87 protein-coding genes and 4 pseudogenes are annotated in these 111,114 nt (G+C 36.3%); 75 read left to right on the top strand and 16 right to left on the bottom strand.

What is annotated here, in order from left to right; translation table 11 throughout:
- Positions 1 to 663 precede the first annotated feature (663 nt).
- From EKM60_RS06515 to EKM60_RS06445, 16 genes are all read left to right on the top strand, one after another.
- Positions 664 to 2,958 (top strand): SLAP domain-containing protein, encoded by a 2,295-nt coding sequence (locus EKM60_RS06515; RefSeq protein ID WP_125713672.1) that lies wholly within the window; start codon positions 664 to 666, stop codon positions 2,956 to 2,958.
- A 490-nt stretch (positions 2,959 to 3,448) separates the two neighbouring features.
- Positions 3,449 to 3,550: a type I toxin-antitoxin system Fst family toxin gene (locus EKM60_RS11320; RefSeq protein WP_125713670.1), complete on the top strand. Its 102-nt coding sequence runs from the start codon at positions 3,449 to 3,451 to the stop codon at positions 3,548 to 3,550.
- Complete coding sequence (locus EKM60_RS11120) at positions 3,529 to 3,672, top strand: hypothetical protein (protein WP_164508344.1); 144 nt, start codon at positions 3,529 to 3,531, stop codon at positions 3,670 to 3,672. Before EKM60_RS11320 ends, EKM60_RS11120 begins: the two co-directional genes overlap by 22 nt.
- Positions 3,673 to 3,711: 39 nt before the next feature.
- Entirely contained in the window at positions 3,712 to 3,810 is a 99-nt protein-coding gene (locus EKM60_RS06505) for a type I toxin-antitoxin system Fst family toxin (protein ID WP_404811399.1), read from the top strand.
- Positions 3,811 to 4,076: 266 nt separating this feature from the next.
- Entirely contained in the window at positions 4,077 to 4,166 is a 90-nt protein-coding gene (locus EKM60_RS06500; RefSeq protein ID WP_125713666.1) for a type I toxin-antitoxin system Fst family toxin, read from the top strand.
- A 259-nt stretch (positions 4,167 to 4,425) separates the two neighbouring features.
- Complete coding sequence (locus EKM60_RS06495) at positions 4,426 to 5,874, top strand: SLAP domain-containing protein (RefSeq protein WP_125713664.1); 1,449 nt, start codon at positions 4,426 to 4,428, stop codon at positions 5,872 to 5,874.
- A 684-nt stretch (positions 5,875 to 6,558) separates the two neighbouring features.
- The gene (locus EKM60_RS06490) at positions 6,559 to 8,040 is read left to right on the top strand and encodes a hypothetical protein (RefSeq protein WP_125713662.1); all 1,482 of its coding nucleotides are present in this window, start codon (positions 6,559 to 6,561) and stop codon (positions 8,038 to 8,040) included.
- Positions 8,041 to 8,215: 175 nt separating this feature from the next.
- Positions 8,216 to 10,288, top strand: coding sequence for a hypothetical protein (locus EKM60_RS06485; protein WP_125713660.1), 2,073 nt, complete (start codon positions 8,216 to 8,218; stop codon positions 10,286 to 10,288).
- Between the two features lie 99 nt (positions 10,289 to 10,387).
- Positions 10,388 to 12,463 (top strand): hypothetical protein, encoded by a 2,076-nt coding sequence (locus tag EKM60_RS06480; protein ID WP_125713658.1) that lies wholly within the window; start codon positions 10,388 to 10,390, stop codon positions 12,461 to 12,463.
- A 304-nt stretch (positions 12,464 to 12,767) separates the two neighbouring features.
- Entirely contained in the window at positions 12,768 to 13,862 is a 1,095-nt protein-coding gene (locus EKM60_RS06475; RefSeq protein WP_125713656.1) for a hypothetical protein, read from the top strand.
- A 163-nt stretch (positions 13,863 to 14,025) separates the two neighbouring features.
- Complete coding sequence (locus EKM60_RS06470; protein ID WP_125713654.1) at positions 14,026 to 15,144, top strand: hypothetical protein; 1,119 nt, start codon at positions 14,026 to 14,028, stop codon at positions 15,142 to 15,144.
- Between the two features lie 102 nt (positions 15,145 to 15,246).
- Positions 15,247 to 16,746: a hypothetical protein gene (locus EKM60_RS06465; protein ID WP_125713651.1), complete on the top strand. Its 1,500-nt coding sequence runs from the start codon at positions 15,247 to 15,249 to the stop codon at positions 16,744 to 16,746.
- 153 nt (positions 16,747 to 16,899) lie between these two features.
- Complete coding sequence (locus EKM60_RS06460) at positions 16,900 to 17,943, top strand: hypothetical protein (protein WP_125713649.1); 1,044 nt, start codon at positions 16,900 to 16,902, stop codon at positions 17,941 to 17,943.
- A gap of 76 nt (positions 17,944 to 18,019) precedes the next feature.
- Positions 18,020 to 18,259, top strand: a complete 240-nt coding sequence (locus EKM60_RS06455) for a hypothetical protein (protein WP_125713647.1) — start codon at positions 18,020 to 18,022, stop codon at positions 18,257 to 18,259.
- A gap of 524 nt (positions 18,260 to 18,783) precedes the next feature.
- On the top strand, positions 18,784 to 20,556 hold the full coding sequence (locus EKM60_RS06450; RefSeq protein ID WP_125713645.1) for a glycoside hydrolase family 73 protein: 1,773 nt from the start codon (positions 18,784 to 18,786) through the stop codon (positions 20,554 to 20,556).
- 79 nt (positions 20,557 to 20,635) lie between these two features.
- Positions 20,636 to 21,406, top strand: coding sequence for a hypothetical protein (locus tag EKM60_RS06445; protein ID WP_125713643.1), 771 nt, complete (start codon positions 20,636 to 20,638; stop codon positions 21,404 to 21,406).
- A gap of 53 nt (positions 21,407 to 21,459) precedes the next feature.
- On the opposite strand, the gene EKM60_RS06440 is transcribed toward EKM60_RS06445, so the two are convergent.
- A complete protein-coding gene (locus EKM60_RS06440) occupies positions 21,460 to 21,825 on the bottom strand; it encodes a type II toxin-antitoxin system PemK/MazF family toxin (protein WP_125713640.1) in 366 nt (121 codons plus the stop codon).
- A complete protein-coding gene (locus EKM60_RS06435; protein WP_125713638.1) occupies positions 21,818 to 22,084 on the bottom strand; it encodes an AbrB/MazE/SpoVT family DNA-binding domain-containing protein in 267 nt (88 codons plus the stop codon). The genes EKM60_RS06440 and EKM60_RS06435 overlap by 8 nt, the downstream gene beginning before the upstream one ends.
- A gap of 235 nt (positions 22,085 to 22,319) precedes the next feature.
- Between EKM60_RS06435 and EKM60_RS06430 the strand changes: the two genes are divergently transcribed.
- The 15 genes and pseudogenes from EKM60_RS06430 to EKM60_RS06355 all read left to right on the top strand — a co-directional run bounded on the left by EKM60_RS06430 (position 22,320) and on the right by EKM60_RS06355 (position 44,085).
- Positions 22,320 to 22,796 carry a sigma-70 RNA polymerase sigma factor region 4 domain-containing protein gene (locus tag EKM60_RS06430; RefSeq protein WP_125713637.1) on the top strand — a complete coding sequence of 159 codons (477 nt, stop codon included), beginning with the start codon at positions 22,320 to 22,322 and terminating at the stop codon, positions 22,794 to 22,796.
- A gap of 102 nt (positions 22,797 to 22,898) precedes the next feature.
- Positions 22,899 to 23,879, top strand: a complete 981-nt coding sequence (locus tag EKM60_RS06425) for a peptidoglycan recognition protein family protein (RefSeq protein ID WP_125713635.1) — start codon at positions 22,899 to 22,901, stop codon at positions 23,877 to 23,879.
- A gap of 101 nt (positions 23,880 to 23,980) precedes the next feature.
- Positions 23,981 to 25,396, top strand: a complete 1,416-nt coding sequence (locus tag EKM60_RS06420; RefSeq protein ID WP_125713633.1) for a hypothetical protein — start codon at positions 23,981 to 23,983, stop codon at positions 25,394 to 25,396.
- 16 nt (positions 25,397 to 25,412) lie between these two features.
- Positions 25,413 to 26,210, top strand: a complete 798-nt coding sequence (locus EKM60_RS06415; protein ID WP_125713631.1) for a YdcF family protein — start codon at positions 25,413 to 25,415, stop codon at positions 26,208 to 26,210.
- A gap of 10 nt (positions 26,211 to 26,220) precedes the next feature.
- Positions 26,221 to 27,279 carry an AI-2E family transporter gene (locus EKM60_RS06410; RefSeq protein ID WP_125713629.1) on the top strand — a complete coding sequence of 353 codons (1,059 nt, stop codon included), beginning with the start codon at positions 26,221 to 26,223 and terminating at the stop codon, positions 27,277 to 27,279.
- Between the two features lie 53 nt (positions 27,280 to 27,332).
- The gene (locus EKM60_RS06405; RefSeq protein ID WP_125713627.1) at positions 27,333 to 28,724 is read left to right on the top strand and encodes a hypothetical protein; all 1,392 of its coding nucleotides are present in this window, start codon (positions 27,333 to 27,335) and stop codon (positions 28,722 to 28,724) included.
- Positions 28,725 to 28,900: 176 nt separating this feature from the next.
- Entirely contained in the window at positions 28,901 to 32,350 is a 3,450-nt protein-coding gene (locus EKM60_RS06400; protein ID WP_125713625.1) for a hypothetical protein, read from the top strand.
- A 121-nt stretch (positions 32,351 to 32,471) separates the two neighbouring features.
- A complete protein-coding gene (locus EKM60_RS06395; RefSeq protein WP_125713623.1) occupies positions 32,472 to 33,161 on the top strand; it encodes a 2,3-diphosphoglycerate-dependent phosphoglycerate mutase in 690 nt (229 codons plus the stop codon).
- A 592-nt stretch (positions 33,162 to 33,753) separates the two neighbouring features.
- On the top strand, positions 33,754 to 35,214 hold the full coding sequence (locus EKM60_RS06390; RefSeq protein WP_225427015.1) for an ATP-binding protein: 1,461 nt from the start codon (positions 33,754 to 33,756) through the stop codon (positions 35,212 to 35,214).
- 8 nt (positions 35,215 to 35,222) lie between these two features.
- Positions 35,223 to 35,415, top strand: a pseudogene (gene gpmA / locus EKM60_RS06385) (2,3-diphosphoglycerate-dependent phosphoglycerate mutase); the annotation flags it as partial.
- Positions 35,416 to 35,670: 255 nt separating this feature from the next.
- Positions 35,671 to 37,151: pseudogene (locus EKM60_RS11375) on the top strand (MFS transporter).
- A 481-nt stretch (positions 37,152 to 37,632) separates the two neighbouring features.
- Positions 37,633 to 38,748, top strand: a complete 1,116-nt coding sequence (locus EKM60_RS06370) for a helix-turn-helix domain-containing protein (RefSeq protein WP_125713617.1) — start codon at positions 37,633 to 37,635, stop codon at positions 38,746 to 38,748.
- A 152-nt stretch (positions 38,749 to 38,900) separates the two neighbouring features.
- On the top strand, positions 38,901 to 41,297 hold the full coding sequence (gene ppsA / locus EKM60_RS06365) for a phosphoenolpyruvate synthase (RefSeq protein ID WP_125713614.1): 2,397 nt from the start codon (positions 38,901 to 38,903) through the stop codon (positions 41,295 to 41,297).
- A 111-nt stretch (positions 41,298 to 41,408) separates the two neighbouring features.
- On the top strand, positions 41,409 to 42,329 hold the full coding sequence (locus EKM60_RS06360) for a hypothetical protein (RefSeq protein WP_125713613.1): 921 nt from the start codon (positions 41,409 to 41,411) through the stop codon (positions 42,327 to 42,329).
- Positions 42,330 to 42,663: 334 nt separating this feature from the next.
- Positions 42,664 to 44,085 (top strand): hypothetical protein, encoded by a 1,422-nt coding sequence (locus tag EKM60_RS06355; protein ID WP_125713610.1) that lies wholly within the window; start codon positions 42,664 to 42,666, stop codon positions 44,083 to 44,085.
- 192 nt (positions 44,086 to 44,277) lie between these two features.
- Here the strand turns inward: EKM60_RS06355 and EKM60_RS06350 are convergent, their stop codons facing one another.
- The gene (locus EKM60_RS06350; protein ID WP_125713608.1) at positions 44,278 to 46,722 is read right to left on the bottom strand and encodes a hypothetical protein; all 2,445 of its coding nucleotides are present in this window, start codon (positions 46,720 to 46,722) and stop codon (positions 44,278 to 44,280) included.
- 262 nt (positions 46,723 to 46,984) lie between these two features.
- Here EKM60_RS06350 and EKM60_RS11115 point away from each other — a divergent pair, with 262 nt between their 5' ends.
- From EKM60_RS11115 to EKM60_RS06335, 4 genes are all read left to right on the top strand, one after another.
- Positions 46,985 to 47,155 (top strand): hypothetical protein, encoded by a 171-nt coding sequence (locus EKM60_RS11115; RefSeq protein WP_164508343.1) that lies wholly within the window; start codon positions 46,985 to 46,987, stop codon positions 47,153 to 47,155.
- A 312-nt stretch (positions 47,156 to 47,467) separates the two neighbouring features.
- On the top strand, positions 47,468 to 54,730 hold the full coding sequence (locus EKM60_RS06345; protein ID WP_125713606.1) for an MBG domain-containing protein: 7,263 nt from the start codon (positions 47,468 to 47,470) through the stop codon (positions 54,728 to 54,730).
- Between the two features lie 71 nt (positions 54,731 to 54,801).
- The gene (locus EKM60_RS06340) at positions 54,802 to 56,433 is read left to right on the top strand and encodes an SWIM zinc finger family protein (RefSeq protein WP_125713604.1); all 1,632 of its coding nucleotides are present in this window, start codon (positions 54,802 to 54,804) and stop codon (positions 56,431 to 56,433) included.
- 112 nt (positions 56,434 to 56,545) lie between these two features.
- Positions 56,546 to 56,743, top strand: coding sequence for a type II toxin-antitoxin system HicA family toxin (locus EKM60_RS06335; RefSeq protein ID WP_125713602.1), 198 nt, complete (start codon positions 56,546 to 56,548; stop codon positions 56,741 to 56,743).
- Positions 56,744 to 56,777: 34 nt separating this feature from the next.
- Here EKM60_RS06335 and EKM60_RS06330 read toward each other — a convergent pair whose 3' ends face one another.
- On the bottom strand, positions 56,778 to 57,440 hold the full coding sequence (locus EKM60_RS06330) for a metal-dependent transcriptional regulator (protein WP_125713600.1): 663 nt from the start codon (positions 57,438 to 57,440) through the stop codon (positions 56,778 to 56,780).
- A gap of 318 nt (positions 57,441 to 57,758) precedes the next feature.
- Here EKM60_RS06330 and EKM60_RS06325 point away from each other — a divergent pair, with 318 nt between their 5' ends.
- The 8 genes from EKM60_RS06325 to EKM60_RS06290 all read left to right on the top strand — a co-directional run bounded on the left by EKM60_RS06325 (position 57,759) and on the right by EKM60_RS06290 (position 65,111).
- Positions 57,759 to 58,199 (top strand): universal stress protein, encoded by a 441-nt coding sequence (locus tag EKM60_RS06325; protein ID WP_125713598.1) that lies wholly within the window; start codon positions 57,759 to 57,761, stop codon positions 58,197 to 58,199.
- A gap of 40 nt (positions 58,200 to 58,239) precedes the next feature.
- A complete protein-coding gene (locus EKM60_RS06320; protein WP_125713596.1) occupies positions 58,240 to 59,823 on the top strand; it encodes an Nramp family divalent metal transporter in 1,584 nt (527 codons plus the stop codon).
- Between the two features lie 53 nt (positions 59,824 to 59,876).
- Complete coding sequence (yaaA, locus tag EKM60_RS06315; RefSeq protein WP_125713595.1) at positions 59,877 to 60,623, top strand: peroxide stress protein YaaA; 747 nt, start codon at positions 59,877 to 59,879, stop codon at positions 60,621 to 60,623.
- A 218-nt stretch (positions 60,624 to 60,841) separates the two neighbouring features.
- Complete coding sequence (locus EKM60_RS06310; RefSeq protein WP_125713593.1) at positions 60,842 to 61,972, top strand: GGDEF domain-containing protein; 1,131 nt, start codon at positions 60,842 to 60,844, stop codon at positions 61,970 to 61,972.
- Positions 61,973 to 62,073: 101 nt separating this feature from the next.
- Positions 62,074 to 62,367 carry a type II toxin-antitoxin system RelB/DinJ family antitoxin gene (locus EKM60_RS06305; RefSeq protein ID WP_125713591.1) on the top strand — a complete coding sequence of 98 codons (294 nt, stop codon included), beginning with the start codon at positions 62,074 to 62,076 and terminating at the stop codon, positions 62,365 to 62,367.
- Positions 62,351 to 62,686 carry a MazF family toxin-antitoxin system gene (locus tag EKM60_RS06300; RefSeq protein ID WP_125713590.1) on the top strand — a complete coding sequence of 112 codons (336 nt, stop codon included), beginning with the start codon at positions 62,351 to 62,353 and terminating at the stop codon, positions 62,684 to 62,686. Before EKM60_RS06305 ends, EKM60_RS06300 begins: the two co-directional genes overlap by 17 nt.
- 147 nt (positions 62,687 to 62,833) lie before the next feature.
- Positions 62,834 to 64,819 (top strand): glucose PTS transporter subunit IIA, encoded by a 1,986-nt coding sequence (locus EKM60_RS06295; protein ID WP_125713588.1) that lies wholly within the window; start codon positions 62,834 to 62,836, stop codon positions 64,817 to 64,819.
- Between the two features lie 28 nt (positions 64,820 to 64,847).
- On the top strand, positions 64,848 to 65,111 hold the full coding sequence (locus EKM60_RS06290) for a helix-turn-helix domain-containing protein (RefSeq protein WP_125713586.1): 264 nt from the start codon (positions 64,848 to 64,850) through the stop codon (positions 65,109 to 65,111).
- 47 nt (positions 65,112 to 65,158) lie between these two features.
- Here the strand turns inward: EKM60_RS06290 and EKM60_RS11370 are convergent, their stop codons facing one another.
- The 4 genes from EKM60_RS11370 to EKM60_RS06270 form a co-directional block, all read right to left on the bottom strand.
- Complete coding sequence (locus tag EKM60_RS11370; RefSeq protein ID WP_164508342.1) at positions 65,159 to 65,476, bottom strand: type II toxin-antitoxin system PemK/MazF family toxin; 318 nt, start codon at positions 65,474 to 65,476, stop codon at positions 65,159 to 65,161.
- Between the two features lie 35 nt (positions 65,477 to 65,511).
- Positions 65,512 to 65,742, bottom strand: a complete 231-nt coding sequence (locus EKM60_RS06280; RefSeq protein WP_125713584.1) for an antitoxin of toxin-antitoxin stability system — start codon at positions 65,740 to 65,742, stop codon at positions 65,512 to 65,514.
- Between the two features lie 73 nt (positions 65,743 to 65,815).
- Positions 65,816 to 67,117 carry a glycosyltransferase gene (locus EKM60_RS06275; protein ID WP_125713582.1) on the bottom strand — a complete coding sequence of 434 codons (1,302 nt, stop codon included), beginning with the start codon at positions 67,115 to 67,117 and terminating at the stop codon, positions 65,816 to 65,818.
- Positions 67,114 to 67,626, bottom strand: a complete 513-nt coding sequence (locus EKM60_RS06270; protein WP_125713580.1) for a hypothetical protein — start codon at positions 67,624 to 67,626, stop codon at positions 67,114 to 67,116. Before EKM60_RS06270 ends, EKM60_RS06275 begins: the two co-directional genes overlap by 4 nt.
- A 689-nt stretch (positions 67,627 to 68,315) precedes the next feature.
- Between EKM60_RS06270 and EKM60_RS06260 the strand changes: the two are divergent.
- The 3 genes and pseudogenes from EKM60_RS06260 to EKM60_RS06250 all read left to right on the top strand — a co-directional run bounded on the left by EKM60_RS06260 (position 68,316) and on the right by EKM60_RS06250 (position 70,165).
- A pseudogene (locus tag EKM60_RS06260) lies at positions 68,316 to 68,690 on the top strand (GntR family transcriptional regulator).
- Positions 68,683 to 69,393 (top strand): ATP-binding cassette domain-containing protein, encoded by a 711-nt coding sequence (locus tag EKM60_RS06255; protein WP_125713578.1) that lies wholly within the window; start codon positions 68,683 to 68,685, stop codon positions 69,391 to 69,393. Before EKM60_RS06260 ends, EKM60_RS06255 begins: the two are co-directional and overlap by 8 nt.
- Positions 69,386 to 70,165, top strand: coding sequence for a hypothetical protein (locus EKM60_RS06250; protein WP_125713576.1), 780 nt, complete (start codon positions 69,386 to 69,388; stop codon positions 70,163 to 70,165). The genes EKM60_RS06255 and EKM60_RS06250 overlap by 8 nt, the downstream gene beginning before the upstream one ends.
- A 521-nt stretch (positions 70,166 to 70,686) precedes the next feature.
- Here EKM60_RS06250 and EKM60_RS06245 read toward each other — a convergent pair.
- A complete protein-coding gene (locus EKM60_RS06245; protein WP_125713574.1) occupies positions 70,687 to 73,815 on the bottom strand; it encodes an LPXTG cell wall anchor domain-containing protein in 3,129 nt (1,042 codons plus the stop codon).
- A gap of 705 nt (positions 73,816 to 74,520) precedes the next feature.
- Between EKM60_RS06245 and EKM60_RS06240 the strand changes: the two genes are divergently transcribed.
- A complete protein-coding gene (locus tag EKM60_RS06240; protein WP_125713572.1) occupies positions 74,521 to 74,991 on the top strand; it encodes a glutathione peroxidase in 471 nt (156 codons plus the stop codon).
- 170 nt (positions 74,992 to 75,161) lie between these two features.
- Here the strand turns inward: EKM60_RS06240 and budA are convergent, their stop codons facing one another.
- Both budA and alsS read right to left on the bottom strand, forming a co-directional pair.
- The gene (budA, locus tag EKM60_RS06235; RefSeq protein WP_125713570.1) at positions 75,162 to 75,875 is read right to left on the bottom strand and encodes an acetolactate decarboxylase; all 714 of its coding nucleotides are present in this window, start codon (positions 75,873 to 75,875) and stop codon (positions 75,162 to 75,164) included.
- A gap of 16 nt (positions 75,876 to 75,891) precedes the next feature.
- Positions 75,892 to 77,568 (bottom strand): annotated as a pseudogene (gene alsS / locus EKM60_RS06230) (acetolactate synthase AlsS).
- A gap of 102 nt (positions 77,569 to 77,670) precedes the next feature.
- Here alsS and EKM60_RS06225 point away from each other — a divergent pair.
- Positions 77,671 to 78,108 carry a MarR family winged helix-turn-helix transcriptional regulator gene (locus EKM60_RS06225; RefSeq protein ID WP_125713569.1) on the top strand — a complete coding sequence of 146 codons (438 nt, stop codon included), beginning with the start codon at positions 77,671 to 77,673 and terminating at the stop codon, positions 78,106 to 78,108.
- Positions 78,109 to 78,183: 75 nt separating this feature from the next.
- Here the strand turns inward: EKM60_RS06225 and EKM60_RS06220 are convergent, their stop codons facing one another.
- Positions 78,184 to 78,594, bottom strand: coding sequence for a peptide deformylase (locus EKM60_RS06220; RefSeq protein ID WP_125713567.1), 411 nt, complete (start codon positions 78,592 to 78,594; stop codon positions 78,184 to 78,186).
- A gap of 147 nt (positions 78,595 to 78,741) precedes the next feature.
- On the opposite strand from EKM60_RS06220, the gene EKM60_RS06215 reads away from it, so the two are divergent.
- The 3 genes from EKM60_RS06215 to pgtP all read left to right on the top strand — a co-directional run bounded on the left by EKM60_RS06215 (position 78,742) and on the right by pgtP (position 81,644).
- A complete protein-coding gene (locus EKM60_RS06215; protein WP_125713565.1) occupies positions 78,742 to 79,332 on the top strand; it encodes an NADPH-dependent FMN reductase in 591 nt (196 codons plus the stop codon).
- A 66-nt stretch (positions 79,333 to 79,398) separates the two neighbouring features.
- Positions 79,399 to 80,205, top strand: a complete 807-nt coding sequence (locus EKM60_RS06210; protein ID WP_125713563.1) for a glycosyltransferase family 8 protein — start codon at positions 79,399 to 79,401, stop codon at positions 80,203 to 80,205.
- 89 nt (positions 80,206 to 80,294) lie between these two features.
- The gene (pgtP, locus tag EKM60_RS06205) at positions 80,295 to 81,644 is read left to right on the top strand and encodes a phosphoglycerate transporter protein PgtP (RefSeq protein ID WP_125713561.1); all 1,350 of its coding nucleotides are present in this window, start codon (positions 80,295 to 80,297) and stop codon (positions 81,642 to 81,644) included.
- Positions 81,645 to 82,203: 559 nt separating this feature from the next.
- Here the strand turns inward: pgtP and EKM60_RS06200 are convergent.
- The gene (locus tag EKM60_RS06200) at positions 82,204 to 82,563 is read right to left on the bottom strand and encodes an ArsR/SmtB family transcription factor (RefSeq protein WP_125675166.1); all 360 of its coding nucleotides are present in this window, start codon (positions 82,561 to 82,563) and stop codon (positions 82,204 to 82,206) included.
- Positions 82,564 to 82,747: 184 nt separating this feature from the next.
- Here EKM60_RS06200 and EKM60_RS06195 point away from each other — a divergent pair, with 184 nt between their 5' ends.
- From EKM60_RS06195 to EKM60_RS06165, 8 genes are all read left to right on the top strand, one after another.
- Complete coding sequence (locus EKM60_RS06195) at positions 82,748 to 84,583, top strand: heavy metal translocating P-type ATPase (protein ID WP_404811400.1); 1,836 nt, start codon at positions 82,748 to 82,750, stop codon at positions 84,581 to 84,583.
- A 635-nt stretch (positions 84,584 to 85,218) separates the two neighbouring features.
- On the top strand, positions 85,219 to 85,659 hold the full coding sequence (locus EKM60_RS06190; protein WP_125713557.1) for a universal stress protein: 441 nt from the start codon (positions 85,219 to 85,221) through the stop codon (positions 85,657 to 85,659).
- Positions 85,660 to 85,755: 96 nt separating this feature from the next.
- The gene (locus EKM60_RS11110; RefSeq protein WP_164508341.1) at positions 85,756 to 85,920 is read left to right on the top strand and encodes a hypothetical protein; all 165 of its coding nucleotides are present in this window, start codon (positions 85,756 to 85,758) and stop codon (positions 85,918 to 85,920) included.
- Between the two features lie 136 nt (positions 85,921 to 86,056).
- Positions 86,057 to 87,022: a DMT family transporter gene (locus EKM60_RS06185; RefSeq protein ID WP_164508340.1), complete on the top strand. Its 966-nt coding sequence runs from the start codon at positions 86,057 to 86,059 to the stop codon at positions 87,020 to 87,022.
- Positions 87,023 to 87,165: 143 nt separating this feature from the next.
- A complete protein-coding gene (locus EKM60_RS06180) occupies positions 87,166 to 87,930 on the top strand; it encodes a threonine/serine exporter family protein (RefSeq protein ID WP_125713553.1) in 765 nt (254 codons plus the stop codon).
- Between the two features lie 9 nt (positions 87,931 to 87,939).
- A complete protein-coding gene (locus tag EKM60_RS06175) occupies positions 87,940 to 88,389 on the top strand; it encodes a threonine/serine exporter family protein (protein WP_125713551.1) in 450 nt (149 codons plus the stop codon).
- Positions 88,390 to 88,401: 12 nt separating this feature from the next.
- The gene (locus tag EKM60_RS06170) at positions 88,402 to 89,049 is read left to right on the top strand and encodes a sunset domain-containing protein (RefSeq protein WP_125713549.1); all 648 of its coding nucleotides are present in this window, start codon (positions 88,402 to 88,404) and stop codon (positions 89,047 to 89,049) included.
- A 2-nt stretch (positions 89,050 to 89,051) separates the two neighbouring features.
- A complete protein-coding gene (locus EKM60_RS06165; protein WP_125713547.1) occupies positions 89,052 to 89,891 on the top strand; it encodes a DNA/RNA non-specific endonuclease in 840 nt (279 codons plus the stop codon).
- A gap of 466 nt (positions 89,892 to 90,357) precedes the next feature.
- On the opposite strand, the gene EKM60_RS06160 is transcribed toward EKM60_RS06165, so the two are convergent.
- A complete protein-coding gene (locus EKM60_RS06160; RefSeq protein ID WP_125713545.1) occupies positions 90,358 to 91,473 on the bottom strand; it encodes an SGNH/GDSL hydrolase family protein in 1,116 nt (371 codons plus the stop codon).
- Between the two features lie 5 nt (positions 91,474 to 91,478).
- Complete coding sequence (locus tag EKM60_RS06155) at positions 91,479 to 93,344, bottom strand: glucose PTS transporter subunit IIA (RefSeq protein ID WP_125713543.1); 1,866 nt, start codon at positions 93,342 to 93,344, stop codon at positions 91,479 to 91,481.
- 188 nt (positions 93,345 to 93,532) lie between these two features.
- Between EKM60_RS06155 and EKM60_RS06150 the strand changes: the two genes are divergently transcribed.
- From EKM60_RS06150 to EKM60_RS06125, 6 genes are all read left to right on the top strand, one after another.
- Positions 93,533 to 94,264: a GntR family transcriptional regulator gene (locus EKM60_RS06150; protein WP_125713541.1), complete on the top strand. Its 732-nt coding sequence runs from the start codon at positions 93,533 to 93,535 to the stop codon at positions 94,262 to 94,264.
- 9 nt (positions 94,265 to 94,273) lie between these two features.
- Complete coding sequence (locus EKM60_RS06145) at positions 94,274 to 94,897, top strand: GyrI-like domain-containing protein (protein ID WP_125713539.1); 624 nt, start codon at positions 94,274 to 94,276, stop codon at positions 94,895 to 94,897.
- A gap of 105 nt (positions 94,898 to 95,002) precedes the next feature.
- The gene (rpsN, locus tag EKM60_RS06140; protein WP_125713537.1) at positions 95,003 to 95,272 is read left to right on the top strand and encodes a 30S ribosomal protein S14; all 270 of its coding nucleotides are present in this window, start codon (positions 95,003 to 95,005) and stop codon (positions 95,270 to 95,272) included.
- A gap of 310 nt (positions 95,273 to 95,582) precedes the next feature.
- Positions 95,583 to 96,092, top strand: coding sequence for an SLAP domain-containing protein (locus EKM60_RS06135; RefSeq protein ID WP_125713535.1), 510 nt, complete (start codon positions 95,583 to 95,585; stop codon positions 96,090 to 96,092).
- A 418-nt stretch (positions 96,093 to 96,510) separates the two neighbouring features.
- The gene (locus EKM60_RS06130; protein WP_125713533.1) at positions 96,511 to 96,798 is read left to right on the top strand and encodes an ArsR/SmtB family transcription factor; all 288 of its coding nucleotides are present in this window, start codon (positions 96,511 to 96,513) and stop codon (positions 96,796 to 96,798) included.
- Positions 96,799 to 96,933: 135 nt separating this feature from the next.
- Positions 96,934 to 98,280, top strand: coding sequence for an MFS transporter (locus EKM60_RS06125; RefSeq protein ID WP_125713531.1), 1,347 nt, complete (start codon positions 96,934 to 96,936; stop codon positions 98,278 to 98,280).
- A 501-nt stretch (positions 98,281 to 98,781) separates the two neighbouring features.
- Here EKM60_RS06125 and EKM60_RS06120 read toward each other — a convergent pair.
- On the bottom strand, positions 98,782 to 99,555 hold the full coding sequence (locus tag EKM60_RS06120; protein WP_125713529.1) for a class II aldolase/adducin family protein: 774 nt from the start codon (positions 99,553 to 99,555) through the stop codon (positions 98,782 to 98,784).
- Between the two features lie 198 nt (positions 99,556 to 99,753).
- Between EKM60_RS06120 and EKM60_RS06115 the strand changes: the two genes are divergently transcribed.
- From EKM60_RS06115 to dltD, 10 genes are all read left to right on the top strand, one after another.
- Positions 99,754 to 100,509, top strand: a complete 756-nt coding sequence (locus EKM60_RS06115) for a DeoR/GlpR family DNA-binding transcription regulator (RefSeq protein WP_125713527.1) — start codon at positions 99,754 to 99,756, stop codon at positions 100,507 to 100,509.
- A gap of 174 nt (positions 100,510 to 100,683) precedes the next feature.
- On the top strand, positions 100,684 to 102,471 hold the full coding sequence (locus EKM60_RS06110; protein ID WP_125713525.1) for an L-fucose isomerase: 1,788 nt from the start codon (positions 100,684 to 100,686) through the stop codon (positions 102,469 to 102,471).
- Between the two features lie 20 nt (positions 102,472 to 102,491).
- The gene (locus EKM60_RS06105; protein WP_225427014.1) at positions 102,492 to 103,994 is read left to right on the top strand and encodes a rhamnulokinase; all 1,503 of its coding nucleotides are present in this window, start codon (positions 102,492 to 102,494) and stop codon (positions 103,992 to 103,994) included.
- 12 nt (positions 103,995 to 104,006) lie between these two features.
- A complete protein-coding gene (locus tag EKM60_RS06100; RefSeq protein ID WP_125713521.1) occupies positions 104,007 to 105,347 on the top strand; it encodes a sugar porter family MFS transporter in 1,341 nt (446 codons plus the stop codon).
- A 3-nt stretch (positions 105,348 to 105,350) separates the two neighbouring features.
- Positions 105,351 to 105,782, top strand: a complete 432-nt coding sequence (locus tag EKM60_RS06095; RefSeq protein WP_125713519.1) for an RbsD/FucU family protein — start codon at positions 105,351 to 105,353, stop codon at positions 105,780 to 105,782.
- A 661-nt stretch (positions 105,783 to 106,443) separates the two neighbouring features.
- A complete protein-coding gene (locus tag EKM60_RS06090; RefSeq protein ID WP_125713517.1) occupies positions 106,444 to 106,593 on the top strand; it encodes a teichoic acid D-Ala incorporation-associated protein DltX in 150 nt (49 codons plus the stop codon).
- A 20-nt stretch (positions 106,594 to 106,613) separates the two neighbouring features.
- Positions 106,614 to 108,134, top strand: coding sequence for a D-alanine--poly(phosphoribitol) ligase subunit DltA (dltA, locus tag EKM60_RS06085; RefSeq protein WP_125713515.1), 1,521 nt, complete (start codon positions 106,614 to 106,616; stop codon positions 108,132 to 108,134).
- Complete coding sequence (dltB, locus tag EKM60_RS06080; protein ID WP_125713513.1) at positions 108,127 to 109,344, top strand: D-alanyl-lipoteichoic acid biosynthesis protein DltB; 1,218 nt, start codon at positions 108,127 to 108,129, stop codon at positions 109,342 to 109,344. The genes dltA and dltB overlap by 8 nt, the downstream gene beginning before the upstream one ends.
- A gap of 15 nt (positions 109,345 to 109,359) precedes the next feature.
- Complete coding sequence (gene dltC, locus EKM60_RS06075; protein WP_125713511.1) at positions 109,360 to 109,599, top strand: D-alanine--poly(phosphoribitol) ligase subunit DltC; 240 nt, start codon at positions 109,360 to 109,362, stop codon at positions 109,597 to 109,599.
- A gap of 3 nt (positions 109,600 to 109,602) precedes the next feature.
- Complete coding sequence (gene dltD, locus EKM60_RS06070; RefSeq protein WP_125713509.1) at positions 109,603 to 110,862, top strand: D-alanyl-lipoteichoic acid biosynthesis protein DltD; 1,260 nt, start codon at positions 109,603 to 109,605, stop codon at positions 110,860 to 110,862.
- Positions 110,863 to 111,114 lie beyond the last annotated feature (252 nt).

Raw genomic sequence — 111,114 nt, 5'->3', positions numbered from 1 at the left:
CAAATCCTGGTTTATTGTGTTTGAAGTTAAATTCGGTAACACAGTTACCATCACTGTAGTAAACGCAGTAACTGTGTCCTTTGGACACGTCTAAAGCAATTATATCTGACATATTATTTCCTTTCTAAAGCTATCCGTATCAACATTTCTAATCTCATTTCCTATACACGGACTCTAAGTCCAACAGCCTAAAAACAAATTAAAGAAATGAAGATAACGGAAACCATTTTTTGATTCGGACTCTAAGTCCCGAGGTCCATCTTCGATTTTAGCTTTATCTTCAGTGTACAAAAAAGTTCTGAGTAAAGTATTTTTACTCAGAACTAATCTTAGGTTGTTTTGAAGCCTTGTTACACAAGTCTCCCAACTCTCCCGGTACTGTAATGGCTAAAGCCATAACACTACTCTCACTGCCAGTAAATTTTTTTCATATCTTCCGACTTGTATTTTGAAGGGTTTTGGATATAAATGTAAAGCATTATCGTTATTGATGTTTGATCAAAGGGGGTTATTTCTTACTTCAATATGAAGTTAGAGATGGTTCTCTTTTTTTATTCTTTATTTTAAATTCTATAAGTTATAAATATACTTATTTATTTTGATTATCTTCTGATAAGAGTAGTATAGAATTTATACATAACAAGAGAGGAAGAGGGCCATAATATGAGAATTCAATATAGAACGGGTCGTTTGAGTTCTGTTTCACTGTTATCTTTAGCTAGTGGTTTGATAATATTGGGAACTAATGTGGATGTAGCTAATGCTGATGTTTCATTGGATGCGGCTACGACAGGGACTGATTCTAATCAGGTTCAGACTGAATCTGTTGCTGCTCCTACTAACTCTGGTAATGCTGGATCAGGTCAAAATTATAGTGAAGGTAATGGTTCTGATGGAAGTGCCGATACTGGTGCTAGTGCGGTAGCCACTGATGAGGGTTCATATGGTACTGGTTCTACTGGAACTATAACTGAAAATCAGGGTTCTACTATTCAACCTTATTCGGCAAATTCTGCCCAAGATACTAACGCAAATGCTTCTACGTTTTCTATTCCTGCTGATACTGCGGCTGATCATCAAGGTAAATTATCTGGTGATGACGGTAGTGACTGGTATTTGGACAATAACGGAACGCTCTATATTGGTGCTGGGACTGTCAGTGATCCAACTTTTGATTCAACGACTAAATCAGATGATCTAAGCACTGTTGATGATGTTTGGAATAATTACAAATACGCAGATGATATTACTAATGTTACTTTTGAAGATGGAGCCGTTGCAGGCACTAGTTTGGCCAAATATTTTGATAATATGAAAAATTTAACTTCGGCTGATGTTAGAAAACTAGATGTGTCTAATACTACGGACTTTTCTGAGATGTTTGCTAATATTGTGAGCCTTCAAAGTTTAGATATTTCTGATTGGAAACTGGCTGATGGTGTGAACTTTACAGGTTTTGTTAGTGGAAATTCTGCACTCACTAGTTTAAATATATCTGGTTTAACGATGACTCACCCTAATTTGGATCGTGCTTTTGGATTTAATTCAGGCTTGACAAACATTGATATGACTGGCTTTTCGGCAACAGGGATTACTAGTGCGGAAACGGTATTTTATAAGGATGCTAAATTAACGAGTCTTGATTTAACGGGATTTGATTTTTCTTCAGCAAAGACTGTTGGTAGTATGCTGGGAGATATGAATTCTTTGATGAGTTTAAAAGTTAATAACAATACCATTTTGGAAGGTACTGGATTGATTAATCCAGATGGCTACAAAGGGTGGAGTGACGGGACTCATATTTATAGTTCTGATGATTTGATGGGAGTTTATGATAATGCGGGTACTCCTTCCGCTGCTAGAACATCTACTACTTGGGAAGCTGTGGGTTCAACTGACGTCAACTATACTATAAATTATCATGACGCTTTGACTGATAAGATAGTTGGAACGGTCAGTGGTACTGGTGCTGAAGGTTCTGGTGTAGACTTGAAACCTGATTATCCCGGATATTCAAGGGTTGCAAAGGATAATAATGGCGATCCGGCGACTTCAATTCAATTACCTGTAACTGATTTAGGTCAAGTTGCATCAGACAGGACCTATGATTTTAAGATTATGCCAGGAAGAAAGATCAATGTTACTGAAAGTGATACTAGTACAATTAATAGCCAGGATATCTACTTATTCGATGATGATACTGCGGATAGTGCTGCCAACGTTGCGGCGGTCAAAACTAATTTAGCGGCTGATCGGACTTTAGATTTAGCCAATACTACGGTTGATTTCACACTTTATGGCAATCATATTCAAGGGAAATTATCTGATAAGTCTTTAGAAGGATATACTATTGGACAACTTATACAGATGTTTTCTACTGGAAATATGGAGGAGGATGGAACAACTCCCTTGGATTTAGGCAGTGATACGACTAGAGAACAGTTGATCGATTATTTGGTCATGATCTCTGATACTTATTCTGTACCGGTATCCTTAGACCTAGTCTATAAGCCTTTGACAACTACTGGCGGTAATTCTAGTTCTACAGGTGACTCTAATTCTACAATTTTAAAAGATCAAAGAGTTGCTACAACGACGACGAATGTTAGTTTGTACGATGCGACTGGTAAGATGGTAACTAACCGTGGGTTGGATATCAACACTGCTTGGAAGAGTGATGCGGAGTATAACTTGAATGGCGTATTATACTATCGTGTCTCGAGCGATGAGTATGTTAAGGCTAGTGACGTTTATGTTTATGTAGATAATATTGCTGATATTGAAGTTAAGGCTGACCAAAAGGGTGATCTGGTTGATTACTTGGGTGGTGAGCTTGATCGCAAACTTGGAGCTTCTACTGATTGGAAGACTGATCGAATTGCTTTGATTGATGGTAAGAGGTATTATCGTGTTTCTACTGATGAGTTTGTTCTTTTTGATGAGGCTTTTGAATATTAGTTTTTTATATGTCGTTTCCAGAGATGGAAAATATTTTCTGGCTGTGCGGGACGGTCCCAGCCTTGGTCTGGGTCCTCGGTTTGAAGCCTTGCTATGCAAGTCTTTAAACTCGTCCGGTGCTGTAATTGCTACAGCAATAACACCACTTTCACCGCCAGTAAATATTTTCCATCTCTTCCGACTGGTATTTGCTGGGATTTAAGATGTTATGAATATAAAATAAAAGGGAGCTGTTTCTTACTTCGTGTTGAAGTTAGAAATAGTTCCCTTTTTTATAGTAACTAAAATATTGCTCCTCGTTAATGGAGGTAAAAAAATAACCACCCTATTCACAGTAGGGTGGCTATTTATGTTTTGTGACATACAATTGATTGCAAAATTATTGTAACACATGGAATATTATTATGCATTGCTAAAATATATTTTGCTCATTTGCCAAGTTGTTTTAAAAGTTTAACAAATCAAAAATAGTCATCCCATTCCGTTTAGGATGACTATCAATGTGAATCTTTTGTACTTAACGATCACCGCGCCCATAATAGTGGGTATAGTGATATCACTATTTGACCATTGGTTGAATGGCAAGCAGTAATCAAGCAAGTTGTCATCGCACCTATTGATTACTGCGGACAAAGTGTAACACGTAATGTGTTGATTGTCTGTGTATATTTTGATGTTTGCCGGTATGCCAATACTGCTATTAATTCAGATTAGTTCTGTATAATTAATGATGGCAGCTTGCCCCGTAAGGGGGTGATTTACTTGGATATTTTGTACGTAACAATTATCGCGCCCATAATAGTGGGTATAGCTATAACGCTATTTGATCATTGGCTGAATGATAAGCGATAATTAAGCAAGTCTGCCGTCAGCACGTAACGCCCAACATTGCACGGGTGAAAAAAATAGCCATCCTATCGCAAGTAGGATGGCTATTTATGTTTGATTTACCTGGATATTTTGTATTCGAAGATAGTATACCATATGGAATGTAATTATTCTAATTTGATCTATAAATCTAAAAAACTATAATTTGGCGGTATGCCAATACAGCTATTAACCCGGACTAGTTCTGTATAATTAAGAGTGGCAGCTTGCCCCGTAAGGGGGTGACTTATATGAATATCTTTTTTCTAGCAATTATTGCGCCCATAACAGTGGGTATAGTGATATCATTATTTGACCATTGGTTGAATGGCAAGCAGTAATTAAGCAAGTTGTCGTCAACCCATAACGCTCATAATCATACGGCGAAAAAAATAGCCATCCTATCACAAGTAGGATGGCTATTTATGTTTGATTTATATGAATATCTTTTCTACGAAGATAGTATAACATATCCACTTCACTTATTCATCATTGTAACTTCCATTGCATACCGATTTTGTGACTATTATAATGTTATTTAGTGGAAGTGTAACTACCCTAGATTTCCCAAGAATCTTTATACCTCGGAGGGGGATACTAATGAAAAAAACTATTAAATATGCTGGAATTGCAGCTGCTGCTTTATTAGCGGTTGCTCCAGTTGCTGCACCGGCTATGACTTCGACAACTACTAATGTTCAAGCTGATACTAGTTACCCATCAAGTGACGATGTAACTGCATATTCTAAGATGTTCAAGGAATCTGCCACTTATTCAGCTAGTCAAGCTGCTAAATTCAGTGCTAGTGATCTTGATACAACTATCAAAGCAGATGCGTTTTTAAAGAATGATTTCTTCAGTCAATTTACTACTGGAACTTACAGTGGCAACGTTGATGACACTAATGGTTCTGTTAAAGTTTCAGCTTTTGGTGAAAATGACAAGCCACTAGATGCTGATGGTGTTACGGCTGCTTTAAAAGCTGCTAAAACGGTTAAGTTCATTGCTGTTTTGGAATACGATTCTGGCAGTGGTATCACGGCAACTGTAAGTATTCCGCTTACCTTGACACCAACGAGTGACCAAACGTCAACCATCACAAGTTTGGCTGCTAATTTTACGACACCTTATAAAGTAAATTATGGTTCAAAAACAGATGACGCTAAAGCTCAATCTTCAACTGATCTTTCTTTAACAGATCAAGATAATAAAGCTTTATTATCTGATAATAATGAAGTCAGCTCATACTCATTGGGAGGATTTTTCAACTCATATTCAGATGCTCTAAATGGCGGTACAGCAGCTTCTGTTGGTTCAACTTTTACCAATGACGATGGATCAGCTACTGAATATTATCAACCGATAACAGTTACAGTTAGCGCCAATTCAGCATTGGATGTCTACCTGGCAACGAATAACAATAATTCAACTTATACTATAAATGGTACTTCCAAGGCTGCAACTGACAATGGAAAAGTTTCCGTTGATGCCAATGGCTACAAGACGATTACTTTTGTCCGTACAGTTGATGTTTCACAAGCTTCCGAGTGGACTGTTAAAGATGTCAAAGGTGTAGTTAATACGCATAGCGATAAAGCATATTACACATTGCACAATGATGATGACGAATTAGTTTCAAATCGTGCTTTGGACAAGAATTCTTCATGGCAAACCGATAAAGTTCGTACTGATCGTAATGGTAACAAACAATATCGTGTTTCGACTCATGAATGGATTCCTGCATCGGAAGTCGATTTTGAAGGTACTGAAATTGACACTGGAACCGACACTGATACTGGTTCAACTACTGATCCAGAGGGTGGATTGACTGTTACTAAGTTAGCTAAAAACAAGATAATCAATGTTTCTACTGAGGGTATGGTTTACTATTTGTACAACTCTAAGGGTGTTATTTCAGATACTCGTGCACTTGGTGGCGGTACTTCATGGCAAGTTGACAAGACTGCGGTGGATGCTGACGGTAATGTTTATTATGGTGTTTCAACTGACGAGTTCGTTAAAGCTGGCGAGGGTGTTTCGCTGGTTTAGGTGTTTTATTTCCGCAGGAAAATTTAATAATTATAAAAATATTGCTTCCTAAATTGTATATTTAGGGGGCTTTTTTAGTGGTGTTTTATCTGCCATCTCCAGAACTGAGTAATATTTAATGGCTGTGCGGAACACTTTGAGCCAAAGTGCGGTCTCAAAGCTCGGTTTAAAGCCTTGCTACGCAAGTCTTCAAACGCGCCCGGTGCTGTAAGAACGGAAAATCACCGTTCTAACACCACTGTCACTGCCATTAAATATTACTCAGTTCTTCCGATTAGTTTTCTTACGGATTTTGAATAGTTGAACAATACTAGTTAAGTAGTATTAAAATAGTATATTTCTATTTTTCGTGTACTAAATATGATGAGCCGGAAGGCACGAGGGAGTTGGCCAGCAGTAAAAATTCCGTTGAATGGCGTAGCCGTTCTTACGGAATGGACGATTATGAGATTTGCGAAAGCAAAGCTCGTAATCGAGACGGGAGACCTTGGCTCACGTCGGTCCTATTGCAGGCCAACTCCCTCGCGCCTGTAGGCGGACACACCAAATCTAATACACACGCGTTCCTTTTTTAAGAAAGTCTTTAGTATTACGATAATCGTTGATTCAAAAAATGATGACCCATATACTGGAGAACAGTGGGAAAGACCTGCGCAAAATCTTTTTTTATCTCAGGGGGATAATATGAAAAAATCTATCAAATATGCTGGAATCGCAGCTGCTACTTTGTTAGCCGTTGCTCCAGTTGCTGCACCTGTTATTAGTGCAACTACAACAGTGCAAGCTGCTGATGCCGCAACAAGCATTAAAAAAGCTGATGCTGACGAATGGTTAAATCAATTTAAGGATAGCTATACTTTAACAGCAACTCCAATTGATGATGTTCTTACAAATGGTACTAACTATGGTACTGGTCTTAATGTGAAACCATCAGATTTCTTTAAGGATTCATTCTTTGGACAAATGCATCACGCAACATTGGAAGACAAGACTGTGAATGATAAAAATGCTAAAATCACATCTGTTACTGCTACGGCAAATGACAAAAAAGTTGCTGGTACATTAGATGCTGCTGGTGCTAACAAGATTTTGAAGGATGCTAATGGTTCTGGTGTTACATTCACAATTACTATGACATTTAATAATTCAGCAACTACAACAGCAACTACAACAAAAGAAATTACTGTTCTACCTGTTGCCAAGACAACAGATACAGATGCTATTACATCATTAGCAGCAACATACTCAAAGGATTATAACGTTGCTTATGGTTCAAGTACTGTAAACCCAACACTTACAAATACTTTGGATCTTACTTTGAATGACAGCAATAACAAGAACTTGGCTAACGATACTGATAATGTTACATCAGTTGCATTAGGCAGTTACTACACAACATATGCAAATGCTTTGTCAGCTAGTGGTAGTACATTTACTGATGCTACATTTGGTGACAAGGATGCTACTTATTACCAACCAATCACTGTAAATGTTAAATCAGGTTCAGACTTACAAACATTCCTTGGTCAAATGTCTGCTAAGGGTTACTCATACACAGTTAACGGTGTAAATGCTTCAACAACTGACAATGGTCAATTGATCAAAGATGCTTCTGGTAACATCACAGGTATCAAGATGGTCCGTGCAATCAATGTTACAAAAGATGGCGCTAACTCTGACTGGACTGTAAAAGATGTTAAGGGTGTTCTTAACACAAAGAGTGACAAGGCATTCTACACATTACACAACGATGCTGACCAACTAGTTTCAAACCGTGCTTTGGACAAGAATTCAGCATGGCAAACAGATAAGGTTCGTACAAATGCTTCTGGTGCTAAACAATATCGTGTATCAACACACGAATGGATTCCTGCAGAAGATGTTACTTTTGAAGGTAGCGACGTTGACACTGGTTCAACTACTGATCCAGAAGGTGCTTTAACTGTTACAAAGCTTGACAAGAATAAGATCGTAAACATTTCAACTACAGGAATGGTTTACTTCTTGTACAACTCAAAGGGTGTTGAATCAACAACTCGTGCCCTTGGTGGTGGTACTGCATGGCAAGTAGATAAGACTGCTAAAGACGCTGCTGGTAATGTTTACTACGGTGTTTCAACAGACGAATTTGTTAAAGCTGGCGAAGGTGTTTCATTAGCTAACTAATACTATTTAGAAGATAACTGAAAATTCAGTTATCTTCTTTTTTTATCGCTAAAATTTATAATTATCAGTAAAATAATCACTATTATAGAAGACAACTGGGTATTCGGTTATCTTCTTTTTTTATTACATCAGCATATACTTAAGTTATTAAATATTTTTTACGGGGAGAAAAAATATGAAAAAGTCAATTAAATATGCAGGGATTGCCGCGGCAACGTTATTAACTGTCGCACCGGTTGTCGGTCCAGTGTTTAATATCGTACCAACAACTGTAAAAGCTGCCACTCCAGCTACGCATACGGATGAGGAGATCAGTACAGCTATCGAGCATTTGATGTCATCCTACAAAGATACTAGTTTTGGGACTGAAACTTCAGATGTTAAAACGCCTTACCCTAATTTAATGGATGATTATCCGTCAACAGCAAATTCTTCAACAGGACTTTACGGTTACGGGATATATCCTAAAGATTCATCTTTTAATAAGAGCAGTGATGCTTCACTTCGCTTGATCGCCACTAGTGTAGAACGAAATTTACCAGGTAATATTTTGCCTGAAATTGGTAGTAGCAATCTAACTGCTACTGATATTCAAGTTTTAAGGGATATGGGAGATTCCGGAGCATATGCTTCTACTTCTGTATATGATGGTGATAAAGAGCTAAATTTGGGAAACGCGTGGACATCTTCACCTAATTATTTCAATCTTTTAAATCGTATTAAGGATGTTCGTGATGATGGCGGATCGTTGAAGCTTAAAACGACTGTATATTATAAGGATAGTACTGGCAATAAGACTGCTGATAAAGAATATACTTTAACTAATAATAACTATTTGGTTAGTGACAAAGATGCTGTGACTGATGCTGTTAATGATTTTAGTGATAAATTGACAAATGTTACTAATTTAAGAGCGGGAGATAATTATCCCAATTTACTTCTGGACATGCTTGGCTTCTACAATTCCGATATGGCTAATTGGCCCGGTGAAACTATTTTTAGAGGCTATAAGAATGGTTCGGATGATGCTTTTAGCAGCTATGATTTATTTAAAAAATTGTCAATAGGTGCTGCGGTCGGTGATATTTCACCTCAATCTGAACAGGCATTTATAGATAATAAAATAAATATTAAAGTCGGTGTTGAAGACGCCGATGGCAAACCTGTAACTGATAATGCTGGTTTGCAGGATATATCAGATAATAATAAGCCATTTAAATTGACATTTGGCTTTGAATATCCCGGTAAAAATGGAAGTATTCAATCGATCAAAGCAACTAAGGGAGTTTCATTTGAACCTGCGCAAGAGCTCACTAGTGTAAAAGCTACCTATAATGATACGATCCATGTAAAAGATGGTTCCAATGTTAGTGATGTTCAGGCAGAAACTTCAGATTTTAAATTTGAGGGTGCTGATGGTGAAGAAAGTAGTGCTACTTTAACTCCAAATGTTCGTTATGGATTTTATTCTTCACGTGATGATGCATGGATTACGTCTAAGGGTATGGATGATAAACATTTTGATCTCAGTGGAACCTTTGATGCCAAAAAAGGTACTAAATATTATCAAATAGTCCAAGCAAATGTTCCAGATTCCTTCTTCACATTTATGGGAAATTGGATGGGTGATCCAAGTACGTATAAATTATCTTTTAATGGGAAAGAACTGACTATTCCTAATGATTATGATGATACTACTCAAACGTTTGCCAATAGTAGTCAAATTACTTTTATACGTGAAATAGTAGTTGGAGACACGAATACTAACAATAATAATGGGTCAAATAGCAGTGCTCAAACTATTTCGGGTATCGTTACAACCCATACTGATAAGAATCATTATGCTTTGTACAATGACAAGAATGATAAAGTAGATAATCGTGCCTTGATGGCAAATTCTTCGTGGAAGGTTGATGGTGTTAGAACTGTCAGCGGTGTTAAAAAGTATCGTGTTTCAACACATGAATGGGTCAATGCCTCAGATGTTGACTTTATTGAAAATGGTCAAGTTACGGAAGGTATGACGGTTAAGAAGTTAGATACACCAAAACAAATTGATCTAGCTACTAGACATAGTCGCTATGGTTTACAGAATTCTAAACGTGAAACTTCTAAGACTCGTGCTTTGGCTGGTGGAACAAGTTGGCTAGTTGATAAAGTTGGAACTGATATGCATGGGGATGTTTACTATGGTGTTTCAACTGATGAGTTTGTTAAAGCTGAAGATGGCGTCACACTAGTAAAATAATCACTATTATAGAAGATAACTGTGTATTCGGTTACCTTCTTTTTTTATTCTGTCAGCTTATACTTAGGTTATTAAATATTTTTTGCAGGGAGAAAAAATATGAGGAAATCAATTAAGTATGCAGGAATTGCTGCAGCAACATTATTAACTGTTGCACCAGTCGCAGCACCTGTTTTTAACTTGGGACCTGTCACTGTTAAGGCTGCTACTACGCCAACTGATGATGAGATAAAGACTGCTATCAATGATTTGGCGGCATCATTAACAAGTAAAAATTATGTTAATGATGCTGATGATCCGTTTCCTAATTTGTTATATGATAATCCAGATCCGGGAGAACTTGTCAGCGGTACGTATGCTGCAGATCCGTCATTTAGTGGTGGTATTGGTGGAACTGCTGCGGCATTTATTAATGAGAGTAATCCCAATTATTCTAAGTATATTCTTCATGCAATGGATACTAGTGCATTAAAAGATGATGATAAGAAAGTATTATCGAATAATAGTGTTTCTAGTAATATAAAAGTTACCACACAGGTAAAGGATAGTGATGGTCATCTGATAAGTCTTCCAGAGGTTTCTTTGTCCCCTGACTTTTTGCGTTTCTTAGATACCATAAAAAATGTTCGTGATAACGGTGGAGTTCTGAAGCTTGTGACTACGATTAGTTACAATGGTACAGACAAGGTAGTTAATTATGAATTGGCTAATAACAAAGCAGTGTCCGCTAATGTAAGTCAAGTTCAGGATGCAGTCAAAGACTTTGAAAGCCAATTACACGATGTGACTCTAAAGAGTGAACAAAATCGTAATTTAGCAGGAGACATGCTTTACAATTATCCTACTTTGTTCACGGGTTTTACTGGTCAAAGGGTATTTAGAGGGTATTATAAAGATCTGCAAGGTCAAAATGAGAAGTTTAGTAGTTATGATTTATTCAAGTCAATGAAAACGCTTGGAGTTTCATTAGGTGATATTTCTGAAGAATCACAGAAAGCGTTCTTGAATAATAATGTAAATATTGCAGTTACTGCTAAAGATCAGAATGGAAAAGTTATCGGTACCACGAATGCTTTAAACGAAATAGCCGGTGATAATAAACAAGGATTTAAGTTGGATTTTAGTTTTCAGTATCCTGGTTCAAATGGAAATATTGAAACAATTGATGATGATAAAGAAGTGAGTTTTGATCCAGAGCATGTAGCCACTAGTCTTAGTGGTACTTATGATAATACGGTTCATGTAAAGGATGGTTCACAAGTTAGTGATGCACCAGATCCTAACTTCACATTTAAAGATTCCGATAGTGTGAAGACTGCTGTTAGCTCAACACTGTATAATTCATCATTTTATGCCAATTCTGATGACGCATGGAATGAAGTGGTTAATGGTGGCGGTAAAAATAAGATTAATATTGGTGATAAATTTGATGCTAGTAAGGGTACGGAATACTATCAAATTATGAGAGCTGATTTTGATAAGATGGATTCTATAAATTCATTTATATCCAATTGGGAAGATGGTGGAAATTGGTCAAGTGGTGCACCAATTACCTACAAATTGACCATTAATGGAAAAGAAATGCCACAACCCCAAGATTCTGCAGATATAAATGATCCGACTCAAACATATATAAATAGTCAAATGGCTTTCTATATTCGTAAAGTTGTCGTAGATAAAGCTGCTTCAAATAATAATAACAGCGGATCAAACAATGATGTCCAATCCATTTCTGGAATTGCCACAACACATGCAGACAAGAATTACTACGCTTTATACAATGATAAGAATCAAAAGGTGGATAACCGTGCCTTATTGGCTGATTCATCTTGGAAAGTTGATGGTGTTAGAACTATCAGCGGTGTAAAGCAGTATCGTGTTTCAACTAGTGAGTGGGTCAATGCTTCTGATGTGGACTTTATTGAAAATGGTAAAGTTGTTGAAGGTATGACGGTTAAGAAGCTTGATACGCCTAAAGAAGTCAGTTTAGCTACAAATCATAATATTTATAACTTGTATAATTCTAAGCAGGAAGTTTCTAGTGTCCGTGCTTTGGCAGGTGGAACTGATTGGTTGGTTGATAAAATCGGAACTGACATGCATGGGGATGTTTACTATGGTGTTTCAACTGATGAGTTTGTTAAAGCTGACGATGGAGTTAGTGTAGTTAAATAGAGTTTGGTTTTGCCGCCGAAGAGAGCGGGGGATTTCTACCTGCGGTTGGACCGCCTTCAGCCAAGGTCTGAAGGCTCGATTGCAAATCTCTAAATACGTCCTCGTCACCGCTGGTAGAAATTCCCGCACTCTTCGGCTAGATATAATTAGATAAAAATAGCACGACAATTCTTAAATGAATTGTCGTGTTTTTATTTTGAGCGTTTAACTTGTCAAAGTGGGGTTAGGGTCTGTCTTGTGGTGTTAACAGGTAATAAATTATTATTAAATTACAGATAAAAATTCAAATTTGGAGGAAAGACATATGAAAAAGACGATGAAATATGCAGGTATCGCCGCTATTACACTAGTTGCCTTATCCCCCGTAATTTCGGTGGTTATACCGAGCAATATGATTACTGTTGTGCAGGCTGATGAAGCGGGATTCCCAGGAGTTGATAATATAAATATTGTGTTCCCATCTAAAGTATTTGTTGAGGAGGGGTCCAAAATTGAAGATATCGATGACCCAGAATTTTTTGGAGCTATTTTGGATAATAAAAATGGAAGAGAACTGGCTACGATTTATAATATAAAGCATGTATATGACGATGATATCTATAGTGACGATGATGAGTTTCCACTGCAAGACCTGCCAGTGGGGACCCGATTTTTTGAACATGCCACTTGTCATGAATTATCACGTTCAAGTTTAACCATAGGTGACACATTTAATTTGAATCAGAACGGGAAACTCCATAGAAAAATTTCATTAGATTTCTATGGTGATGAATTGAATTTAATTAAAAAAGTACGGTATTACCTAAATGATAACGTTTATTTGAATGGACATAAGTATGATTATTCATCGGAACATTTAACAACCATGAATCAAGTAAATATACACGTTAGTCAAGAAATTGAAGTTGTTCCAAAATCAAATGGTGGTGGAAATATTCCTAAACCAGAAGTAATTTCCGGAACAGTAACAACTCACTCAGATCAACCGAAATACAGCATCTACGATGACAATAATTCTGATGCAGAGCACAGATCTTTAATGGCTACATCATCATGGCACACAGATCGAGTACGTACTATTAATGGTATCAAGCAATATCGTGTATCAAGTCACGGTTGGGTGAACGCTTCAGATGTGACTTACGTTCCAGATGGTGAGATGCATTCAAAACTTGTTGTTACTAAACTAGATAAACCTATTAAAATTCATGTTTCTAACGAACATCCTCACCACTCACTGCAAAATGTTGACAGAGATTTCATAACACATCGTGCTTTAGATGGTGGAACAGATTGGATGGTTGACAAAATTGGTAAGGATATTCATGGACGAATCTACTACGGTGTATCTACAAATGAATTTGTTCATAACAGTTATGGTGTTTCAGAGATTAAATAGCATTTGATTTATAAAATAGCACGACAATTCTTAGTTGAGTTGTCGTGCTTTTAATTTGGGCATTTAACTTGCAAAATGTTATCTAGGGTCTGTCTTGTGTGATTAACAAGTAATAAATTATTATTAAATTACAGATAAAAATCCAAATTTGGAGGAAAGACATATGAAAAAGACGACGAAGTACGCAGGTATCGCCGCTATAACACTAGTTGCCTTATCCCCCGTAATTTCTGTGGTTACGCCGAGTAATATGATTACTGTTGTGCAAGCGGAAAATGTAGATTTTACAGGTATTAATGTTGTTGATGTTTCTTATCCTGTTATATACGTTGAAGAGGGTACACCGTTCAGTGAATTAAATGGTGATCAAGGTACTGAAATAGATATGAATGTAAAAGTTTTAAATGGCGAAACTGGTGATATTATTGCTCAACCCACTAGGGTTGAAATAGTTAGAATTGGGGAAGGGACTCCGCATAATGATGAACCCTATATTTATAATGCCCCAATTACTAATAATGGCAATGTAGTAAAAGGTTGGGATAAATTTTCTTCGGAATACGGATTAGTATTTTATAGACAAATTCGTATGTACTTTAAAAACAAACAGCTTGTTGATGATATAGTGAAGTATAAGAGTGGAAATGAGGGAAAGACACTCACTATTAATGGTGAGAAATATAACTCAAGCAATATGGTTTTTGGTAACTCGCATTCAAGTGGCCCTTCAGGTGAAACTCATTTCATAAATGTAGCTCAAAAAATAGTTATTGGACAAGATCCAAATGAAAAAGAAGAAAATAATGGAAGTACTAGTACTCCTAAACCAGAAGTAATTTCCGGAACAGTAACAACACATTCAGATAGACCAAATTACAGCATATATGATGACAATAACTCGAATGCGGATCACAGATCTTTAATGGCTACGTCATCATGGCACACAGATAGAACTCGTATAATTGATGGCATTAAGCAGTATCGTGTATCAACTCACGGTTGGGTCAATGCATCTGATGTAACGTATATTCCAGATGGCGAGATGCATTCAAAACTTGTTGTTACTCCGTTGGACAAACCTATTCAGGTACGACTTTCAAAAGATAATCTGTACTATCAATTACAAAATGTGGATAGAGATTTCATAACACATCGTGCCTTAGATAGAGGAACAACATGGATGGTTGATAAGATCGGAACAGATATCCATGGTCGAATCTATTACGGTGTATCAACAAATGAGTTTATTCATAACAGTTACGGTGTATCGGTCGTTAAATAACTTATGGAAATGAAAGATTTGCTTAGTAGCAAGTCTTTTTTTATTTGTCTTAGAGTATACTTAAAATTGTAAAGTAAGCGCTTGCAAAAAGGGAGGCTCGACATGAAAAAATCAATTAAGTATGCAGGGATAATAGCTACATCATTTTTAATGACGGTACCACTTGCTTCACCAGAAATTAATTCACTTAATGTAGTTAAGGCTGATGACGTGGCGCCAGATACTGATGATAATAGAGTAAACGAAATTGCAAAAGAACTTCAGGAAAATTTGAAAGATCAATCATTTGTTACAGGCAGTATGAGTAGTGAAGATATGGAATTAATGTATACTGCGATTTCCAATGGATACGATTTTGGAAACCAAATGAGTGCAGACACAAAAGGTTCGTCGTTAATAAGTTATGGTGTTAATGACGAACACAGGTTACCGATGTTTCAAGGAAGGCATCTACTATCTGAAGACAGTATTAATTACCTTAAAAACAATGGAGTATATTACCAAATAAGAATAACGGATCCTTATATTGACGACTTTAAATCTCAGTTTGATAGTTTACTCCATAACAAATCTGATAATAGTTTTAAATCTTTTAAGGCAAGCGTTAAAATTATTTATTTTAACTTAGATAGTGACGGAAATCCTGTTGAAAAATTAATTGATGTAAGTCCTGAAGTGACTGCAATCAATAATATATCTGAAATAACTTCCGCAAATATAAATTATCCGTCATCGATCAGTGTTTCCGATGGCACGGCTGTTAGTAGTGTTCAGGATAGCTCTAAGATTTATACCACTTTGACTGATACAAGTGGTGAAGGGACATTTTCTAATGGGACTGTTTTAGGAAAATCAATTGATGATCGATCTGATAATATTTTATATAAAGATTTAGAAAGCGCTAAGAATGCGTTAGGTACAGGATCAACAGATGGACAAGTTCAGATTGGCGATACATTTTCACATAGTCAAGGCTCAACTTATTATCGAATCGTTAAAGTTGGTATGACACCTTTGGCTACAGAATATCTCAAAGGTTCTGGCAAAGTAACAATAAATAATGAGCCTAAGACTGCAGAAAATATTACTTCTGATGGTGCGATTCAGTATATTCAGAAAATTGTTGTTGAACCTAGGCCTAGTACTGTGGATCGGACGACAGGTGTAGCAACTACTCATAATGATAAAACTAGTTATGATCTATATAATGATGACAATAAAAAAGTTGATAATCGTGCTTTGGCTGCCAGTTCTTCATGGAAAGTTGATAAGGCTAGAACTGTGAATGGTGTAAAACAATATCGTGTTTCAACTCATGAATGGGTCAACGAGTCTGACGTTGATTTTGTTTCTAATGGAAATATTTCTGAAGGGATGACTGTTAAAAGATTGAGTAATCCTCAAAAAATCAGCTTGAGTACTGATCATGATATTTATAATATACAAAACTCTAAACAGGAAGTTTCTACGACTCGTGCATTAGCTGGTGGTACCAATTGGTTGGTTGATAAAGTTGGAACAGATTCGCATGGTGGGATATATTATGGTGTTTCTACTGATGAGTTTGTTAAAGCTAGTGATGGGGTTAGGTTGGTTAAATAGTATTTGTAATCCCACTATCTTCGGCTAATTATATATCACGACAATTCTCAATTGGATATTAGAAAATATTTATCATAACTATTAGTATATTTATTGCGTAACTTTTCCCAATCAAGTATTATTTACTTATGGACATAACCAGGAGGAAATCGCATGAGAAATAAAATAAAGTATGCAGGTATATCCGCAATAGTTTTACTCACAGCGGCCCCTATGATTACGTCTTCGCTTAGTTCGGCAACGATACAAGCAAGTCCTGTCGTAGATGCTAATGTTAGTAGTTTAGTAAATAGTAAAGTGAATGTAGCTGATATTAAATCAGCTGATCTGCAATATCCAACAGAAACTACAGTTGAAGAGGGCAGTTTGGTTAGTGATAGTGTTGATGACAACAGACTGTATAACTATAAATTAGTTAGTACAGATGATAATTCAAAAGGGCAATTAATTGGTATTGCCGACAAAATTCAGGCTCCGATGGATCAATATCATTCTTCACCAGATATGAATCCTGACAGTTTAGTTGAGATGGGGGATACTTATACATCTGAGAACCCTGTTTTATACAGACAGTTGATTGTTAGGCTGGATAAAAGTGCTGGAGAGTTCGCCAGTAAATATGCAGCTGGACAAGCTACAATGACAACTAATGGTCTGGCTGAAAATCCTACATTTTTAGGTGAAGGCAACGAAGATATGTTTGTTTTCAATCAAAAAGTAACGGTAGTGCCAAAGGGAACTGCTAAAGAAATCTCCGGAGTAGCAATCACAAACTCTGATAAAGCTTACTACCACTTATACAATGACAAGAATGAGGAACTGGACCACAGAGCTCTGTCAGCCAATACTCATTGGCAAGTGGATCAAGTGAGAACTATCAATGGTATTAAACAATATCGTGTTTCAACTCACGAGTGGGTAAATGCTAGTGATGTAACTTTCTTAGAGCATGCAGAATTACCTAAGGCATTGGACATCACTAATTTACAAGAATTACAGAAGATCGATATCGCTGAGGGTGCTTCCCAAAGATTGTACAATGCTAACTTAGAGTCATCATCAACTCGCGCATTAGGGGGCGGAACAAGTTGGTTAGTCGATAAGATCGGTGTGGATGAGAGTGGAGCAATTTACTATGGGGTTTCAACAAACGAATTCGTTAAAGCTGGCAATGGTGTAACTTTGGTAAATAAATAACAGGTCTGACACAAAGACCTGTTTTTTTCTGCATTTAGGGTATAATTAGGATAAAGCTTAAAAAGGTGGTAATACAATGCTAGAAAACGTAAACGGTATTGTTAAGGTAAACCAAGATGACCGCTACGTGGTCTTCCTATTCGATACATACGAAATGGATCGCAAAATGTTACAGGACAAGTTTGTCAAAGGACAATCAGCATGGTATACAGATGCCCGTGGAATCGGTGATGACGGCAAGGCTTTCTATCGTATTGCCAAAGATGGCGAATGGATCGAAGCGGATTACGTTAACTTTATCGATCGTAATGAGTAAATTGGTTTGTGCCTACGAGTTTTAGTAACTACATCTGTTGCGCAACCGGTCCAAGCCTCGGTCTTGGACCTCGATTGTGAGCTTTGCTTACGCAAATCTCACAATCGTTGGTGGTGTAAGAAGGAAAACCACCTTCTAACGCCACAGTCGCAACGGATTACGTTACTAAAACTCTCTGGTTGAATTGTTTGTTTCTATATTTATAGTAGTAGTTGTAAACGTAGTTAAAGTTGGAGCTTTAACTGGAAATTTAATATAATAAAAGTATTGCCTGTTAGGTACACCTATTTGAAAAAATCCGTGTTCTTGATGGGCTTTTATTATCTCTTGATAAGCCTACGGTGGAGGAGAAATCTGATAGCAGAATTTTTCCTCCACCGCAGGCGGCAATATTTCAACCATATTAATTTTTTGCTCAAAATGTTTAGAATTTATTACGGTTTAGTTGATTTTATTGAACAGAAAACCGTTACATAGTAGTCTGATATTAGACAAGAAATTTTTAAAAACAGGGGAAATTAGACATGAACAAAAAATGGGTAGCTTCAACTGCGCTAGCTAGTGTTCTGGCCGCAGTTGGCATTTCTTCAAATACGTCCCACGTAAGAGCAGCCGTTTCAGCAGACGATAAAAGTAATGATACTGATTCAGATAAAATTGGTTCAACCGGCAAAGATACTGGTGTCGCTAGTGTTATGGATGAACAAGGAGCACCAGTTTCCGAATCAAATGACACTCCGAGTGAAGGATCAGATGTTTCTGACGCTAAGGCTGCCAAAAGCAGTTTGTTAAGGGCGCAAACTTCAGCTTTGACACAAGCAACTACTACTGCCGGAGCAACCTCAGCACAACAACAAGCATTCTTAGCAATGGCTGTACCTATGGCCCAGAAAGCTTCCGCTAAATATGGTGTCTACACATCCGTAATGTTGGCTCAAGCTATTCTCGAGAGTGGTTGGGGTACTTCTGAACTAACTACTGAAGCAAATAATTTATTTGGGATCAAAGGCGACTACAATGGCGCTTATATTACTATGAAAACGTCTGAATGGAGTGCCGCACAGGGATGGTACTACATTTATGCTAATTTTTGTAAGTACCCAACCTATTACGAATCATTTGCCGACAATGGTAACAAACTTCGTAATGGTGTATCATGGGATTCTAAATATTATAGTGGTGCTTGGAAGGAAAATGCTGCAACTTATAAAGACGCTACGGCAGCTTTGCAAGGTAAATACGCAACTGCTCCGACCTACGCTTCGGTATTAAATAATATGATCGAATCAAATAATTTAACAAAATACGACGGTGAAACCGAAACTGATGGCGGATCTGAAGATAATAATGGTGGTACAACTCAACAAGTGAATGGTACGCAAACAAAGATCGATGACATTGCGACTGTAACTAAGAAGGGTGCGGCAGCTTTATATACTGACGCTTATCCTGACCAACAAGTAAGTACTCGTGCTTTAGGTGAAGGTACTCCTTGGAGAGTTATTTCTAAAGTAGTAACTCCAGAAGGCGAGACTTATTATCAAGTTTCAACGCATGAATTTGTCAAATCTTCTGATGTTCAATTGAAGTCAGAAGAAGGATCAACAACAACTCAACCCCCAGTATCGATCAGTGATACTGCGACAATTTCAAATACTAACGGTGCAGTAGTTTACTCATCTGGAAATTCCAACGCTGCAACTGACCGTACTTTGCCTTACAAGTCATCATGGGTCACAACGGCCTATGTACTTGGTGACGATGGCGCAAAGTATTATTTGGTGGGAACTAATTCGTATGTCAAGGATTCAGACATTCAACTAGCTTCAGAAACAACAACTGATGTATCTGATCAAGATATAGTCGTTGACTATCCTGATGTAGTGCACGTTATTGCTTCACCTAGTGCCAGATTGTATAATTCCAAACATCAAGTAAGTACCAACAGAGCCTTGGCAGCCAACACTGATTGGAAAGTTGACAAGAAGTCAACTCATGCTGATGGTTCAATTTGGTATCGTGTGTCATCTGACGAATGGGTCAGTGCTAATGATGTTCAAGTTACGGGCTCAAACTACGTAACTTCTGTAAATGGTACGGTTAAAATTAACTATATTCCAGGTTATGGTATCAATGTTTATAACTCACCATCTGAAAACCATAAGTTTAATGGTACACGTCTAGCCGATGGAACAACTTGGAAGGTAACTTCTAAGCAAATCGTTGACGGGACGACATGGTATCAAGTAGAAAATGGTTGGATCGACGGAAAATATTGTATCTATACTGCTATCTAAGACGCTGCGGCGTCTTTTTTTGTGGGAGCGTTTACGCGTGTCTGTACCACGAGAAAATTTGATATTGGAGCAGTGAAGAATGGATAATATTTATCAGTTTTCTGGTCAAGTGATCGACAAAACATGGTTGCTGGATCAGGGGATAAAGCTCTTATATATTGACGATGACTTTGTAGTAGATAAGAATATCGTCGCACTGCTAGATATCAAAAAGGATAAATCGATCCACGGAAATTCGATCGTGGTTCACAATACTAAGGGTGTTTTCTTCGTTGAAAGAACGACCAAGCAATTGATGAATGAATTTCATCTGACTAATCGAGTTGGTTTTATGGTTTCCAGAACCTTGACCAGTTTTTTTAATTTAAAAAGTTTTCTACCAATGATCCATGGCAACGTCAGTTACATGCCGATGACTGGCGGCAGTCGCAATAATGCTGACTGGATCGGATTACATTTTGTTGAAGGTTTTCAGCAGACTGATCAAGTTGCTCGTTTTAAATCCACGCAAGGATTTGAGATTGAGATGAATTTTCCCAGAGGAAATTTGAGTGATCGCATGCACGATGTCAGTGTAATGACTCAATATTTCGTATCGTCCGCAGAAATATATTTAAGTTCAATGAATTTAGCAGTTAAGACAATGAATGATAATTGTATTCTGACAGCATTCTCAAGTTGTATTTGTTCCAAACACGAAAAAATTCCACGCAAGTATCGGGACGTGGAATTAGGAGTTGATTATTTAGTAGATTCAGCTTTTCAAAAGATGTGTCGTGGCGAACTGGGATATAAAGAAATGATAATCACTTACAAACAAGTATTTAGTAAAAATAAACGCAATTATTAGCTAAGGCGTCCAAGCTGGACGTCTTTTTTATATGGAAAAGTATCTGTGACTTTTTATAAATTGTATATATTTTTTACTTGCTGTAATAAATTAGTTAACGTTTTTTCATTAACTTTGCTAATCACTTTAGCATGACGAGACTCGTAATCAAAGTTGGGCAATGACCAAGTTAAAATATTTCCATGTATTCCGCCTTTAACATCAATTATAGGAATGCACATTTGAGGAAATTTTAATTTTGACGATGTTGATATAAACATGCCAGTAACTAGACCAGTTAATTCGTTATAACCTGTGGTGGAAAGAACCACCAGTGGACGGCGTATATTGCCAGATCTTAGGTCATGACCACCCGTTTCTTTTCCTGAATGTGGTTCCGCATCAATGTAGATGATATCCCCTTGTTCGATTTTAATCATTTGTGTTTTCCTTTCCAACAGAGTTGGAATTTATAATTTCAAAGTCTAATTCGTTTCTAAGCTTTCGAAAATCGTATTTACTATATTCTCCATTTTCCCAAGGATTATTATTCTTTTTTATTGGCTTATATATTAAGTTCCCATCAATATAAGACAGGCTAAATTCTTCGTTTTCTTGTACTCCAATTGTTTTAGGTACTGTTAGGCTTATACTGTTTCCATTTTTTCTAGTTTTAAAGTTACCAAGATTTTTTTTCATTATGCGCCTCCGTGTGTACCTGTATGTACAATGGAATTGTATCATAAATTAAGATTAGTTGATATGATTATGAATTACAGTTGATATATGCGCGATTATCGATAAGGTATTTTCTACTACTTTACGAATATACGTATTTAAACGCGATCATGGCAACTAATATTACAAACACGTTATCGTTATTATTAGTTCATTCACAGGCCTGTGGGTAAAAAATCTTAGGAGCTTACTCACAATGAATGAACAAGGATTTATTTCAGCAATTGAAAACGAACGTCTGATCCACGGTGTTTTGAAACGAGTTCATATCTATCCGACTCGAGTTGATTATGAAGATTACTTTCAAGAAGCAGTGATTCTATATGCTTTAGGTTTTGAACAGGCTCAGACGCAGAATAATCCGAAAGTCTATCTCTATCAAAAACTAGTTTGGAAACTAACTGACTTATTGCGTAAGGAAAAACAGTATAAGGACGTGCATTCTTTGGAGGAGTTTGATTTTGGCAGAGTAGAGGCTGAAGAAATACTCAATTTGATCCAAGATGTGGATTTAAAAAAGCTCGCTAAAATGGAAATTGTTTTGTTGCAGGAACATTTCATAAATCAAGAATCTCTAGTAATATTAGCGAAGCGTTACAACTGTTCGACACGGAACCTCAGGCATTGGCGCAGTAAGCTTCGCAGTAAACTACAAATGATGGTAGCGTCATGAAGTTTACCATCTGATTACAGCTTTATTACTTTTGTCAATTTGACAAAGAATCTTGTTATAATTTAGTGGTTAAGAAATTTAACGGTGGGAAGGATAATTTATATGGTATCAAAAAAGAGATTAATGGCTACTTTAGCAACTTCTGTTGCTTTAGCCGGTGCGGGATATGTAACGGTGAACCAAGTGGTTCCCCAAGTATCAATTCAACAAACAGTAAAAGCTTCAGCAATCAATGACTATATTGCAGCTAATAATATTAAACCTGTTTCAATTCAAAATGAAGAAGGAACTTTTGATCAATGGTTCGGTTACGCTAATGGTGTTGGTAAACCGATCGGTGTTGTTGTTCACGAAACAGCTACTCCTGGTGCATCTGCACGTAATGAGGTAACTTACTTCAATCGTGAATGGAGAAATGCTCAAACTTATGTTCATGCTTTCGTTGATGCTAATGAAACTATCAACATTCACAATACTGACTATGGTGTCTGGGGTGCAGGACACACAGCCAATAACAACTATGTTCAAGTAGAACTTTGTGAAGTTAACACAACTGACGAATTTGCTAGATCAGTGTCAAATGACGCTTACTATATTGCTTCTAAATTGATCCAATACAACTTGCCATTTACACCTGGCGTTACAGTTGTATCACATGATGATATTTCTAAGATGTATGGTGAAACAAACCATAATGATCCTGTTGGTTACTTCAATAACTGGGGCTACAGTATGTCACAGCTTAATGAACTTATCGGTCAATACTACAACAACCTAAAGAACTCAGGTTCAGTTGATGGTGGCGGCGACAGTTCAACTAATGGCGGTGGCGACTCTAACAACAATACTGGTGATAAAGATGTCATCGGTGTAACACAAGTTAACAATCCAAATGGTTCTTATGTTCCTATCTATATGTTCAATGAAGATACTGGTTTGCCCGAAAAACAAACTGTTCGTGCTTTAGCTAATAACACTCCTTGGGCAGTTGCTGAAACAAAGACATTTGACGGTCACGTTTACTATCGTGTATCAGTTAAAGAATGGGTAATGGATACTTATTCACAATATTCAGCATTCTAAACAAGATTTTTGAAAGAATCCCGTAAGGGATTCTTTTTTTATACTTTCGTTTCGGTGCTACGTTGTATAATATCCTTATATATATGAAAGGTTTTTGAAATATGTGGAAAAAACTTTTAGCAATTTTGACCATTTTGGCTTTTTTTAGCGTAATTTTTGGATGTAGCAAAAAAGACAATGCGGTAGTTACTGCTACGGATCACACTTGGTATTTATATCAAGATCAAGGCGAGGACGATGTTGTGTCAGTTAAATTTGCCAATAAAAAAGCTAATGTGACTGATATGTCCGCTATTGGAGACAAAGTTGGGATTCAAAGACTTAATGTACATAATAAAAAGCCGTCTTATACGTTGGATGACAATGGTAAAACTATCACTGTTAATTCCACTAATAAGTTAGTGTTTACACTGGGTAAGACGTATAAAGAAAACGTTTATGGACGCCATATGCAAGGATATTATGTCAAATACAATGGCAGTACTTATAAATTTGCTTATATCACAAAGACTGACAAGAAATCTAAGGCCGTTCAGGTCAATAAAGATCGAGCTCAAAAAATCAGTTATAGTCAGATGAAAAACCATATCGTTGATATTGGTTATGGTGCACAAAAGCCTAAGAACACCGATTTTGTTGGCACGTATGACTTTAGAACAATCATAGATTATCGTCGGACTGATGGTAATTTGACTATTAATGAAGATGGAACCTATCAGATGACTTTGACAGAGCATGCTGCTCAAACGATCGATGATAAAGCTGATAATCCAACGGTCATGACTACTTTGGTCACATCGGGTCAAATTAAGAACCTTTATGGTAAGTATTATTTAGTACCGAAGAATCTTTTGACGATCGACTATTATTTCCATGGTCAAAATCAGGATCATCTGTTGCCAAAGGGTGTTAACCTCAAAGTTAACTCGAAGGCAACTGGTAATCAGATCAATTTGGCTAGAACGCGGATCGAACAGGATTCTGACCAGATATATTTATTCTCAAGTGACTATACAGTTAGGGAACAGGAAGGTCAGACTAATTCTAAGGGTAATCTGTTGAGTAAATCTAGTTCTAAACAGACTTCTTTAGAAGATGCGATAACTCAAACTAACAATTACTACTTGAGCTATTTGTCTGATCCGATTCAGTCAAATGCTGACTTCATGCAGATGGTAGCGGCGATTTCTGATAATAATAAGCAACAAGTCGGCGATGTCGAAGTTAACTTTGGTGGTAAGTACAGTACCAATCAAAATGTTAGTGATTATAAGGGTGTTGATATTGACGGTAATAGCCAACCTGATATGCAGTATATCTTTTTGGTGACAGCCGCTCAAAATGGTGATAACAGTCCGACCGTTACGACAAGTAAAGGGAAGTTTCTAGTTTACGGCATGCTCAATAACAAATTGTATTTATTAAGACAACCAGATAAGGATTCTACAACAATTACGTGGACGCTGGTTAAAGGCGTTTCACTCAAAGTTCCAGCCTTGAAGTTTACCGTAAATTAGTTTTTTGGAGGAATTCATGTTCTATATTTTAGGAACAGTCATCATCTCAGTAATAGAGTTTTTAATGATTTACAAGGCTCGTGCCATGTACAGTCGCTGGCCATTTCTATATATGAGTATCGCAGGGGTTTTTCTGGTTGGGTTAGGAAGTGTGCCACTTTGGGATTCTTCACGATTGTTCAACTTAATTGTGGGCATGATGTTTTTTATTAATCTAGTATTCTTTATAATCATGGCAAACTACATGATCCGGATGTCACTTTGGAAAGATTCTACTATTAAAGATGTCGATTATATTGTCGTTTTGGGGACTAAGATCATGAGTACCCGAATACCTCCGAATCTTAAGAGTCGTTTGGATAAAGCTATCGAGATATATCAAAAATTTGATAGTCGTCCCAGAATTTTGGTCAGTGGAGGATTTAGCTCAACTAATCCTAAATCTGAAGCAGAGATGATGCGAGATTATTTAGTAAAAAATGGTATCAAGCCAGAGGTCATTATGACTGAAACACGATCGCTGAATACGATGCAGAATCTGGAATATTCATCGATCAGAATTAGGGCTGACTGGCAGAATAACTATTTTCCTCAAATATTGATCATTACCAGTGAGTATCATGTGCCAAGGGTAAATAAGTATGCTAAAGATTTACATTTGCGTCCTAATTTTGTGCAAGCAAAGACCTGGAAACTGTTCAAATATCCAGCCATGTTTCGCGAGTTTACAGCATTTGTTTGGTATCAGCGTTACACTCTTTTGACGACATTTCTAATGATGTTTGTTATTCTAGTTAGTACATTAGTAAGTTAGGGAGATTTTTATGTTTTCATATGATAAGTTTGTTGCCAACTTAAGGCTCAGGAGAGTAACTTTGTTGATTGCGGTCATGTTAGTGTTCTACTTTTTCCGCAGTATGATGAGTTTATTTCTCTTAACTTTTATCTTTACGTTTTTATCGGTTCAATTTGTTCGTTTTGTACAAAGAAAGATCAATATTAAGCCGGTCTGGATCATTGTGCCAGTGTATTTATTGATCATAGCAATGCTGGTCTTTGCGATAACTAACTATGTTCCGCAATTAGTTAGCCAAACCGTCAAGATGTTTTCTTCTCTGCAGGATTTTTATCAGAGTAAAGAAATGCGTTCCAATCCCTATCTGCAGGTGATCTATGACTACTTAAAGCAGATCAATCTTGATAATCAGATCAAGGTTGCTGTTACACAATTGGTCAACTATATTACTAGTGTCGGAGCAGTAGGATTGAATATTCTTTTGTCATTTTTGCTCAGTTTCTTCTATACTAGTCAAGTAGAGCAAATGAATGACTTTGGACGTCAATTTTTAAATAGCAAGTACGGTTGGGTATTTGAAGATCTTCGTTACTATGGTCAAAAATTCATCAATACTTTTGGAGTTGTTATCGAAGCACAACTTATGATCGCCATTGTGAATACAACTTTGACGACTATCACGTTGATCGTCTTGAAGATGCCGGGGATCATTGCTTTAGCCGTTATGGTCTTTATTATGTCGCTTATTCCGGTAGCCGGAGTTATCATATCGTTGGTACCGTTGAGTTTTGTGGCTTATTCGGTTGGCGGAGTTAAGTATGTCGTTTATATAATTATTATGATTATCGTTATTCATATGATCGAAACATATTTCTTGAATCCACAGTTCATGTCCAGCATGACTCATTTGCCGATCTTCTTTACTTTCGTTGTTCTTTTAGCTTCGGAAGAATTGATCGGAACTTGGGGATTGATCATCGGTATTCCAATTTTCGTCTTCTTCCTAGATATATTGGGAGTTCATTCGATTGGCGGAAATAAGAAGAGAAATAAAATAAAACTAAAGAATTACCGGAAATCCAAATAGAATTTAATATCGTATATTATAATTAGGTTATTGAGTATAGAGGAGACACGCATATGTCATTTTTTGATAGGAAGAAAAAAGATAGTCCAGATACAGGCAACTATGAACAAAACAATATGGCGCCTTATCAAGGATCACAATTTCAGCCAGATTTTAATAATGATCCTCAACAATTTCAACAGCAGCCACAGCAACAAGCACCTGCTGAACCATATTCTCAAGGTCCAGAGATGCCTGGTTATTACTACGAAGAACAGGAAGTTCCTGAAGCTGAAAACGCTGATGACTGGCAATACACTGAACAAAATTTGGAGGATGTGTTAGATCAAACAGATTCTTTGAAGAGTAAGTTGCGTCATGAATTACTAGCTGAACGCAGTTATAGTAATCATATCTTGCGTAGTGCCGGAGTTGATGATGAAGACATGCGTGACAATGCCGCTGCTAAAATCAAGACTATTAACGATTCATTGCGTAAGTGGTTTGATACCGATGAAATGGCTAATGAAATATTCTTAGATCCAAATCGTAATTACTTTATCTTTACTGACCATTTGACCGATACACCGGATCATCACGTTGAACAAATGTGGAAACAGATCAATCAAACTTTATCTGAAAAGAGTTTGATTGCGAATGCTATTTCTGTTTCCTATGATGATCACGCTAATCAAACATGGATCGATTATCAAAATGAAGGTCTGGCTAACAATAGTGCCTACTTACTAAATATGTACAATGATCTTCAAGATAGAAACAACAATGTTCCCATCACACCGGCAGAAGTGCCATTTGAAGAAGACTATCATGTTGAACATATGGCAGATAATAAGGATCGTATCCTTAATTCTGACAGTGAGTTGATCATGGAAGTTTCCCGTGATGCTGACCAAAACTTGCAAGTTATTCGTCACTATAAGAGTGGTAAATTGTTGAGTCGTGATATCTTTGACGTTAATGGTGTTATCTCGGCCACACAATTTTATGATCATCATGATCCAAACAAAGTTGTTCGTGAGAACTTCTATCGTCAGGATGGAACCTTAGTTATGATCAAGAGTTACACCGAAAATGAACCATTGATCCAGTTATTTACACCGGGCAATGTCTTGATCAATACTTTTGAATCAGATGATGAATTGATTGTTTGGTGGTTAAAACATCAAGCATTACGCCAAGTTTCAGCAACTATTTTTGTATCGATCGATTCTAAATATTATAAGGAATTGCTCAATTTGAGAAAGTCCGGTTTTGAGATCATTCCGGTAGTTATGACACAAGATCAAAATGCTAAATCAATTTCTGAATTACTGAACGGAACTGATAAGATCACAGCCGTCTTTGCTGGTAGCGACAAGGTAAATGGCTATCTTAATAAGAACGCCAAAATCAAAATGGATATTTCAACATTGTCAGATATTGAAACTCCAGTTTATAAGCAATAATAATCAAAATGATTCTCTTAAGTCTATTTGACTTGAGATGATCATTTTTTTGATTGGCCAATAATGAAAAAGTTCACAAAGTCTAGGAAATTCCTGATATACTTAGCTTACTTAATAAATATAATTTTATATTTTTTAGGGATGAAATTTATCAATATGATTGGGAGGAAATACTTATGTCTAGTAATGACAAGCATTCACCCCATCAACACAGGGGAATTTCTAAAATTAGTAATAATTTGGTCTTAGCATCAGTGGCCACAGTTGGGATTGCGGGAGGACTTACCATTAATCAGGTAACAGTTTCGGCGGAGACAGGAAGTACAACGCCGGAAACTACTGCGGTCTCACAACCGGAAAGTTCAGATTCAGTCGATTCAAGTGAAACTGTGCAGCCACCAGATGCGCCAACTACTTTATCAGATCACTATACAAACGCTCAGGATCAGGTCGATAATGCCAACGGAAAAGCAGACGTTGTGAACGATAGTCTGGCTAAGTTGCAGGAATTGTTGAATGATCCCAATTTAACATCGCAAACTGATTGGCAAACAACCTTACAGAATGCCATGAGTGAGTATCAAAATAACGCGGCAGAGTTCAGTGGTACAACAACTAAGACGCAAGAATTGATCAACGTATATCAGGCAAAAATCAATGAGACAATTAAGGATCAGCCCAATGCCGTCAATCAAGTCACCGATACTGAAACGACTGGAACACAATTATCAGATTATCAACAATTGACTGATAACTTCAAGAAGAATGTTGCCGATCAATTGCAGACAGTTCAAACTAATTTGGATAATTATACTGTATCGGATCAGGTTAATCAGGCCAGTGCCAGCCTTAATTCGGCAGCTGCCGCGTTGAATAATGGACTTGCTGATTCGACTAATACCAGTGCCGATTTAGAGAATTTGAAAACGACCTATGATGCGGCAGTAACGGAATATAATACTGCAGTAACTGCCTATAATGATAAGTCTGGATCAACTATGGCAACAATCAGTTCAGATGATGTTCCCGATATAACACAGATCTTAGCTGATATTAAAGTTAAAGAATCCTATGATACCGCGGTTGATGCGCATAGTGATGTTCAGAATAAAGTTGATTCATATCAGGGTACAGTTACATCTTGGCAGGATGCCGTCAAGGCCTATAATGATGCCTTAAATGGATTGAAAATGTCAGATAAAGCTAACGATTCTGATTTGAGAGCTGCGCAAAAGGCTGTAGAAGATGCAGCTAATAAGATAACCGAGATGCAAGAAAAATATAATACTGTTATTTTAGATCCAAATAATAAGGACATTATTTTAAATTATGTTAATCTGTCTAAAATTTTCCCAAATGAATTCGAGAGTTATGAAACTGCAGAAGCAGATCACGCTAGCAAAGTACATGCTTTAGAGACTGCAAAGAATAGCTTATTAAAGGCCCAGCAGAAAGGTTTGGAAATTAGTCACTATGAGGAGCAGGTATCCTTGAAAGAAGCAGATTTGGCTACAGCTGAAGAAGTTCTGAAAGCAGCAGAGCAAGTAGTTAATGATGTTTCAGCTCCATATAAGCTGAAATATGTCGATTTGTTGCAAGCAAAACAGGACGTTATAGAACAATATAATAATGCTTTGATTGACTTACATGATAAATTGACGGCTTGGCAAACTGCCTATGGAGAATATAATAAAGCAGTGATTTCAACAAGTAATTCTGAACAGACATTACCAGATTTTGATAAATTGCAGAAGGCTGTTGATACTTCTCAAGCGGAAGTTGAAGAAGCACTTGGAGAAATTAGTAGTAGTCAATCTGATTATAAAACAGACTTGGATTCTTACCAGACGGCATTAGATAATGGTGGTCAGAATATTAAAGCAATCGATGATGCATTGCCAGATTTGTCTGCTTTACAAAAAGAATTGACAGAACAATTTGCTCAGAATACAGAGGTCATGAATTCCACGCCTAAATTACTTGCGGTTATTAATGCAGAATCACAGTTACAACAAAGAATTGTTCAAATAAATAATATTGTTTTGGCAGTTAACAGTGATCAGGAAATGCTAAAAACAATTTATAATGCAGCTTACCAAGGAGACACTTGGTCGATTTTGACAAGTGAATTCAAGGCTATTGGGGATGACTTAATATCGAAGGCAGCAGATTATAAGGCAGCAATTAATGGTGGAGATAACAATCTTAGCTATGCTGACTTGGTAAATACTTTGGAAACTGCCAAAGCTGACTATGATACTAGCGACATTACCTATACTTATCCTAATGTAACGAATGTGAACGAACAGTATGAAACATTTAACACCAATTTTACAAACTTTGAGACTAGCTATAATGGTTTGCTGAACTTTTTAAATAATAGTTCGCCTAACGAGAAGAATAATGCGGACGCTGTTAAAAATATGAAGGATGGGTCTATATTATCTACTAGTGGTGTTGCGGCAAGTGTTGAAGACTCTGATGAAGGTAATTCACAGATAAATATATATACATATTTAGGAGAAGATCTAAATTACTTTGTTGGTAAAAATAATAATGATTTGCATAGTTATATGTATGAATACTATAAGGATGATGACGGATTCTTAGTTAACGAAGAAGATAAAATACTATCAACAAGCTCCACCGGTACTGAATATTATAGTGTTAGTCAAAATCTATTAGACGAACTGAGAGGCGTTCTGAACTGGATGATCGTGCATTCTGTTGAAAAGGACGGAATTACATATCATTTGACTGGAGTTAAGGTTCCAGGGGCGGGAAGTAATACTGATACAACAGTGAATAATTTGAGTGATATTTATACCTTTACAAGCCTTGATCCAGTTGAAGAACTTATGAATATGTTTACTGGTATCAGTATAAATATTAATGCAAATACCCAGTTTCTTTTCTTTTATACTGCGTCACCTAAAGACGGTACTGGAGATAATACCAATTTAGCTGGTAAAGATACATTGCCAGGTCTGAAGACATTTTCGACAGAAACATTAGATTCTTCAGGTGATTGGCATAATGGCTCTTTAATATCCGGTAGTGAAATAGACAATCCTGCTCCAAACAAGGCTTCTAATAGTGGTGGAACTATTACTGGAACATATTCTGGTGGTGAAACGATCGACAATACTTTTGATCCATTGACTATTAAACAGGCGCCGACAATCACACTTAATGAGGTTAAAGAAATCTCGAATCCAGATAATCCAGGTACGACTGATCCAAGTACTCCAGAAATTCCAGATCCGGACAATCCGGGCACAACTGATCCAGGTGAACCAGAGACCCCAGATCCAGAGAACCCGGACACAATTGACCCGAGTGATCCGGAAACACCAGATCCAACAGACACTAATGATCCAGATCCTGATATCACTATTCAAACCCCATCGGGGAACGAGGGGCATGGATATAATGATATTGTTTATATCCCCGAAACTGGTCAATTCTATGACTCGACTGTTAAAACGTCACGGAATGATTTGAATAAAACAGCTAAAGTACTTCCACAAATGGGTCAAGAAAGTAGAGGAATCTGGGCACTATTAGGCAGTCTATTATTAGCGATTTCTAGTTTTTCGTTGATTAGTTTGAAAAAGAAAGAATAGATAAATATCTGAAAACGTTTTTATAAGAAAGTTGTGTTGCTTTTAAGGAACATAACTTTTTTTTATTACTTTTTTCGTGTAAAATGTGGAGTTGTATAAGAAATGAAAAGAGGATTTTTAAATGTCAAAATTAGTTTTCATTCGTCACGGACAAAGTGAATGGAATTTATCAAACCAATTTACTGGCTGGGTTGACGTTGACCTTAGTGAAGAAGGCGTTAAGCAAGCACAAAATGCTGGTAAACTTCTTAAAGAAGCTGGAATCGAATTCGACCAAGCATATACATCAGTATTGACACGTGCTATCAAGACATTGCACTATGCTCTTGAAGGCTGTGACCAATTATGGATCCCTGAAACAAAGACATGGAGACTTAACGAACGTCACTATGGTGCTTTGCAAGGATTAAACAAAGCTGAAACAGCTGAAAAGTATGGTGATGAACAAGTTCATATCTGGAGACGTTCATACGATACATTGCCACCATTATTGAAAGCTACAGATGAAGGCTCAGCAGCTAACGACCGTCGTTATGCTAACCTTGATCCAAAGATCGTTCCAGGTGGTGAAAACCTCAAAGTTACTTTGGAACGTGTAATCCCATTCTGGGAAGATGAAATCGCTCCTAAATTACTTGATGGCAAGAACGTAATCATCGCTGCACATGGTAACTCACTACGTGCCCTTACAAAATACATTGAAAACATTAGTGATGCTGACATCATGGATGTTGAAATGGCTACTGGTGAACCAGTTGTTTATGACTTGGATGACAAGTTGAATGTTGTAAGTAAGAAGAAGTTAAACTAATTTTAGAAATACTTAGTGACTTTGTCACTTAGAATTTCTTATGGGGTCGTCACAGACGGCCGCATACCTTTAGTTGCATAAAAAATACGACCGCACATATTGTGTCTGGTCGTATTTTTTTGTCATTTAAATTGTTGGTTTTAGTAAAGCTGATATAATAGTACATGTTAAGAATGAAATGTCAGACTTTACATAGCTGAGAGTAGTTTTGTAAAGCTGAATAAAGCTTTACGTAGCTGAGAGTAGTTTTGTAGAGCTGAATAAAGCTTTACGTAGCTGAGAGTAGTTTTGTAGAGCTGAATAAAGCTTTACATAGCTGAAAGTAGTTTTGTAGAGCTGAATAAAGCTTTACATAGCTGAAAGTAGTTTTGTAGAGCTGAATAAAGCTTTACATAGCTGAAAGTAGTTTTGTAGAGCTGAATAAAGCTTTACGTAGCTGAAAGTGGTTTTGTAGAGCTGAATAAAGCTTTACGGAGTTGAGAGTAGTTTTGTAGAGCTGAACAAAGCTTTACGGAGCTGAAGGCAATTCTTTAGAGCTGGAAAAATTTGCAGAGCATGAAGTGGCTTTGTGTAAGAAATATGAGGTATGGAATTGAATACTCCTAATTACGAAGAAAAAGATTTGTTAAGCATTCCAGAAGGCAAGACGTTCGATCGAAAGAGCGCCACGTACGACTTAAATAAACTTGCTAATATTTTGATAGCATTTGCTAATGCCGATGGTGGAACGGTTGCATTGGGTATTAAAGATAAAAAATATGAGGGAATTAATTTATTATCGTCACAAAAGAAGAATGATATTCTTCAAATTGGATCTCAGCGAGTAGTACCAACATTAGAGATAGAGAAAAATGTGAAATATGTACTCAATAGACAAGGGTTATCCGATGAAATCTGGTTACTGACAGTGCTGCCTACTGATAATAAACTATATATGAACAAAAGGGACGAAGTATATCTTAGATTAGGGGATGAAACTCATCACGCTACATTTGAAGAACGTAAAAATTTGGAATTCGATAAGGGGATTCGTGAATTTGAAAGTCAAGCTATTGACGAGGCAATCTTAGATGATTTGGACAGTGAAACGGTTGAAAAATATAAAAAACTGTACGGGTTTGATGGGGATAATCTTTGGGATCTTCTTTTCCCTAAGGGTCTAGCTAAACGTATTAGAGATAAGAATGATCGAATGCATTACAGGCTGACAGTGGCTGGGGTATTGTTACTTTCTAAGTATCCAACCGCATTTATTCCTGGTGCAAGAATCAGATTTATTAGATATGAAGGTCGAGAAGCAAAAACCGGTTCTGATATGAATATTGTTAAACAAATCAGAATTGAAGGTCCATTAGATATAATGTTAGAACAAGCCAGTGATATTTTGGAATCACAACTTCGTACGTTCTCTAGTTTGGATACTAAGTCGGGTAAATTTGTTGATGTTCCAGAGTATCCTAAGGGGGCGTGGCTTGAAGGAATCGTTAATGCGGTAGTACACCGTGGTTATAATTATACTGGTGATGATATTAGAGTATTGATGTTTGATGACCGTTTGGAAGTCCATAGTCCTGGTAGTTTGCCTGCAGTGGTTACTACTGAAAATATCAGACGAACACATTATTCAAGAAATCCATATATTGCAAGAGCATTAACCGATTTTGGTTGGGTACGTGAATTTGGTGAAGGTGTTGATCGTATTTATAAAGATATGAATGAGTTCTTTTTGGATGATCCTATTTATGAGGTGGACGCCAACAGTGTTAATTTAGTTTTAAAAAATAACATCATTATGAGATCATTTAGGAAAAATGATGACTTAGAATCAAAGATTGGAAAGGATTGGCAACAGCTTAATTTTATTGAACACACTGCGATAGGATTAGCGTATGAACATGGTAGTGTTCGTACACGTGAATTATATGAAGGTATTAATGGTTATAGTATGAGTTCCGCTAGAAATGCATTAAATCATCTGACTAAAATGGGAATTTTTGAAAGAGTCGCCTCAGCTCCGACATCCCCAAATCAATATTATAAATTGATAAAGTAGTTTGGATTATAATCCCATTCTGGGAAGATGAAATCGCTCCTAATCATCGCTGCACATGGTAACTCACTACGTGCCCTTACAAAATACATTGAAAACATTAGTGATGCTGACATCATGGATGTTGAAATGGCTACTGGTGAACCAGTTGTTTATGACTTGGATGACAAGTTGAATGTTGTAAGTAAGAAGAAGCTTAATTAATAATTCTTAGTGGCTATGCCACTTAGAATTACTTATGGGGTCGCTTCAGCGACCGTATACCTATAAAATACGACTAACATAAAATGTTGGTTGTATTTTTTTATGTTCAGATTATTAAACTTGACCGTCAATTGTATGAAATTTATAAAAAGTCTATAATTATAAATATATTATGATGTTTAACTTGATAAATAAGACGTTGCACGGAGTGTGAGTCTTATTTTTTGTTGGAATTTAATAGGAAGAAGTAGGGGTATGAGTAGAAATCGTAAAATTTTGGTGACATTTGCGCTAGTGCTGTCTAATATGATGGCGGGCTTGGATGCAACTATCATTAATACTGCATTGCCGGCTATCATCAGTGATTTGCATGGTATTCAGTATATGGGCTGGATCGTTGCCATTTTTCTTTTGGGGATGGCAGTTTCCACTCCGTTATGGAGTAAGTTTGGGGAAAAGAAGGGAAATAAAGTTGCCTATATTACGGCAACAATTGTTTTCATGCTGGGAGCGCTGTTCCAAGGATTAGCGCCTAACATTATTTGGTTCATTACGGCCAGAAGTGTTATGGGTATCGGTGCTGGTGGGATGAATACCATTCCGTTCATTATTTATTCGCAAATTTTCAAGAATATTAAACGTCGTTCGCAAGTTATTGGGATTGCTTCAGCCGGTTTTAGTGGGACCTCGATTGTAGGACCTTTAATTGGTGGTTGGATCGTTGATACTTTCAGTTGGCATTGGGTATTTTATATTAACTTACCGTTGGCTTTATTATCGATCGTGATTGTTTCTCTATTCTTTAATTTGAAAGAAAAACTAAATGAAGAAAAAGTCGATTATTATGGTGCTATCTTGATGGTTTTAGGGTTAACATCAATTTTAATTGGTATTCAATTGTTAGGAGTTTCATCGATCTTTGTTACGATCGGTTTTATTGTCATAGGTGCAGGATTGATTTATTGGATGTCACGTATTGAAGCCAAAGTCGCCGATCCGATTGTTCCCAATCGACTGTTTAAAAACGAAAAATTAGTCATTGATTTAATACTGTTTGCTTTGTTATGGGGCTCGTTTGTGGCCTTTAATATTTACATTCCAATGTGGGCACAAGGTATTTGGGCTTGAGTGCTTTGATTGGTGGAATGACTCAAATACCTGGTGCAATCGCTAACTTTGTTGGTTCTGAATTGGAACCATTTATGCAACGTAGAATGAGTCGTTATTCAATTATTGCAATCGGAACGGCAGCCTTTTTGATTTCCTTTGCTGGTTTGTATTTGGCTGATCAAAATGCCAGTTATACGTTCTTATTGATAATGGGAGTTTTTGAAGGATTTGGTGTCGGAGTTTGCTTTAATGCCTTATTGATTGCAGTTCAATTTGATGTTGAGACCAGGGATGTTCCAATTTCAACTTCTTTTGCTTATTTAGTGCGAATCTTGAGTCAAACATTTATGTCTTCGATTTATGGTGTGATTTTGAATTTGGCCTTGATCAAAGGGGTTCGTGAAAGCCATGGTCATATTACGATTTCGATGTTGAATAAATTGAGTAATGCGGCAGTAGCTAAGGAGTTGCCACAAGCTTATGTGCCACAGATGAAACGGATCTTCTTCTCGGGGATTCATAATATTATGTTAACGGCTTTGATTTTGATTATTGCTGTTATTTTGATTTTAGGTTATTTATTTAGACGTGAAGCTATAAAGAAACGCTCTTTACGGGCAAATTAAAATTTTAGGATTGCACATTTTGTGCAGTCCTATTTTTTTGTAATTTATACTGTAATTAAAAATTGACTAATTGAGAAAGTCTTACTATTTTGGTAAGATAAATTATAATAACGGTGGTAACTTCCAATCAAACTGAAATATGGTACTAAAAAAGTTGAGAAATTATGTACTAATTTAAAAAAATCTAGAAGAGAATTAGGATCACGTACTGCCGATGTTTTATTTGGATTAATAAACTTACTTGAGAGTTCAGAATCTTTAGAAGATGTTAATGCATTAAGGATATATAAGCTGCATAAGTTGGCTGGAAATAGAAAAAATTACTATGCTTTGGATATTGATGGTAGATTTAGTAGTTACCGATTGATAATACAACCACTAGACAAGAATGACACAGTAATTGTGAATGATAAAAATCTGAATTTGAAACTCTTTTACAGCAGTATTAATATCATCAAAGTTGAGGAGGTGTCGAATCATTATGCTTAAAATTAGTAATGACAATTTAATTGCTTTTCATCCCGGATATTATATTAAGCAATATCTCGATGATCAGAGTATGAACCAGCGAGAATTGGCGGATCGATTAAATACTAATGAAAAAAGAGTTAGCGAGTTAGTTAACGGGAAAATTGAATTAGATAGTAATTTGATTGAAAGCTTAGCGTTGGTTTTAGGTACTTCGGAAACTTTGTGGAAGAATCTTAATGATAAATATTTAGAAACCAAAGCACAGATTGAGAAGCAGAATCGTTTAGAACAAGAGAAAACCATCCAGAAAGAAATTGACTATAAATTTTGGAGTGATCTTGGACTCGTTAAACCAACGAATAATACTTTGGAGAAGATATCTGAATTAAAAAAATTCTTTCATATATCAACTTTGAAAGTTTTAGAAAATAAGGATTTTTTGGTGCAATATCAAACTTCAATACCAGAAGTAAAAAATAAAAATGTAATAAATTCAAATGCTTGGGTGCAAACTGCTTTGAATATTGGATACTCAGAGACGGTTGAACCAATGGATTTAAAATACTTAAAATCGATGTTGCCAGAAATTAGAGAAATGACTACTAAAAATTTAGAGGAAGTTATACCCAGATTAAAAGAAATTTTTAAAAATTCTGGAGTTGCATTCGTCATGTTACCTAATTTAAAAAATTGTGGCATAAACGGTGCTATCAAATGGTTTGGTAAAGATAAAGTGTTACTGGCGATGAATGATCGAAGAAATGACACTTATGTATTCTGGTTTGCACTTTTTCATGAGATTGAACATGTGTTTCAACAAAAAAAGGGTCATATTATTATTTCTGCTGAGGATAATATAGGTCTTAAAAGCATTTTGGATTCAGATGCTCTGGAAAAAGAAGCAGATACATTTGCACAAAATTATTTAATTGATCCGATGCAATACGATAAATTCGTTAGTGAAGATGATTTTTCAAGCACTGCTATAAAGGCATTTGCGAAAGAAATTAGGATTCATCCGAGAATAGTTGCTGGCAGGCTGCAACGAGAAAAACATCTTCAGTTAAACACTTCAAAAAAGCAGTATAACAATATAGATATTAGTAATTCCACAGATCACACATAGTCGTGTGGTCTTTTTTTACCCTCCCAAAAATATCCAAATAAGAAAACCACCTTTGCACTTTACCAATCGGTGCTTTACAATAAAGTTGTAATTGTAAGCGCTTACCAAAGCTTGCGTTATTAACTTTTCTAAACATAAAAGGAGGTAATTTCATGAATAGTCGCGATACAGCAAATGTTTTATGGTTCAACGAATTACATCGAGAAGATGTTAACTTGGTTGGGGGCAAATCTTCATCATTAGGAGAGATGACTTCTTCCATGGATGTGCCAGTGCCTTATGGTTTTGCAACTACTGCTAGTGCGTACCGATATTTTATGCAAGAAACGGGGTTAAACGACAAAGTTAACGGATTGCTCAAGGGTATGAAGGATTATGAAGATTCAGATGAACTTCGTACAACTTGCAAACAGATCCGTGATTTGATCGTTGGTGCCACAATGCCCGCCGATTTAGCCGCTGATATTAAAAAAGCTTATGCGGATCTCTCCAAAAAAATGGGTCAAGATGATCCGTTTGTGGCAATTCGTTCTTCCGCCACAGCAGAGGATCTTCCGGATGCTTCATTTGCCGGCCAACAAGAATCATATCTCAATATTAAAGGTGAAGATGATGTAGTTAACCGTGTTCAAGCTTGTTATTCATCATTATTCACTGACCGTGCTACTTATTATCGTCACAAGCAACAATTCCCATATGAGAAAGTAGCTTTGTCAGCTGCTGTTCAAATGATGGTCTTTTCAAAGGCATCAGGAATCATGTTCTCAGTCGATGTTTCCAATGGTGATGATTCTAAAATCACTATCGACGGAATTCGTGGTTTAGGTGAATATATTGTATTAGGTAAAGTAACACCAAATCATTTTGTTATTGATAAGAAAACTAAAAAAATTGTCGAAAAGAATGTCGTTAAACAAACGATTCAGTTGATGAGAGTCGCTGATGGAGGAACTGTTGAGAAGGCAGTCCCCGAAGAATTACAAGATAAACAAGTTCTGACTGATGAACAAGTAATTGAATTAGCCGGATATGCACAACAGATCGAAGACCATTATGGTTGTTATATGGACATGGAATATGCTCTGGATACCAACACAAATCGTCTTTGGATCGTGCAAGCTCGTCCAGAAACGGTTTGGTCACAAAGTAAGAAGGATCATGATACTGATACTGGAGATGATAACGTGGTTGCTCAAGCAGATGCTAAAGTTGTTGTTCGTGGATTGCCAGCCAGTCCCGGTTTAGCTAGTGGGGTCGTGCATGTGATCGACGATCCAAAGGATATTGATCAATTCAAGAAGGGTGAAGTTTTAGTTACTTTAATGACATCACCTGATTGGGTCCCAGCTATGAAGAAAGCCGCAGCCATCATCACTAATAATGGTGGTATGACTTGTCATGCTGCAATCGTATCTCGTGAAATGCAGATCCCATGTATTGTTGGTACCGAAAGTAAACAACTCGCCGCAACAGATGCCCTTCATAATGGGGATGTCGTTACTGTTGATGCTAAAAACGGAGTTGTTTATCAAGGTAAAGTTGAAAGCCTATTAAAGAAACCTGAAGCAGCTAACCAAGCTGGTCAAGTAGTTGCCGCAGAGACATTTGCCCCAACTGGAACCGGAGTAATGATGAACTTGGGAGATCCCGATTTGGCCGACAAGTACTCGTCACTACCAGCTGACGGAATTGGTTTAATGCGTGAAGAATTTATTTGGACATCATATATTCATGAACACCCACTATATTTGATCGAACAAGGACATCCAGAAAAAGTCGTCGACATGCTCGCTGACGGAGTTTCTAAAGTTGCCCGTGCTATGGCACCAAGACCAGTAGTGTTACGTTTGTCTGACTTTAAGTCCAGTGAATATCGTAACCTTAAAGGTGGAGATAAGTATGAACCACAAGAACCAGCTGATTTGTTAGGTTGGCGTGGAGCTTCACGTTACTACGATCCTAAATATATCAATGCCTTTAAACTAGAATTGGAAGCAGTTAAGAAAGTTAGAAATGAATTTGGCTTGAAGAACTTGAACGTTATGATTCCATTCGTTCGTAAAGTTGAAGAAGCCCAAAAAGTTACCGAAATTATGAAGAACCAAGGCCTAGTTAGAAATGCCGACTTCAAAGTTTACATGATGGCAGAAATTCCTTCTAATATTATTTTGGCCGACAAATTTAATGAATTTATCGATGGATACTCAATCGGATCAAACGATTTAACAATGTTGTTACTCGGCTGTGACCGTAATAATGACACAGTATCCGGATTGTTTGACGAACGTAACCTTGCCGTTAAACGTGCCATTCGTCACTTGATCAAGACAGCTCACAAAGATGGCAAGACTGTTTCAATTTGTGGACAAGCACCATCAGAATTCCCAGACTTTACAAACTTCTTGATCCAAAGTGGAATTGATTATGTTTCAGTTAATCCAGATATGGTTAAAGAAACAAAACGCAATGTTGCTCACTTTGAACAGAGAATTATGTTGGATAAAGCTACTGGACATGGATTAATTGATCCTGTTGATTATGAATGGTAGGTAAAAAATTAAGACCTCACATTGTGAGGTCTTTTTGTGTAGAGTGTCTATTACTAAATAATTGAATTAATGTCTAATTTGTAACAGAAATTTATGCTTATTGGAGGGAATATGGTAAAAAAAGAGTTCGAAATTAGAAAAGAAATGGATAAACTTAGTCATAAATCATACGAAGGAGTATTGGAATATTTAAACTCAATATTACAAATGTTTTTTTGGGGAATGATATTAGTTCCCCAAAGTGAAACGATAAATGTGATTGAAGAGATTTGGCTTGTAGTTATTATTTTATTATCTATATTTGTTGTTTTTAGGCGTAAAATATTTTGGGAATCATCTAATAAATATTTTAGTATGTTCAAAACTTGTGGATTGATAATAATAAATACAATTGTTTTGATATTATCAATGGTATTTTTGGCAGCTTTTTTTATTAAAATGCAGAAATGGTTAATTTTAGTTATTTCGCTTATATTGATGCTAATGAATTTTATTAATTTTGCTTTTACGATCCAAATAGAAGAAATAAGCAAAAATTTACCGGAATCAATCAAAAATAGTGTTAAAAGAAATAAATTATTAGATATGTTGGAGAAAAAAGATGTAAATATAAATACTAAAATCTTTGAAAATATATGGGACACAGATTATAAAAGTAGTTCTAAATATTCTTCGTATATTCATGTATCTTATGATAAAAGAAAATCATGGATTCTATTTTTAAAAACTTTAGATGATACCACAATTTATCATTTAGAGTATATAACTAGATCAAGGGTAAGAGATAGACCTACTAGTTTAAAGCTATATAAAGATACTTTGTATTTTTTAGGCTTTTTAGTGGATATATTGCCAATCATAAAAAAAATGACCATTAATACGGGCGATCTTGCAGGTATAAATTTTTATATAATAATTGCTTCCTTATTACTTCTTATGACATCAGCCGAAGCGGGATATTTAAAAAAGCATGAAGATGACCTGACTAACGACCTGATTCTCTCAATGATTGAAGAGATAAAAAAATCGTAGGATTTAAATAGTATTAAACTAATTACCAAATTGTTTGACGAACATAACCTCGTTATTCGGCACTTAATTAAAATAGCTTATAAAGATGGCAAGACTGTTTCGATTTGTAGACAAGCACAATCGGGATTCCTGACTTTACAAACTTCTCGATTCAAAATGTAATTGATCTCGTTGAGTATGAATGTTATATAAAATATATATGTAATTCAATAATTAATTTCTTATGGCTTGATAAGTGAATAAAATCGATTATACCTCAAACCGTACGAACTTGAGTTCGTACGGTTAATCGTATATAATGCTGATAATAAATAATATAAAGGGAGTATACTTTTTGTCTAAATTATTGATTACAGAAGAGGAAGCTAATATTTTACTTGTTAGTAAATTTATTAGTGAATCTGAGGAACTAAACTATGTTTATAATCTTCTTAATAAGTACAATCGTTTAGAAGATGGGATAATAAAGGATAATACAAAATCACTAGAAATAAAACGTAGAGTCAATGACTGGGTACGAGTATCTCTTGGTGAATGGCATGTTGACAATACAAGGTCTCCACATGAAATAACGAATGACGAAAAAAATAGTCACAAGTTTAAATGTGCTTTCTGCAAAAGAAACTTAAAATCGGAAGTTTATTTTGCATCAAATAGATTAGGAAACACCATTACTTTGGGTTCAAGTTGTGTACGTAAGTTAGGTGATAACGAGTTTATGGCTAGTGCACATATTGCGAATGGTGATAAAGAGCAATTAAGATATGAGCATCTTATAAAAAGATATCCACATATTGAAGATGTTATGAATGATGGTCGCAATAAAGCATTGTCTGGGGAATATATAGCATCTCAAAAGTTAGTAGATATGTTTAGAGCAAAGTATGATTCGTTAAAAAAATACACTAGATCGTATTTAAGAAGTGGAAAATTTGATAGAAAGTCAAGAAATATTCAAAATGATTTAAATGACTATTATAAAGTATGTAGTATGATTAAAGATTATCAAAAAGAGTGTACTGTCAATCCGAATTTTCATTTGGATAAAGAAACTATATCTAATGAACAGAGAATAGATAAAGAAAAAACCGACAGAATTATAAAAAAAGTAAGAGAAAATAATGGCATAATTACAAATAATCTAGCATCTAATATAATAAATGTTCCTTATTTAGAAAAAGTTTCAGAAGTATATAGTCATGTTGATGTTATTTCAAATCTAAAAATTACTGTTGTGAATAATGGCCTATTTAGTATCATTTTTATAATAGATTCCACTCCATATAAATTTAGAGTGAGTTCCCTAAAAATTGTTAATTTGTTTGGATTTCCATATCTTAATACTGAAATTCCATCAGGATTGAATGTAGCAAAATCAATTGGAGATTCGTTTGAACCTGATGACAGTACTAAGTTGAAATTATTTGAGGATTCAATCCAAATTTTAAGTGACAATTTAGATTTGTCAAAGTTGTCATTTGACACTAATGAGGTTTGGAATAATGTTAGTAGTCGACAAGGTAATTGGTTTGATAAGAAATATGGAGAGAATACAATTTTTAAAAATAAATCCGGAAATGTCCTTTTGATAAGTCAAAAGGATATGATTAATTTAGCCATGTGGACTAAATTAGAGTTGAAAAGTATTAAAGAAGTAGCGGAGTTTGTAAGTAGCAAGTCTGCTCAATTTAATTCTAAAGATGAGTTATTTAATGACATTAGAAACTCGTATGATATTTTTCAATCCTTTAATTAGGTAATATATCAAATAACTTAAAATGTATTTCATAATATCTATGTAGTTTTTTGGATACAAATTTATTTCAATAGTATATTTAGTTATAGATAACTCTTGAATTGGAGAAATCCAACTTAAACGGTTTAATTCAAAAAGTTATGAGTCCTTTCCACAAAAAAGAGCTAATGGATTTTTCCATCAGCTCTTTTTTTAATTATTTAAAATACCATCAGATACGGTCCAAGTTAATGTACCGGTATATGTTCCGACGGGACTTATTCCTGATTGTTTCAAAAGCAATCCTGTATCGGCGGTCCAATTACCTGAAATATTATTGGTTGTTGATGTGTCATACGAATTACTATTTGATTCGACGACGACTGGGGTAGTACCAAGCGTCTTGTAATCTGATGATGTGTCTTTTTTATAGACCAAATTCATATTGTTATTGAGACTGTTACTACTGCTATACAGTCCTTTAGTTGTGACTGATAGTTCCCATGGTTCACGCAGACTAGTAACACTCAGATCAAAGGTAGATTTTCGTTTAAGATAATCTGATCTATTACCAAAGTGGATATCCTGGAAGGCTAAACTATCGGAAACGTTCAGCGATAGGGATTTATTTGGTTTAACGGTAACGTTGTAAGTAAGTGTATTAGATACCATTCCGTTCGTTCGATCAATGGCGGTGACTTTTACAGGTTGGGTAGAATTCAGTGGGAAGATATTCCAGAAATCATCGCCCATACCTTCGATGACTTGTTTAATATCCATGTTTGTCGACGCTGTTGAACCACTTTCAATATCTATATCTTGAGCAGCTGTATAAGTGTGACCGCCGACTTCCACTTTAAAGACAATATCAGAGCCCTCAACGCCACTGGGAGCACTGCTACTGTAACCTAAGTTAAGGTCAGGATTGAAAGTAGAATCATCATTCTTGTAAAGCAGATCGTAGTTGGTGCTTGAATTAGTACCAAGGACTAAGCTGTAATCTTTTTTTCCTGCAATGATAAAAGCTGGCGAACTAGTCATAGCAATGCTATTGGTACCTGTAAATGAAGCAGCAGCTTGTTTTACATTGATATCACTGGTTGTATCGTTATTAGCCACTCCATGAATGGAAACCGTAGCCGAACTATCTGTAGCATACAAGTTATGGTCTAGGGTAGCTTGAAGATTACCGTCGGCATCTAGATCAGTTTGTTTAATATGTTGTACCTTACCATCGGCATATGTGATAGTGGCAATATCTCCATTTGCGTCAGGTTTCAAAGTTACGTTGCTAGGGATCTTGATTTTAGCGGCAATAGACTTCCAATCTTCATCACCTCGAATATAACTAAGGTTGTAATCGAGTGAAAGGTCATCACCACTAGAAACCGTTTTGTCTGTAGCAGAATCGGTTATTTTTTTATTTAAAGTTGTATCGGTTATTGAAGCACTAGCGTCTGTCGTAGGTGATTCTGGTGTTGAATCTAAAGCCACCAATTTAGTAGCAACATTTTTGTTAGTACCATTGGCGCCAGTGAATCCCCAACGAACTTTGCCTGATGTTGTGTTCAACTTAGTAATATCAACAGGAATATCAGCTGTCTTTTGATACTTACTACTATTTTCTAGTCCATCTTTACTAATATCGTTGTAAATGTAGGAAAGAGTTCCGTTATTGGATCCACTAGGAGCAGGAGTCCAATTAATAGTTACGTGATGCCAGAAAACTGATTTTTTATCTGCGTCAATATCATCTACTAAACCGGCTGACTGAGAGTTTACCTGAACCATGACAGTTCCCTTATCAAATCCAGGGTAGTTGTTTGCGGAAGCTGTATCTGCCAAATCAATTTGATTGTATGTATCTTTGTATGCAGGATATGTCACACCAATACTACCAAAATTTCCGATGCTACCATATATTATGTTTCCAGGTATATCCACAGAAGATGGAGGTTTAGTACCCAATTGAGTATCAAAACCATTTTGTGAGAAATTTGTGGTAAGTGGTAGAAATGTAGTATTTGTTTTAATTGGAGCATTTGAAGCTTTAAAGAAATTATTTTTTTCGGCATCAAATCCGAGTGCAACACTGTTTTGGATGGCCGTTTTTTGAAGATAAGACGTGTTTTCAGCTATACTGTTAAATGTATTCATGGCGGATCTGTCGTAGCCGTAAACACCCATACCATCGTAGCCAGCGCCAAGAGCGGCAACACCCCTATTGTCATTTTGAAGGACAAAGGCAATACCTTCACTATTAATAGAAGCATCATCAGTCGCAGCTCCAAAATATAACCAAGCAGATACAGTTTGCGGCTTGCTTATATCAAAAGTTTGATTTGTAGACCAAATAGAGCCATAGGTATCCGCACCATTGGCCAAAGAAACGATATTACCATTTGCTGAATTAGCACCAGTTTTATCAACTATCTGTGCTGAATTAGTGGTGTAAGGAAATCCAGATGTTGGAGATACTGGTTTGGAGTTAGACATATAAGAACTAACAGGAATACCATTTGGAGCGTCTTTTAAAACAGCTAGATCTGTGCTGCTCGTTAATGAAGCTGAAACATTATTTGTGCTCGTTATAAGAATAGCAAAAATACTCATGAGAAAGAGCAATTCCCATAAGCCTAATTTGTATTTAGTTTTCATTAAATTGCCCCCGTCAAGAACAATTAATATAAATTATTTTACATTAATTTAACTATTTCATTATATCATCATAAATGAAAGTTTGCTAAGGATGAATCCTACTGCAAGTAGGGAAACTGGCACTTCTGTTTAAACAATTATCTAGAGCTTAAAAGATATTAATAATTTTTGAGTATATTAGTGTTGAATATAGTTCTATACCATTTTTCACTGTAGATTTATTGTTTTCATTTGTCAGATTTGAAGAGGATAGATCAATTTAATGGTTGCAAAGTATCAGGATCACATTAGAGAAGCTGACACGTTTCTACCTATTATGGTTATTCATTTAACGAGTTTAAACTTTCTAGTAATGGAACCAATTGTACAAGTGGGGTTTTACTTCATCGACGATTGTTCAACAGGAGGAATTACTAGATATTTTGGACGGTAAGATTAAACATCTTCAAAAAATAAACCACAATATTTCAACATTATCGTATTACTTTCTATATCTCGTTGAATATTTTAAGCCTCTGGACTATATTATAACTGTCATAAATATTTTTATGAAAAGGTAAAAAGCCTTGATTTACAACCGATTAGATAATGTAAAAAGTACAATTGCTTTTCCATCATCCGAAAAGTTGGTTATTTGAATTGCAGGAAAAATGTGCATTAGAAATTATCAAAATATCAAAGTTAATTTAAGGGAAAATAGATATTGTGTCAGCAACTTTAGCTGAACTAAAAGGGGATTTAAACTTTGGGACAAAAAGTAACCAATGGTGATGTTAAGAAGAGATTCATACTATATAAGGGACATACTGGGTGGAAAATCAAAACAAGAATATTCGGCAGCTTATTGATCAGTTTTTCTGCATTTGCAATTGCCGAAAGTATTGGTACTGTTGATGTTCATGCCGCGGTGGCTAATACACAAACAGCTATGTCGAGCAGTGCGTCCGAATCACCAACGCCGACTGAAAGTAACTCAACAACTCAATCGACTCCACAGAGAGTAGCTTTAAGTCAAGCAACCGTGCAACAGCCGACTACACAACAAACGAGCACACAACAAAATAACGTGACACAAGATACTACGAATAATACTCAGTATCCAGTGTTATCACAAAATCAAAATGTGAATGTCGGAGTAGATACGTCACAAGTAGAATTGACATCTGATCAGGTCGCGGGCCACTTTACTGCTACCGTTGAAAATAGAGACAGCGGTGATAAAGATTACAATACAAGCAAGAATATTTCTACTCAGCCAATTGGATCGGATGGTTCAATTTCATTAACTACCAATGATTATCATAATAATTATTCATCGTCAGGCACTGCAACTAGTATGCAGGGCCACCAAGCTTCTCATGTATCCTTTGAACATGAAATTGATTTTGGTCACAATTTCTATATGTCAGGTGCTTTAGGAATTGGTAGTAAATCTTATAATGGTGCAGATAGTGTCGGCTTCATTTTTGCTCCTGGAGATCCTTCTGAAGCTACCAAAGGTGGTTCAGGGGGACAATTAGGACTAGGTGGTTTGAGTAATGCCTTTGGGTTTATTTTTGATGAATACCATAATGGCAATTTTAATGATCCATCTACTTCACCCTATGTTGGCTGGAGAACTACTGATTCTAATGGTAATTTGCAGAGTCCAATTTCTAGCGATTATAAATCAACTACTTATATCGGATTGCAACGCAGTTCTAGTCCAGTAAATGATTTTACAATGAACTATGATGCATCTACACAGATGTTAACTGTTGTTTTAAAAGGACAAAGCTTCAGTCGTAAAATTGAAGATGTTACTACAGGTTATTCACTTTCAATTTCTGCTTCAACAGGTGGTAGTTGGAATGATTATTCTGCGAAAATTGATAACTTCACCTATACACCTAAAACAATTCCATTAACTGTAAATTTGGTTGATTCCGCTGATACGGGTGCTTTATTGGATAAAACAAATGTAAAGGCTATTGCCAATATTGGTGATACGATTTCGATTTTTTCAACTCAAGCAGCAGCAGCTCGTGCTGTAGCAGTCGATTATATTGATCCTTCACTAGTAGCTGTTATTCCAGCTGATTCAGCAGGTAATATTTATCTGATAGATAGTGACCAAGTAGTTACTAACAACAACGGGACTGTACATTATATCGGTGGAGATAAGTCTATAGGGGATAGCACGTATTATAGTTATACCGTTACTGATGCAAATAGTCAGAATATGACAGTTCCAGTTAGATTAGCTTTTAAAGCTAAAGTAACACCAGTCGATTCTAAAACTAATCAACCGATCACTGGTTTACAACCTGTAACAGTTGTCGCAGTGGCAGGTAAATCGGTTTTGGTTCAAATCCCTGGTTATACAGCAACAACGGTTAAATTAGCTGCTCCAACTGATGGTAGTGCAATTGCACAAGATAATTTGCCGATCGATCAAGGTAATACTTCTACAGATTCAAATACTACAGCTAATACATCTCAACCAATTGGACATTACTATACAGGAACAGGTACAACGGTTGATGGTCAGACAGTTGTAGATAACGTCACAGTCGGAACTGGACAATCAATTTCTGATGATTTAGGCAATCAGACTTATAAAGATGCTGAAGGTAATCCAATTACTAGCGGTGGTAAAACGGGCATTAATGGTGCTGATTATCGTTGGTCAGATGTTGGTAATGCTAAAGCAACTGACTCATTGGATAGCGCTAAACCTCAAGCTAGTGGCAGTATTCTTTTGCCAACTACGGCAACGTTAGATTATTGGGAACAACAGGCTACAGCTAACCAAACTAAAGCTGATGATTATAAACAACAGGCACAGACTATGTATGATTCATTTGTAGGCCTATCTGGTTTAACTGCTGACCAAAAATCTGCAGCGGATCAACTTTTACAATCTGTTGTTAATATTTATGCAGAAGTTTCTGATACCAATGGTAAAGCTAAAGTTGCCTTTGAAAGTGCCAAAACTGCAACGGTTGCGAATGATATTTTTGACGACGGTCAAACAGGTTATGCGGATTTGGAAGCAGTTAAAAATCTACTGGTCAACTTCCAGGATGATTTAGGTGCTTTAAAGACCACTAATCAAGATGCACAGAATAGCTTGGCAACCTTTAGTTCATGGCAAGTTCCATATAAAACTGCTGATATAGGACACCCTACAATCAGTTTTGGTAAAGATTTTGGTACGGTTACTGATACGCAGATGAATGGTTTCTTTGATGATCCTACTAACTATCAATACTTTACCTTTGGTGCTTCAGGTTCCGGTACCACACCAGTCACGCCTAAAGATGCTGGTCAATATATCTTTAAGTTGACTGATTCTGGACGTGCTAATTTGAAGAGTTGGAGTAAAAATTCTAATGCCGGACTTTATGTCTCTGGTGTTTTGACTATTACACCCTTGAATGTTGCAGCCACTACTAATGACGCAACAGTAGTTTATGGTGATGATACACCAGCATTTGGCGGCGACCTGGATGGGATACCTAATGGTACTGATGATTTTGAAATATTTGATAATACAGCAAACAAAGTAGTTACAGCTTCACAATTACAAGTTGATGGAGACTATTCAATACGCTATACAAATAAAGCACAAGCTGATTTAAAGAAAAATAGTAATTATAATATTACCACCTTTAATACAGGCAAATTGACGGTCACTCCTAGACCACTAACCGTCAAGGCTCCTCAAAATATTGGTAAAACTTATGGTGATACTAGTGAACCAGCCATAAATGGATCAACAACTGGGTCGATAAAAGGCTTAGTCAATGGTGATACATTAGCCAGCATAGGCGTTAAATTAGTTCGTGTAGCTGGTGAAAATGCTGGTAAATATATTATTGATCAAGATACATCTTCGAAATTTAGCGATAACTATACTGTTACGGTAGAACCCGGAGTTTTCATGATTGCTAAGAAACCAGTTGAAGTTAAGGCTTCGGACAGCGGGAAAGTTTATGGAACAGATGATCCAACTGAATTTTCATTAGATCCTGTTCCTGCGGGTGTACTAATGAATGGCGATTCAATTGATAAATTAGGTGTCACTTTGACACGTGTTGCCGGTGAGAATGTTGGTGATTATGCAATTAACGGTGTTTCTACTGACAGTCAAAATTATGAAGTGACAGTTGTTCCTGGTACATTTACTATCACTAAAGCACCAGTAACTATAACAATTTATCCAACTTCGATGATCTATGGCGATACGCCAAAATTTAGCGATACGATTGATACTAGTGACGCTACTCTAGAGCAGAGTGACTTTGAAATTGTCGATAAAGATGGCAAGGTTGTAACTTCACCATTACAAGTTGGTGGAGATTACACTGTTAAATTAAAATCGGGTGTTATTGATAACTTAAACAAAACAAATACCAACTATAGTTTCACAGAACCAGAAGGTGCCAAACTCACTGTAAATCCACGAGCAATAACGGTTGTAGCAGCTAATGCTGATAAAACATACGGTGACAGTGATCCTGATAGTTTCACATTAACAAGTGATTCAGCTAGAGAATTAGTCAATGGTGATACATTAGATCAATTAGGTGTCGTTTTGAAACGGGCTGTCGGGAAAGATGTTGGCACGTATCCTATTGAAATTGATAACGATAAATCAAATCTGAACAAAAACTACACGATCACAGTTACAAGCGGAAACTTTACGATCAATAAGAAACCTGTAACTGTCACCGCAGCAAACAGCAGTAAAATTTATGGTGCTGAGGATCCAACGTTAGCTTTAGCTGATGACTCAAAGAGTGTACTTGTTACCGGAGATGATATTTCTGCTTTAGGCGTAACTTTAAAGAGATCAGCTGGAGAAGATGCCGGAAGTTACGTAATTGACGCTGATAAAATTGATAGCAAAAATTATGATGTAAAAGTCACAGATGGTAGCTTTACTATTACTAAGGCTAAAGCTGACGTAACAATTAACCCTGCAACTGTGACATATGGTGATAATCCAGAATTTACCAGCGATACTAAAATTACTGGCACTACAAATCCACTTTTAGACAGTGACTATAAGATCGTTGATTCAGACGGTAATACAGTAACTGCCAAGGAATTACAAGTTGGCGGAGATTATACTATCAAACTAAATGATGATGCTTTGGCTCATTTAAATGCTGCCAATACCAATTATGATTTCAAGACATATAACGATAATAAATTAACTGTAATTCCACGCTCTATCGTAGTTACAGCTGACAATGCCGATAAGAAATATGGTGAACCTGATCCGAAATTTACTTTAACAAGTGATTCAGCAAAGGTTTTAGTCAATGATGATACTTTGGCTCAATTAGGCATTGTTCTAAAACGAGAGACTGGCGAAAACGTTGGAACTTATTCAATTACTTTGAATTCAGAAGCATCAACATTGAATAAGAATTATAAGGTTTCTGTCAATCCTGGAATATTCACTATTAATGTTTTGCCAATTACTGTTAAAGCCGCTGATAGCGAAAAGACATATGGACACACTGATCCTGAATTCAAGTTAACAAATGACTCAGCTGCTGGCTTGAAGAATAATGATCAGCTCACAGATCTGGGTGTTAAATTGATTCGTGAGGATGGTGAAGAAGCTAAGACCTATAAGATCAAGCTAGATCCATCTTCCACGTTGAATAAGAATTATCAAATTACAGTTACTGACGGTATATTTACGATCAATCCAGCAGGAGCAGAAGTCACAATCGCGCCTACTGAGGTTTCTTATGGTGATGATCCGAAGTTTGATAGTTTCATAAATATTAACGGCACTACAAATCCACTTGCACAAAGTGATTATGAAGTTGTTGATACATCTGGTAATGTAGTTGATTCTGATTTACAAGTTGGCACAGATTATAGTGTTAAATTAAAACCAGGTTCTGTAGATAAATTACATACAGCCAATCCTAACTATACTTTTGCAGACCCTAAGCCGGCTAAACTCACGGTAGTTGCACGTCCAATTACAGTGACGGCTGATAATGCAAGTAAACAATATGGATCAGATGATCCTACAAGTTTTGCATTAACGAGTGATTCTGCCACAGGTTTGGTAAATGGCGATACATTAGATCAATTAGGCGTTGTCTTGAAACGTGATACTGGTGAAAATGTCGGCACATATAGCATTGGTATTGATTCAGATAAATCAAAATTGAATCAAAATTATGCTGTTAAGGTTGATACAGGAAAATTATCTATTACTAAGAAACCTGTAACTGTCACAGCCGCAAATAATAGCAAAGTTTATGGTTCTGAAGATCCAGCGTTAGCTTTAACAGATGATTCAAAGAATGTGCTTGTTACCGGAGATGATATTTCTGCTTTAGGTGTAACCTTAACGAGAACAGCTGGTGAAAATGCTGGAGGTTACACAATCAGTAGTAGTAATATCGATAGTGAAAATTATACTGTCGCAGTTATTAACGGTACATTTACGATCAAAAAAGCCGGTGCAAAGTCGACAATTCAGCCTGCTAGTGTAGTTTATGGAGACACTCCTAACTTTACCGATACAGTTAGTGTTGGTTCAACAACATTTAAGCAGAGTGATTTTGAAGTTACTGATCCTAGCGGAAATGAAGTGAATACTCCTTTGCAAGCTGGTGGAGATTACAGAATTAAATTAACCGATGCCGCAATTGCCAGATTAAAGTCTGAGAATCCTAATTATGATTTTGGTACGGTAACTCCAGCTATATTAACCGTGACAAAGCGTCCGATTACTATTCTGGTCGATGACCAGACTGTTTATACCGGCGCAGACGATCCAAAGAATGAATCGACAGTTAAGAATTCTAGAATAGGCGACAAGGACGTAATTTCAGACCTAAACTTAAAGTATAATGAACCAGATTCTTCAACAGTTGGGACCTATAATATCACCGCAACAAGTGCTGACTCGAATTATAATGTCACAGTTGTTCCAGGTAAGTTAACGGTTTTGGGTAAAGATGTTGATGCTGACGGAAACGTCACAATAACTGAAAAGGATGCTGATGGTAATATTGTTAAAGTTACTAAACAATGGACTGATGGCACTGGCACAGTTTATACATATGACCCAATTACTGGTACGAGAACGGCGGTCGAATCAAAAGATGACAATACCGTCAGTCAACAAACCATTGAACCACAGACCGATAAAACAATTTTGCCAGATGGTGACGGAGCCGCAACAGTTGTTACCCTAGATGATTCTGGAAATCCTGATATCGTTCATTATCAAGTTGATCCTGATGATGATGGATTGAATAGTGAAGATGAGTTGAACGATGGCACTGATCCATTGAATCCTGATACCGATGGCGATGGAATGAGTGATGGTGATGAGGTCAAAAACCACACTGATCCGCTAGTTCCTAACTATCCTGATAATGACACTGCAAAGGTAGTAATGAAGAATCAAACCGTTGGTACCACCACACAAATGGTTAAACTTTATGATAAAGACGGTAAACTGATCACCAATAGACAACTAGGAATCAATACTGATTGGCGTAGTGATGAGGAATACACCTTAAATGATATTTTATATTATCGTGTTTCAACCAATGAATTTGTTAAAGCCAGCGATGTCTATGTTTATTTCTATCAAGGACCAACCTTGATCAGAGTTTATAATAATGAAACTGGTACGCTCATTAATTATGAAGGTACAACGGTCAGTCGTAGTTTGGCTCCAAGTACAGAGTGGAGAACTGATCGTATCGCAGTTATTAACGGTAAAAACTATTATCGTGTCTCAACTAATGAATTTGTTCCAGTTGAAAAAGTTTATGAATATTTAGATGCTAAAAATACGGTAACAACTGATTCACCAACACCAGTTTATGATGAACGCGGTGTCCAACAATCTGTAACACTTCCTGCTGATGCATCATATAAAGTAGATAAAGTTGTAGTTATTGATGGAGTTGTTTATTATCGTGTTTCAACTAATGAGTTCATTAAAACTGATAATTTAATAGGTAAGTTTTAGTTTTGAGATCCCACATATTGTGGGATCTTTTTGATATAGTAATGGTAAATAGCTTCAAAAGGAGTTCACATATGGAGTGGAAATATTTATTTGAACCGCGAATTCTTGACCGAGGATTTGACTATTACAGACAAGGTTTAGTAAAGAATTTTAAGAATACATCTGAGCGTATTACGGCAACAGTTGTAGGGACGAAAACATACAATGTTTCCATTGTTATTGATCACGGACAATTTGAAAGTGCAGAATGTGACTGTCCATATGCGTCGGAAAATAAGCTTTGTAAACATATGGCCGCGGTATTGATGTTATTTGACGAACAGGATAGTAATTTAGAAAAAATTGATGTAGTTCAAAATTCCGTCTCAGAAGCATCAGAAGAGCAAGTTAGAGATTTCTTAATTGAAGTATTATCTGAAGATAAGTCATTATTTGATCAATTTATGACGATGTCGAAAGATACTTTTGATGTAAGTGATTTACAAAGTTATAAATCGTTAATAGATGCCATATTTGACGAATATAAAAATGAATATGATTTTGTTGAATACAATGATGCACAACGTTTTGAAAGAGATCTGGTTGATTTTATGAATGGTACTATCGATAACTGGATCGATGAGGGGCAGTTGAGGTCTGCATTTGATATTATTACTTATATTGCTACAAAACTTTCATATCTTGAAATTGATGATTCAGGCGGTGAAACTGTGGCATTGGTTGATTATTGTTCTCAATTTTGGTTGGAAATACTTGATAAGTCCGATATTGAATTGAAAAGGCACATGTTTGATTGGTATACCCAAGACGGTGTAAAATTGGAAGTTTTTGAGGATTCTATTGAAGAAATTTTATTCAGTGATTTTGATGAAAAAGAGTTTTTACAGAGTGAGTTAGATTGGACAGAACAAAAATTCCTTAAATATAAACAGGAAAAAGATGAATGGATCAATGAATACATAGCTGGTAAATGGGCAATTTATCATATTCAAACTATGGAAAAGTTAAAAGTATCCGCTGATATAATTGAAAAATTTTGTTCAGAAAATAGTAATTATTCGAAAGTATGTAAGTATTATATTGATATTTGTATTAGAAATGGAAATTATGAAGTTGCAATTCAAACATTGATAGATGGAAAAAAACAATTTGATGAATATCCCGGAATCGTTAGTGACTTTAGTAAAAGATTAAAGGATCTGTATAAGAAATTAGGACGTAAAGATGAATATCTTCATGAATTATGGATCTTATTGACAAAGTATAGTCCTGCCGATGTATTATTATATCGAGAGCTTGAAAAACAATATTCAACGGAGGAGTGGCCAAAACAGCGTAAAAAACTATTTGCGCAGTTACCTGAACGTAGTGATGTTCAACAACTATATGCGGAAGATGAATTGTATGAACTTCTTTTAGAATCAGTATTAAAGGAGAGTGGATTGTGGGGCCTTCAAACATATGAAAAGAAATTAAAACCACTTTATCCAGATCAATTGTTAAGGAAGTATGCCGATGTAGCTAATAATATGGCTCAACACACTGGAGATAGAAAATATTATCGAAGGTTAGTTAAGATATTAAAGCAAATGCTAACTTATCCAACTGGAGATACAATGGTTCAACAAATCTTGAACGATTGGCGAGTAGAGTATGCCCGTCGACCCGCAATGATGGACGAGTTAAGTAAAATCAATATTTAGTAACGAGGCGTATTTTTGTGTTACACTAGCCATCTGTGAGAGTTTAAGGTAGTTAGATTTCACACAAATAACGCAATCAAAAATATATTGCGGAAATCTAAGGAAGATCGAAATGGCAATGAAACCTCAAAAAATCGTTAAAATGCTTAAAGATAACGGTTTTGTGGAAAAGTCACAAAAGGGGTCTCATTTGAAAATGTACAATCCAACAACTAATGTGACTGTACCGGTTCCGATACATCATGATAAGGAATTGGAACACGGCATTGAAAGTAAGATATTAAAGCAAGCTGGGATCAAACAATCCTGATGAGATAATAATGTGACTAGAAAGTGTCCTATAATCAGCTGATTATAGGACACTTTTTTTGTTTTACTCGAATAGCTGCAGCAAGAGTTTTAGGTAATAATTGCTTACTGTTGGTTCTCAAATTTAAAATTACAACGATGTCGTCAGTGACATTCATAACTTTAATCGCGTCATTCAATCTAATATCAACGTTTTCTAAAAGCTCGAATATATAATCATCTTCAGAAAAACTCTGAATTGTATATTCTTGGTCTTTTTTTAGTCCGTCCACTAGATTAGTTTGCTTTTCAGTAATCGATTTTGCATTATTGGGGATGATATTTCCATGGGGACATAATTTGGGAGTATTGAGATATTTATTCAAATTTTCTATGAAATGTTTGCTAACTTGGTTTGACAATATGTCAGCTTCTTTGTGGCAATCCAAAAGTGAATAATTCATCTCTTGAACTAGCCATACTTCCAATAATCTCTGTTGTTGAACATAGGAATCAAGGGTTTTGATACCCTTTTTGGTTAACATCACACCGTAATAACGCTTATAAGATAATAGGTCCGTATGAGTGGCCAAATTCTTTATGCGTTCGGTAACAGAAGCGTTGCTGAGGTCCGCTTTCTTCGCTATATCGCCGTTATTGACAGCGTGAAAAGTACCACCTAGTTCGTATATTAGTTTTAAAAAATCTAAATCACTCATTTTTGATCACCCTATTTTTTAATAGCTCCATCATATTTTTTTACAGATATTCTGTCAACAGTATAAATTAGGCTAGTCTAACTATTGTGATTAATATAAAAATTATTTTTAAGATTATGAGTTAATTACTGTATATATTTACGAACTGAACATTGATATATAAGCAATATTAGTGAAATGACTATTTTGGCATATGGCGTACCTTTAGTTGCTTGATAAAGTCAAATTGTATTTATCTTTTTATTAGTTATCCTTAAAAAAAACTTTACAGTTCATTAATTTGTACTAGAATGGGAATCGTAGAAAGGAGCAATTCAAATGACAAAAGATAAAAATACTTTCAAGAGAGTGTTGGTCGGTGTTGATGATTCTGATGATGCACAATTAGCATTTAGATATGCAATGAGACGTTGTATCAATGATGATTCAACAATGATCATTACTTCAATTTTGGAAAATGATGAAATGAATGTTTATCAAGCATTAACCAAAGATTACGTTCATGGGGAACGAAAAGAACTCGAAGAACATATTAAAGAATATCGTCAAGTTGCTTTAGATGCCGGTGTTAAACAAGTTGAAATGTTTATCGCCGAAGGTGATCCTGGTGAAACCATTGTTAAGCAAGTTATTCCTGATACTGAAGCTGACTTGTTGGTTATAGGTTCGCTATCTAAAAAAGGCATTAGAAAATATTTTGGATCACAAGCTGCCTATATGGCTAAGCATTCACCAATATCAATCATGATCGTTCGTTGATAATTGAATATCGTAATTTTGTACTAAAGGGAGATTATTTATGGCAAAGGAAAATGAGCCACGTAAGCATAAGCTGATTCAATATGCTAATGGTCCTTCACTAGAAGAGATCAATGGCACGGTTTCAGTACCTAAGAACAAAGGATTTTTTAAGACGTTATTAGCATATTCCGGACCGGGTGCATTAGTTGCGGTTGGTTATATGGATCCAGGTAACTGGTCAACATCAATTACCGGTGGACAGAATTTTCAGTATTTACTAATGTCAGTTATTCTAATTTCTAGTTTAATTGCCATGTTATTACAATATATGGCAGCTAAACTAGGGATTGTAAGCAGTATGGACTTGGCGCAAGCCATTAGAGCCAGAACGAGTAAGGCATTAGGAATCGTTTTATGGATTTTAACAGAGCTTGCCATTATGGCGACTGATATCGCTGAAGTAATTGGTGCGGCGATCGCTTTGTATTTGTTATTCCATATTCCATTAATGATTGCGGTATTTATTACCGTTTTAGATGTTTTAGTATTGCTATTATTAACCAAAATAGGCTTTAGAAAAATTGAAGCCATCGTGGTCTGTCTTATTTTAGTTATTTTATTTGTATTTATTTATCAAGTTGCCTTATCAAATCCCGATTGGAATGGTGTCTTTAAGGGATTGTTGCCAACTACTAGAACATTTTCTACTAGTGAGAAAATTGCTGGTATGACACCGTTGAGTGGTGCTTTAGGTATCATTGGAGCAACTGTTATGCCTCATAACTTATATCTGCATTCAGCTATTTCACAGACTCGTAAAGTGGATCACAATGATGAAGAATCAGTTGCTCAAAATGTTAGATTTTCAGCATGGGATTCCAACATTCAATTGACGGCTGCATTTTTCGTTAATGCTTTGTTATTGATCATGGGTGTTGCTGTATTCAAGACTGGTGCTGTTAAAGATCCATCATTCTTTGGATTGTATGAAGCCTTATCAGATACTTCTACTTTAAGTAACGGTATCTTGATCGGTGTTGCTAAATCAGGTATTTTATCAACGCTTTTTGCGGTTGCCTTATTGGCATCTGGTCAAAACTCAACTATTACAGGTACATTGACTGGACAAGTTATTATGGAAGGTTTCGTTCATATGAAGATGCCTCTCTGGTTGAGAAGATTGGTAACACGATTAATCTCAGTTATTCCAGTTTTGATCTGTGTTATGTTAACTAGCGGTAAGAGTGCTATTGATGAACATACAGCTTTGAACAATTTAATGAACAATTCACAGGTTTTCTTGGCCTTTGCTTTGCCATTTTCAATGTTGCCATTATTAATGATGACTGACAGTGAGATGGAGATGGGACATAGATTTAAGAATAGTCTTTGGATCAAGGTTCTAGGCTGGCTGTCAGTAATTGGATTGACTATCTTGAATTTGATAAGTTTGCCTGATCAAATTTTGGCATTCTTTGGAGATCATCCAACCGCAGGAGACGGAGATATTTCTAAAACTATTGCATATTTGTTGATCCTAGCCGTATTGGCTTTATTGGTTTGGACCGTAGTAGATTTACATCATGGAAATAAACGCTTGGCAGCACAACTTAAAAAAGATAAACTTGCTGCAGAAAAATAGAAAATAAGGTCGCACTGTTGTGTGATCTTATTTTTTTGTCTAGAATAAAATTTATGAAAATAATAATTGCACCAGCTAAAAAAATGGTTGTTGATACAGATACATTCAATTACGAGAAATTGCCATATTTTATGGACGAAACTAAATCGATTTTAGATAAAATGAAACAATTATCCTATAAAGAAGCTAAAAAACTTTGGCAGTGTAGCGATAAACTAGCCGAAGAAAATTATCAACGATTACAGGATTTGGACTTGAATAAGCATTTAACACCAGCTTTGATTGCCTTTAGTGGAATCCAATATCAATATATGGCACCAGATCTATTCACTGAACCGGCACTGGATTATGTACGCAAAAACTTGCGCATATTATCTGGGTTTTACGGGATCTTAGGCCCGTTTGATGGAGTAGTTCCGTATCGTTTAGAGATGCAATCTAGATTGAAAGTTTCAGGATTCAAGAATCTGTATGATTTCTGGGGTTCGAAGATCTATCATGCGTTAACCGTTGATTCGGAAACAATCGTAAATCTGTCGTCTGAAGAATACGCTAAAGTGATCACGCCATATTTATTACCAGAGCAAAAATTTGTGACTGTCGTTTTCGGCAGTGTGGTCGATGGAAAATTAAAGACAAAAGCTACTCTAGCCAAAATGGCACGTGGAGAAATGGTTCGTTTTATGGCCGAAAATAAATTAACAAAAATCAAAGAAATTGAGCAGTTCAATCACCCGGATTGGAAATTTTCGAAGAGCAATTCAACTGAGAATCGGTTAGTATTTGTTTATCAAAAGTAGAAAGGGGGTTATTTTAAATACCGACCTAGTCCAAAATATTACTAAAATTTAGATTATAAAAGGATAAAATAATGATTTTTTGTGATTTAAAAAGCTTTTTCAATGGTAAAATCGACACTTTATTTCTATCATCAAGTAGATTATCATAAGGTTTGTCGTGCGAAATAGTATATATAATATTTCGCAATAAACTAAATATACAAAGGAAGGTTTGATAGATGACATGGTCTAACTGGCAAGTGCCGCCATTCGTGACGAGTGTATTCTTTGTCTTAGGCGTTCTTACCTTGTATTGGGTCACATTTAATTGGATCGCGTCATGGATCCATAATCGCAGGATCAATCTTTCGGATGATGTTATAAGTACTTGGTATGGAGTTATCTATATGTTGGTATTTGTATTCAGTATTCAGACCTTGGTTGTTGGAAAGAGCGATTCATGGCAATTTATGAACTTTCAATTAATTGCAATTACCTTTTGTGCGTATTTCTTAAATATTTATGTACCGTATTATTCTTTCTTTCCTATTGTTTTAGTCTATATGGTTTTTAATCAATCGCTGGGCTATTGGCAATCGTGGGGACATGCGATAACTTTGATGCTTTTCTTTTGGACACTAAATATCATTAGAGTTAGATTTCATAATAATAGTTATGCATTCCCGATATACTTGTTGACGACGATTTCATTTGGTGGGCCGTTATGGGTCTGGATGAAGTGGAAGTTTAACTTTTCTTGGGGAACATTTTGGCAAGAATGGATCTATTTAACCATTTTTGAAATTCTCCTATATATGTATGTCACAATGATATCTAATGATAGTGAACTTAAGTTGCGATTGGCCCAATTTGCCAGTCACGATGCTTTGACTAAAACTGAAAACTTTGCTGCATATAATGACGATATCAAATATTTATTTGAAGACAGTAATCAAAATGATCAATCATTGTCGATGATGATGTTTGATATCGACCACTTTAAAAATATCAATGATACCTATGGTCATTCAGTGGGAGATCATGTATTACGTCAGGTATCCTCAGTCGTAAAAACCGTTTTAGCGGCTAATGATACTGAAATTAAATTTTATCGAACTGGTGGAGAGGAATTCAATATAGTGTTCCCCGGCTATGATGTAGATGAAACTCGAGTCGTCGTCAACCAAGTTTTTGCGGCAGTGAATAATATGGAAGTTAAATCTAACAACGACAGTATTAGAATATCTATCTCAGTCGGAGTTTCAGAAATGTGTCCAGATGATAAATCACCTATTGACTTTTATAATCGTGTTGACCAAAATTTATATCATTCAAAACGAAATGGAAGAATGCAAGTAACATTTGCTTAAAGATCTCATTTATATGAGGTCTTTTTTATTTGTTATGATACTTAAGCGATGATAATGTAATCAAATGTGAGTATAATCATACCTAAAAGGAGGTCATAAGGATGCAAATGAAAGCACATGAGAAAAAGCGTGTTCAGGCTAACCTTGATAAACAGCTAGTTGAACAAGCAGATCAGGTTTTTAGTGATATAGGTTTGAATACTACCACAGCTCTTACGGCCTTTTATAAACAGGTTGTAGCTAGTGAAGGTATGCCTTTCAAATTGACTAGAACTACTTCGTCAGAACGTCTTAACCACACCATTCAAGAGGAAATTGATTCAGGTAAATTTAGAAAAATAACTTCGAAAGAAGAACTATTGGCATGGTTAGACGACGATGATAAAAGCAAATGATATAGCAATTGTTTACGTTAATTATGTTACCAGCAAAGGCGGCAAGCGTAGGCCAGTATTAATAGTTGGATTAGATGATAAGTCCGTGTATCTGTATAGAATTACTTCAAAATATAAAAATAAATCTGAAGGAATCAAAAAGCTGTACTATCCGATAATTGATTGGCAGAAATCCGGTCTGGATATGCAATCATATGTTGATATTGGATCTTCTATAGAGGTTGATATTAAATATTTAAGTAATATTAAATCCGTTGGTTATCTTCAGAAATCAGATCAAATAGGGTTGTCAGATTTTATTAATAATGCAAATAAATAGTTTTAAAGATCTCATTTATATGAGGTCTTTTTTATTTGTTTAAACAACTAATACAAATTTCATAAAAATAATTATCCAAATATGATGTTTAAACATCTTTTAAATATAGTATCTTATAGGTAAATAAGAGCTAGGAGGTGTTCAACCATGAAAAGCACTACGGATATGCTCTCTCCAGTAAGTGGGGAACTTGTAAATATTACAAAAGTTCATGATCCCATGTTTTCCGAAAAGGCTATGGGTGATGGATTCGGTGTTCTGCCCAATGACAGCAGGATAGTTTCACCAGTTTCTGGAAAGATCGTTTTGATTGCCAGCACTAAACATGCTATCGGAATCGACACTGATAATGGTATGGAAATTCTGATCCACATGGGTGTTGATACTGTTGAATTGGACGGTGAACCTTTTAATATTCTTGTAAAAGAAGGGGATTCAGTCGAGGCTGGTCAACAAATAGCCACAATGGATATTGGTATGATCAAAGATGCCGGTAAGATAACTGATGTAATTGTAGCAATTACTAATACCGCAATGGTCCTCAAAGAAATAGACGTTCATCCAGGTGATATTCAATCTGGAGATCAGGCGGCAACGGTTAGTTTATTGGCTCAAGGTGAAGGTGAGTTTGATCAGGCACCTAGTAATCAAAAAGTTGATTTTGACGTTTTAGCAACAGATATTATCAAAAATATTGGTGGAGCGGAGAACGTCGATAACGTTATTCACTGTATAACTCGTGTACGCTTTTATCTAAAAGATGAATCCAAGGCAAATGACGAAGTTATTAAGAACTTGAATGGTGTTTTAGATATCGCTAAAGCTGGAGGTCAATATCAGGTTGTTATTGGACCAGCTGTTGAAGATGTTTTTGGCGCAGTGGTTGCACAACTTGGTCCTGGTATTGGTACGAATGATAATGAAGCAAAAGTTAAAAAAGAACCAGCACCTAAAGGTATTTGGCCTAAGACAAAATATTACTTCAGCTCATTGATCGGCGTTATAACGGCTAGTATGATGCCAGTAATTGGTTTGTTAGCTGCAGCCGGTATTTTAAAGGGATTATTATCTTTGATCGTATCTGCCAAATGGTTGTCAGATACAAGTTCAACTTACATGATCATCAATGCAATGGGAGACTCAGTCTTTTATTTCTTACCAATATTAGTAGGGTTCACAGCTGCGAAACGTCTGGGGGCTAACCAAATAATCGTTGGTGTTATCGGTGGTGTTTTAGCCTATCCAACTTTGGTACAACTAGCTTCCAAGACAAGTTCCGTTCAAATGAATATGAATGCTGACTTCTTTGGTATGCCGATCCACGTTGCAAATTATACATATTCAATTTTCCCAATGATCGCTGCAGCATGGTTGGCATCGATGGTTGAACCGTGGTTGAAGAGACATATTCCTGCAACAGTTAGGATGATAGTTAGTCCTTTGATCGAAGTTTTTGTAGTTAGTGCGGTTATTTTAGTTATCGTTGGACCTGTCATTACTTTGATGAGTTCGTACTTAGCTTTAGGTATCGTAGCATTATTGAAATTTAGTCCAGCATTGTCGGGATTAATTATTGGTGCTTTCTATCAATGCTTAGTAATTTTTGGATTACACTGGGCTGTTATTCCAGTTGTTGCCAATCAGATTGCTACAACAGGACATAGTGCTTTAAATGCTATTGTTTCAGCAACAATGGTCGCTCAAGGTGCTGCCGTTCTAGCAGTATTTTTCAAGACTAAGAAGAACATCGCTATGAAACAAATTGCTGGTGCTGCAACAATTTCAGCTTTTGCGGGAATTACAGAACCTGCAATGTATGGTATTAACTTGAAATACGGTCGTATTTTCTGGACAGCCAATATCGGTGGTGCAGTTGGTGGACTACTCACAGGGTTATTGCATGTTGATATGTGGGGCTTTGCTGGATCATTGATTGGATTTGCTTCATTTATTAATCCTAAAGGAATTGATAGTAGTTTTACAGGATTCTTAATTGCATCAGCTGCTGCTTTAGTCGTGTCATTCACATGTACTTACTTCTTTGGATTTAAAGAACAAGACTTAGAAGAAAGTGTTCATGCTGTTGAGAAAGTAAGATTAGGCAGTCGCGAGCCAGCTGTTAAGGATGCATAGTTTTAAGTAATCGAAAGGAGTTAGACTAATGATAGTATGGGATGATTTACAAGATGACGCTACACTTATTTCTAAAGATGAAATGAAGGTAGTCGAGACTTTATCACAATTACATAAAAGTCGCATTAAGTCAGGCGTTACGCAAAAAGAATTGGCAGAACGTATTGGCATGCAACAGCCGCAATTAGCCAAGATCGAACGTATGGACTCAATGCCGACACTAGTCACACTAAACAGGTATGCGCGTGGATTAGGGATGGAGATTAAAATGTCATTAGTCTCTAACAAGTAGAAAAAATAACTCTTAGGTACACATGATAGTGTATTTAAGAGTTATTTTTATATATCTAAAATTTGTTTATGAGCTTGAATAACATACGCAAAAGAAGCATCATCTAAGAACTCACCAGAGCTTTTTATGTTTCTGCCATTAATACTGAATGTATGAAATTGGAGTGGATTGATAAACCCATTAATTTTATGATCCTTTTTTATAGGGATAAACATTGATCGTAAGTTGTTGTTAGCTGCATGTGTTATAGGTGATACGGCGGCTTGTCCGGTTATTATTGAAAAGCCGATCGTGCTAATAACAACAGCGGGATGTCGACCGCGCAATTCATTGCTTTTTGAAGGTTGAAAGTCAACCCCATACAATTTCCTGTTGACTAGGGTAATATTTATCTTTCATATTAAAATTCACTATTTAATACGTCAGTTTTTATGAAATCCTCGTCTGAAAGTGCACCTTTATTCTTTTTAATGAAAGCAGGGTCTGTGAATGGATTATTTGATTTTGGCAAAAAAACAATTGCTCCGTCTCGCCCAGAGAATACATCAAAATTTTCATACTTAGTTTTTATTTCTTTAGGTACGGTTAGAACTTTTGAACTTCCCACTTTTCTTAACTTTACGGATTTCATAATGATCACCTCTTATATATATTCAATGTATATCAGTTGCTTACATTGGTCAATTTAATTGTTCAAATATAAATTACGTATTTTTCCTATGACGTTTAGGACTTTCCCAAGTTCCTTGCCCGTGTCCCATAATAGTTCTGATGGCGGGAATAAAGGTTGTAACAACGGAAAATGAGTTCACTTGCCAATATACCAGTGAGTAAAACGGCATAAATAGTAAATATTTGAATTTGCGCCCACGTTCATCAACAATTAATGCCGCTCCTAATTGGATTATTCCGGCAATCATTTCGAAGGTTATAAAGACAAATGACATTGCAAATAGGAAAATCACTTGTTGCAGATTACCTGTAAAGATAAATCCGATCAAAGAAGCAATGAATAACATTAAACTGATGAAGTAGAAGAACGACCAGACGATACTGAAAGTTTGATCAACTAAGAAGGCGATTTGCCGAGTGCGTTTAAATGGGTGTAAGGCAATTTTCCAAAAATTTGATAGCCAAACTTCAGTACCACCTTTAGCCCAGCGTTTTCTTTGATGATATAAACTTTTCAGATTGTCAGGTACATTCATATAGAAAATAATATTTGGTGCAAAGACGGTTGACCAGCCGCTAATTTGGTGGTCCCAGGCAATACTGATATCTTCAGTTGCACGATCTTGTCTGAATAAACCAACGTCGATCAAAGCATTACGACGATACATAGTATTAGCACCACTGTATGCGTACATATTACCGAAAACACCAACTTGACTACGTTTTATGATGCCAACGATACTTGAGAATTCTACGGTTTGAGATTTGCAAATGATCGTATCACGATTTTGGACATCCATATTGGCAGTCACGGCCGCAACATTTTGTCCCTCAGATGTATTGAAATAGTTCATGTATTTCCAAAGTGCATCTGGTTCAGGTATAGAGTCTGCATCATTACTCAAGATGAATTCGCCTTTAGTGAAGGCAATTCCAATATTGAAGGCGTGAGCTTTACCCTGATTTTTTTCGATCCTAATAACTTTAAGGTTGTTGTATTTTAACATCAATCGTTTTAGTATCTCAGGAGTGCTGTCGGTTGAGCCGTCGTCAGTTACAAGCACCTCGTAGTTTGAATAATTCAAGTCGTTCATTAGATAGTTTATTGTATCTTCGATCATAACTTCCTCATTGTGTGCAGGGATCATGATCGTGATGAAAGGTTGATGTTTTTTATCTATTTTTTTATAGTTTGTGATCCTGTGTGCATAGAGAAATTGATAGCATGTCATTCCGATGAGCCAACAAAAAGATCCTAGTATCGGATATGCAATTAACATCAATAGTAAGAAATTTGCCACAGCATCGAAATTTGAGATCCCAGTATTAATCATAATTTTGCACCTTCAAATTTGCTGTAGATTTTGTCGATGGCCTTAATTTCAAAATTGTTCTCAGGAGTGACTACGTAATATCTTATTTCATTACGGCGATAAGCACGTTCTCCAAATTTAGAAGTATAGAAATCCTTGATGGCCTCACGACGTGCAAAGAGCTTTTTCTCATTATAAATTGCGTGGCGTTTTACGTGGTGCTTAGTGTAGTAATTATTGTATAAGGTAAAACCAATAGTAATAACTGCCAGTACCAGAAATGCTTTAGATAGAAAACTTCCAAAGAATTGAAAAAGAGCTCGTCCTTCAGGTACCGACCATGGTTGACCTTTCAAATTTTTATTGACGAAAACTGTCATGGATAGTGTCCAATAAATTGGAATGATCATAATTATCCACGATAGAATAGTGAGTATTATCTGTCTGATTTTTAATAACCAATGACCTTGTTCAAAAAAAGCATCATGGATGTAATTTTGCATAGGGTTGTAATTTTTTTTAGTTCTCATTGTCATCACCCATAACTTGTACCCATTTAGGTTATTTAAGAATAGAAATTAAATAATTCCTTTTAAAAATCCGAGGGTGAAAATATATGTACGAAAACGAGATTATGTAGTTTTTACTAAGCTTTTTAATATACATATATTTATAATTCATATTTCTTGATTTTTGTTAAAAAATGTCTGAATCGTTGATATGACGCCCTTTGATTTCCCTTAATAATAAATAGTTCTTTAGTAAATGCAAGAAAAATGAATTTATAAAAAAAGAAGTCCCGAAGGACTTCTTTAAAGATCTTATTATTCTTTACGACGTCTGAAACCAAATACTTCAGTAATAGCGAGTAGAAACATTCCTAAACCAGTCGCCCAGAAAGCAGATTGATTACCAGTTTGAGTAGTTTGTGTGTTTGATGAACTATTCGTGTTTGTACTATGTAAAAGCTTCTTTAGTATTTATCCTCATGCTGGTTTGCTCCCGTCAAATGTATATCAGTAATTTTACAATAACATAAAAATATTTATTAATTTTCGCTAAAATGGTAAATTTAATTTACGAGAAGTGGAGAACTTACTTATAGAAAATTTTCCTTATATTCTGAAGATAATCGCTTTTGCGGTTTATTTTTTTGCAAATAAGTTGTTATAGATATATAGTGTATTAGTAAACTAGTACAGTAGAGGGGAGAACGGAAATGAATTTTGACGACAAAGTTCCTATCTATTATCAAATCAAAGAATATCTATATCATCAGATAGTCACAGGCACGCTTGCTCCTGGTGTAAAATTACCATCAGTCAGACAATTGGCGGTGGACGTAACTGCGAATGTTAATACGGTTCAGCGTGCTTTAACTGAAATGTTGGATGAAAAAATAATTGAATCTCAACGCGGCAAAGGTAATTTTGTTACTGAAGATGTTTAAAGTATCAAACAGTTGAAAGATAAATTGGTTATTGAACAAATATCTTTGACCTATCAACAATTGCGTGCATTGAATTTAACTGACGATGAGATCATAACTGAATTTAAAAATTATATGAAAAATAGGAGTGAAATTGATGAGTGAACTATTAAAAATAGAAAACTTAAATTATAACCATAGTTTAAAAACCATTCTACATGACGTGAATCTAACTATCGACAGTGGAAAAATCATCGGATTACTAGGCGAGAATGGTGCTGGTAAAACTACCTTGATGCGCTTGATCACTGGTAGTGCCCATGGAAAAGGCAAGATAACCGTTAAGGATGCTACAACGGCAACTAAGAGAAAGAGTTACGTAAGTTTTACTGAACATTTAGGTGGATTTCCAGCTGGAATGAGAATTGAGAAGCTACGTGATTTTTATAAGAATGTTTATCCTGATTTTGATGAAGAACGTTTCAATGAACTATTAGAGTTTTCTCAATTAGATAAAACTGCTAAAATTTCTGCATTATCAAAGGGTATGAAGGAAAAACTGATCATCACTTTGACTTTGGCTCGTAAAGCTGACTTATATTTATTGGATGAACCATTCGGTGGTATTGACAGTATGAGCCGTAAGAAAATCATCAGCAGTATTCTTAAATGGAAGTCAGAAGATTCCACAATGATCATCAGTGATCACTATGTGACAGAGATTGCTCCAATTTTGGATGAAGTCGTTGTTGTTAAGGGTCAAACCATCAACTGCCACAAGAAGACCGACGAAATTCGTGAGAAAGATGGTCAAAGTATCGAAGACTTTTATGAAAGCTTATATGAAGGGGGCAATCAAGATGACTAGTTTTGGAAAATTTTTTAAAGTAACAATCAGTGAAAGATTTAAGGCAATGAATTTTATTCTATTGATCAATTTAATTGCCATTGCAGTTACATCTATTTGGATCGCAATTACAGGTACATTAAGTTCGGCAACTTTTTCCAGCATTGTATTTTCTTGGTCCTCGATTGTGTTTATATTTGCCTTTGTCCGTTTGTCAGTCCTTCAAGAACGGACTTTTACACGAGACAGTTATCGTCTGATACCGATCAGTGATATTAAATTTTATCTCGGTAATTTAGCTTCAACAGTAGTTTCATTTCTCTATGTAATGTTAGTTGAATGCATTCTTTATGGAATCGTTATAGCAATGAATTTGAAAAGTGTTCAAGAAATGTACACTTACATGAGATTGATGAATCCTGGTAATAATTACAGTGCTTCAAGTATGATATTAGGTGCTCTATCCATGTTATTGATCGTATTATCAATGATGACTCTAGGTTGGACAACTATTAATTTGATCCACCTAGTTGGACGTTCAGCTGGAAACTTTTTGCCAAGTACAGGTCGCAAAGCTTTAAATGTTGTGATGTACATTCTAGTTATTTGGTTGGTACTTCGTGTTGTTAGTTTCTTAAACACACAAATCGGAAGTTCGATGGCATTTATCGGGAACTCAAATGATACTCTGACATTCTTCTTAAATATTGCTGCATTCTTAGTAGTTGCCGCAATTGAAGCTGCGGTAAGTATTTATCTAATGGGTCGTTGGGTTGAGACTATTACTGAATAGTATAGTGTTGTTTTGCCTACGGTGATGATGAATTCGGCCTGCTGTGGGACCGACTCGAGTCTTGGCCTATCGTCTCGATTTTGAGCTTTGCTGTCGCAAATCTCGAAATCGTCCATTCTGTAAGCACGGCGTTGCCGCACTAACAGAATTTTCACTACTGGCCAAATTCATCATCTCCTCCGGCTTGATTTATCCATAATTTATATAAAAGTTTTATAGCTGTATTCTGTTTTTTACAGGATATGGCTATTTTTTTGTATTTAGACATATAAAAATCCCATCATAAAGTTTATTAACTCTATGGTGAGATTTTTTTATATCACATCTATATTTAGCTGGAGGTTTTTAGTAATGGAACCAGTTGTGCAAGTGGAGTTGAACGGGTGGTTTTATCCGTTCTTACTCCACCGACGATTATGAGATTTGCGTAAGCAAAACTCATAATCGAGATGAGAGACCAAGGCTCGAATCGGTCGCATAACAGGTGGAATTACTAAAAACCGGAAGCGGCATCCAACGAACTATTCCTTTTTACGTCTAATTCCAAACATACCACCAATAGCAAGTAATAACATCCCTAAACCGCTAGCCCAAAAGGCTGACTGATTGCCGGTTTGTGGGAATTGACCTGCTTTATTAGGGGTAGGGTCAGATATTGAAACTGAATTAGATTTAACTGTATTAGTAGTATTTGCTGAATTGTTTTCAGGTTTAGTAACAGATTCTTGAGTTGCAGTGTTAGTTACTTTAGATGAATTGTCGACAAGACTTGTACCACTATTGTTGGATTCATCTGTTGTTTGATTATTGTCTGAACCTGAATTTGTATTTGGATTATTTCCATTAGAATTGGGATCTATTGCGGTACTTGATCCGTTTGACCCATTATCAGGATCAGTACTTGTACCGGAACCATTCGAACCAGAATTATTATTGGGATCAGTGTTTGCACCTGAACCGGTAGAACCGGAATTTGATCCAGTAGTAGGGTTCTGGACGGTTAATATTGATGTGGCAGTCAATGTTTTTCCAGTTGCATCAGTATACTGATAATTGATAGTATATGTGCCTGTTTTTGGAGTAGTCATTGTACTTGCATCAACAGGATTACCAGTACTATCGGTAATTGTAGTGGTCAAAGTTTTGCCTAGTGCATCTGAAGCGACAACTGGATTGCCATCTGTATCTTTAAGTTCAGTTATATTTTGTGAAGGGTCCCATGTTGACCCAGTATTAATAGTTTTAGGTGCAGTGGTTAAAGCACTCAAATTATTTTTAATAGTAATCGTTACTGGATCTGAAGAGACGACTTTTTTAGAAGTTGGATCAGTATATTTAAAGGTTACAGTATATGTTCCGGGTACAGATGTATCAATTGGATCATTATTTTGATCAACTGCCGTTAATGTTCCTGTTTTAAGAGCTGTATTGGGGTCAACATCATCACTATTACTATTTTTTAAAGTTGTTACAGCAGTGGATAAGTCGCCGTTTGGATAGATGGATTCATCTGTGGCAGAAATCTGGCTGCCATCAACAATTACAGTAACGGGATCTGACTGAACGGTGCCGCCATTAGAGTCAGTGTAACTGTAAACTACGGTATAGTTTCCGGGTGTTGAAGTATCAATGCTAGTTTCGTCAGTACTTGTTCCATCTGGATTATTTTTCGTTATTTTTGTAGTAATAACATTAGTAGTGCCAGTATTACTGAACGCCGTTTGGGTATCTTGTGGGTTCAATGGATTACCATTTACGTCATTCACAGAGACACCATCTGAAACGTTCCAAGGAGTGTTTTTAGTTATGGTTGTATCAGTTCCAGCTATTTTCGCATTTGTTACGTGGACGGTTGTATTTAAGTAAGAAACCCTTCCAGTAGAACCATTTGAAAAATAATTATTTCCTTGTGCATCAATATATTCATATTTAACATTGTAGTTTCCAACTTTCGTTGGATCTACTTTGGATGTAACGGTTAGAATATTATTTTCTGAATCCTTGTAAGTATAAGTTCCAGGAGTAGTGATTTTAGTACTATCTCCAGTCATATCAGAAATCTTTATGCTATTTCCACCTGGTGCTGTTATTGTTACATCGTTATCAGGGTCAAAACTTGCATCAGGATCTGCGACAATTGTTGAATCATTTGGAACCAATGTCGTTTTAATATGGTCTAACCAAAAAACATAGGTTTTACCAGTTACGGCAGAGTTACTAGATAAAACTAGGGATGTAGGTTCTAAATAAACATCTCCTGGCCAATCAAGACTTGTTGAACTTGGTGTTACGGTCTTATCAGTTCCCATATATTTTAAGGATGGTAGCCAATAATTTTTTTTGAATTCGTTTATCTTTGTGTTGGCATTTATGTCAGCAGTAACTTTGTCTTTAATATTATATGAAGAACCCGCAAGGCCAGTATTAAGCGGAGAACTATCTGGATAAATGACAGTTTCTTTATCACCTGCAGTACCAGTAGTGAAAACAGTGTATAAATCATTAACATTTAAATCAGTATAGTCAAGATGGGCTGCACCATTATGAACGGAGATTCCTGCGACGTTTTTATCAAGCCAGTCACTACCAAAATAGCTGGAAGGGATGTTTGTATATCCGTTATTGATATCATATGTACCATCACCAATTCCAGCATACAAAACATCATTGTAAGGAACTGATCCGGATGGGAAAATAGTTGTTCCATCATCTTCCAGAGCATTGATATTAACTCCGGTTATGCCAGTGTCTGCCGCTGGAGTGTGGATTTTAACGCTCATTTTAGTTTGTCCTATGAATCCTTTACTGGGATCGACTGTACCGAGAAGATGCGCATTGTCATCAGGTCTAAAGTAAAATACTTCTCGGTTACCCGTTTCTACTGATGTGTTATTCAATTGAAATGCGGTTAGACTACTTATTTGAATATAGCCCCTAGCAGCAAGATCTTTTACATATTGGTCAGCACCGGCTTGCATATCAGCAACTGTTGACGTTACGCCAGTAGGTAGAACAATGTAAAAACTGTATAGTTCTTGATTGGGATTGTAATTGTTACTGTCCATCCAATGTTCTGAACTGTATGGTAAAACGGAAGCATAACCATTAGAATCGTAAGGAACATATTTATTTTGGGAACTGACATTTACATAAAAATTACCCAAAGGTGGAATAGAATCAATCGGTTTAGCCGTTGGAGTTTGTGAGACCGTATCTTGAGCATTTGATTCTGGTGTTGTTTCAGAACCAATGTTGGTATTTTTTGGTGCGGCAGCAGAAGCATAGCTTACGGCATCACTTTGATTATTTGTATGGATAGTTGGAGTTGGTAACGTGGTTGTTTTTGGTGTAATAGGAGTTTGGTTATTATCTTCAGGTGTAGCAGAAGTATCATCTGTATTTTCATCAGCGTTGCTTGATGTATTTGCATTCATTGAAGAATTGTCAATAACTTGGTTACTTGTATCAGTTTCAGATGATTCAGGTTCAGTAGAATTAGGATCAGTAGTTGCGGCATTAACAGGTGTTGTGATAGCTAAGCCGGCAACAATGGAAGCAGTAGCTATCGGGACAGCTAGCCATAATTTATCTGTTTTAAAAGGTTTTGAATTCTTATTGATCCCTAAATAAAGTCCTCGGTGTTGTTTCATAAATGATTCTCCCTCTCGTACTTAGGCCGTATACGAGCTCTGTTTAAACAGAAACGGGTTAACACTGCGGTCTACAGTATTTTCATAGTTAGATAATAACATAAAAATATTTATTTAAATTATCTAAAGTTTGAAAGAAAATTTATCAAAATTGATTAGTGGTGGAGTGGAGGACGCCGGAGGCGATGAGAAATGTGGTCTGCTGTGGGGCCGACGTGAGTCAAGGCCTCCCGTCTCGATTTTGAGCTTTGCTGTCGCAAATCTCGAAATCGTCCATTCTGTAAGCACGGCGTTGCCGCACTAACAGAATTTTCACTGCTGATCACATTTCTCATCGCCTCCGGCTTGAGGTTTTATGGTGTAAAAGATGCTTATAGTACAGTGTATGACTGAATTTTGTGTAATTCAGTTTATATATAATACACATTAGCTGGAGATCTTTAGTAATGGAACCAGTTGTGCAAGTGGAGTAGAACGGATGGTTTATCCGTTCGTACTCCACCGACGATTATGAGCTTTGCGTAAGCAAAGCTCATAATCGAGATGAGAGACCAAGGCTCGAATCGGTCGCATAACAGGTGGAATTACTAAAAATCTCCAGCGGCACACCCCTCGGCAAAAAGATTGCAATTAAATAAATTCAAAATAATTATAACTTATGTATATTAAACGTATAATGACATTAATACGGAAGGAATGATTCTAATGGCAACTATTTATGATTTTTCAGAAGTAGAGATGAATGGTGACAAGATCGATTTTAACGGCTACAAAGGCAAAGTAGTTTTAATCGTTAATACTGCTAGCAAATGCGGTCTAGCTCCACAGCTCGAGGGTATTGAGAAACTATATAATAAGTATCATGAACAGGGATTAGAAGTTTTAGGCCTTCCTTCTAATCAATTTCATCAGGAATTAGGTTCTGATGAAGAAACAAATGAGTACTGTCAAATGCATTACGGTGTGACTTTCCCTATGACTAAACAAGTTAAAGTCAATGGCGAAGATGAAGATCCATTATTCACTTACTTAAAGGAAAATGCTGGTAACGGTCGTATCAAATGGAACTTTACCAAATTCTTGTTAGGACGTGATGGTCAGATCATCAAACGTTACGCACCTGTTACTAAACCTGAAAAGGTTGAGCCGGATATTGTTGAAGCCTTGGGTAAATAGAATTAAAAATGGGATGCTTTACTGATTTTTCAGTAGAGCATCCTATTAGCTTTATTTAAAAGTTATAGTTAATTTTTTATTTGATGATTGTGCCACTTGACTCTTTATTAAATAAATTACGAAAAAAAGCCAGCAATCGTCAAAAACGAAGATTGCTGGCTTTTACAAAACTATCCTTCGGCGTTGTGGACGTCGTCGATAATATTATCTTTTGAAAAATCATGGTTCATATATTCTTTATTATCAGTAGGTAGATGTTGTTCTAATGTGTCGAATTGTTGAAATGAAACTGATCCTGTAACTGAATCAAAATTTAGGATATGTCCACCAAAACTACGGTCATCAGATAAGAAATGACTGTGGAAACCACCAACCGCGGCTCCGTCAAACAAACTAGGTGAGTGATAACTAATCAAAGTACCAGTTACGTTATCTTTACTGAACATATTTTGCTTCTCGGCTGTTTTGGAAAGTGAATCATATGGAGCAGATGACTTTCTAACGGCACGAGTAGTTATATTTTTGAAAGTACCAGTGATTTTAATAGAGAAGAAAGTGTTGGCACTGTTGGCTGCTTCTTTGATCTGCGATTGTAGGTCGTCACGATTGATATTTTCAACTTCCATCATTTCGGCATAGTCAGCAAAATGGCTATTGGCAAAGGGCATGGTAAAATCTCCATCAAGGATATTGATTTTGCCATCACCATCTAGTTGATAGGGTGTGCCATCCAAAATGATCAGTTCTCCATCTAGTCCTTCACCAGTTCCGATACCAGTATCACCATGTTGCAATAGTTCATTCATAGTCAAAGTTCCATCGAGTAGACCAGGGACTAGTAAGGCTAAAGTACCATGTTGATAAAGAATATTTGTATTTGACATAATAAATTCCTTCCTATTAGTTCAATACGTCTTCAAGCAATGTTGAAACGAGTTTGATGTTATCACTGTAATCAACAGGGATGTCGATCACAACAGGACCAGATGTCTTGAAGGCTTTTTCTAGGCTGTCTTTTAGTTGATCAGCAGTTTCAGCGTGCATACCAGTAGCACCAAAACTTTCAGCATATTTGGCAAAGTCAACATTACCTAAAGTAACACCAGAATGACGGCCATATTTAGCTTCTTCTTGGAATTTAACCATGTCGTAATAACCGTCGTTCCAAACTAATTGAACGATATTTAAATTCAAACGAACGGCTGTCTCTAGTTCTTGTCCTGAGAATAAGAATCCACCATCACCAGCAACAGAAACGATTGGTTGTTCTGGTCGTTCCAAAGCAGCGGCAATAGCCCAAGGTAAGGCCACGCCAAGTGTTTGCATACCATTACTAAATAGTAGGTGTCTTGGTTTGTAACTTCTGAAATGACGAGCCATCCAGATGTAATGACTACCAACATCAACTGTAACAGTAGTGTCATCATTAACTTGATTTTGTAAAGCATTGATGATTTATAGTGGGTGTAGACCTTTACCAGAGGTCTTTTCAGGAACTTCATCTTGAGAAACGAAACTTACTTGCATTTGGTGTAGATGTTCTTTGAGGTCATCACTTAAACCGATATCTGCAGGAAGATTGTGAGCAAGATCTTTCATTGTTTTGGCAATGTCTGCTTGAACAACTAGATCAGGTTGGTATTCATTAGAAATTTCAGGGGCAATACTGTCCAAATTAATAATTTCACCTGTACGGCCAACGTTCCAGATTCTAGCTTCGTATTCAACGGGATCATAACCAATGGCGATAACTAGATCGCTTTCTTTAAGCATGGCATCACCTATTTGGTTTCTGAATAAACCAACACGACCGTAGTAGTTCTTTTCAAGATCACGTGAGATAACACCAGCGCCTTGGAAAGTTTCAACAACAGGAATAGAGAATTTGTGCAAGAAGTGATGAATTGCTTCAGTTACTTCTTCACTAGATGAACGCATACCGGCCAAAATAACTGGTAATTTAGCATGTTGGATCTTGTTGATGATCTTATTGATAGTGTCGCTGTCGGCACCACCTTGTTGAATAGGGGCAAGTGTTTTGATCTCCTCTCCGTTAACAGGGTCATCTAAGACATCCTTTGGCAAAGAAATGAAAGTTGCACCTGATTTTGGAGCCATGGCTGTTTGATAAGCATTGGCAAATGTTTCAGAGATATTGTTAGCATCTTGAACTTCGACACTGTCTTTTGTAGCAGAATTTAGAAGCTCTTTACTAGGAATACTTTGATGTGTCAATCTGGCCACATCATTACGAGGAACTTGTCCACCTAGAGCAACAACAGGATCACCTTCAGAAGTTGCTGTGATCAAACCAGTAGCTAAGTTTGAAACACCAGGACCTGATGTTGTTGCGACTACACCAGGTTTGCCAGTTAGACGGCCGATACCTGACGCGATAAAAGCTGCATTTTGTTCGTGGCGTGTAATGATAAGTTTAGGAGCTTTAGGATTGTCGCTGTATTCCAATAGATCGAAAAGTTTATCTACTTTAGCGCCTGGAAGTCCGAAAACATACTTGACCCCCTGGTTGACCATTGAATTGAATAAAGCCTCAGCACCATTTTTTTCAGTTGACATTGATGTGTATCCTCCTTGAGTATCTCGGTTAGTGATGTTATTGTTAATAACATAAATCGCTCGTGTTGATTTGTCAACACATAAAGCTTGGAGAATTTTAAAATGAAAAATATTGGATACTTAGCCCAAGATATTTCGATCTTGCACAGAAAATACTATAAAGATACAAAAGAACAATTTGATGAATTAAAGCTCAATCCCACAGCTGCCTGTATTTTACTGTCCGTCGGTGATTATAAAGAAGTTAGTCAAAACCAAGTTGCTAGATTATTAGTTGTTGATAAAGGCTTAGCAACTAGAGAAATCAATAAGATGCAAAAACTTGATTACCTTAGCAAGTCAGATGGTGTTGGTAAGACTAAAATTTTGAAGTTGACTGATACTGGGAAAAAGATTGTTGAAAAAGTTCAACAGATCCGCATTGATTGGTGGGAAAAACGATTTGCCGATACTGGTATTAAGGCGGATAGTCCATTGGTTGCTGCAATTGAGAGTGTGGTTGATGGGATAGTTGATCCGGTTGACTCCGGAAACGATTAATCGTTTCCTCCAGCTTTTTTCTGTAGAAATAGTAAAAACAATTAAAAAGTCTTGGCAATTTTTGCCAAGACTTTTTTAAATCAGTATTCCTTCTAAATGATCCATTTCATGTTGAATGATTTGAGCTGCGAATCCTTCAAAAGCTTGTTTGTGGGGGTTAAATTCTGCATCTAAGTAACTTACTGTTATTTTCATAAATCTCTTAGCTGGTCTTTCACCAATCAACGATAGGCAGCCTTCTTCTACATCATAGGGCTCCGACTTACCGATGATACTGGGATTTATCAGGGGCATAACTAGATCTCCGAGTTGTAGGGCGATAACGCGTTTGTTGATACCGATCATATTGGCGGCCATGCCAACACAGTCTTTTTTATGTGACTTTAGTGTATCTATTAGGTCAATTATAACTTGAGTGTCTTTTGGTGTAGTGGGTGCTGACTTTTGTGAAAGCAGCGTTGTATCTTTATTAATTGGTTTTATCATTAATTTCTCCTTTAGTAATGTGAATCAATCATATCAAAAAATATATCATGAGCATAACGGTTGACTTATCCAAAATTCCCGCTTAATCTTTATATATAATAAAAGAATTTATATTTATATAATTTAAGAATAGTCGAGGGTGACTGAATGAGTACAAAAATTGGAATTATTTTAGGTAGTGTGCGTGGTGATGCTTTAGGAAGTAAGATCTTTAAACATCTTAAGTCAATGATGAAAGATACAGATGATGTTAAATATACGTGGTTGGATCTGCACGATTTTCCTTTGCCAGTTTATGACCATGAGGAGATTCCTTTAATGGCTAAAGTATCGAATACAACTGAAATGGAAGAAAAATGGCTTAATGCTGTTGATGAACAAGATGGATTTATCATGATGACTCCAGAATACAATCATGCAATTCCGGGTGGATTTAAGAATGCTTTGGATCTGGTGGGATCTCAAGTAAGTAAGAAACCTGTTCAAATCCTTAGTTACAGTTGTTTTAGTGATGGCGGTATGTTGGCCGCTGCTTCAATGGTTCCAATTTTACAAATTATGGACATGATCGTTCTACCAAAGCCAGTCCTTGTTTGGAACGCCGAGCCAAACTTTGAAGCTGACGGAACTTTGAATCAAGATGTAGAAAATAGTCAACACTTTGAAAAACGTTTTGGTGAAGCTTTCCACGATATCAGTTTCTACGCTAAAGTTTTAAAAGATAATCCTTACAAATAATGTGTGTGAAGTCACGATTCGTCGTGGCTTTTTTGTTTGTTATACTAAATTCAGAGGTGGGATGATATGAATCTATTATTTGCGATCGACGATAATGTTGTTAAACAAATGCTGACGACACTGTATTCAATTAAAATGAATACGGAAGGTAGTTTTGAAGTATATGTTCTTCAAAAGGATGAATTAAAAGAAACAAAGATGATCCAAACTTTTTGTAAGAAATATGGGATGACGTATCATCCTATCATTGTAGATGGAGCGCGTTTCAAAAATGCACCAATAACGGATCGCTATCCAGCTACGATTTATTATCGATTATTGGCACAAGAATATTTACCAGATTTGGATCGAATTTTATATTTGGACGCTGATATTTTGATTATTAATGATCTAAGTAGACTTTATAATTTGGATCTCGGTGATAATCTCTATGCGGCTGCCAGTCACTCGGCTTTGTCGAGTAATATGACGGAACCATTTAACAAGGTACGCTTAGGTAATTATGAGGCTGAAAGTTATTATAACTCTGGCGTATTATTATTTAACTTACCTAAGATACGTCAGACAGTTAAAGCTGAAGATATTTTTAAATATATTGAAGAAAACAAATTAACCTTATTTTTACCAGATCAAGATGTTTTGAATGGGCTATACGGTCATCAAATCATGAAGATACCTGATGAATTGTATAACTTTGATGCTCGAATGAGCGCTTTATACTTTGCTATCGGTGATGGACAATGGGATCTTGATTGGGTGATAGATCATACTGTGGTACTTCATTTTTGTGGGCGTGATAAGCCTTGGAAGAGTGATTATCGTGGTCGTTACGCTGGATTGTACAAACATTATATGCATAAAGCCCTAATGTAGGGCTTTTTATTTTGGAAAAGTGTTGCACTGCAAACGCTATCAGAATATTATAGAAAGGTTCGTGAACTTTTAAATCGGGGAGGGATCACATGAACTTTTTAACACCTCCAGTGGCTAAGAAAAAAGTCGAATCATCTAAAATTGATCCAACGTATAAAAAATTACGTTGGCAGGTTTTCTTTGGTATTTTTATTGGCTATGCTGGATATTATTTATTACGTAATAATTTTTCGATAGTTATGCCTAAATTAATTAATGAGGGATTCTCTAAAACTCAGTTGGGGTTTGCATTTTCGGCGGTTTCGATAGCTTATGGATTCAGTAAATTCTTTATGGGCATCATTTCAGATCGCAGTAATGCTCGAATTTTTTTGCCTCTAGGATTGATTTTGACAGCTTTGATCAACTTGGCATTTGGATTTATTCCTATTTTAACCAAATCTATCACATCAATGTTTATTCTATTATTTTTGATCGGTTGGTTTGAAGGTATGGGCTGGCCGCCATCTGGTCGTGTGATCACGCACTGGTATTCAGTTTCAGAGCGTGGTTCTTGGACGTCAGTTTGGAATGTGGCCCACAATGTTGGTGGGGCAGCAATGGCACCATTAGCCGCCGTCGGTATAGCATTCTTTGCCTCAAAGATTCCGGGAACGAAAGCATATAATGGAGCTTTTATTATTCCAGCTTTGGTCGGTATAGTTATTGCCGTTATTGCCTATATCCTAATTCGTGATACACCTGAATCACAAGGATTGCCTCCAATTGAGGAGTATAAGGATGATTATCCCAATGAGGAACACATTATGTATGAGAAAGAGTTATCTGCTAAAGAGATTCTTTTCAAATATGTTTTGAATAATAAATGGGTTTGGATTATTGCTTGTGCAAATATTTTTGTTTATTTTGTCAGATATGGAATTGAAAATTGGGCACCAGCATATTTAACAGAAGTTCGTCATATTTCATTGGCCTCCAGTTCAGGATCATATTTCTTGTATGAAATAGCCGGTATTCCTGGTACGATCTTTGCAGGTTGGGTCTCTGATAAATTATTTAAAGGACGTCGTGGCCCAGCAGGTTTTTCATTTATGTTAGTGGTAACCTTCTTTGTCTTTATGTATTGGCGTTCAACAAATATTATGATGGTCAATACGGCCTTGTTCATGATTGGTTTCTTAATTTACGGACCAGTTATGTTGATCGGTTTACAAGCTTTAGATTCTGTACCTAAAAAGGCCGCAGGAACTGCAGCCGGATTAACAGGATTATTCGGTTATTTATTCGGATCAGTTGCCGCTAATGCAATCATGGGTGTTATTGTTGATCATCTGGGCTGGAATTCAGGCTTTATCACTGTAATGGCATCTTGTCTGATTGCAGCGGGATTGTTTGCATTGACTTGGAATCTTAGAGGACAAGAAATTGTTAAAAAATAGGTTTTTGGTTGTTGTTGTCGCTGAAAATTACAAGTAATTCCACCTGTTGTGTGGTCGCCTTCAGCCAAGGTCTGAAGGCTCGATTTTGAGCTTTGCTTTCGCAAATCTCGAAATCGTCAGTGGTGTAAGAGGGTAAATCGCCCTCTAACGTCACTTGCACAACTGGTTCCATTACTTGTAATCTTCAGCTTATATTTGTGGTATATAGAAAAATGAATAATGTATTTTGATAGCATGATTTCGACACTTTGTTGGGATCGTGCTTTTTTGTTTGTATTAAAAATATATAGTTCATCAATATAGCCGGAGGTTGGGCGAAGTTTGTCGGCACTTACAATGGCATTAGAACAGTGGTTTTCTGTTCTTAGGCCATGGACGATTCTGAGATTTGCGAAAGCAAAGTTCAAAATCGAGATGCCAGACCTTGGCTGGGATCGGTCCAAGTGCAGACAAACTTCGTCCAACCGGAGGCAAAAACCTTTCAGTAACCCAGCCACCAAATTTCAGAATTTAGCACAAAAAAATAGGCCAGCCATCAAGCTACCCCATTTTAAAATAATTAATTATCATTCTCATCTTCTACAATATGTTCCTTAGTCTGATTAAAAATAGTAATAATATGCTGATCACTCAAGCGATAATGAATATTACGTCCTTTTCTCATACTGGAAACAAGATTCAATTGTTTTAACAAGCTCAATTGATGTGAAATAGAAGACTGACTCATTTCTAGTGAATCGGCTATTTCGCCAACGCTTAACGGTGTTTGTGACAGTGCCAATATGATCTTAACTCTAGTCATATCACCGAAGGCTTTGAAGACGTTGACCATGGCTTCTAGCTCGTCATTATTGGGTATTTCGTTGTTCAAATTGTGTAGAGATTTTATGTGTTCATTTTCGAAGTTATTATCTGTCATAAAATCGCCTTTCTTACTCTAGATGGTTGAAGTTTACCACCGAATATTATATTATAATTGATGTATGAATGATTGCTCATATATTCATGTAAACGCTTTACACGAGGAGGATAACGCGATGAAATTATACAAAGTCGAATCAGATTACCAAACTGACAAAAAAAATCATCCGATCAAGAATGCCCTGACCAGAGAGTCGAAATTGACAATTATTAAGTTAGTTCTATCTGCAATTTTTCTAGTGCTGGCTATGAATGATTCATTTGCCGATTCAGTTTCGATCGGGCTTTATTTAATTGCTTTCGCTATCATCGGTGGAGAAATTGTTGTTAATGCCATCAAGAATCTCTTTAAAGGAGAGGTCTTTGATGAGAACTTTCTGATGAGTATTGCCACAATAGGTGCTTTAATAATTGGTCAATACCCTGAAGCTGTAGCGGTTATGTACTTTTATAAAGTTGGCGATCTGTTTGAAGATATTGCCGTTAACCGTTCTAAACGTTCTATCTCTGCATTATTATCCGTTAAACCGGAATTTGCAACCATTAAAGATGGTGCCAAGACTTTAGTCGTTCGTCCTGATCAAGTAAAAATTGGTCAAACGATCTTAGTTAAGCCTGGCGAAAAAATTCCTCTTGATGGAAAAGTTATCCTTGGGCAATCAAGTGTCGACACGTCCGCTTTAACTGGAGAATCTATGCCGCGTGAAATTACGATCGGCGACGATGCATTAAGTGGTTCGATCAACCAAGCTGGAGTTCTTCAGATTAAAGTAACTAAAATTTATGATGATTCAACTGTTGCTAAAATTTTGGACTTAGTTCAAAACTCGAGTAAACGTAAAGCTAACACAGAAAAGTTCATTACCAGATTTGCTAAGATCTATACACCGATCGTTGTAGCAATGGCCTTATTATTAGCACTAGTACCACCACTACTTTTCCAAGGTGAGTGGAGTAATTGGGTTTACCGTGCACTAGTATTTCTAGTTATCTCATGTCCATGTGCCTTAGTTATTTCTGTTCCACTGAGCTTCTTTGGCGGAATCGGAGCTGCCTCAAAACAAGGTATCTTAGTTAAAGGTAGCAATTACTTAGAATCACTGAACAAGGTTAACACAATTGCCTTTGACAAGACAGGGACATTAACTAAAGGTCAATTCTCTGTAACAAGTGTCAATCCTCAAAATATTTCAAAAAGTGAATTATTAGAAATTGCAGCTGCTATTGAAAGTAACTCTAATCATCCGATAGCCCAATCTATCGTCACAGCTTTTGATAAAGAGATAACTTCAACTATTGAAAACTATAAAGAGACTGCCGGCTATGGTGTTAGTGCCGTGATAGACGGTCAATCTGTAATTGCTGGTAATTATAAAGCCATGAAAGCTAATGACATTGATATTGATGAAGCTAGCGATGTAGGTACGATCGTATATATTAGTAGAAATAAACAATATTTAGGAAATATCGTTATTGCCGATAGTCCTAAATTTGATGCTAAAAATGCTATTGCCAGTTTAAAGAAACGTGGTATTAAGACAGTTATGCTAACTGGTGATAATAAAGTTATCGGTGAAGATATTGCTAATAAACTTGATCTAGATAAAGTTTACACAGATTTATTGCCAGAGGATAAAGTTAAAATCGTTGATAAATTAAGAGCTGACAGTGACAGTAAAGTTGCCTTCGTCGGTGATGGGATCAATGATACGCCGGTATTAACTCAAGCTGATCTTGGTGTTGCCATGGGTGGACTTGGATCAGATGCCGCAGTTGATGCCGCTGATATGGTAATTATGAGTGATGAACCTTCAAAGATTGCTAAAGCAATGGATATTGCTAAAAAGACTAGAGAAATAGTTGTCGAAAATATCACTTTAGCTTTAGTTATCAAAATTTTATTCCTATTGTTAGGTGCAGTTGGGATCGTTGGTATGTGGCAAGCGGTTTTCGCTGATGTCGGAGTTACGATCATTGCTGTATTGAATGCAGTTAGATTGCAATTGAAAAAGTTTTAATTGGGTTTGTCTGGTCGTCTCCAGGACTGAGAATATTCACCTGCTATGCGGACCGGTCCCAGCCTTGGTCTGGTGCCTCGGTTTTAAGGCTTGTAAAGTTCGACAAGTCTTAAAACTCGCCCGATGTTGTAATGGCTAAAGCCATAACAACATTTTCATAGCTGGTAAATATTCTCAGTCCTTCCGACTAGATTTGTTTATTATGAAATTAAAGTTAACCTCTTGGTTTGAATATTGAATTCAAATTGAGGGGTTTTTATTGTGTCGGTATTTGGAAATTAGGCTATTAAATCCAATCTATGCTTTATATGTATAATTTTTTCTATAATTACATGATTTATTTTTAATACCAAATTAGTCGGAAGTGATGGAAATATTCTCCAGCTATGGCAATGGCGTTACGGCTTCAGCCGTTACACCATCGGGCGAGTTGGAAGACTTGTTTACAAGGCTTCCAACCGAAGAGCGAGACCTTGGCTCGATCCGTCCCGCATAGCAGGAGAATATTTCCATCACTGTAGACGGCAACCAACCACCACAATCTAAAATTCTTTACAACCAAAAAAAACGTACTAAAATGTTGGGCAAAGATGAGTAAATTGACGTCTTCGATTTGTTATAAGGAGGACTATATCATGTCAAAAAAAGATCATTCATCTGAACGGGTACTAGTAGGAGTCGATGACTCTGAGGATGCTCAACTAGCTTTTCGTTATGCTTTAAGATATTGTTTGAAAGATAAATCTACGTTGATCATTACTTCGATTTTGGAAGATGAAGATATGAACGTCTACCAAGCCTTGGACAAGGATTATGTTCACGGTGAACGCAGTGATTTGGAAGATCATGTTAGAAAATATCGCCAAGTGGCACTTGATGCTGGGGTCAAAAATGTTGAGATCTATGTGGCTGAAGGAGAAGCCGGTGAAGCTATCGTTAAAGAGGTTATTCCCTATGTTGATCCGGACTTATTGATTGTTGGTTCCAACTCTAAAAAGGGTATAAAAAAGTATTTTGGATCACAGGCCGCTTATATGGCTAAATATGCTCCAATATCAGTTATGGTCGTTAGATAGTAAAAAAAATTTGTAAAAACCTACGCAAAAAAGGTATAGTGTGTATGTAATCGTTTACATTGTGGTGTGCAAATTGTGTTTAGGTGGGTGATTACTGTGTCTACAAAGCAACAAAAAGATTCTAACTCACTCTTAGAATGCAAATCGATCGATAGATTAAATAGGTCTATTGACCATTTATTGGAACAAAGTAATATTGACGATACGCTTTTAGATAATTTGATTCAAAAAGTTGAAATTCTAAGAGACAAGGACTCGTAAGCTATGAGTCCTTTTTTTTGTCGCTTGTGAAACCGAATACACTAATGAATTTGAGATTTGCCCTTAATTTCACTACCTATAAAGTAGTAAACTGTTATTGTTTACTTACTAAAAATTAGGGGATGTAATTAAAGTTTTGAAGATAAAATCTATTCTATATATAGTCATACCAATGTTCTTGTTTAGTTCTATGGAGATTGCATTGAAAATAGCCGGGGGGCATTTTAATCCGATTGAATTGAATTTTATTCGTTTCTTGATCGGTGGATTGGCACTTTTACCATTTACAATCGTGCATTTGCGACAGAATCATATTAAGTTGGCGATACGAGATCTATTATTATGTGCGCTGACTGGTTTTGTCATCGTGGTTGTCAGCATGACCTTATATCAATTTTCAATTCAAATATCGAAGGCTTCAGTTATTGCGATTATCCTAAGTGCTAATCCAATATTTGGTTTGATGATCGGATTCATTTTTTTACGTGAGAAACTTACTCGTACTAATACATTTGCTCTGGTTCTTACTTTAGTAGGGTTATTGGTTATTATTAACCCATTCAATTTAAGCAAGCCAATGGGTATTATCTTGGGCTTACTTTCATCTATTATCTTTGGTGTTTACGGAGTTATGTCTCGTATCTACGGTGGCAAGATTGGTATTAATGGTTTGTCGATGACTTGTTTGGCATTCTTGTTTGGTGCCGGTGAACTAGGCATTCTAATGGGTCTGACGCATACGAGCTTGGTCAGCAACTTACCAGCTAGATACAGTGAATTTGTCAATGTACCATTCTTTAAAGGATTATCATTACAAACATTGCCATTGATTCTATATATTTCTGTCCTTGTTACAGGTGTTGCCTTTGGTTTATATTTCTTATCAATGGAAAAAGTCGGTATCGTTCAAGCTTCATTGATTTTCTTGATCAAACCAGCTTTGGCACCTATACTATCGTTATTTATTTTAGGTGAGGAGATCAGTCCTCGTACAATTATCGGAATTGTTATCATTTTAGCTGGTTCAGCAATTACTCTTGTTGGTGAAGATATTGCCTACCGTGTTATTGCATTAGTTAAAAGAACGACTCCTAACAGTTAAATAGTTGTTTCAGATAGTCAGCAGAGATGCTGGCTATTTTTATTTTTATTAAAAATTAGTTGCTTTAGTTATGTTACTTTCTTTAAGATTGAAGTATTACTATTCACAAATTATACTAATTTTAATGAAGTGAGGTGACACCAATGAGTGAGGATAAAAATGTAGATGCGAATGAAGTAGTTGATACTTGTCTTTTAGCCGGACGTTTGATGATCGAGGGTGGATCAGAAATGTATCGTGTAGAAGATACAGTTAGACGAATTGCTTATAATTCTGGCCAAAGAAATAGTGCTTCATTTACTACTTTGACGGGCGTCATGATGAGTATTAAGGGCCAGCCAGTTACTCAGTTTGGAGCTGTGAATCATCGTGGTATCGATATGGAAAAAGTTGATCGAGTCAATACACTGTCACGCCGTTATGGTAATAAAGAACTGACCTTAAACGAGTTAAAGGACGAGTTAGAAAAGTTAGATAAGAACTTGCCAACCTATCCAATGTGGATGCAGTTGCTGGGGGCATTTTTGGTCAGTGCGACAATGATGATCGTCTTCACACAAAAATACGACTGGTTTGATATTCCGCTAGCGGGTGTTACAGGTACGATTGGATATTTAGTGGCATTTTATGTTACACGAACAACCTCGATCCGATTTATAAGTGACTTCTTGGGGTCATTTATTTTAGGAGCATTAGCGATGTTAGGAGTTCACTTCGGACTAGGACATAATTTAAATAGTATTCTAATTGGGGCTGTCATGCCGCTAGTGCCGGGTGTAGCCATTACTAATGCTTTACGTGATATGTTGGCCGGACATTTACTATCAGGGCTTGAAAGAGCTCTAGAGGCCGGAATGAGTGCTTGTGCAATTTCAGTTGGTATCGCTGTTTTGTTCAGATACTTTTAGGAGGATATTATGAACTATTTTGTAAAATTAATAATTCAAGTCGTACTAAGTTACGTGGGTACGGTTGGTTTTGGACTAATAATAAATATCCCCAAGAGGGCACTGAATTTAGCAGGATGGTCTGGAGCCTTAGGTTGGCTGACATATTGGGTCTTATTTGAAGCTGGTTCAGGAAGAATGTTTGCTAATTTGGTGGCCGGTATCAGTGTTGGTATCGGGGGAATAATTTTTTCCCACATTAAACGAATGCCGGTTATCTTATTCAATATTCCCGGATTGGTGCCATTAGTTCCAGGGGCAACTGCCTATCAAGCTGTCAGCAGTTTAGTTTTGGGGAATTTTAATCAAGCGATTGCCTTAACGGTAAAGGTATCAATGGTGGCCGGCTCAATTGCGACTGGATTTATGATTGCTCAAATAATAGGCGAGTGGTATTACAAGACACAACTAAAATTATAGGAGAATATGGGGATGAATTTTATATTTAAACTTGCCGGGATTATTTTTATGATTTCGACAATTTATTATGGGGTAAAGCTTTTACGCTCGAGAAATAAGCGCAGGCAAGGACTTAAGAAAAGATTTTTTGTAAGTCTGTTTGTGTTCTTATTGTTAGGCGTATTGGGCAACCAAACTAATGAGGTTAAATCTTCTTCCAATGATAATGTCAAAGTTATTAAAAAATATATTGGAAAAGATAAGTATAAATTAGCTAAAGAAGAACATGCGGCCTTGGTTGCCAAAAAGAATAAGTTAACTAAGCAGTCTGATAAGACGCAGGATAAAAAAGACGATTTAGTTGCTAAGAAAGATCAGGAAAAAGAAGCAGCTGCCAAGGAACAAAAAAAGCAGGCAGAAGCACAAAAGCAAGCTGAAAAACAGGCACAAGAAGAATCAAAGAAGCAAGAACAAAGTCAGCAAGCTGCACCGGCAAATGCCAATGATGGTGCCAAAGGTGATATGAATACATCGAATACTGGTCAAATTGTTGGAAATAAGAACTCTCATATTTATCATGTACCTGGTCAAAGAGGTTACAATATGAATTCATCTAACGCTGTTTATTTCCAATCCGAACAAGACGCTATTGCGGCCGGATATAGAAAGGCCAAGGTATAATCATGAAGAAATCATTCAATATTTTTATGTCTCTGATACTTTTATTCACCTTGACAGGATGCAGTAGCTCTAATACTGAGTCGGCTCCTAAAACAAGAATAGTTAAGGATTATTCATATCAGAAAAAGGCTGATAAGCTAGCTAAGCAAAATAAGAAATTAAAATCTGATATTAAAGAACTACAAAATAAAATTACGCAAAATCAGAACTATTTGAGTGAAAATGATCAAGGAACATTTAGTAATAATAGCTCAGATACATCTAAAGAAAATTTGTCCAATCTTGAATACACGGGAATACAAGAAATCGTTGTGAACAATAATCAACCGGAATTCTCTGATGATGATTTATCGACCGCCAAAGGAGCATGGCAATCTTATGGTGATTTGGATAGCCAAAATCGTCCAACCGCCGCTAACGCATTACTTAACAGTTCATTGATGCCGACAGCCAAAAGAGAGGGACTTAACTGGAATCCTACTGGTTGGCATAATAAAAAGATCACTTCCGGTTGGCTATATAATCGGAGCCACTTGATCGGTTATCAATTGACCGGTCAAAATAATAATCCTAAAAACCTGATCACTGGAACACGTTCTCTGAATAGTCCAGAAATGCAGGCCCATGAGATGGATATAGCTTATTATTTGAAACAAAGTAGTAGTCATTACGTCAGATACCGAGTTACTCCAGTATTTCGTAATGACGAGTTGTTAGCTCGTGGTGTACAGATGGAAGCACAATCGATCGGCGATAATGCGGTTCACTTTAATGTTTATATCTTTAATGTCGAGTCTGGTGTGACTTTAAATTATAATGATGGAACTAGTCAGATAGGGTAGTAGTGTTTTTTGTTTGCTGTCTCCAGATATAAGAAATACTTTATGGCCGTGCGGAACGGTTCCAGCCTTGGTCTGGAACCTCAGTTTGAGGCCTTGCAAGCAAGTCTCCAAACTCGTCCGGTGTTGTAATGTCTAAAGCCATAACGACACTTTCACTGCCAGAAAATATTTCTCATATCTTCCGATTTATGTTCAGTAAATTTATGAATAAAACAGTGTACGAATCAATTAAAGGAGAGCTATTTATCACTTCAATATAAAGTGATAAATAGCTCTCCTTTATTTTTTTAAAATTAGCCGAAGGTTATGAGAACCACATCAGCATTAAAAAGGGTGTTAGAACGTTTCGTTCTTACACCCTAGACGTATTCTGAGATTTACGAAGTAAAGCTCAGAATCAAGGTTCAAGACCGTGGCTTGAACCGGTCTTAATGCAGATGAGGTTATCGTAACCGTAGGCGGCAGACTACACCAAATTTCTATTAGCTTTGACGACTGCGACTAAACCACGGTCAATTAGATTACGTTCAATAAATCTAGCAATCTTTTTTCCACCACATTTAGAGGTATGTATGTGATCACCACTGTCAAACTCGTATTCTAAACGTGTTTGTGATGCGTCGCTGACAAAAGGCGCTAAATCAACAGCGTAAGGGAAAGACTGCATGATATATCTGTTAAATTCTTGACGAATGACTTCTTTTTTAGCATTCCAAGCATAAATACCATTATTGATGTTGCCCCGAAACGGTGTAACTGTCATGGGTACAAAGATGATGTTCTGTTGTGAACACTTCTGATTTAATTTATTAATACCATCGATTAGCTCTTTACTCGTAGGGAGTTCGGAGATAGGACTGCCGGCACCAGGATGTAAAAGGTCGTTAACACCTTCCATAAAAATAACGATGTCGGGTTTAAATTCATCGATCATTTCGTCAAATCGTTCAACGCCTGCTGGACCAAAACTCTTGACCCATTGTGATTTTCCACTGCCAGAACGCAGTAATCTATTCCCAGAAATACCATAGTTTGCGGTAACAATACGATTAATATAGGTAAGTTCTTTGGAAAGCGGGGCACTGAAGAAACCCTGATTTGTTAAGGAGTCGCCAAAAAAAGCAATTTTGATCGGCTTTTTGTCTACTTGTGCTTGAACTGCTGAGACTCCAAAAAAGAAGCCGTCATCCCTGTCGGTAAAATTATGTACTTTAGTAAATGATTCAGACAAATTTGAGCCTAATGAATGGATCGTTTTGTTAGGTGAATAAATTTCGATTGATAGGTAGTCGTTAGCCTTAATGTCAATGTCGATCCAGTCAGTCCACTTAGTAGTGTGAGGTGCTATTTCAAAGGAATCTTTGCCGTCAATATGAACAACAATATCTGATTGTCCCTTTTTATGTAAAGCCAGTCGAGTGAATTTTAAAGGAACATCGTCATAAAGGTTATTCAATAGCAGACGGATTTTTTTAGTGGCCAAGGGTTTAAAAATATTGATTTCTTGATGACCAGATTCATTAATATTATAGATATTATTATAATCAGAAAATTCTTGTAACCACGTGTCAGTAGTAATCATAATTTTCACCTTTGATCATTTGGATTTTTTTTAATTCCCCAGAAGTAAACTAAAATAAAGGTAATTAGTAATGTAGCTAGATGTGCAATAATTGCATTTAGAAAATTGGTATTTATACCTGCTTGTGGATCAACGAATGAGAGAACACCAACGAGTGATCCGGTTAATGCGTAATTGTTCACGCGCAATAATCCACAGATCAGACCACCGATACCACTACCAAGATTAGATAGGATAAAGACACGTTGATATTTAAGGATAAATCCATACATTGCTGATTCTGTTATGCCACAGAATGCTGATGTAGCGGCTTTGAGAGTCTTGTTGCGAGTCTTTTTATCGTGTGTTCTAAGTGCCAGTGCCAAAACAGCTCCACCTTGAGCAACCATAGTGATCGATAGAAGAGCATTTAGATAACTGTGTCCGTTTGTAGCGAGGTCGTTTAAAACAATGGGGATGATGATCCAATGTAGTCCTAAAGTTATTAAGAATTGGTATGAACCATCAACCACTAGACCAACTATTCCTGGATTTAAATTGTATAAACTGTTAACGCCGTCGGATAATTTGTAGCTGGCAATGAGGATCAAAGGACCGGTGATTGTAACAATTACTACTAATAGAATAATTATTTCTATTATTGGCAAGAAGAAAGTCTGTAATATATTTGGGATGATTTTTTTTAGTAATCGTTCTAAGTGTTTTGCAAACCAGGCGGCGAAAATTATTGGAAAAATTGAAGAAACATAATTAGTTACAATAGTAGGAAATGGTAAGTACCTTGCTACAGTTGAGAAGTAGACCAATATTGCACCTACGACTGCTAAAATAACTGGATTAGAATGAAGCCTTTTAGCAGATGTATATCCCAGAAGAACTGGTAGGAAATAGAAAGCACCTTTGGGGATGGAATTTAACATCATGTAGGTTGCACCTGTTCTATTGAGTAGGTCGAACTGAACTAAAATGGCCAGGACACCTTTGAACATTCCGGCACCACCGATTATTCCTACTAATGGTGCAATAGATTCAGTCAGAACACTTAGAAAACGTGAGAATTCTCGTTTTACTTCTTGATTAAAGGGCACTTTCTTGGCGGGTGAATCTTCAATTGGTGCATCAGCCAAATCATTACCGATCTGTTTAATGATTTCGTCATAGACATTAGTTACTTCTTGTCCAATAACTACCTGATATTGACCACCGCCTCGAGCTACGTCAATAACCTTGGGGATTTTTTTGAGTTCCTCTTTATTTGTTAAGGATTCATCCTTTAAGTAGAAACGCAGTCTAGTGATACAGTGAATCAGAGAATTGATGTTTTCTTTGCCGCCAACATTTTTTATAATATCTGTGGCAATTTGGGAGTAAGAGACCTTTTCTTTAGTTGGAGATTCTTGCTTGTTAGGAATGACAATTGCAGCAGTTTTTTTGGCTTCTTTTTGGCCAGTTTGGATATGAATATCTTTTACATAGTCAGCTGTGTTAGTAATCGCAACAATAACAGTAGTCGGACGTCCAGAATCTTTTATCTGTTCGACATCCATAGTACCGATTTCTTCTCCAGCAGTAACTGTTTGATCCGCTGATATTTTTAAATTAAAAGGCTTTCCAGCCAGTTCCACAGTATTGATACCCATATGGACCAATACTTCAGCACCGTCATCAGTTTTAATTCCAAATGCATGCAGAGTTTCAGCAACATAAGCAATTTTTCCACTGACTGGGGCATAAACTTTATTATTATTAGGCTCTACTCCAAAGCCTTTTCCCATTAATTCCTGAGAAAAAACGGGATCATTTACCTGTGTAAGAGGAATAACATTTCCAGATACCGGGGACAACAAAATTAATTCAGTCATTTTAGGCATAATATTCCCTCCGTATCAATAAAGGTTAAGTTTATGGTTTATAATAAAAGTATATTTTTCTAAAAAGTCGAAAAATTTGGGTTTCATTGATAACGGTTTCACTGTTATTATAATACCATGTTTAAACATATTATAATAGTTCTGTTTAAACAAATAATTCTTTTAAAATCTAAGTTGAGGAAAATCTGATGCCAAAGAAGTTATATACAGAAATTTACGAAACGTTGAAAAGGGAAATACATACTAATGTATATCAACCTAAGACCTCACTTCCTAGAGAAGAGGATCTTTCAGCCCGCTTTGACGTCACTCGTAATACAGTCCGACGTGCTTTAAAACAGTTGCAAGAAGAAGGTCTTGTTTATGCGGTAAAGGGACGCGGAGTGGTAGTTTTAGAACCAGTCCACAGCAATCGAGTGGTTTTCTCGGCTAATAATTCCGAAGGATTCCAAGGATTACGTTCGTTTCCACAAAACAAGTTCATCCAAGAACTGGACACTGATGTCTTAAATTTTAAAGAAGTTGAAGTTGACGAGAAAATTGCTAACTTAACCTCATTTAATATCCATGATAAAGCATTCTATCTGGAAAGGTTACGTTTATTTAATGGTAAAGGCTTAGCAATCGATCATAGTTACTTTAGAGCCGATGCATTGAGTGGATTTACAAGAGAAGATGCTCAAGGTTCTGTTTATCAATATATTCGTGATAATGAATTATTCAAAGTTGCCGCTCAGCGTTCACTTTCTTCAGTTGTTTCAGCTGATCAAAGAGACAGAGAAGTTTTGGAATTAGGTGACATGAACTGCGTTGGTTCATTGACAAAATTTGTGTATACCGATGCTGGAAGTTTGTTTGAATATACAGAAACTCGTTACGTGCCTAACAACTTCTCAATGTTAGGGTTCCAGTATTACTAGGAGAAAAGCATGAAATACGAATGGCGTAAACAAGAAAAGCAATTTTATTTACCTAAGCAAAAACCGATTGCTCTAGATATACCAGAACAAAGATTTATCTCATTAAAAGGTATCGGAGATCCCAACGGTTCTGAGTTTAAGGAACGGATCCAAGTTTTGTATCCTATTTCTTATGGAATAAAAGCTGCTTATCGTAAATATTGTCAGGACAAAGAAGTTGAGTTTGATGATTATGTTGTCTTTCCTTTAGAAGGAGTTTGGTCATTGACTGATGCCGGTCAAAAGATGGATCATCTGGATAAGAATGAATTCGTCTACGATATTATGATACGTATTCCTGATTTTGTACCAGAAGAAGTTGTTCAGATTGCTATAAAGAATGTTAAAGAGAAAAAGTATCATCCATTAATGGAAGAATTAGAACAAAAAACTTATCCTGCCAAGCAAGTTATGGAAATATTACATATTGGAAAATATGATGATGAACCAGCCAGCTTTGAAATTATGAATCAAGAATGTTCAAAACTTGGGAAGGTAAGAGTTTCTATGGTCCACCGTGAGATATATTTATCAGATGCTAGAAGAGTTGCAGATGATAAATTAAAGACAGTTTTAAGGTACGAAATTAAATAAGATAAATTATTTGCTATATTATTACAGCTTTGATATTGTCATACATGATTCGATAATTAACTAGCGAGACTTCCTCACAAAATATAGAGGAATAGGTAAATAGATATGGCAAGAAAAGCAAAAATCGAACGTGAAAAGCGACTACAAGAAACAGTCGCTAAGTATGCCGATTTACGTCAAGAACTAAAGGCTTCTGGAAATTATGAAGAGTTAAGTAAGCTTCCTAGGGATGCTTCACCGACAAGATTGCGTTCTCGCGATTTGATCGATGGCAGACCAAGAGGGTATATGAGCAAGTTCAAAATGTCTCGTTTGAACTTCCGTTCATTAGCACATGCTGGTCAAATTCCAGGTGTAAAAAAAGCAAGTTGGTAATAGAAAAGAGCAATTTAGCCATATTTTGGCTGAATTGCTCTTTTTTTTAGTTTTATATAAAAAATTTAATACTTTTTGAGAATACTTCAGAATGCCCATAACACAATAATGCACGCGTTTTATTTCATTTTTCGTAAGACAGACTTACGAAAAATGGAATTTTTTATTGTGTTTTACTTCTAGGGTGTGTAATATAAGTGGTGAAAAGAGATTTACATGTGTGGTCGATCTCTTGTGTGTGTGCAGAATAATGTGTGGTTATTCTGTGTATGTTATTCGTAATTTAAATATAAAGTCGAGGGTATTAAACATGAAAAAAACATCTATGTTATTCATAGCTGCTTCCGTTTTGGGAATCGGATCAGCATTTGCAACAGCAACAACAGCGCAGGCGGGTTCAGTCACTGCCAAAAATTACACCGCAGAAGTTTCATCAAACCAGGCAACACTATATGATGATTCAGGTGACAACATTGACGTTGCTTTACCAGCTAAGAGTACATGGGCTGTCGGTAATGTAACTAACATCAATGGTAAAGATTACTATGAAGTTTCAACAGGGGCATATTTAAGTTCAGATGATAGTTATTTATACAAAAAAAGACCCGAGGTTATCAAAGTAGCCTCAGATCATTCAGTTCCTATTTATAATCATAACTTCGAAGAGAGAGATGATTTATCTGTTACTCCTGGAAGTTCATGGTACTCAGATTCTGTTATAACTAGCCAATCTGGAATACCTTATGTACGTATTTCTACAGATGCTTACGTTTCAATGTACGATGTCATTGAACAAAAAGTTACATCTTCAATTTCGTAATATACTTAAATATATGTGTGTGTTGTGTGTGTGGGAAGCCTGCTGATGTGTGGTCAGTGGGCTTTTTATATTACTTGTTAAATGTGTGTGTATGTTACTTTTTTTATTTCGAGGGTTAACATCTATTACAGTTATTACTATACAACCATAAGTCATTTTATATATCCCAACTTTTGAAAGAGTTTCTTTCAAAAAATGGGATTTTTTGATAAATGCCTATTTATAAGGTTTTAGAACGTTATAAATGTGAGGTATATGGGATAATATAATATATATTTTCTCCTAAAAACTTAAATAACTCCATATCTCATGTTGCTAGTGTTTACAGATTAGTTTGTACTTTTTGGAGAAATGAATTATATTCTTGATACGTTCACAAATACTTGCTTAAAAATTAATTTTTCATAGGGTAAACAATATGACAAAACAAAATTATACATCTGAAGATAGTATTAAGATATTTAAGGCCTTGGCCGATCCTATTCGTTTAGAAATCATCAAGTATCTGAATCAGCTGAATCATGAAGAGTCTTGTGGTGAAATTGGTCAAGCTATGGATATTAGTAAGACTTCTGGTTCATATCATTTTAAAATTCTGCAAGAGGCCGGATTGATCACTGTGCATAAAATTGCACGAGAAAAATATGTAAAATTAGACCGGCCAACTTTTGATTACTATTTGACCCATTTCTGGCAAAACTTATAAGCAATTAGACCAATGAAGAGAAGATCATTATGATCCTCTCTTTTTTTATTTGTCACTTGTCAGGGAATTTAGTCAATGCTATCTTTAAATAGTTCAAAAATATTTGAACTATTTATTAATACTAGGAGACGGAAAATGGCAGGCAAAGAAATTAGTTCCAGATGGGTACTTTTACTGACTTCATTAGGATTTTTCATGGCCATGATGGATGCGATGATCGTGACCACAGCTTCTACAGCAATTAGAAATGAATTTCAAATTTCAGTGAGTACATTGCAGTGGGCATTAAATGCTTACAATATTACAATCGCTGCAGTTTTATTGGTAGGTGTTTCTTTGGGCGAGCGCTTTGGACGCCTGAGAATATACAATTTGGGTATTTTGATTTTTACCATAGGATCAGTACTTTGTGCTTTATCAAATGGTATTGACTGGCTAATTTTAGCTCGGATTATTGAAGGTTTAGGTGCTTCAGTTATGACGCCGATGTCGATGGCGATTCTTACTAATGCATTACCGACCGATCAACGTGGGCGAGCACTGGGTATCTGGAGCGGTATTGGTGGTTTAGCATTAATTGTGGGGCCTTCACTAGGTGGATTCATTGTTGCAAAGCTTACTTGGCAATGGATATTTTGGATCAACGTGCCAATTGGCATTTTGTCTATTCTGTTATCTAAACATTACTTACCAGAGAGTCACGGACAAAGTGATCCGATACATTTAGTTGATAATTTGCTAATTATTGTCGCGTCAGCAGGAATTATTTGGACACTCTCTGCAACGACAAGCAACTTAAAAATGGGACAATTAATTTTGGTATTATTAATTGGAGTAATTAGTTTAGGTTGTGGTATCTGTTTTGTATATCGTCAATCTTATGAGAAATCACCGATGATCTCCCTGGATCTTTTTCGAGAAAAAAGCTTTACTGGCGGTAATCTAGCAACCGCTTGTCTATATGGTTCCATGTATGGAGTTGTTTTCTTTTTGCCACAATATTTACAGATAAATCAACAAGGAACAGCATTAACCGCAGGTTTAGAACTTCTTCCATGGACAGGTACGCTGGTAATTGTTGCGCCTTTTGCAGGTCATGCGGTCGATAAATTTGGAGAACGTTGGATAGCCACATTGGGCTTGTTGTTTCAGGGAATTGGCTATTTTCTAATTACACTGTTTGTTCACAAGAATTATTCTTGGATAGTTTTACCGCTAATGCTGGCGGGCGTCGGTTTATCAATGGCAGGACCAGCTTTACAAAAATCCGTTATCGGATCTGTTCCAAAGTTGATGATTGGAAAGGCTTCTGGAATTTATAATGTTTTTCGTTTATTAGGCGGCGCATTGGGAACAACTATTGCCGTGATCATTTTTTATCAGTTTTATAGGACAAATTTTATAAGTGGTTTTCAGGCAACAATGATTGGAACTGCAGTATTGTCGTTATTAGGAATCGTTTGGTCTAGAAAATTAAATTGATGTGTGTTGTCCGTCTGCAGGTCTGATAGTATTCACCTGCTATGCGGACCGGTCCCTAGGTTTGAAGTCTTACCAAAGACTGGTAAGTCTCCAAACTCGCCCGATGTTGTAATGGCTAAAGCCATAACGACATTTTCATAGCAGGTGAATATTCTCAGACCTTCCGACTAAGCGAGTTCTAAAATTTAATATAAGAAATAGGAGTTGTATCGCACTAATTCTAAAGTGCGATACAACTCCTATTTAGTATTCAAAATTTATGATATTTCTAAATAAAAAGATCCTTCCATAGAAGTTAAGTGAAATATTCCATCTAACGACTATAAAAGAATCATCAATATATTTATTCTATAGAGTCGGAAATTTTCTTTCAATCGGAGACGGCAGAAACGAGCTACACAAGACAACTCTTTCCGCTTACTACGAATAAGGGCAATGGTATAAATCACCATTGCCCTTATCCTAGGTAATGCTCGAGAGCTAACCGTCTTGTTTCGCTCTCTAATACTTATCCTCATCTGGTCTTTGAATATGTTCAGGGAATGGGTGCTCTGTAGAAACTTTATTGATCTGTGGCATAGCGATTCCAGGTAAAGCACCTTTAGGCATTGGTTCTTTGTAATTTTTACCACATGATTGATAATCAGGAAGAATACCTAACTTGATAAAGATTGTTTGTTGATAAGCAATCTCAGCATTCCATTCTAGTGTTTCCATAACTCTTGTAGCAACGTGTAAGTCGGTAGCTGTGACTAAGATTCCGTGACTATTTAATAGGAAAACATTTTCCATAGCTTTGTCACCGATCTTTGTCAAAGCTTCGTGTACAGTATCAGCTAATTCTTGTGTACATGCTGGTGCGTATGGTAGACATTTGATCTCACCTAATTCACGTGTTACTTCAGTAACGTTTGGCATATCCATTCCGGCAGTTGCCCAGAACATTGCCTTGGGAGCGTGTGAGTGGTAGACACAACGGATTCCAGGATGTGCAGTATAGGCTTCTTCATGCATGTTGACTTCTCTAGTTACATCACCGACACCGTCGATCTTTTCATAAGTTTCGGCGTCAATAACCATAATTTGTGCGGCATGTAGTTCAGCAAAGTATGTTTCTGACATAAATGTTGGTGTCATTAAGATGTAAGGGTGGTCGTTTTGGTCAAAGACTTTAACTGACATGTTACCACCGGCAATATTTGTATCTTTTCTATCGAACATTTTACGAACTGTGTAAGCTAGATCTTCACGTTCTGTTTGAAACATCATTTTCATAATAAAAGACTCCTTCTAATGAAATATTATTTTCTATATATTTTATGTGGATAAAATACAATACTTGATGTCAGTGCTCATTATATCCTGCTGGAGTAGAATAGAGTCATTGGTTAAAAAGATTGAATAAAGTTCAGATGGTAACCGTAATACAGTTCATAGGTGTTCAAAAAAGTTCAAAAATTGGAGGAATTAGATATGTATCGAAAAGAACGATTAGATAAAATAATGGAAATAATGAGTAAAAAGAAAATTGTAGATATGAAAATCTTAGAGGACCTTACCTACGAGAGCCGTTCTACTTTAAGACGTGATTTGATTGTTCTAGAAGATGAACATAAAATTACTAGAAATTTTGGACAAGTTGAATTAGTTAGCGACAATAATGTTGAATTTGGTTATCAAGTACGTGTTGGGGAGAATTTATCTGACAAGAAATACATTGCTAGTGTCTGTGATACTTTTATAGGTAATAACCAGGCATTGATAATTGATTCCAGTACAACTGCTTCTTATTTAGAGCCTTATTTAAGTAAACGTAATAATTTGATCGTTATCACTAATGGTTTACATCTAGCTATGAGTCTGAATGGCAATCCAAAGATCAAGACTTTTATTGCCAGTGGCAGGTTGCGTCCATTCTCCGGTTCTATAGTAGGAGACTCTGCCAGACAATTTATGGAAGGATTTCATGCTGATATTGCGATCATCTCTTGTGCTGGCGTTGATAAGAATGGCGTCTACATGGCTAGTGATGAGCAGTCAGCCGTTAAGTCGCAAATGTTGAAGCAAGCTGAGAAGACAATTCTTTTGTGTGACCATACTAAAATAGACCGCGTTGATTACTATAGACTGTGCGGCCATGAGGATATTGATGTGATCGTAACTGATAAATGTCCATCAGAGGAATTCATACAATCAGTCGAGGACCAAAATGTGGAGATCGTGTATTAGAAAAATGAACTAGTATGGATAAGCTGTTAAAATTTGTTCAAAAAATGAACAGCTTATCTGACTAATTTATGCACTTTATTCAAAAGTGTTGGAACTCATTGATTGAGGTAATGTAAGCGTTTTATACTCTAGGCGTGGATGAAGTACAAACACAAAAATTGGAGGGTTTACATTATGTTAAAAACTGAATTTCCTAAATTGGGTATCCGTCCTACGATTGATGGCCGTAGACGTGGTATTCGTGAATCACTTGAAGATCAGACAATGGAAATGGCCAAATCAGCTGCTAAGTTGATTGAAAGCACATTGAAATATCCAGATGGAACTCCTGTTAAAACTGTTATTGCCGATACAACAATTGGTGGCGTACATGAAGCTGCTATGGCAAAAGCAAAATTTGATAAAGAAAATGTTTGTGGTACTTTAACTGTTACACCTTGCTGGTGCTACGGTAGTGAAACAATGGACATGTCCAAGAACTTACCTCATGCTATTTGGGGCTTTAATGGTACAGAACGTCCAGGTGCTGTTTACCTAGCTGCTGTTCTTGCTGCACATACTCAAAAGGGTATCCCAGCATTCGGTATTTATGGTAAAGATGTACAAGATGCAGATGACAAGTCAATCCCTGATGACGTCACAGAAAAGATTATTCGCTTTGCTAAAGCTGCTTTCGCTACAGGTATTATGCACAATAAAGCTTACCTATCAATTGGTAATGTTGCCATGGGTATTGGTGGATCAATCACAGATGCTGATTTCTTCCAAGACTACTTAGGTATGCGTAATGAATACGTAGATATGTCAGAAATCGTTCGTCGTTGGGACGAAAAGATCTACGATCCAGAAGAATTCAAGAAGGCTCTTGCATGGGCTAAAGAATATACACCAGTTGGACCAGATGTATATAACGAAGATGATCCTAATAAATTTACTGATGAAGAAAAAGAAGCTCAACTAGAAAAATGTGTCAAGATGTACATGATTGCTAAAGACTTGATGGATGGTAACACAACTCTTGAAGAGTTAGGTTACAAAGAAGAGTCAGAAGGACACTACGCAATCGCTGCTGGATTCCAAGGTCAACGTCAATGGACTGATCACTTCCCTAATGGTGACTACATGGAAACAATGATGAATTCACAATATGACTGGAATGGAATTCACGCACCACACGTATTTGCTACTGAAAATGATAGTTTGAATGGAACATCAATGTTATTCAACTACTTACTAACAAATACACCTCAAATCTTTGCTGATGTACGTACATTCTGGAGTGCAGACGCTGTTGAAAGAGTTACTGGAACTAAGTTAACAGGTCTTGCAAAGAACGGATTCTTACACCTATCAAACTCAGGTGCTCAAACACTTGATGCTACAGGTGATGAGAAGATCGATGGCAAGCCAGCTATCAAACCATTCTATGATCTAGAAGAAGACGAAGCTAAAGCAAACCTTAAAGATACACGTTGGATCCCTGCAAATATCGGCTACTTCCGTGGCGGTGGTTTCTCAAGTAACTATGTTACAAAGGGTGGACCAGAAGGTATGCCTGTAACAATGTCACGTATCAACCTTGTTAAGGGTGTTGGACCAGAATTACAAATCGCTGAAGGATATGCTGTTGACTTACCAGAAAATGTCTTTGATGCTGTCAACAAACGTACTGATCCGGGCTGGCCTTCAACATTCTTCGTTCCAAAACTAACTGGTAAAGGCGCATTCAAGTCAGTATATGACGTAATGAACAACTGGGGTGCAAACCACGGTGCAATCAGTTACGGTCACATTGGTGCCGACCTTATCACATTAGCATCTGTTCTACGTATACCAGTCAATATGCATAACGTTGACGAAGACAAGATCTTCAGACCACGTTCATGGGCTTCACTTGGTACAGCTAATCTTGAAGCTGCAGACTTTAATGCATGTAAAGCATTTGGACCACTATACGACTAATATGAATGGATGTGTATCTAATGAAACGAAATGTAATCGCGGTTGATTTAGGTGCAAGTTCAGGAAGAATAATTTCAGCATCTTTAGAAGATGGAAAAATGGAACTGAAAGAACAGTTCCGTTTTTCTAATCAACCGATAGAATTGACCGATTCACTATATTGGGATTATCTAAAAATATTCCAAGAAATCAAATACGGCTTGATGATCGCCCAACGTGATCTTAAAAAAATCGATAGTTTAAGTGTTGATACTTGGGGTGTCGATTATGGATTAGTAGGTCATGATGGGAAGATGCTTTTAACTCCTCATAGTTATCGTGATACACGAACAGAAGAGTTTGAAAATAAACTTTATGAAAAACTTACGCCTAAAGAATTGTTTGCTTTAACTGGTGTACAACCTAATTTAATTAATTCTAACTTCCAATTATTCGCTGATATGAACTTACATTCATATCTAAAAGATGAAGTCGCAAATATCATGTTCATGCCGAACTTGGTAGAATACTTCTTCAGCGGAGTTAAGTCTAATGAATTTACAATTGCTTCAACAAGTGGGCTTCTAGATGGAGCCAGTCGTGAATTAAGCGATGATGTCTTTAACCGTTTAGGTTTTAAGAAAGAATGGTTCGGAGAAATACAACGTGGTGGACATGTTCTAGGTAGTGTATTGCCGGATATTGCCAAAGAAGTACATTTGGATTCTGACATTAAAGTTATCAATGGAATTGGACACGATACAGGCGCTGCAGTTTATTCATTGCCTATTTCAAGTCAAGAAGCTAAAAATGTTGCCTTTATCAGCTGTGGTACATGGTCGATCGTTGGTCAGCAGACTGATAAACCAGTTGTAACTGAACAAGCCTTTGAAGCCGGTTTAACTAATGAGGGATGCTTTGACGGTGGAAATCGTCTACTCCAAAACATCACTGGACTTTGGATAGTTCAGGAGCTTCAAAAGGAATGGTCATTCGAAGGTGAAATGGTTGAATTCAGTAAGATGGTTGACGAAGCTGAAAGTGCTGAACATATCGGTAGTTATATAAATCCAAATGATCCATTATTTGCCACTCCAAGTAATATGGAAGAAAAAATCATGAAGTTCTTAAAAGAAACTGATCAAAAACTTCCAAATTCCCGTGGCGAATTGCTACAAATCGTATTCGAAAGTTTAGCTCTAAGCTATCGCGATACGATCAACAATCTTGAAAGTATTACTAATGAAGAAATTAAACGAATTTATATGTTTGGAGGTGGGATCAAAAATAGATTACTTGTACAATTAACGGCTAACTTCTGTAAGAAAGAAATTCAAACAGGACCAACTGAGGCCAGTGTTACAGGTAATGTACTAGCTCAATATAAAGCACTTGGATATTTCAAAGACGATGCTGAGCGTTTAAGTATTGTTAAGAGTTCTTTTGACACTAGAATAATAACCCCACAAGCTATGGATTCAGATGAATTGAATAGTAGAATCGACGGTTTTACCAAAATTTTGAAGAAAGAAATTGCTAGTTAGGGGGGTCAAATCATGGAAGAAGTCCAAGATACAGAAAAGAAGATGAAAACTGCACCCATAGTTTATGTCTTTGCTATCTTAGGCGGGTTTGCCGGATTACTTTATGGTTATGATTCAGGTGCTATCTCTTTGGCACTTCCATCAATCACTAATGCATTCGGCTTGAACGCTGCGGAAAAAGGATTGGTTGTAAGTTTCCTTCTATTTGGTGCTTTACCATCAATCGTTGTCTTTACAGCTCTCGAAAAGAAAATTGAACGGCGTAATGTTTTAATCGTCGGAGGTATTGTCTTTATTGTTGGTAGTATTATGTCAGCAATTGCTGGATCAACGGCATTCTTAATGTTTGCTAGATTGGTACTGGGTGTTGCTGCAGGTATTGCTAATATGTATGGATTGATTTATTTATCAGAATTAGCTCCTAAAAACATTCGTGGTTTAATGTCATCGCTTTACCAACTAAGTGTTAACATCGGTATCTTAGGTGCCTATGGTGTTGGTGCTTATAACTTAGCAAACGATGCATGGCGTTGGACATTAGGACTTGGAGTTGTTCCAGCTGTCATCTTTACAGTTGGTATGATGTGCAGTCCTCAAAGTCCACGTTGGCTTATCAGAGATGGACAAATTGATAAAGCTAGAAAGGTCCTTAAAAAAGTTCGTGTTACAGATCAAGAAGTTGAAGATGAAATTAAAGATGTTCAAAACAGTTTAAAAACTAAAGAAGCCGGTTTAGGTGAATTATTCGGCAAGTTTAGACCAGTATTGACTTTGTTATTCGTCTTAACAGCTTTCCAAGTATTTACAGGTATCAATGCTGCCGTTTACTATGCACCAGAGATTTTCCATAATTTGGGATTAGCACATGCAAGTATCATTGCTGACTTTGGTGTTGGTGCAGCTTTGGTTATTTCAACCTTAGTATCACTACCATTTATTGACCGTTTAGGTCGTAAGAAATTACTTGAAATTAGTTTGGGTGGTCAAGTATTACCTGCCATTGCCATGTGTATTTGGTCAAATAATGCTACCATCGCCGTCATTTCGATCTTCCTATATGTATTTATGTTTGGTTTTGGTTTAGGACCTGTTTTCTGGTCATATGTTCCAGAAATTCTTCCTCTAAAGGCTAGAGCCTTGGGAATGGGTGTTATCACCTTTACACAATATTTATTCAATGCCTTATTCTCATTAGTTTTCCCTATCATTTTGGAAGCAATCGGAATTAATATTTTCTACTTCTTCGCTGCCTTATCACTATTTGCCGTTTGGTACATTCATAAATATGTTCTTGAGACAAAAGGTAAGTCATTGGAAGAAATTGAATCTTATTGGGAACAAAAGGAGGCTTAAAATATGTTAAACAATATTCCTAAGGAATTATCTCCAGAGTTAGTTAAATGTCTTATGGAAATGGGACACGGAGATGAGATCCTCTTAGCTGATGGAAACTATCCTGCTTTGACAAATAACGATCGTGTTATTCGTGCCGATGGGCTAGGAGTTCCAACGCTATTGGAAGGAATCCTCAAGTTGATGCCACTTGATACATATTCAGACTATCAAGCCATTCTAATGGAAACTGTAAAAGGAGATCCTCGTCCAGATATTTGGGACACATACAAGAAGGATATCGGAGACGCTTTTCCAAAATACAATATTAAAACCATTGAAAGACAGAATTTCTACGAGTATTCCAAAGGGTGTTTCGCAATTATTCAAACTGGTGAAACAGCTCTATATGGAAACCTGATCCTTAAAAAGGGTGTAGTTATTCCTAAAGATTAATAAATTTGCATAAGTTGCTTTCTACATATGAGGACACGGACGGAAAACGTGTCCTCTTTTTTTGCGTTAAATTTAGCTTCGCATAGTTGCTGGTTCAAAGAGATCAATAATTGGACCAAAGTTCTTTATTAATAACGTTTAACAGCGAAAAGCATTTGCTGAAAATAGTAAAAAAGTATTGAAAATGCTGATTTCATGGGGTTGCCGTATTGTCAACAAGCTTGTAATTAGATGGTAATTGGATAGAATTGTTCTTGTCGAGGTTAGCAGACTGGGGAATATCACCTAGAGGTGAGTATTAGTTTGTGACACGACATTAATCAAGATCAAATTAAGCATTCTGATTAAATTGAACTGGGGATTTAGGTATCTGAATAGAAGTGAGGATGTAACAAGAAGTACCTCAATTAAATAATACTAAAGTTATTTGTTTAAACAAATAACAATAAAATCCCTAGAGAGACTAAGAATGCGTCAAAAACCGCAAATTTTGTTTACAAAAAAGGCCTCTTTTATAAGAGGCCTTTTTATTATAATGATTATAAATCAAGTAAATAAATATTAATCACTGCCAGATTGTACTAATTTACTTTGATTGAACACAGTGTTTTTGAATGATTGGGTAGTTTGTCGAAAGAGATTCTTCCGAAAGGTGTAGATTATGAAAAATAATTTGTTTATTTTTTTAAAAAAGCCAGCTACGATTTTCGTTATCAAAACCGTTGCCTATTTCTTCATTTTCCTATTGCTCCTATATATCTACGGATACAGCGGGGTAGGTAGCGCCAAATTTATTTATAACGAGTTCTAGCTAGAAAGAAGGGGAAACACATGAATGAAATAATCGAAAGAATTACTGAATCTGCGGTAAGAGATCCTAAAGGTATCTGTTACCAAAACGGTTCAGAACAAAGAACTTATCAAGAATTGATCCAAGAATCAGATCGAATCGCTAATTTATTGCAGGGCAAATTTTTACCAAAGAAAAGTCCCATCATAATCTATGGTGGTCAACAATTTGAAATGTTGGTTATGTTCCTGGGTGCTATTAAAGCTGGACATCCATACATTCCTGTTGATGACGCCTCTGACCCATCGAGAATCATTCAAATTAATTCAGTTGCACATCCAGCATTAGTTCTGAATTGGAGTGAAGTTGAGGATTTCAATATCGACACTCCGATGGTTTCTAAAGCAGAGATAGAAGAAGCAATGCACTCTGATAACAATATCTATGACTCTGCATTAAGCATCGGTGATAAAGATAATTTTTATATCATCTTTACTTCTGGAACTACTGGTACTCCTAAAGGTGTTCAAATTACTACTCACAATTTACTCGACTTTGTCGATTGGGCTTGTGCAGAATTTGATTATGACAATAATCATGAACTCATGTTGCAAGCACCATTCTCATTTGACCTATCAGTCTTTGATATCTATCCAGGTCTTGTGAGTGGCTCGACACTAGATATAGTCGATAAAGATACAACAAAGAATTTTGGAAAACTAGAAAATGCCATTTTAAATTCAAACTTTGATACATGGATCTCAACACCATCATTCTTTGAAATGTGTCTTTTGTTTAGAAACTTCAATCACGAAAACGTTCAAAATCTTCATAAATTCATTTTCTGTGGTGAAGAATTAACTCATGCTACAGCTCAGAAATTACTCAAGAGATTTCCTAAAGCTAAGCTTTACAATACATACGGACCAACTGAGAATACTGTTGCGATAACTTCAGTTCAGATCACTCCAGAATTTTTAGTTAAATATGATCGTTTACCAATTGGTTATATAAAAGGTAATATGCATCATTTCTTAGACAATGCGGTGAATGAGGCCAATGGTTATCAAACTGGTGAATTATTAGTCAGTGGGCCTGATGTATCCAAAGGATATTTAAATAATCCACAACAAACAGAACGTGCTTTTGAAGAGATCGATGACAGAATTTACTATCATACGGGCGATATGGTCAGTGAATCTGGAGACGGAATGCTTTTCTACAAAGGCCGGACTGATTTTCAAATTAAAATGCACGGTTATCGGATCGAACTTGAAGAGATCGACTCACTACTGGGTAATCTTTCGCAAGTTAAGCAATCCTGCACTGTGCCGCTTTACAACAATAAGAAACAAGTCAGCAAGATCATTGCTCACATTGTTTTAGAGAATGAGTTCAAAGAACTCAACCAACAACAACTTAATCTCCAGATCAAAGAAGAATTGAAGAAGACAACAATGGATTACATGATTCCAAACGTATTGGAATTTGTTGAAACATTACCGATCAGTAGTAATGGAAAAATTGATCGTAAGGCTTTGATGGGCAAAGTTAATGCATAATATTACACCATACAGCAGCCCAGCTTACTTTCTTTATCTGATCGTATTACTTCTTCCAATCATGATCGGATTGTATTTCGGCAAACGCTTTAGATGGTATGAATCCATTGCAACATTGATCATTTTGTCGATTACTTTCTTCGGAGATAAGTCTTTACAGGGTATTTCGCTGATTTTCTATATTCTATTAGAGATGTTGGTTGTATTCTCATATTTGAAATATCGAACCAATAAAAACAATAAAAATAGTTTCTGGATCTTTACTTTATCAGTTATTTTGGCAATTGTACCGTTGGTATTTGTCAAAATAAATCCCCTATTACATAACGCAACGATCTCACTATTCGGATTTTTAGGTATCAGTTATTTAACCTTTAAATCAGTTGAGATGATTATGGAAATTCGTGACGGGGCCATTAAAGAAATTAAGGTAACTGACTTTTTGAGATTTATTCTCTTCTTCCCAACAATTTCTTCTGGACCGATCGATCGATTCCCACGTTTTCAAAAAGATGTTTTAAATATTCCTAGTCGTGATAAATATATGGAAATGTTAAAGGGCGGAACTAATAAGTTGATGCTCGGACTAGTTTATAAATTTATCATTGGTTATTTCTTCGGTACATTGTTGTTGCCAAAGGTTTCAATCTTGGCACTATCGTATAGAGGTGAAACTCCACTAGGATTATCATGGGCTTTATTGGCCTACATGTATGTTTACAGTATGTACTTGTTCTTTGACTTTGCAGGATATTCACTCTTTGCCGTCGCAATCAGTAATTTCATGGGTGTGAATACACCAATGAACTTCAAGCGTCCATTCCAGTCAGTTAACATTAAAGATTTCTGGAATAGATGGCATATGACTTTATCTTTCTGGTTCAGAGATTTCATCTATATGCGTTTGATGTTCTTTATGATGAAAAAGAAATTGATCAAAAGCAGAATAACGATGGCCAACATTGGTTATATTACATTGTTTCTAATCATGGGATTCTGGCATGGTGAAACTTGGTACTACATCGTTTATGGTATTTTTCACGCCACAGCTATGATCACAAATGATGCTTGGTTGAGATTTAAAAAGAAGCATCGTAAACAGGTTCCAAGTAACAAATTTACTAAAGCATTCGCAATTGTTTTAACTTTCCACGTAGTTTGCTTCAGTTTTCTGATTTTCTCAGGATTTTTAGATAAATTATGGTTCTAATAAAGGAGAACAATTATGGACACAAAAGAAGAAAAAATCATTAGTATTTTACAAGATGTAACAGGATTGGATAATGTCGGCAGCGACCCAGATGAAGATCTATTCGCTGATGGAATTTTAGACTCAATGGCAACAGTCGAAGTACTAGTAACATTACAGGATGAATTCGGTATTCAAGTTCCCGTATCAGAGTTTGATCGTTCACAATGGTCAACTGTCAACAAAATTTCCGCACGTGTAGCAGAATTGGAATAAACTATGAAAAAAAAGTTGTGGATGACTTTTGGACCTGTAATAGTTGCAGCTGTCGCCTTGTTATTGCTTTTGTGGACACCGATCAAATTTAAGACAATCACACCGACAAAAATAGATCAGGCGTCTACCTCTCTAGATATTAGAGTTTTAAAGGGAGAGGATGTAAAGAATGCGGCTGAAAAAGAAAACTACATTCCTATTATTGGATCATCTGAACTTTCCAGAATGGATCCATTCCATCCATCTTCCATGGCACAAAAGTATCACTGGAAAAATAAACCCTTCTTACTGGGAAATCCCGGAACAGCCTCTTTAACCCAAGCCTTTAATGTTAATGGGATGTCGAATTTAAAAGATAAAAAAGCTGTCTTTATTATTTCACCACAGTGGTTTACTAAAAAGGGTGTTCCATCAGATGCTTTTAAATATTTCTTATCACCATTGCAATTAAGTGGATTCATTTTAAACGCTGATCATGGGAATAAGGAAATGAATGAATACGTTGCTCGTCGTGCCATTGATTTAGATATCAAAGAAGGACCAATTGAAAATCAAGCCCTTCAAAGAATTGCCAATGGTCAAAAAATTACTAAGCTACAACGTTTTTACATTAAGCACTTCACCAGAATGAGTCTTAAAAGCCAAGACAATTTATTTGGAACGGCCTTTATGAATGATCATCAAGAAAAAATTGATAAGGCATCTTCAAAATTACCTGATGATTATGATTATAAGAAATTAAACAAATTGGCAGGTAAGATGGCCAAGAGTCACTCTCGTGAAAATGATCTACAAATCGGCGATTCATTTTATAAGAGACAATTGATAAAACAAATTTATAAATATAAAGACTCTCATACGCATGCCGATTATCTGCATTCTCCTGAATATAATGATTTTCAAGCCTTGCTGTATATGTTTAAGCAAAATCATGTACAAGTAATGTTTGTTATTCAGCCAGTTAACCCTAAGTGGGTCAAGTATACTGGGATGCCAGAGAGTGCCTTGATCAACTTTGATAAGAAGATAACTTATCAGTTGAAGTCACAAGGATTTAATGACATCGTTGATCTAACTGATGTTAAGAATAAAAATTACATTGCTGAAGATACTATCCATATGGGATGGCGTGGTTGGCTAATGTTGGATAAACATTTGAAGAATTTCTATAAGGATAAGAATGCTGATCCAAGTCAAATCGATCATCACCCAATGAATAATTACTTCTTCACGGATACATGGGCCAATAATACGAAGTTTTAACTTCCCAAGCCTGGCAGGTAAGGGAAGTAAAACCCGCAATAACTGGATACCGTGTTTCCCCTCAAGCAACGTATCCGAAGCCTCCAGAATTTCTGGAGGCTTTTTTTATTATGCCTTTAGGCCCAGTTGAGTGCGCGTAAGCGTGCGAAACAAAAAACCACCCGCTATGCGGGTGGGCGTTAATAGTTATACGAAAAAGCCCCCAATAGTTTTAAAATGAAGGTGTCGAAGCCAAACATTAAAAAATTAAAG

The organism is Companilactobacillus kedongensis (assembly GCF_003946625.1).
GTDB lineage: Bacteria > Bacillota > Bacilli > Lactobacillales > Lactobacillaceae > Companilactobacillus > Companilactobacillus kedongensis.
This window is presented reverse-complemented; position numbering and strand designations above follow the sequence as displayed.

Coding starts and splice junctions, on each gene's coding strand:
- EKM60_RS06515 (WP_125713672.1), top strand. CDS start 664: ATGAGAATTCAATATAGAACGGGTCGTTTGAGTTCTGTTTCACTGTTA.
- EKM60_RS11320 (WP_125713670.1), top strand. CDS start 3,449: ATGACTATCAATGTGAATCTTTTGTACTTAACGATCACCGCGCCCATA.
- EKM60_RS06500 (WP_125713666.1), top strand. CDS start 4,077: ATGAATATCTTTTTTCTAGCAATTATTGCGCCCATAACAGTGGGTATA.
- EKM60_RS06495 (WP_125713664.1), top strand. CDS start 4,426: ATGAAAAAAACTATTAAATATGCTGGAATTGCAGCTGCTGCTTTATTA.
- EKM60_RS06490 (WP_125713662.1), top strand. CDS start 6,559: ATGAAAAAATCTATCAAATATGCTGGAATCGCAGCTGCTACTTTGTTA.
- EKM60_RS06485 (WP_125713660.1), top strand. CDS start 8,216: ATGAAAAAGTCAATTAAATATGCAGGGATTGCCGCGGCAACGTTATTA.
- EKM60_RS06480 (WP_125713658.1), top strand. CDS start 10,388: ATGAGGAAATCAATTAAGTATGCAGGAATTGCTGCAGCAACATTATTA.
- EKM60_RS06475 (WP_125713656.1), top strand. CDS start 12,768: ATGAAAAAGACGATGAAATATGCAGGTATCGCCGCTATTACACTAGTT.
- EKM60_RS06470 (WP_125713654.1), top strand. CDS start 14,026: ATGAAAAAGACGACGAAGTACGCAGGTATCGCCGCTATAACACTAGTT.
- EKM60_RS06465 (WP_125713651.1), top strand. CDS start 15,247: ATGAAAAAATCAATTAAGTATGCAGGGATAATAGCTACATCATTTTTA.
- EKM60_RS06460 (WP_125713649.1), top strand. CDS start 16,900: ATGAGAAATAAAATAAAGTATGCAGGTATATCCGCAATAGTTTTACTC.
- EKM60_RS06455 (WP_125713647.1), top strand. CDS start 18,020: ATGCTAGAAAACGTAAACGGTATTGTTAAGGTAAACCAAGATGACCGC.
- EKM60_RS06450 (WP_125713645.1), top strand. CDS start 18,784: ATGAACAAAAAATGGGTAGCTTCAACTGCGCTAGCTAGTGTTCTGGCC.
- EKM60_RS06445 (WP_125713643.1), top strand. CDS start 20,636: ATGGATAATATTTATCAGTTTTCTGGTCAAGTGATCGACAAAACATGG.
- EKM60_RS06440 (WP_125713640.1), bottom strand. CDS start 21,825: ATGATTAAAATCGAACAAGGGGATATCATCTACATTGATGCGGAACCA.
- EKM60_RS06435 (WP_125713638.1), bottom strand. CDS start 22,084: ATGAAAAAAAATCTTGGTAACTTTAAAACTAGAAAAAATGGAAACAGT.
- EKM60_RS06430 (WP_125713637.1), top strand. CDS start 22,320: ATGAATGAACAAGGATTTATTTCAGCAATTGAAAACGAACGTCTGATC.
- EKM60_RS06425 (WP_125713635.1), top strand. CDS start 22,899: ATGGTATCAAAAAAGAGATTAATGGCTACTTTAGCAACTTCTGTTGCT.
- EKM60_RS06420 (WP_125713633.1), top strand. CDS start 23,981: ATGTGGAAAAAACTTTTAGCAATTTTGACCATTTTGGCTTTTTTTAGC.
- EKM60_RS06415 (WP_125713631.1), top strand. CDS start 25,413: ATGTTCTATATTTTAGGAACAGTCATCATCTCAGTAATAGAGTTTTTA.
- EKM60_RS06410 (WP_125713629.1), top strand. CDS start 26,221: ATGTTTTCATATGATAAGTTTGTTGCCAACTTAAGGCTCAGGAGAGTA.
- EKM60_RS06405 (WP_125713627.1), top strand. CDS start 27,333: ATGTCATTTTTTGATAGGAAGAAAAAAGATAGTCCAGATACAGGCAAC.
- EKM60_RS06400 (WP_125713625.1), top strand. CDS start 28,901: ATGTCTAGTAATGACAAGCATTCACCCCATCAACACAGGGGAATTTCT.
- EKM60_RS06395 (WP_125713623.1), top strand. CDS start 32,472: ATGTCAAAATTAGTTTTCATTCGTCACGGACAAAGTGAATGGAATTTA.
- EKM60_RS06370 (WP_125713617.1), top strand. CDS start 37,633: ATGCTTAAAATTAGTAATGACAATTTAATTGCTTTTCATCCCGGATAT.
- ppsA (WP_125713614.1), top strand. CDS start 38,901: ATGAATAGTCGCGATACAGCAAATGTTTTATGGTTCAACGAATTACAT.
- EKM60_RS06360 (WP_125713613.1), top strand. CDS start 41,409: ATGGTAAAAAAAGAGTTCGAAATTAGAAAAGAAATGGATAAACTTAGT.
- EKM60_RS06350 (WP_125713608.1), bottom strand. CDS start 46,722: ATGAAAACTAAATACAAATTAGGCTTATGGGAATTGCTCTTTCTCATG.
- EKM60_RS11115 (WP_164508343.1), top strand. CDS start 46,985: ATGGTTGCAAAGTATCAGGATCACATTAGAGAAGCTGACACGTTTCTA.
- EKM60_RS06340 (WP_125713604.1), top strand. CDS start 54,802: ATGGAGTGGAAATATTTATTTGAACCGCGAATTCTTGACCGAGGATTT.
- EKM60_RS06335 (WP_125713602.1), top strand. CDS start 56,546: ATGGCAATGAAACCTCAAAAAATCGTTAAAATGCTTAAAGATAACGGT.
- EKM60_RS06330 (WP_125713600.1), bottom strand. CDS start 57,440: ATGAGTGATTTAGATTTTTTAAAACTAATATACGAACTAGGTGGTACT.
- EKM60_RS06325 (WP_125713598.1), top strand. CDS start 57,759: ATGACAAAAGATAAAAATACTTTCAAGAGAGTGTTGGTCGGTGTTGAT.
- EKM60_RS06320 (WP_125713596.1), top strand. CDS start 58,240: ATGGCAAAGGAAAATGAGCCACGTAAGCATAAGCTGATTCAATATGCT.
- yaaA (WP_125713595.1), top strand. CDS start 59,877: ATGAAAATAATAATTGCACCAGCTAAAAAAATGGTTGTTGATACAGAT.
- EKM60_RS06310 (WP_125713593.1), top strand. CDS start 60,842: ATGACATGGTCTAACTGGCAAGTGCCGCCATTCGTGACGAGTGTATTC.
- EKM60_RS06305 (WP_125713591.1), top strand. CDS start 62,074: ATGCAAATGAAAGCACATGAGAAAAAGCGTGTTCAGGCTAACCTTGAT.
- EKM60_RS06300 (WP_125713590.1), top strand. CDS start 62,351: ATGATAAAAGCAAATGATATAGCAATTGTTTACGTTAATTATGTTACC.
- EKM60_RS06295 (WP_125713588.1), top strand. CDS start 62,834: ATGAAAAGCACTACGGATATGCTCTCTCCAGTAAGTGGGGAACTTGTA.
- EKM60_RS06290 (WP_125713586.1), top strand. CDS start 64,848: ATGATAGTATGGGATGATTTACAAGATGACGCTACACTTATTTCTAAA.
- EKM60_RS06280 (WP_125713584.1), bottom strand. CDS start 65,742: ATGAAATCCGTAAAGTTAAGAAAAGTGGGAAGTTCAAAAGTTCTAACC.
- EKM60_RS06275 (WP_125713582.1), bottom strand. CDS start 67,117: ATGATTAATACTGGGATCTCAAATTTCGATGCTGTGGCAAATTTCTTA.
- EKM60_RS06270 (WP_125713580.1), bottom strand. CDS start 67,626: ATGAGAACTAAAAAAAATTACAACCCTATGCAAAATTACATCCATGAT.
- EKM60_RS06255 (WP_125713578.1), top strand. CDS start 68,683: ATGAGTGAACTATTAAAAATAGAAAACTTAAATTATAACCATAGTTTA.
- EKM60_RS06250 (WP_125713576.1), top strand. CDS start 69,386: ATGACTAGTTTTGGAAAATTTTTTAAAGTAACAATCAGTGAAAGATTT.
- EKM60_RS06245 (WP_125713574.1), bottom strand. CDS start 73,815: ATGAAACAACACCGAGGACTTTATTTAGGGATCAATAAGAATTCAAAA.
- EKM60_RS06240 (WP_125713572.1), top strand. CDS start 74,521: ATGGCAACTATTTATGATTTTTCAGAAGTAGAGATGAATGGTGACAAG.
- budA (WP_125713570.1), bottom strand. CDS start 75,875: ATGTCAAATACAAATATTCTTTATCAACATGGTACTTTAGCCTTACTA.
- EKM60_RS06225 (WP_125713569.1), top strand. CDS start 77,671: ATGAAAAATATTGGATACTTAGCCCAAGATATTTCGATCTTGCACAGA.
- EKM60_RS06220 (WP_125713567.1), bottom strand. CDS start 78,594: ATGATAAAACCAATTAATAAAGATACAACGCTGCTTTCACAAAAGTCA.
- EKM60_RS06215 (WP_125713565.1), top strand. CDS start 78,742: ATGAGTACAAAAATTGGAATTATTTTAGGTAGTGTGCGTGGTGATGCT.
- EKM60_RS06210 (WP_125713563.1), top strand. CDS start 79,399: ATGAATCTATTATTTGCGATCGACGATAATGTTGTTAAACAAATGCTG.
- pgtP (WP_125713561.1), top strand. CDS start 80,295: ATGAACTTTTTAACACCTCCAGTGGCTAAGAAAAAAGTCGAATCATCT.
- EKM60_RS06200 (WP_125675166.1), bottom strand. CDS start 82,563: ATGACAGATAATAACTTCGAAAATGAACACATAAAATCTCTACACAAT.
- EKM60_RS06190 (WP_125713557.1), top strand. CDS start 85,219: ATGTCAAAAAAAGATCATTCATCTGAACGGGTACTAGTAGGAGTCGAT.
- EKM60_RS06180 (WP_125713553.1), top strand. CDS start 87,166: ATGAGTGAGGATAAAAATGTAGATGCGAATGAAGTAGTTGATACTTGT.
- EKM60_RS06175 (WP_125713551.1), top strand. CDS start 87,940: ATGAACTATTTTGTAAAATTAATAATTCAAGTCGTACTAAGTTACGTG.
- EKM60_RS06170 (WP_125713549.1), top strand. CDS start 88,402: ATGAATTTTATATTTAAACTTGCCGGGATTATTTTTATGATTTCGACA.
- EKM60_RS06165 (WP_125713547.1), top strand. CDS start 89,052: ATGAAGAAATCATTCAATATTTTTATGTCTCTGATACTTTTATTCACC.
- EKM60_RS06160 (WP_125713545.1), bottom strand. CDS start 91,473: ATGATTACTACTGACACGTGGTTACAAGAATTTTCTGATTATAATAAT.
- EKM60_RS06155 (WP_125713543.1), bottom strand. CDS start 93,344: ATGCCTAAAATGACTGAATTAATTTTGTTGTCCCCGGTATCTGGAAAT.
- EKM60_RS06150 (WP_125713541.1), top strand. CDS start 93,533: ATGCCAAAGAAGTTATATACAGAAATTTACGAAACGTTGAAAAGGGAA.
- EKM60_RS06145 (WP_125713539.1), top strand. CDS start 94,274: ATGAAATACGAATGGCGTAAACAAGAAAAGCAATTTTATTTACCTAAG.
- rpsN (WP_125713537.1), top strand. CDS start 95,003: ATGGCAAGAAAAGCAAAAATCGAACGTGAAAAGCGACTACAAGAAACA.
- EKM60_RS06135 (WP_125713535.1), top strand. CDS start 95,583: ATGAAAAAAACATCTATGTTATTCATAGCTGCTTCCGTTTTGGGAATC.
- EKM60_RS06130 (WP_125713533.1), top strand. CDS start 96,511: ATGACAAAACAAAATTATACATCTGAAGATAGTATTAAGATATTTAAG.
- EKM60_RS06125 (WP_125713531.1), top strand. CDS start 96,934: ATGGCAGGCAAAGAAATTAGTTCCAGATGGGTACTTTTACTGACTTCA.
- EKM60_RS06120 (WP_125713529.1), bottom strand. CDS start 99,555: ATGAAAATGATGTTTCAAACAGAACGTGAAGATCTAGCTTACACAGTT.
- EKM60_RS06115 (WP_125713527.1), top strand. CDS start 99,754: ATGTATCGAAAAGAACGATTAGATAAAATAATGGAAATAATGAGTAAA.
- EKM60_RS06110 (WP_125713525.1), top strand. CDS start 100,684: ATGTTAAAAACTGAATTTCCTAAATTGGGTATCCGTCCTACGATTGAT.
- EKM60_RS06105 (WP_225427014.1), top strand. CDS start 102,492: ATGAAACGAAATGTAATCGCGGTTGATTTAGGTGCAAGTTCAGGAAGA.
- EKM60_RS06100 (WP_125713521.1), top strand. CDS start 104,007: ATGGAAGAAGTCCAAGATACAGAAAAGAAGATGAAAACTGCACCCATA.
- EKM60_RS06095 (WP_125713519.1), top strand. CDS start 105,351: ATGTTAAACAATATTCCTAAGGAATTATCTCCAGAGTTAGTTAAATGT.
- EKM60_RS06090 (WP_125713517.1), top strand. CDS start 106,444: ATGAAAAATAATTTGTTTATTTTTTTAAAAAAGCCAGCTACGATTTTC.
- dltA (WP_125713515.1), top strand. CDS start 106,614: ATGAATGAAATAATCGAAAGAATTACTGAATCTGCGGTAAGAGATCCT.
- dltB (WP_125713513.1), top strand. CDS start 108,127: ATGCATAATATTACACCATACAGCAGCCCAGCTTACTTTCTTTATCTG.
- dltC (WP_125713511.1), top strand. CDS start 109,360: ATGGACACAAAAGAAGAAAAAATCATTAGTATTTTACAAGATGTAACA.
- dltD (WP_125713509.1), top strand. CDS start 109,603: ATGAAAAAAAAGTTGTGGATGACTTTTGGACCTGTAATAGTTGCAGCT.